Annotated in this window: 111 protein-coding genes, 2 tRNA genes and 1 pseudogene (1 of these 114 running past the window's edge); 57 read left to right on the top strand and 57 right to left on the bottom strand. The window is 63.7% G+C overall.

The window, feature by feature from the left end; genetic code table 11:
* From sppA to aroA, 4 genes are all read right to left on the bottom strand, one after another.
* On the bottom strand, positions 1–685 hold the 5' portion of the coding sequence (gene sppA / locus VKR55_RS20875; RefSeq protein ID WP_324406255.1) for a signal peptide peptidase SppA. 284 nt of this gene lie to the left of the window's left edge; the window shows 685 of its 969 coding nt (coding positions 1–685); the start codon lies at positions 683–685; its stop codon lies beyond the left edge, outside the window.
* 320 nt (positions 686–1005) lie between these two features.
* Positions 1006–2718, bottom strand: coding sequence for a 30S ribosomal protein S1 (gene rpsA, locus VKR55_RS20870; protein WP_324406254.1), 1713 nt, complete (start codon positions 2716–2718; stop codon positions 1006–1008).
* A 246-nt stretch (positions 2719–2964) separates the two neighbouring features.
* Positions 2965–3603, bottom strand: coding sequence for a (d)CMP kinase (cmk, locus tag VKR55_RS20865; protein ID WP_324406252.1), 639 nt, complete (start codon positions 3601–3603; stop codon positions 2965–2967).
* Positions 3600–4937 carry a 3-phosphoshikimate 1-carboxyvinyltransferase gene (aroA, locus tag VKR55_RS20860; RefSeq protein ID WP_324406251.1) on the bottom strand — a complete coding sequence of 446 codons (1338 nt, stop codon included), beginning with the start codon at positions 4935–4937 and terminating at the stop codon, positions 3600–3602. The genes cmk and aroA overlap by 4 nt, the downstream gene beginning before the upstream one ends.
* A gap of 143 nt (positions 4938–5080) precedes the next feature.
* On the opposite strand from aroA, the gene VKR55_RS20855 reads away from it, so the two are divergent.
* Complete coding sequence (locus VKR55_RS20855; protein WP_324406249.1) at positions 5081–5491, top strand: TIGR02300 family protein; 411 nt, start codon at positions 5081–5083, stop codon at positions 5489–5491.
* Between the two features lie 100 nt (positions 5492–5591).
* Positions 5592–5667: transfer RNA gene (locus tag VKR55_RS20850), tRNA-Ala, on the top strand.
* Between the two features lie 104 nt (positions 5668–5771).
* Here the strand turns inward: VKR55_RS20850 and VKR55_RS20845 are convergent.
* Positions 5772–6236 carry a MarR family winged helix-turn-helix transcriptional regulator gene (locus VKR55_RS20845; protein ID WP_324406248.1) on the bottom strand — a complete coding sequence of 155 codons (465 nt, stop codon included), beginning with the start codon at positions 6234–6236 and terminating at the stop codon, positions 5772–5774.
* Between the two features lie 152 nt (positions 6237–6388).
* Here VKR55_RS20845 and VKR55_RS20840 point away from each other — a divergent pair, with 152 nt between their 5' ends.
* From VKR55_RS20840 to VKR55_RS20800, 9 genes are all read left to right on the top strand, one after another.
* The gene (locus VKR55_RS20840; protein ID WP_324406247.1) at positions 6389–6814 is read left to right on the top strand and encodes an organic hydroperoxide resistance protein; all 426 of its coding nucleotides are present in this window, start codon (positions 6389–6391) and stop codon (positions 6812–6814) included.
* Between the two features lie 164 nt (positions 6815–6978).
* The gene (locus VKR55_RS20835; RefSeq protein ID WP_324406245.1) at positions 6979–8184 is read left to right on the top strand and encodes a CaiB/BaiF CoA transferase family protein; all 1206 of its coding nucleotides are present in this window, start codon (positions 6979–6981) and stop codon (positions 8182–8184) included.
* 172 nt (positions 8185–8356) lie between these two features.
* Positions 8357–9673: a sn-glycerol-3-phosphate ABC transporter substrate-binding protein UgpB gene (gene ugpB / locus VKR55_RS20830; protein WP_324406244.1), complete on the top strand. Its 1317-nt coding sequence runs from the start codon at positions 8357–8359 to the stop codon at positions 9671–9673.
* Between the two features lie 95 nt (positions 9674–9768).
* A complete protein-coding gene (gene ugpA / locus VKR55_RS20825; protein WP_324406242.1) occupies positions 9769–10650 on the top strand; it encodes a sn-glycerol-3-phosphate ABC transporter permease UgpA in 882 nt (293 codons plus the stop codon).
* Positions 10650–11498: a sn-glycerol-3-phosphate ABC transporter permease UgpE gene (ugpE, locus tag VKR55_RS20820; RefSeq protein ID WP_324406239.1), complete on the top strand. Its 849-nt coding sequence runs from the start codon at positions 10650–10652 to the stop codon at positions 11496–11498. Before ugpA ends, ugpE begins: the two co-directional genes overlap by 1 nt.
* Before the next feature lie 4 nt (positions 11499–11502).
* Positions 11503–12588: a sn-glycerol-3-phosphate import ATP-binding protein UgpC gene (locus tag VKR55_RS20815; RefSeq protein ID WP_324406237.1), complete on the top strand. Its 1086-nt coding sequence runs from the start codon at positions 11503–11505 to the stop codon at positions 12586–12588.
* Between the two features lie 132 nt (positions 12589–12720).
* A complete protein-coding gene (locus VKR55_RS20810; protein WP_324406236.1) occupies positions 12721–13146 on the top strand; it encodes an Hsp20 family protein in 426 nt (141 codons plus the stop codon).
* A 53-nt stretch (positions 13147–13199) separates the two neighbouring features.
* Positions 13200–13460, top strand: coding sequence for a BQ00720 family protein (locus VKR55_RS20805; RefSeq protein WP_324406234.1), 261 nt, complete (start codon positions 13200–13202; stop codon positions 13458–13460).
* A 131-nt stretch (positions 13461–13591) separates the two neighbouring features.
* Positions 13592–14140 (top strand): GNAT family N-acetyltransferase, encoded by a 549-nt coding sequence (locus tag VKR55_RS20800; protein ID WP_324406270.1) that lies wholly within the window; start codon positions 13592–13594, stop codon positions 14138–14140.
* On the opposite strand, the gene ptsN is transcribed toward VKR55_RS20800, so the two are convergent.
* The 7 genes from ptsN to VKR55_RS20765 all read right to left on the bottom strand — a co-directional run bounded on the left by ptsN (position 14101) and on the right by VKR55_RS20765 (position 20764).
* Positions 14101–14562: a PTS IIA-like nitrogen regulatory protein PtsN gene (gene ptsN, locus VKR55_RS20795; protein WP_324406232.1), complete on the bottom strand. Its 462-nt coding sequence runs from the start codon at positions 14560–14562 to the stop codon at positions 14101–14103. The two genes, VKR55_RS20800 and ptsN, sit on opposite strands and share 40 nt — an antisense overlap.
* A 217-nt stretch (positions 14563–14779) precedes the next feature.
* Positions 14780–15379, bottom strand: a complete 600-nt coding sequence (hpf, locus tag VKR55_RS20790; protein ID WP_324406230.1) for a ribosome hibernation-promoting factor, HPF/YfiA family — start codon at positions 15377–15379, stop codon at positions 14780–14782.
* A gap of 78 nt (positions 15380–15457) precedes the next feature.
* Positions 15458–17071, bottom strand: coding sequence for an RNA polymerase factor sigma-54 (gene rpoN, locus VKR55_RS20785; protein WP_324406228.1), 1614 nt, complete (start codon positions 17069–17071; stop codon positions 15458–15460).
* Positions 17072–17281: 210 nt separating this feature from the next.
* A complete protein-coding gene (gene lptB, locus VKR55_RS20780) occupies positions 17282–18349 on the bottom strand; it encodes an LPS export ABC transporter ATP-binding protein (RefSeq protein WP_324406227.1) in 1068 nt (355 codons plus the stop codon).
* Between the two features lie 169 nt (positions 18350–18518).
* Positions 18519–19253, bottom strand: coding sequence for an LptA/OstA family protein (locus VKR55_RS20775; RefSeq protein ID WP_414642403.1), 735 nt, complete (start codon positions 19251–19253; stop codon positions 18519–18521).
* Positions 19254–19258: 5 nt separating this feature from the next.
* Positions 19259–19999: an LPS export ABC transporter periplasmic protein LptC gene (gene lptC / locus VKR55_RS20770; RefSeq protein WP_324406225.1), complete on the bottom strand. Its 741-nt coding sequence runs from the start codon at positions 19997–19999 to the stop codon at positions 19259–19261.
* A gap of 147 nt (positions 20000–20146) precedes the next feature.
* Positions 20147–20764 carry a ribonuclease D gene (locus VKR55_RS20765; protein WP_324406223.1) on the bottom strand — a complete coding sequence of 206 codons (618 nt, stop codon included), beginning with the start codon at positions 20762–20764 and terminating at the stop codon, positions 20147–20149.
* A gap of 290 nt (positions 20765–21054) precedes the next feature.
* On the opposite strand from VKR55_RS20765, the gene VKR55_RS20760 reads away from it, so the two are divergent.
* Positions 21055–22326, top strand: a complete 1272-nt coding sequence (locus VKR55_RS20760; protein WP_324406221.1) for an MFS transporter — start codon at positions 21055–21057, stop codon at positions 22324–22326.
* Between the two features lie 36 nt (positions 22327–22362).
* Here VKR55_RS20760 and VKR55_RS20755 read toward each other — a convergent pair whose 3' ends face one another.
* Complete coding sequence (locus tag VKR55_RS20755) at positions 22363–22521, bottom strand: hypothetical protein (protein WP_324406220.1); 159 nt, start codon at positions 22519–22521, stop codon at positions 22363–22365.
* A gap of 278 nt (positions 22522–22799) precedes the next feature.
* Positions 22800–22886 (bottom strand) — tRNA-Leu (locus VKR55_RS20750).
* Positions 22887–23027: 141 nt separating this feature from the next.
* Between VKR55_RS20750 and VKR55_RS20745 the strand changes: the two genes are divergently transcribed.
* Positions 23028–23996 carry a complex I NDUFA9 subunit family protein gene (locus VKR55_RS20745; RefSeq protein ID WP_324406218.1) on the top strand — a complete coding sequence of 323 codons (969 nt, stop codon included), beginning with the start codon at positions 23028–23030 and terminating at the stop codon, positions 23994–23996.
* A gap of 18 nt (positions 23997–24014) precedes the next feature.
* On the opposite strand, the gene VKR55_RS20740 is transcribed toward VKR55_RS20745, so the two are convergent.
* On the bottom strand, positions 24015–24818 hold the full coding sequence (locus VKR55_RS20740; protein WP_324406216.1) for an undecaprenyl-diphosphate phosphatase: 804 nt from the start codon (positions 24816–24818) through the stop codon (positions 24015–24017).
* A 243-nt stretch (positions 24819–25061) separates the two neighbouring features.
* Here VKR55_RS20740 and VKR55_RS20735 point away from each other — a divergent pair, with 243 nt between their 5' ends.
* From VKR55_RS20735 to VKR55_RS20725, 3 genes are read left to right on the top strand one after another with little or no spacing between them, the layout of a single operon-like run.
* Complete coding sequence (locus VKR55_RS20735) at positions 25062–25754, top strand: glutathione S-transferase family protein (RefSeq protein ID WP_324406215.1); 693 nt, start codon at positions 25062–25064, stop codon at positions 25752–25754.
* Positions 25703–26881 (top strand): tRNA epoxyqueuosine(34) reductase QueG, encoded by a 1179-nt coding sequence (queG, locus tag VKR55_RS20730; RefSeq protein WP_324406213.1) that lies wholly within the window; start codon positions 25703–25705, stop codon positions 26879–26881. Before VKR55_RS20735 ends, queG begins: the two co-directional genes overlap by 52 nt.
* Positions 26882–26914: 33 nt before the next feature.
* Positions 26915–27724: an acyl-CoA thioesterase domain-containing protein gene (locus VKR55_RS20725; protein WP_324406212.1), complete on the top strand. Its 810-nt coding sequence runs from the start codon at positions 26915–26917 to the stop codon at positions 27722–27724.
* 93 nt (positions 27725–27817) lie between these two features.
* On the opposite strand, the gene VKR55_RS20720 is transcribed toward VKR55_RS20725, so the two are convergent.
* From VKR55_RS20720 to VKR55_RS20710, 3 genes are read right to left on the bottom strand one after another with little or no spacing between them, the layout of a single operon-like run.
* Positions 27818–28288, bottom strand: coding sequence for a nuclear transport factor 2 family protein (locus VKR55_RS20720; RefSeq protein WP_324406211.1), 471 nt, complete (start codon positions 28286–28288; stop codon positions 27818–27820).
* Positions 28289–28299: 11 nt separating this feature from the next.
* Positions 28300–29097 (bottom strand): alpha/beta hydrolase, encoded by a 798-nt coding sequence (locus VKR55_RS20715; protein WP_324406210.1) that lies wholly within the window; start codon positions 29095–29097, stop codon positions 28300–28302.
* A 12-nt stretch (positions 29098–29109) separates the two neighbouring features.
* Positions 29110–29442, bottom strand: coding sequence for a hypothetical protein (locus VKR55_RS20710; protein ID WP_324406272.1), 333 nt, complete (start codon positions 29440–29442; stop codon positions 29110–29112).
* Between VKR55_RS20710 and infC the strand changes: the two genes are divergently transcribed.
* Positions 29332–29871 (top strand): translation initiation factor IF-3, encoded by a 540-nt coding sequence (gene infC, locus VKR55_RS20705; RefSeq protein WP_324406269.1) that lies wholly within the window; start codon positions 29332–29334, stop codon positions 29869–29871. The genes VKR55_RS20710 and infC overlap by 111 nt on opposite strands.
* Before the next feature lie 72 nt (positions 29872–29943).
* Here infC and VKR55_RS20700 read toward each other — a convergent pair whose 3' ends face one another.
* Positions 29944–30348: a hypothetical protein gene (locus VKR55_RS20700; RefSeq protein WP_324406208.1), complete on the bottom strand. Its 405-nt coding sequence runs from the start codon at positions 30346–30348 to the stop codon at positions 29944–29946.
* Between the two features lie 285 nt (positions 30349–30633).
* On the opposite strand from VKR55_RS20700, the gene rpmI reads away from it, so the two are divergent.
* The 5 genes from rpmI to VKR55_RS20675 all read left to right on the top strand — a co-directional run bounded on the left by rpmI (position 30634) and on the right by VKR55_RS20675 (position 35748).
* The gene (rpmI, locus tag VKR55_RS20695; protein ID WP_324406206.1) at positions 30634–30834 is read left to right on the top strand and encodes a 50S ribosomal protein L35; all 201 of its coding nucleotides are present in this window, start codon (positions 30634–30636) and stop codon (positions 30832–30834) included.
* Positions 30835–30918: 84 nt separating this feature from the next.
* Positions 30919–31278, top strand: coding sequence for a 50S ribosomal protein L20 (rplT, locus tag VKR55_RS20690; RefSeq protein WP_324406204.1), 360 nt, complete (start codon positions 30919–30921; stop codon positions 31276–31278).
* Between the two features lie 159 nt (positions 31279–31437).
* Positions 31438–32520: a phenylalanine--tRNA ligase subunit alpha gene (pheS, locus tag VKR55_RS20685; protein ID WP_324406203.1), complete on the top strand. Its 1083-nt coding sequence runs from the start codon at positions 31438–31440 to the stop codon at positions 32518–32520.
* Positions 32517–34925, top strand: coding sequence for a phenylalanine--tRNA ligase subunit beta (gene pheT, locus VKR55_RS20680; RefSeq protein ID WP_324406202.1), 2409 nt, complete (start codon positions 32517–32519; stop codon positions 34923–34925). Before pheS ends, pheT begins: the two co-directional genes overlap by 4 nt.
* A 52-nt stretch (positions 34926–34977) precedes the next feature.
* Entirely contained in the window at positions 34978–35748 is a 771-nt protein-coding gene (locus tag VKR55_RS20675; RefSeq protein WP_324406201.1) for a sulfite exporter TauE/SafE family protein, read from the top strand.
* On the opposite strand, the gene VKR55_RS20670 is transcribed toward VKR55_RS20675, so the two are convergent.
* Positions 35745–37178 (bottom strand): flavin monoamine oxidase family protein, encoded by a 1434-nt coding sequence (locus VKR55_RS20670; RefSeq protein ID WP_324406200.1) that lies wholly within the window; start codon positions 37176–37178, stop codon positions 35745–35747. The two genes, VKR55_RS20675 and VKR55_RS20670, sit on opposite strands and share 4 nt — an antisense overlap.
* Positions 37179–37368: 190 nt before the next feature.
* On the opposite strand from VKR55_RS20670, the gene VKR55_RS20665 reads away from it, so the two are divergent.
* On the top strand, positions 37369–38358 hold the full coding sequence (locus tag VKR55_RS20665) for a YiiX/YebB-like N1pC/P60 family cysteine hydrolase (RefSeq protein WP_324406198.1): 990 nt from the start codon (positions 37369–37371) through the stop codon (positions 38356–38358).
* 137 nt (positions 38359–38495) lie between these two features.
* Here the strand turns inward: VKR55_RS20665 and VKR55_RS20660 are convergent, their stop codons facing one another.
* Positions 38496–38771, bottom strand: a complete 276-nt coding sequence (locus VKR55_RS20660) for a metal-sensitive transcriptional regulator (RefSeq protein WP_324406196.1) — start codon at positions 38769–38771, stop codon at positions 38496–38498.
* Positions 38772–38822: 51 nt separating this feature from the next.
* On the opposite strand from VKR55_RS20660, the gene VKR55_RS20655 reads away from it, so the two are divergent.
* Positions 38823–41216, top strand: a complete 2394-nt coding sequence (locus tag VKR55_RS20655; protein WP_324406194.1) for a heavy metal translocating P-type ATPase — start codon at positions 38823–38825, stop codon at positions 41214–41216.
* Here VKR55_RS20655 and VKR55_RS20650 read toward each other — a convergent pair whose 3' ends face one another.
* A complete protein-coding gene (locus VKR55_RS20650; RefSeq protein ID WP_324406192.1) occupies positions 41217–42164 on the bottom strand; it encodes a beta/alpha barrel domain-containing protein in 948 nt (315 codons plus the stop codon).
* Positions 42161–43333 carry a CaiB/BaiF CoA transferase family protein gene (locus VKR55_RS20645; RefSeq protein WP_324406191.1) on the bottom strand — a complete coding sequence of 391 codons (1173 nt, stop codon included), beginning with the start codon at positions 43331–43333 and terminating at the stop codon, positions 42161–42163. The genes VKR55_RS20650 and VKR55_RS20645 overlap by 4 nt, the downstream gene beginning before the upstream one ends.
* Before the next feature lie 101 nt (positions 43334–43434).
* Between VKR55_RS20645 and VKR55_RS20640 the strand changes: the two genes are divergently transcribed.
* From VKR55_RS20640 to VKR55_RS20630, 3 genes are all read left to right on the top strand, one after another.
* Entirely contained in the window at positions 43435–44361 is a 927-nt protein-coding gene (locus VKR55_RS20640) for a LysR family transcriptional regulator (protein ID WP_324406190.1), read from the top strand.
* 134 nt (positions 44362–44495) lie between these two features.
* Complete coding sequence (locus VKR55_RS20635) at positions 44496–45905, top strand: MFS transporter (RefSeq protein WP_324406189.1); 1410 nt, start codon at positions 44496–44498, stop codon at positions 45903–45905.
* A gap of 98 nt (positions 45906–46003) precedes the next feature.
* The gene (locus tag VKR55_RS20630) at positions 46004–46756 is read left to right on the top strand and encodes a sulfate transporter family protein (RefSeq protein ID WP_324406187.1); all 753 of its coding nucleotides are present in this window, start codon (positions 46004–46006) and stop codon (positions 46754–46756) included.
* 2 nt (positions 46757–46758) lie between these two features.
* Here the strand turns inward: VKR55_RS20630 and VKR55_RS20625 are convergent, their stop codons facing one another.
* The 4 genes from VKR55_RS20625 to nth all read right to left on the bottom strand — a co-directional run bounded on the left by VKR55_RS20625 (position 46759) and on the right by nth (position 50821).
* Positions 46759–48228: a DHA2 family efflux MFS transporter permease subunit gene (locus VKR55_RS20625; RefSeq protein WP_324406268.1), complete on the bottom strand. Its 1470-nt coding sequence runs from the start codon at positions 48226–48228 to the stop codon at positions 46759–46761.
* A 62-nt stretch (positions 48229–48290) separates the two neighbouring features.
* Complete coding sequence (locus VKR55_RS20620; protein WP_324406185.1) at positions 48291–48794, bottom strand: isoprenylcysteine carboxyl methyltransferase family protein; 504 nt, start codon at positions 48792–48794, stop codon at positions 48291–48293.
* The gene (locus VKR55_RS20615; RefSeq protein WP_324406184.1) at positions 48791–49843 is read right to left on the bottom strand and encodes a type III polyketide synthase; all 1053 of its coding nucleotides are present in this window, start codon (positions 49841–49843) and stop codon (positions 48791–48793) included. The genes VKR55_RS20620 and VKR55_RS20615 overlap by 4 nt, the downstream gene beginning before the upstream one ends.
* Before the next feature lie 162 nt (positions 49844–50005).
* On the bottom strand, positions 50006–50821 hold the full coding sequence (gene nth / locus VKR55_RS20610; protein ID WP_324406183.1) for an endonuclease III: 816 nt from the start codon (positions 50819–50821) through the stop codon (positions 50006–50008).
* 22 nt (positions 50822–50843) lie between these two features.
* Between nth and VKR55_RS20605 the strand changes: the two genes are divergently transcribed.
* Positions 50844–51359: a DUF2244 domain-containing protein gene (locus VKR55_RS20605; protein ID WP_324406182.1), complete on the top strand. Its 516-nt coding sequence runs from the start codon at positions 50844–50846 to the stop codon at positions 51357–51359.
* Between the two features lie 59 nt (positions 51360–51418).
* Positions 51419–52321, top strand: a complete 903-nt coding sequence (locus tag VKR55_RS20600; protein ID WP_324406180.1) for a bifunctional helix-turn-helix domain-containing protein/methylated-DNA--[protein]-cysteine S-methyltransferase — start codon at positions 51419–51421, stop codon at positions 52319–52321.
* 34 nt (positions 52322–52355) lie between these two features.
* Here the strand turns inward: VKR55_RS20600 and VKR55_RS20595 are convergent, their stop codons facing one another.
* The 8 genes from VKR55_RS20595 to dnaK all read right to left on the bottom strand — a co-directional run bounded on the left by VKR55_RS20595 (position 52356) and on the right by dnaK (position 59556).
* Positions 52356–52979, bottom strand: a complete 624-nt coding sequence (locus VKR55_RS20595) for a 2,3-bisphosphoglycerate-dependent phosphoglycerate mutase (protein WP_324406178.1) — start codon at positions 52977–52979, stop codon at positions 52356–52358.
* A gap of 24 nt (positions 52980–53003) precedes the next feature.
* Positions 53004–53819 carry a 4-hydroxy-tetrahydrodipicolinate reductase gene (gene dapB / locus VKR55_RS20590; protein WP_324406176.1) on the bottom strand — a complete coding sequence of 272 codons (816 nt, stop codon included), beginning with the start codon at positions 53817–53819 and terminating at the stop codon, positions 53004–53006.
* A 109-nt stretch (positions 53820–53928) separates the two neighbouring features.
* Positions 53929–54231 (bottom strand): DUF1330 domain-containing protein, encoded by a 303-nt coding sequence (locus VKR55_RS20585; protein ID WP_324406175.1) that lies wholly within the window; start codon positions 54229–54231, stop codon positions 53929–53931.
* Positions 54232–54249: 18 nt separating this feature from the next.
* The gene (gene pyrF / locus VKR55_RS20580; protein ID WP_324406174.1) at positions 54250–54963 is read right to left on the bottom strand and encodes an orotidine-5'-phosphate decarboxylase; all 714 of its coding nucleotides are present in this window, start codon (positions 54961–54963) and stop codon (positions 54250–54252) included.
* 7 nt (positions 54964–54970) lie between these two features.
* Positions 54971–55549 (bottom strand): NADPH-dependent FMN reductase, encoded by a 579-nt coding sequence (locus VKR55_RS20575; RefSeq protein ID WP_324406172.1) that lies wholly within the window; start codon positions 55547–55549, stop codon positions 54971–54973.
* A 51-nt stretch (positions 55550–55600) separates the two neighbouring features.
* Positions 55601–56200, bottom strand: coding sequence for a class I SAM-dependent methyltransferase (locus tag VKR55_RS20570; RefSeq protein WP_324406171.1), 600 nt, complete (start codon positions 56198–56200; stop codon positions 55601–55603).
* 183 nt (positions 56201–56383) lie between these two features.
* A complete protein-coding gene (gene dnaJ, locus VKR55_RS20565) occupies positions 56384–57517 on the bottom strand; it encodes a molecular chaperone DnaJ (RefSeq protein ID WP_324406169.1) in 1134 nt (377 codons plus the stop codon).
* 140 nt (positions 57518–57657) lie between these two features.
* Complete coding sequence (dnaK, locus tag VKR55_RS20560) at positions 57658–59556, bottom strand: molecular chaperone DnaK (protein ID WP_324406168.1); 1899 nt, start codon at positions 59554–59556, stop codon at positions 57658–57660.
* 391 nt (positions 59557–59947) lie between these two features.
* Between dnaK and VKR55_RS20555 the strand changes: the two genes are divergently transcribed.
* Positions 59948–60889 carry a hypothetical protein gene (locus VKR55_RS20555; protein WP_324406166.1) on the top strand — a complete coding sequence of 314 codons (942 nt, stop codon included), beginning with the start codon at positions 59948–59950 and terminating at the stop codon, positions 60887–60889.
* Between the two features lie 50 nt (positions 60890–60939).
* On the opposite strand, the gene grpE is transcribed toward VKR55_RS20555, so the two are convergent.
* On the bottom strand, positions 60940–61563 hold the full coding sequence (gene grpE, locus VKR55_RS20550) for a nucleotide exchange factor GrpE (RefSeq protein WP_324406164.1): 624 nt from the start codon (positions 61561–61563) through the stop codon (positions 60940–60942).
* 123 nt (positions 61564–61686) lie between these two features.
* Positions 61687–62775 (bottom strand): heat-inducible transcriptional repressor HrcA, encoded by a 1089-nt coding sequence (gene hrcA, locus VKR55_RS20545; RefSeq protein WP_324406162.1) that lies wholly within the window; start codon positions 62773–62775, stop codon positions 61687–61689.
* 162 nt (positions 62776–62937) lie between these two features.
* Between hrcA and rph the strand changes: the two genes are divergently transcribed.
* Genes rph through hemW form a run of 3 tightly spaced genes read left to right on the top strand, consistent with a single transcriptional unit; the run spans position 62938 to position 65434 of the window.
* Positions 62938–63651, top strand: a complete 714-nt coding sequence (rph, locus tag VKR55_RS20540; RefSeq protein WP_324406161.1) for a ribonuclease PH — start codon at positions 62938–62940, stop codon at positions 63649–63651.
* Between the two features lie 3 nt (positions 63652–63654).
* Positions 63655–64290 carry an RdgB/HAM1 family non-canonical purine NTP pyrophosphatase gene (gene rdgB, locus VKR55_RS20535; protein ID WP_324406159.1) on the top strand — a complete coding sequence of 212 codons (636 nt, stop codon included), beginning with the start codon at positions 63655–63657 and terminating at the stop codon, positions 64288–64290.
* On the top strand, positions 64277–65434 hold the full coding sequence (hemW, locus tag VKR55_RS20530) for a radical SAM family heme chaperone HemW (protein WP_324406157.1): 1158 nt from the start codon (positions 64277–64279) through the stop codon (positions 65432–65434). Before rdgB ends, hemW begins: the two co-directional genes overlap by 14 nt.
* A 27-nt stretch (positions 65435–65461) precedes the next feature.
* Here hemW and VKR55_RS20525 read toward each other — a convergent pair whose 3' ends face one another.
* Positions 65462–66694: a penicillin-binding protein activator gene (locus tag VKR55_RS20525; RefSeq protein ID WP_324406155.1), complete on the bottom strand. Its 1233-nt coding sequence runs from the start codon at positions 66692–66694 to the stop codon at positions 65462–65464.
* A 228-nt stretch (positions 66695–66922) separates the two neighbouring features.
* Here VKR55_RS20525 and rsmI point away from each other — a divergent pair, with 228 nt between their 5' ends.
* From rsmI to VKR55_RS20490, 7 genes are all read left to right on the top strand, one after another.
* Positions 66923–67888, top strand: a complete 966-nt coding sequence (gene rsmI, locus VKR55_RS20520; protein WP_324406267.1) for a 16S rRNA (cytidine(1402)-2'-O)-methyltransferase — start codon at positions 66923–66925, stop codon at positions 67886–67888.
* Positions 67875–68276: a YraN family protein gene (locus VKR55_RS20515; RefSeq protein ID WP_324406154.1), complete on the top strand. Its 402-nt coding sequence runs from the start codon at positions 67875–67877 to the stop codon at positions 68274–68276. The genes rsmI and VKR55_RS20515 overlap by 14 nt, the downstream gene beginning before the upstream one ends.
* A gap of 44 nt (positions 68277–68320) precedes the next feature.
* Positions 68321–69262, top strand: a complete 942-nt coding sequence (gene gshB / locus VKR55_RS20510; RefSeq protein ID WP_324406152.1) for a glutathione synthase — start codon at positions 68321–68323, stop codon at positions 69260–69262.
* 274 nt (positions 69263–69536) lie between these two features.
* Positions 69537–70334: a Flp pilus assembly protein CpaB gene (cpaB, locus tag VKR55_RS20505; protein ID WP_324406150.1), complete on the top strand. Its 798-nt coding sequence runs from the start codon at positions 69537–69539 to the stop codon at positions 70332–70334.
* Between the two features lie 14 nt (positions 70335–70348).
* Positions 70349–71908 (top strand): type II and III secretion system protein family protein, encoded by a 1560-nt coding sequence (locus VKR55_RS20500; protein ID WP_324406148.1) that lies wholly within the window; start codon positions 70349–70351, stop codon positions 71906–71908.
* 25 nt (positions 71909–71933) lie between these two features.
* Entirely contained in the window at positions 71934–72674 is a 741-nt protein-coding gene (locus VKR55_RS20495) for a CpaD family pilus assembly protein (protein ID WP_324406147.1), read from the top strand.
* Complete coding sequence (locus VKR55_RS20490; protein ID WP_324406145.1) at positions 72674–73978, top strand: AAA family ATPase; 1305 nt, start codon at positions 72674–72676, stop codon at positions 73976–73978. Before VKR55_RS20495 ends, VKR55_RS20490 begins: the two co-directional genes overlap by 1 nt.
* Positions 73979–74015: 37 nt before the next feature.
* Here the strand turns inward: VKR55_RS20490 and VKR55_RS20485 are convergent, their stop codons facing one another.
* Complete coding sequence (locus tag VKR55_RS20485) at positions 74016–74837, bottom strand: tetratricopeptide repeat protein (RefSeq protein WP_324406266.1); 822 nt, start codon at positions 74835–74837, stop codon at positions 74016–74018.
* Between the two features lie 124 nt (positions 74838–74961).
* Positions 74962–75210: a PilZ domain-containing protein gene (locus VKR55_RS20480; RefSeq protein ID WP_324406144.1), complete on the bottom strand. Its 249-nt coding sequence runs from the start codon at positions 75208–75210 to the stop codon at positions 74962–74964.
* 229 nt (positions 75211–75439) lie between these two features.
* On the opposite strand from VKR55_RS20480, the gene VKR55_RS20475 reads away from it, so the two are divergent.
* The 4 genes from VKR55_RS20475 (at position 75440) to VKR55_RS20460 (ending at position 81172) form a co-directional block, all read left to right on the top strand.
* Entirely contained in the window at positions 75440–76501 is a 1062-nt protein-coding gene (locus VKR55_RS20475) for a T6SS phospholipase effector Tle1-like catalytic domain-containing protein (protein WP_324406142.1), read from the top strand.
* A 179-nt stretch (positions 76502–76680) separates the two neighbouring features.
* Positions 76681–78222, top strand: coding sequence for a YifB family Mg chelatase-like AAA ATPase (locus VKR55_RS20470; protein ID WP_324406140.1), 1542 nt, complete (start codon positions 76681–76683; stop codon positions 78220–78222).
* Between the two features lie 97 nt (positions 78223–78319).
* Positions 78320–78790, top strand: coding sequence for a hypothetical protein (locus VKR55_RS20465; protein ID WP_324406138.1), 471 nt, complete (start codon positions 78320–78322; stop codon positions 78788–78790).
* A gap of 135 nt (positions 78791–78925) precedes the next feature.
* Positions 78926–81172 carry a PAS domain-containing hybrid sensor histidine kinase/response regulator gene (locus VKR55_RS20460; RefSeq protein WP_324406265.1) on the top strand — a complete coding sequence of 749 codons (2247 nt, stop codon included), beginning with the start codon at positions 78926–78928 and terminating at the stop codon, positions 81170–81172.
* A 104-nt stretch (positions 81173–81276) separates the two neighbouring features.
* Here the strand turns inward: VKR55_RS20460 and coaA are convergent, their stop codons facing one another.
* The 7 genes from coaA to hisB form a co-directional block, all read right to left on the bottom strand.
* A complete protein-coding gene (gene coaA, locus VKR55_RS20455; protein ID WP_324406136.1) occupies positions 81277–82233 on the bottom strand; it encodes a type I pantothenate kinase in 957 nt (318 codons plus the stop codon).
* 13 nt (positions 82234–82246) lie between these two features.
* On the bottom strand, positions 82247–82570 hold the full coding sequence (locus VKR55_RS20450; RefSeq protein WP_324406135.1) for a phosphoribosyl-ATP diphosphatase: 324 nt from the start codon (positions 82568–82570) through the stop codon (positions 82247–82249).
* Between the two features lie 129 nt (positions 82571–82699).
* On the bottom strand, positions 82700–83476 hold the full coding sequence (gene hisF / locus VKR55_RS20445) for an imidazole glycerol phosphate synthase subunit HisF (protein WP_324406134.1): 777 nt from the start codon (positions 83474–83476) through the stop codon (positions 82700–82702).
* Positions 83477–83485: 9 nt separating this feature from the next.
* Positions 83486–84226 (bottom strand): 1-(5-phosphoribosyl)-5-[(5-phosphoribosylamino)methylideneamino]imidazole-4-carboxamide isomerase, encoded by a 741-nt coding sequence (gene hisA / locus VKR55_RS20440; RefSeq protein WP_324406133.1) that lies wholly within the window; start codon positions 84224–84226, stop codon positions 83486–83488.
* Positions 84223–84873 carry an imidazole glycerol phosphate synthase subunit HisH gene (gene hisH, locus VKR55_RS20435; RefSeq protein WP_324406132.1) on the bottom strand — a complete coding sequence of 217 codons (651 nt, stop codon included), beginning with the start codon at positions 84871–84873 and terminating at the stop codon, positions 84223–84225. Before hisH ends, hisA begins: the two co-directional genes overlap by 4 nt.
* Positions 84870–85406 carry a DUF2628 domain-containing protein gene (locus VKR55_RS20430; protein WP_324406130.1) on the bottom strand — a complete coding sequence of 179 codons (537 nt, stop codon included), beginning with the start codon at positions 85404–85406 and terminating at the stop codon, positions 84870–84872. The genes hisH and VKR55_RS20430 overlap by 4 nt, the downstream gene beginning before the upstream one ends.
* 24 nt (positions 85407–85430) lie before the next feature.
* Positions 85431–86024, bottom strand: a complete 594-nt coding sequence (gene hisB / locus VKR55_RS20425) for an imidazoleglycerol-phosphate dehydratase HisB (protein WP_324406128.1) — start codon at positions 86022–86024, stop codon at positions 85431–85433.
* Positions 86025–86210: 186 nt separating this feature from the next.
* Between hisB and hslV the strand changes: the two are divergent.
* From hslV to VKR55_RS20405, 4 genes and pseudogenes are all read left to right on the top strand, one after another.
* Positions 86211–86766, top strand: a pseudogene (gene hslV / locus VKR55_RS20420) (ATP-dependent protease subunit HslV).
* Between the two features lie 3 nt (positions 86767–86769).
* The gene (locus tag VKR55_RS20415; RefSeq protein WP_324406127.1) at positions 86770–87249 is read left to right on the top strand and encodes a GNAT family N-acetyltransferase; all 480 of its coding nucleotides are present in this window, start codon (positions 86770–86772) and stop codon (positions 87247–87249) included.
* A gap of 41 nt (positions 87250–87290) precedes the next feature.
* A complete protein-coding gene (hslU, locus tag VKR55_RS20410) occupies positions 87291–88592 on the top strand; it encodes an ATP-dependent protease ATPase subunit HslU (protein WP_324406125.1) in 1302 nt (433 codons plus the stop codon).
* Positions 88593–88748: 156 nt separating this feature from the next.
* Positions 88749–89873, top strand: a complete 1125-nt coding sequence (locus VKR55_RS20405; protein ID WP_324406123.1) for a hypothetical protein — start codon at positions 88749–88751, stop codon at positions 89871–89873.
* Positions 89874–89948: 75 nt separating this feature from the next.
* Here the strand turns inward: VKR55_RS20405 and VKR55_RS20400 are convergent, their stop codons facing one another.
* The 3 genes from VKR55_RS20400 to VKR55_RS20390 are packed head-to-tail and all read right to left on the bottom strand — an operon-like array spanning position 89949 to position 92771.
* Positions 89949–90533 (bottom strand): Smr/MutS family protein, encoded by a 585-nt coding sequence (locus VKR55_RS20400; protein WP_324406121.1) that lies wholly within the window; start codon positions 90531–90533, stop codon positions 89949–89951.
* Positions 90530–92086, bottom strand: coding sequence for a murein transglycosylase A (gene mltA / locus VKR55_RS20395; protein ID WP_324406120.1), 1557 nt, complete (start codon positions 92084–92086; stop codon positions 90530–90532). Before mltA ends, VKR55_RS20400 begins: the two co-directional genes overlap by 4 nt.
* Positions 92064–92771 (bottom strand): Tim44/TimA family putative adaptor protein, encoded by a 708-nt coding sequence (locus VKR55_RS20390; RefSeq protein ID WP_324406119.1) that lies wholly within the window; start codon positions 92769–92771, stop codon positions 92064–92066. The genes mltA and VKR55_RS20390 overlap by 23 nt, the downstream gene beginning before the upstream one ends.
* A gap of 401 nt (positions 92772–93172) precedes the next feature.
* Between VKR55_RS20390 and secB the strand changes: the two genes are divergently transcribed.
* Positions 93173–93661 (top strand): protein-export chaperone SecB, encoded by a 489-nt coding sequence (gene secB, locus VKR55_RS20385; RefSeq protein WP_324406118.1) that lies wholly within the window; start codon positions 93173–93175, stop codon positions 93659–93661.
* Between the two features lie 2 nt (positions 93662–93663).
* On the opposite strand, the gene dnaQ is transcribed toward secB, so the two are convergent.
* From dnaQ to VKR55_RS20365, 4 genes are read right to left on the bottom strand one after another with little or no spacing between them, the layout of a single operon-like run.
* Entirely contained in the window at positions 93664–94362 is a 699-nt protein-coding gene (dnaQ, locus tag VKR55_RS20380; RefSeq protein ID WP_324406117.1) for a DNA polymerase III subunit epsilon, read from the bottom strand.
* 27 nt (positions 94363–94389) lie between these two features.
* Positions 94390–94989, bottom strand: a complete 600-nt coding sequence (gene coaE / locus VKR55_RS20375; RefSeq protein ID WP_324406116.1) for a dephospho-CoA kinase — start codon at positions 94987–94989, stop codon at positions 94390–94392.
* 4 nt (positions 94990–94993) lie between these two features.
* On the bottom strand, positions 94994–95602 hold the full coding sequence (locus VKR55_RS20370; protein WP_324406114.1) for a Maf family protein: 609 nt from the start codon (positions 95600–95602) through the stop codon (positions 94994–94996).
* A gap of 3 nt (positions 95603–95605) precedes the next feature.
* Complete coding sequence (locus VKR55_RS20365; RefSeq protein ID WP_324406113.1) at positions 95606–96451, bottom strand: pyruvate, water dikinase regulatory protein; 846 nt, start codon at positions 96449–96451, stop codon at positions 95606–95608.
* 441 nt (positions 96452–96892) lie between these two features.
* On the opposite strand from VKR55_RS20365, the gene hemJ reads away from it, so the two are divergent.
* The 7 genes from hemJ (at position 96893) to VKR55_RS20330 (ending at position 104986) form a co-directional block, all read left to right on the top strand.
* Positions 96893–97315 carry a protoporphyrinogen oxidase HemJ gene (hemJ, locus tag VKR55_RS20360; RefSeq protein WP_324406111.1) on the top strand — a complete coding sequence of 141 codons (423 nt, stop codon included), beginning with the start codon at positions 96893–96895 and terminating at the stop codon, positions 97313–97315.
* Between the two features lie 253 nt (positions 97316–97568).
* Positions 97569–98834 (top strand): transcription termination factor Rho, encoded by a 1266-nt coding sequence (rho, locus tag VKR55_RS20355; protein WP_324406110.1) that lies wholly within the window; start codon positions 97569–97571, stop codon positions 98832–98834.
* Positions 98835–98992: 158 nt separating this feature from the next.
* Positions 98993–100315: a tRNA uridine-5-carboxymethylaminomethyl(34) synthesis GTPase MnmE gene (mnmE, locus tag VKR55_RS20350; protein ID WP_324406109.1), complete on the top strand. Its 1323-nt coding sequence runs from the start codon at positions 98993–98995 to the stop codon at positions 100313–100315.
* 185 nt (positions 100316–100500) lie between these two features.
* A complete protein-coding gene (mnmG, locus tag VKR55_RS20345; protein ID WP_324406107.1) occupies positions 100501–102378 on the top strand; it encodes a tRNA uridine-5-carboxymethylaminomethyl(34) synthesis enzyme MnmG in 1878 nt (625 codons plus the stop codon).
* Positions 102379–102381: 3 nt separating this feature from the next.
* On the top strand, positions 102382–103065 hold the full coding sequence (rsmG, locus tag VKR55_RS20340; protein WP_324406105.1) for a 16S rRNA (guanine(527)-N(7))-methyltransferase RsmG: 684 nt from the start codon (positions 102382–102384) through the stop codon (positions 103063–103065).
* A 31-nt stretch (positions 103066–103096) separates the two neighbouring features.
* Complete coding sequence (locus VKR55_RS20335) at positions 103097–103948, top strand: ParA family protein (protein ID WP_324406104.1); 852 nt, start codon at positions 103097–103099, stop codon at positions 103946–103948.
* A 156-nt stretch (positions 103949–104104) separates the two neighbouring features.
* Positions 104105–104986, top strand: coding sequence for a ParB/RepB/Spo0J family partition protein (locus tag VKR55_RS20330; RefSeq protein ID WP_324406102.1), 882 nt, complete (start codon positions 104105–104107; stop codon positions 104984–104986).
* A 129-nt stretch (positions 104987–105115) separates the two neighbouring features.
* Here VKR55_RS20330 and holA read toward each other — a convergent pair whose 3' ends face one another.
* The 3 genes from holA to leuS form a co-directional block, all read right to left on the bottom strand.
* Positions 105116–106144: a DNA polymerase III subunit delta gene (gene holA, locus VKR55_RS20325; RefSeq protein WP_324406100.1), complete on the bottom strand. Its 1029-nt coding sequence runs from the start codon at positions 106142–106144 to the stop codon at positions 105116–105118.
* 125 nt (positions 106145–106269) lie between these two features.
* Positions 106270–106821, bottom strand: coding sequence for an LPS assembly lipoprotein LptE (gene lptE / locus VKR55_RS20320; protein ID WP_324406099.1), 552 nt, complete (start codon positions 106819–106821; stop codon positions 106270–106272).
* Positions 106808–109432, bottom strand: a complete 2625-nt coding sequence (gene leuS, locus VKR55_RS20315; protein WP_324406098.1) for a leucine--tRNA ligase — start codon at positions 109430–109432, stop codon at positions 106808–106810. The genes lptE and leuS overlap by 14 nt, the downstream gene beginning before the upstream one ends.
* A 287-nt stretch (positions 109433–109719) precedes the next feature.
* Between leuS and VKR55_RS20310 the strand changes: the two genes are divergently transcribed.
* Positions 109720–110700, top strand: a complete 981-nt coding sequence (locus tag VKR55_RS20310; RefSeq protein ID WP_324406263.1) for a GGDEF domain-containing protein — start codon at positions 109720–109722, stop codon at positions 110698–110700.
* Positions 110701–111509: the final 809 nt, after the last annotated feature.

Raw genomic sequence — 111509 nt, 5'->3', positions numbered from 1 at the left:
TGAAGACCCGGCCGTCCGAGACCTTTGCGAGCTCCTCGTCGCTCATGCCGCGCCGTTCCTTCACCAGGCCCTTGAACCAGGCATAGGAATCTTTGACCAACGCATCGAGCGCGTCACGCGCCTCGGGACTGGTCGGCTCGAAGCCGTTGGGCGCTGCTTTCAGCGGCGAGGACTTCACTTCCTCGACCTTCACGCCGACGGTCTTCAAGAGCTCCGAGAAATTCGGATATTGAAACAGAACGCCGATCGAGCCCACCAGCGAGCTTTGCTGGGCGACGATATGGTCGGCCGCAATCGCGGTGATGTAGCCGCCGGAAGCCGCCAGTCCCTCGACCACGACGACCATCGGTTTCTTCGCCTTCAGGCTCATCAGCGAATCATAGAGCTGTTCGGAGCCGGCGGTGGTGCCGCCGGGCGAATTGATGTGAACGATGACGGCGGCGTACTTGGATTTTTCCAGGCGCTCCAGCGCCTCGACCCGGTCGCGGTCGCTGCGGATCAGGCCTTCGATGTTGACGCGCGCGATCGTGCCGGACGACGTGAAGGCCCCGCGTCCGCCCGGAGACACCAGCGTCGCGATGGTGCCGATCGCGGCGATGGCGACGACGATGGCTGCGACACGCCAGAAGGTCAGCTTGCGGCGCATGCGGCGGCGATCGACGATCACGTCTGATTCCATCGACATCGAAATTCTCCTTGAAAGTAAGGCCCGCGCGTTTTGCATTCGCAGCGTAAATGCCGCCCTAACGTCATTACATCAATTGCGATCCAATATGAAGAAATGAAGGCTCCGCCGCCTTCCGGTAGTCGTCATGGCCGGACATAGCCGTCCGAAGTACGACGTCGCTCCCACTCGCCTACGCCCGGCCATCCACGCCTTTTGTGGATCGAAGACGTGGATGCCCGCGACAAGCGCGGGCATGACGAAGGAGAGAGCGTTGCCGCGCATGAAAAAGGCCCCGGTCGTGACCGGGGCCTGTCTCGTTGGGAGCAAGCAGCGAAAGCTTACTTCTCGTTGGCCCGGTTCTTGAGCGCGGTACCGAGAATGTCGCCCAGCGTCGCCCCCGAATCGGAGGAGCCATACTGCGCGATGGCTTCCTTCTCCTCGGCGACTTCGAGCGCCTTGATCGACACCTGCACCTTGCGGGCCTTCTTGTCGAACTGGATCACCCGGGCATCGACCTTCTCGCCGACGGCAAAACGCTCGGCGCGCTGGTCGTTGCGGTCACGGGCAAGCTCGGAGCGCTTGATGAAGGTCGTGAAGTCGGTGCCGACGATCTTGACGTCGATGCCGGCGTCCTTCACGTCCAGAACTTCGCAGGTCACGACCGCACCCTTCTTGACATCGCCCGGCTCTGCGAAGGGATCGCCTTCGAGCTGCTTGACGCCAAGCGAGATGCGCTCCTTCTCGACATCGACATCGAGGACGACGGCCTTGACCAGGTCGCCCTTCTTGTAATTGTCGATGACCTGCTCGCCAGGAAGCTTCCAGTCGAGGTCCGACAGGTGGACCATGCCGTCGACGTCGCCCTCGAGGCCGAGGAACAGGCCGAACTCGGTCTTGTTCTTGACCTCGCCCTCGACCACGGAGCCGACCGGGAACTTCTCGATGAACACTTCCCAGGGATTGCGCATGGTCTGCTTGAGGCCGAGCGAGATGCGGCGCTTGACGGAATCGACTTCCAGCACCTGCACGTCGACTTCCTGCGAGGTCGACACGATCTTGCCGGGGTGCATGTTCTTCTTGGTCCACGACATCTCCGAGACGTGGATCAGGCCTTCGATGCCGGGCTCGAGCTCGACGAACGCGCCGTAATCGGTGATGTTGGTGACGCGGCCGTGGAAGCGCGCATTCAGCGGATATTTGGCCTCGATGCCCTGCCACGGATCGTCGAGGAGCTGCTTCATGCCGAGCGAGATGCGATGCGTCTCGTGGTTGATCTTGATGATCTTGACCTTCACGGTCTGGCCGATGGTCAACACCTCGGTCGGGTGGTTGACGCGGCGCCATGCGATGTCGGTGACGTGCAACAGGCCGTCGATACCGCCGAGGTCGACGAACGCACCGTAATCGGTGATGTTCTTGACCACGCCGTCGATCACCTGACCCTCTTCGAGGTTCTGCACCAGCTCCTGGCGCTGCTCGGCGCGGGTCTCCTCCAGCACCGTGCGGCGCGACACCACGATGTTGCCGCGGCGGCGATCCATCTTGAGGATCTGGAACGGCTGGGAGTTGTTCATCAGCGGCGCGACGTCGCGGATCGGACGGATGTCGACCTGCGAGCGCGGCAGGAAGGCCACGGCGCCGTCGAGATCGACGGTGAAGCCGCCCTTGACCTGGTTGAAGATGACGCCCATGACCTTTTCGTTGTTCTGGAAGGCCTTCTCCAGCTTGCCCCAGCTCTCCTCGCGGCGCGCCTTGTCGCGCGACAGCACGGCTTCGCCCAGCGCATTCTCGATACGGTCGAGGAACACCTCGACGGTGTCGCCGACCTTCAGATCGCTTTCACGGCCGGGGCCGGAAAATTCGCGCAGCGCGACGCGGCCCTCGGTCTTCAGGCCGACGTCGATGACGGCCATGTCCTTTTCAATCGCAACCACCTTGCCCTTGATGACGGAGCTTTCCTGAAGGTTGCCGCCGGCAAAGGACTCATCCAGCATCGCCGCGAAATCGTCGCGGGTGGGATTGTAGGAACTTGCAGTTACACTCGAAGCCATTGGTTCTCCACTTGCGATGATCCTGCCGGCCGTTGGGGTTGTAAGGCGTATCGCGCGTAGAGGGCCGGGGCTCGCAAAACCCGAAGGCGGCCGCTTGCTGCATCGAGATGCAAAAGCGGGCCGGCAGATGCCTGCACGTTCAATACGATGAATTCCGTCCGGGTGGATGGTCTCGAAAATCCTGTTCGAGATCTCGACGTGTCATTGAGGGCGGGAGCGGGCTTTACCTCCAGTGACGGCAGGGGTTCAGACCCGCTGCCGGCCCGCTCGAACGGCCTCGACAATGTCGATGGCGGCCCGGACGCCGCCTTCTATATCGAGATCGGAATTGTCTAGCAAGTAAGCATCTTTGGCCGGCCTTAAAGGCGCAACAGCGCGGTTCTGATCGCGTTCGTCGCGAGCCAGAATATCGGCCAGGATCGTGGCCTCATCGGCCTCCTCGCCACGGCTTTGCGCCTCCAGCGTCCGGCGACGGGCCCGGACCCTGGGGTCCGCCACCACGAAGATTTTTACGTCGGCATTCGGGCAGATCACCGTGCCGATGTCACGGCCGTCGAGCACGGCCCCGGGCGGGGCGGCCGCAAATTGGCGCTGAAATTCGACCAAAACCTCCCGCATCCGGGGAATGGCCGACACCACCGAGGCGGCCGAGCCAACCTGGTGCGACTTCAGGGCCGGATCGTCGAAGATTTCGGGATCGAGCTCCTGGGCGGCCTTGACCGCGGCGGCCTCGTCCTTGAGGTCGGCGCCCGCGCTGATCAGCGCATAAGCTACCGCGCGATAGATCACCCCGGTATCGAGGTGGCGAAGTCCGTAATGGGCGGCGAGGCGCTTGGCGAGGGTCCCCTTGCCGGATGCGGCCGGGCCATCGATGGCGATGATCATGAAAACTCCGCGCCGAGCGAGCGCATCATCGGAATGAAGTCGGGAAAGCTGGTGGCGATGAAGGCGGTGTCGTCGACCTTCACCGGCTTGTCTGAGGCCAAGCCCATCACCAGCGCCGACATTGCGATGCGATGATCCATGTGGGTTGCGACTACGCCGCCGCCCGGCACATGGCCCCTGCCCTCGACGATGAGATCGTCGCCGGAAATCTCCACCTTGACGCCGTTGATGCGCAGCATTGCAGCCGTGGCCTCCAGCCGGTCGGATTCCTTGACCCGCAATTCCTTCAGACCGCGCATCACTGTGGTGCCTTCAGCGAACGAAGCGGCGACCGCCAGCACCAGATATTCGTCGATCATCGACGGCGCGCGCTCCGGCGGCACCTCGACGCCGCGGAGCTTTGAAGCACGCACGCGCAATTGCGCCATCGGTTCGCCGACATCGCCGCGCGCCTCGCTTTCCTCAATGGAACCGCCCATTTCCCGTAACGTCAAAAACAATCCGGTACGCAAGGGATTGGTCATGACATCGGACAGCAGGATGTCGGACCCTTCGACGATCAGCGCGGCGACGAGCGGAAACGCGGCCGATGACGGATCGGCCGGCACGACGACCTCAGCGCCACGCAGTTCAGGTTCGCCCGCAAGCGAGATCCGGCGGCCGTGCGCGCCCTCCTTCACCGAACTGATGTCGGCACCAAAATGCTTCAGCATCCGCTCGGTATGGTCGCGGCTTGCTTCCCGCTCGATGACTGTGGTGGTGCCCGGCGCGGCGAGGCCCGCGAGCAACACCGCGGACTTGATCTGGGCGGAGGCGACTGGCGTCTTGTAGGTGATCGGCACCGGGTATCGCGCGCCCTCGAGCCGCAGCGGCAGGCGGCCGCCCTCCCCGACATCGCTGGCGCGGGCACCCATGAGTTCCAGGGGATCGAGGATCCGCCGCATCGGGCGGCTGCGCAGCGAGGCGTCGCCGTCGAATATCGCCGAAATCGGACAGCCCGCGACAGCCCCCATCACCAGTCGACAGCCGGTGCCGGAATTACCGAAATCAAGCGGCTTTTGCGGGCTCGTGAAACCGCCGACACCGGTACCGTTGACCTTCCAGGCGAAATCGCCAGTCCGCTCCACCCGGGCGCCCAGCGCCCGCATGGATTTAGCGGTATTGAGCACGTCTTCGCCCTCCAAAAGCCCCGAAATTCGGGTCTCGCCGACGGAAAGTGCGCCCAGGATCAGCGCCCGGTGCGAGATCGATTTATCGCCTGGAACACGCACCCTGCCGCTCAGGGGGCCGGAGGCACGGGATTCCAGCGGGGCCGGATGGTCGGAATGGGTCAAGTCGGGGTCCTCTCGCCCGGGCAGGTAACATGGGTGCAGCGCTGCGTCACGGCCCTGAATTTCATGCACAAAGCGCTATTGACAGCGGCGTCTCAACTAGCCAAGTGAAGCACCGCTTTTCAGACATTCTGTGGGATTCCGCCGTGGCCAAATCCGATCTCGGAACCAAACGCATTTGCCCGACCACGGGCAAGAAATTTTACGATCTGAACAAGAATCCGGTGATCTCGCCCTATACCGGCGAGGTCGTGCCGATCGCCCCTGTCGCGCCGCCGCGCACCCGCGGGGCCCCTGCACCGATGGCCGCCACCGCCGACACCGCGCCGGAGCCGGCGGAAGCCGAAGAGTTGGTGTCGCTCGAGGAAGCCGACGCCGAGGAGAACACCGGAAAGGTGAAGGCAGTCGTGCCGGAGTCCGAGGACGACATCGAGATCGATGAGACCATCGAGGACGATGACGACGACGATTCCACTTTCATCGCCGACGAGGAAGACGAAGGCGATGAGGACGTCACCGACATCATAGGCGACGTCGGCGGCGACGAAGAGACTTGAGATCGGCCCTGATCTGTGATCAGGGTGCAGCCCGCGCGAGTCACCCAAGGCTCGGAGGCGGCATGATCCACTTGGCGGGATCGTGCCAAACGCAGGTTACGGGGCCATAGCTCAGCTGGGAGAGCGCTTGCATGGCATGCAAGAGGTCGGCGGTTCGATCCCGCCTGGCTCCACCACGCTTCGCCCTTCGGGCTACGCGTGGCGCAGCCGCGCAGAGCCCGAAGGTCGGAGCGTGGTGCCCGGCGTAGCCCGCAGGGCGAAGACGGGCTGAGATCAAAATTCAGCTAGACCCCACCGCCGCATTCAGCCGGTCGCGTAACGCCACGATCTCGTTCTTCAGTGAGATCAATTCCCCGACCGAGCAGGACGTTGCCGCCAAGATCGACTGCGGCACCGCGCGCGCCTTCTCCCTCAAGGCGTGGCCCTGCGGCGTCAGCGCGATCAGGATCTGCCGTTCGTCCTCGGTTCCCCGCGTGCGCTTGATGAGACCGGCCTGCTCCAACCGCTTCAGCAGCGGCGTCAGCGTGCCGGAATCCAGGAACAGCCGCTCGCCGATATCCTTGAGCGGAACCCCGTCGCGCTCCCACAACACCAGCATGACCAGATATTGCGGATAGGTCAGGCCAAGCCGCTCCAGCAGCGGCTTGTAGACGCGGTTGAACGCATGTGCGGCCGAATAGAGTGCAAAGCAGATCTGATTGTCGAGCCGCAGCACCTGGTCCGTTGCATGAGATTTCTTGCCCATTGCATCCTCGTTACGATTGTCGACCATAGTGGGCCGGGGCTGGGCCGCATTCAATTGCGAACAATTAAACGTGAGGCCATGCTTTTTATATTGCGTACAATCTAGTTGTGCGCAATATAAAAAGCATTGAAGTTCAAGCAAGGGAGAGACCCGTGTCCGTGAATGTCCTCTACAAGACCCAGGCCAAGGCCACCGGCGGCCGCGACGGCCATGCCGCAACGCTCGATGGCGCGCTCGACGTCAAGCTCACCACGCCAAAGGAACTCGGCGGAGGCGGCGGCGCAGGCAACAATCCCGAGCAATTGTTCGCGGCCGGTTATGCCGCCTGCTTCATCGGCGCGATGAAGTTCGTGGCTTCGCAGGGCGGCCCCAAGGTTCCCGCGGACGCCTCGGTGACTTCGACGGTCGGCATCGGGCCGCGCTCCGAAGGCGGCTTCGGGCTCGATATCGCGCTCGCCATCTCGCTGCCGGGAGTTGCGCGCGCCGACGCGGAAGCGCTGGTGGCGAAGGCCCATCAGGTATGCCCCTACTCCAATGCCACGCGCGGTAATGTCGACGTACGGCTGAACGTGGTCTAAGTCCGCGGCGCGGAACGGCTCGCTGCTTGGTCAGCGGGCCGTTCGCTCTGCCGACCTCGCCCCGTGACGGCAGCCCCGTCATGCGCGCGTCGGGCATTGATGCCGCGCGCGAAGACCGCTAGCGCTTGGGGTGTCAAACTCCACAGGGCAAGCGAAGGTTTTCCATGAGTTCACAGGCGGCTGCGGGCGCGATGACGGGATTGCGCGTGATCGATCTGACGCGCGTGCTCGGCGGACCCTATTGCACGCAAATTTTCGCCGATCACGGCGCCGATGTGATCAAGGTCGAGCCGCCCGCGGGCGACGAGACCCGCGATTGGGGCCCTCCCTTCCACGAGGACGACGCGGCCTATTTCGTCGGTATCAACCGCAACAAGCGTTCGATCGGTCTCGACCTCGCTTCCGAAGGCGGGCGCGCGGTGCTGATGAAGCTGCTCGAGACCGCCGACGTGCTGATCGAGAATTTCAAGCCGGGCACGCTCGACAAGTGGGGCATCGGCAATGATGTGCTGCGCGAAAGATTTCCGCGCCTGGTGCATTGCCGGATCTCCGGCTTCGGCGGCGATGGTCCGCGCGGCGGCAATCCCGGCTATGACGCCATCATCCAGGCCATGACCGGCATGATCGCCGCGACCGGCTCGAAGCAGAGCGGACCGATTCGGATCGGCGTTCCCGTGGTCGACATCACGACCGGCCTTTACGCCACGATCGGCATCCTGATGGCGCTGTCGGACCGGCAGAAGTCGGGGCTCGGCCAGTTCCTGGAGACAACGCTGTACGAGACGGGCCTTGCGGTCATGCATCCGCACACCGCGAACTATTTCATGCACGGCAAGCCACCGTCACTGACGGGCAACGAGCATCCAAACCTCGTGCCTTACGCGATCTTCCCGACCAAGACCGACGATATCTTTATCGGCGTCGGCAATGACGGCACCTTCCGAAAGCTCGCCCGGGAGATCGGCAAGCCCGAGCTTGGCACCGATCCACGCTTTGCGCGCAACAAGGACCGGATCGCCAACCGCCAGGCGCTGCGAGAGGTGCTCGCCGCGGTGTTTTCCCAGCACGAGGCCGAGCCGTTGTGCAACCGCCTGTTGGCCGCGGGCCTGCCGGCAGGCCCGGTGCAGAAGATCGACCAGGCGCTGACCAACGAGCACACGCTCTACCGCGGCGACGTTATCACCAAGGACTGGTACAAGGGCGTCGCCTCCCCGATCCGCATGCAGCGCAGCAAACCAAGCCTGCGGCGCACGCCGCCGAAGTTCAGCCAGCACACCAGGGAAGTGCTTGCCGAGTTCGGCTATGCGACCGGCGAGATCGACGCCCTGATGGCAAGCGGCGCGGTCTGCGGCACCGAGCGCAAGCGCTAGGAGGCGGTCGCCCCGGCAAGAGCCCGGGGCGACCGCCTCGCCGCCTACTCCCAATTGGGACTTCCTTGGTGCCGGCTTGCCGCCTACCATTAATCCCGCTTACGGTCATGTGCACGTCATCGGGCGCTGGTAACGGCGCAACCGGCATGACCATTCAATGGGAGGGGTTTTGATGAGTTTTCGACAATTCGGCGCGGCTGCGGCAACCGCCGTCACGCTCGCTTTTGCTGCTTCGCCCGCAAGCGCCGTGACGGAAATCCAGTGGTGGCACGCCATGACGGGTCCAAACAACGACGTCGTGGTCAAGCTCGCCAACGATTTCAACGCTTCGCAAAGCGACTACAAGATCGTCCCAACCTTCAAGGGCAGTTATGCCGACACGCTGAACGCCGGCATTGCCGCGTTCCGCGCCGGCAACGCACCCGGCATCATGCAGGTGTTCGAGGTCGGCACCGCGACCATGATGGGCGCCAAGGGCGCGATCAAGCCGGTCTTTCAATTGATGAAGGAGCAGGGCGAGAAGTTCGATCCGCAATCCTATCTGCCGGCGATCGCCGGCTACTATTCGACCTCGAAGGGCGAAATGCTCTCGTTCCCCTTCAACTCATCGAGCATGGTGATGTGGGTCAACCTCGACGCGCTGAAACAGGCCGGCATCGACGCGCCGCCGAAGACCTGGCCGGAGGTGTTTGCGGACGCCAAGAAGCTGCATGCCACCCACCCGACCTGCGGCTTCTCCACCGCCTGGGGTCCCTGGGGCACCATCGAACAGTTCTCCGCCTGGCATAACCTGCCGATCGGCACCAAGGCCAACGGCATGGACGGGTTCGACACCGTGTTCACTTTCAACAATCCGGTGGAAATAAAGCTCCTGCAAAATCTCGTCGAGCTGCAGAAGGACAAGAGCTTCGATTATTCGGGGCGCACAAACACCGGCGAAGGCCGCTTCACCTCGGGCGAGTGTCCGCTGTTCATGACCTCGTCGGCGTTCTATCCGAACGTCAAGGCCAACGCCAAGTTCGCCTATACCGCGGTGCCGATGCCGTATTTCCCCGATGTCAAGGGCGCGCCGCAGAACTCGATCATCGGCGGCGCCTCGCTCTGGGTGATGGGCGGAAAATCGCCGGAAGAATACAAGGGCATCGCGAAATTCTTCACCTTCCTGTCCGACACTGATCGTCAGGTCTATCTGCACGAGGTCTCCGGCTATCTGCCGATCACCAAGGCGGCCTACGAGAAGACCAAGGCGTCGGGCTTCTACGAGAAGAACCCGATCCTCGAAGTGCCGCTCAAGGAACTGACCAACAAGCCGCCGACCGAGAATTCGCGAGGCCTGCGTTTCGGCGGCATGGCGCAACTGCGTGACGTCTTCTCGGAAGAAATCGAAGCGGCGCTCGCCGGCAAGAAGACGGCGAAGGAAGCACTGGATGCGGCGGTGGCGCGCGGCAACCAGATGCTGCGCCAGTTCGAGCGCACCGCGTCGAAATGACAAATGCGCGATCGTGGCTGCGGACTACCGCAGCCACGATGCGCTGTTTTGGAGTGTGATCTCTTCCGGATCACGCTTGGCGAGGCGGGGGCTTCATGGAAAACCGGGCGATCTTTTCAGGCAAGGCGCTGGCCTATCTCCTGGTGCTGCCGCAGCTTGCGATCTCCCTGATCTTTTTCTATTGGCCGGCGGCGCAGGCGTTCTGGCAATCTTTCCTGGTGCAGGATGCGTTCGGGCTCTCAACCGAGTTCGTCTGGTTCGAGAACTACGTCGATCTCCTGAAGACGCCTGAATATTATCAGGCGATCGGCACCACCTTCGTGTTCTCGATATTGGTGGTGTTCTTCTCGCTCGCGATCGGGCTGTTGCTCGCGGCGATGGCAAACCGGAATATCCGCGGCGTGCAGATCTACCGCACCTTCCTGATCATCCCCTATGCGGTGGCGCCGGCGGTGGCAAGCGTGCTCTTCATCTTCATGTTTCAGCCCGGGCTCGGCATGATCGCGCGCCTGTTGCAGCAATCGGGCATTGACTGGAATCCCGTGCTCAACGGCACGCATGCGATGATCCTGATCGTCATCGTCGCGGTCTGGAATCAGATCAGCTACAATTTCCTGTTCTTTCTCGCCGGCCTGCAGTCCATTCCGAAGAGCGTGATCGAGGCCGCGGCGATCGACGGTGCGCGGCCCATGCGGCGGTTCTGGACCATCATCTTCCCGCTGCTGTCGCCAACGACGTTCTTCCTGATCGTGGTCAACATCACCTACGCCTTCTTCAACACGCTTGGCATCATCGACACCGCGACCGGTGGCGGCCCGAACGGCGCTACGGCAACGCTGGTCTACAAGGTGTTCCTGGACGGCAAGGGTGGCACCGACCTTGGCGGCTCGGCGGCACAATCGGTGATCCTGATGATCATCGTGGTCGTGCTGACCGCGATTCAGTTCCGCTACGTCGAAAAGAAGGTGCACTACTGATGGTCGAGCACCGGCGATTTGGAAATCTGCTGGCCCACCTCGTGCTGCTGGCCGGCGTGATCGTCGTCGCCTTCCCCGTCTATCTGGCGATCGTCGCCTCGACCCACGACAACACCGTCATCGCGAACGGGCAGATGCCGCTGTATCCGGGCTCCCATGGACTCGAGACCTATTGGCACACCATCGTCTCCGGCACGGGCAAGACCACTCGGGAGCCGGTCGGCGGCATGATGCTGTCGAGCTTCATCATGGCGGTCGGGATAGCGCTTGGAAAGATCGCGATCTCGATCATCTCCGCATATGCGATCGTGTTCTTCAGCTTCCCGTTCCGGATGACGGCGTTCTGGACGATCTTCATCACGCTGATGCTGCCCGTCGAGGTGCGCATCTTTCCGACCTACAAGATCACCTCCGATCTGCACATGCTGGATTCCTACTCCGGCCTGATCCTGCCCTTGATCGCATCGGCGACCGCAACGCTCCTGTTCCGACAATTCTTCATGACAGTGCCGAAAGAGCTGGTCGAGGCCTCGAAGATGGACGGCGCCGGCCCGATCCGCTTCTTCTTCGATACGCTGCTGCCGCTGTCGGTGACGAACATCGCCGCGCTGTTCGTGATCCTCTTCATCTACGGCTGGAATCAATATCTCTGGCCGCTCCTGATCACGACGCGCGACGATATGCAGACCATCGTCATCGGCATCAAGAAGATCATCGACGTGCATGACGCGCTCACCGAATGGTCGGTGGCGATGGCGACCGCCGTGCTCGCCATGCTGCCGCCGGTCGCGATCGTCGTGCTGATGCAGCGCCTGTTTGTCAAAGGCCTGATCGAGACGGAGAAATAGGTCAATGGCCAATGTCACGCTGCGCAACGTCAAGAAGGCCTATCCGAACGGCTTCGAGGCCATCAAAGGCGTCGACGTTGACGTCGCCGACGGCCAGTTCTGTGTGCTGGTCGGCCCGTCCGGCTGCGGCAAATCCACGCTGCTCAGAATGGTGGCGGGGCTGGAGACCATCACCTCTGGCGAGATCGATATCGGCGGACGCGTCGTCAACCAGATCGAGCCCGCCGATCGCGACATCGCGATGGTGTTTCAGAACTACGCGCTCTACCCGCATATGAGCGTCTACAACAATATGGCTTATGGCCTGCGCAACCGCGGCATGCCCAAGGGCGAGATCGACACCCGCGTGCAGGAAGCCGCGCGCATTCTCGAGCTCTCGGCCATGCTGGAGCGCAAGCCCGGGCAATTGTCCGGCGGCCAGCGCCAGCGCGTGGCGATGGGCCGCGCCATCGTGCGCCAGCCGAAGGTCTTCCTGTTCGACGAGCCGCTATCGAACCTCGATGCCAAGCTGCGCATCGCCATGCGCGTCGAGATCAGAAAATTGCAGCGCCGGCTTGCGACCACGTCGATCTACGTCACCCACGACCAGCTCGAGGCGATGACGCTCGCCGACGTGCTGGTGGTGATGAATGGCGGCCAAGTCGAGCAGATCGGCAATCCGCTTGCCATCTATCAGAAGCCGACGACGACGTTCGTTGCAGCCTTCATCGGCGCGCCGCCGATGAACCTGATGTCCGTGCGCGACACCGATATCAAGCTTGAGGGCGCAACCCGCGAAGCCGGCATTCTCGGCGTTCGCCCCGAAGATCTCGTGGTGTCCGATGGCAGCGCGCCGGTCGGCGGTATCGCGCTGGACCTGAGTGTCGAGGCAATCGAACGCGTCGGCGCCGAAACCTATGTCTACGGCTTGCGCTCCGAGCAGAATGACCGGCCCGCGGTGAGCTCAAAGCCGGGCGAGCTGCCGCCGGGCGAAATCCTGGTCCGGATTCCCGGCCAGGAGGGGCCTGCGATTGGCCAAAAAATCCGCGCTGTCGCACCGCGCGACAAGCTGCATCTCTTTACCGCCGACGGCCGCAAGCGGGTTAACTAGCCGACTGTTGACGGCTTTTAGGCTATGCGCCGAGGTGCTTGAACACCCCTCGGAACATGCCCATATTGGCATGCAAGGGGTGCCGGATGGGCCCTGAAACGCCAAAGTCGCTTCGAGAGGACTTTGTAAACTATGTCTCGTGTTCCCTCGCTCTCCAGTCCGTTCCTACTGGGCTTCGATGAGATCGAGCGCGTGCTTGATCGCGTCGTCAAGGGCGCTGACGGTTACCCTCCCTACAACATCGAGAGGTGTGAACGGACGAACGGTCAGCCCGAGCGGCTGCGAATCACGCTGGCTGTGGCGGGATTTACCCGCGACCAACTTGATGTAACCATTGAGGAAAACCAGCTCGTGATCCGGGGCCGCCAGCAGGACGACAAGGCGCGGCAATATATCCATCGCGGCATCGCCGCGCGCCACTTCCAGCGCACCTTTGTGCTGGCGGAGGGGATGCATGTGCTGGGTGCGGATTTGAAGAACGGGCTGTTGTCGATCGATCTTGCCCGGCCTGAACCGGAGAGGATTGTTAAGACAATCGCTATCAATGAACACGAATAATGGATGGAACGAGTAGCGGACTCGACCGCTTAAATCTCAGAGGAGTCGAGACCATGACTGAAGGTAATGTTGCGCCAGAGCGCGTCTCGCTGGAGGCGCTGGCCCATCTCGGCGAAGGCCATATCGCCTATGTGAAGCAAATCCGCTCCGAGGATGTACCGGGGCTGTTTCCGCAGGCGCCCGATCTTGCGCCGGGAATGAAGCTGTTCGCGCTTCACGCAGCCGACGGCACGCCGATCATGCTGACGGATTCGCGTGAGGCCGCGATCGCCAATGCCTGGAGCAATGAGCTCCAAGCCGTGAGCGTGCATTGAGCCGCTAGCCAGTCGGCGCGCGTGAGATCGTCGCGCCGCTGACACGAGTTTTCGATGCGCGGGTGTTGTCCCTGAATGAGGACAGTGCCCGCGCATTTTATTTGTTGTCCGTCTTGTCTATCGTCGTGGCGATGAATGACATCGCCCTACGCCCGATTTCTGCCGCTGATGTGCCGCCAGCCTCGCCGCTTGCGAATGCGCTGCTCGCACTCAACAACGAGCATGCGCTGGAATTGTCCTGGCTCACACCCGAGCGGCTGAAGCATCTCGTGGACAAGGCTTTCCTTGCGCGGCGCATTGGTCATGTCGACGCGTTCCTGCTCGCCCTTGATCAGCACGCCGATTACGACAGCCCGAATTTCCTGTGGTTTCGCGCGCGCTACCCACGCTTCATCTATGTCGACCGCATCGTGGTGGTCGCTTCCGCGCGCGGACGCGGGCTGGCGCGGCGGCTCTACGGCGCGCTGTTCGTGGAAGCTGCGCGCGCCGGACATTCGCGTGTCGTCTGCGAAGTCAATTCAACGCCGCCCAATCCGGAATCGGACGCGTTTCATGCGGCGCTGGGATTTGTTGAAGTCGGAGCTGCGACCATCCACGACGGTAGCAAGACGGTGCGCTATCTCTTGCGGAAGCTGGATGATCAGGCCGCGGTCGCGGGCGGGAGCGCCAGCACCGAATAGATCGCCTGCGCGTCGCGCGAGGCGCGAAGCTTCTTGGCGACGTCCTGGTCGCGCAGCAGGCGGGCTATGCGCGCCAGCGCCTTCAGGTGGTCGGCGCCGGCGCCTTCCGGCGCCAGCAGCAAGAACACCAGATCGATCGGCTGGCCGTCCATGGCTTCGAAGTCGATCGGGCGCTCCAGCCGCGCGAACAGACCAAACAGCTTTTCCAGCTTGGGCAGCTTGCCGTGGGGAATGGCGACACCATAGCCCACCGCGGTCGTGCCAAGCTTCTCGCGCTGCAGCAGGACCTCGAAGATCGTGCGCTCGTTCTGGCCAGTCAGCTCGGCGGCCTTTGCCGCGAGCTCCTGCAATGCCTGCTTCTTGCTGATGACTTTCAACGCCGGGAGGATCGCCTCGGGTGCGACCAGGTCGGTAATCGTCATTGGGCGTTCCGAGGTGGATGAGAACCGTCAGGTTGCGAAATAGGCCTTGGCCGGCCGGCGTCAAGAAGCTGAGGCGGGAGGCGGGTGGTCTCTCCCGGGTCCTGATTGGGGGGGCTTCTACTCCAACCAAACGGCGGTGCCAACACCTGCGAGCGCCTATCCTTAAAAACCCTAGGGGGAATCGGGACGGCCCAAAAAAACGCCAAAATCCGTAGGTTTACGGCTTCACGGCAGGTGGATCGACCCAGCCGATATGGCCGTCGGAACGCCGGTAGATGATGTTCACCCGGCCGCTGGAGCCATGCTGGAACACCAGGCAGGCCGCGCCCGTCAGGTCGAGCTCCATCACGGCCTCCGAGACCGACAGACGCTTCAGCGACGTGGTCGCCTCCGCAATGATGACGGGGCTATAGCCCGTGACCTCTTCGTCGCCTTCGGCCGGCGCCTCGATCACATAGCTCGGTGCGTCCAGCACGCCCCCGTCGATCTCGGCAAGCGTGGCTGCCGCGTGCGCCTTGCGCGCGGAGCGATCCTTGAGCCTGCTCTTGTAGCGGCGCAGCCGCTTCTCGATCATCAGGAGAGCCGCATCGGCGCTCGCATAGGCGTCGACGGCGTTGGATTCCGCCTCCAGCGTGACGCCGGAATCCAGATGCAGCGAGCAATCGGTCCTGAAGCCGAAGCCGTCCTTGGAAAGCGTGATGTGGCCGGAATAGTTGCCGTCAAAATATTTGCGCAGCACCTCGTCGGTGCGTTCGCTGACGCGGTCGCGCAGCGCTTCGCCGACGTTGATGCTTTTTCCCGAAATCCTGAGAGTCATGGGATGCCTCATATGGATAATCTGGGGGAGCCGAGACTAAACCGATTTGACCAACGCGCAACGATCGCGGGCGCAATTTCAGGTCGGCAGGAGAAGCGAGCTTTGCTTGTCACGGCGGCGCTGCACTGAGGATGGAATGCGCATGGCCTCGCGGTATTTCGCGACCGTGCGGCGGGCAATATCAATCCCCGATCCGCGCAAACGTTCCACGATGGTGTCGTCGGAGAGGATCGCGGACGGATCCTCCGCGTCGATGAGCTGCTTGATGTGGTGGCGGACGGCCTCCGCCGAATGCGCTTCGCCGCCATCGGCAGAGGCAATCGAAGCGGTAAAGAAATATTTCAGCTCAAACGTGCCGCGATTGGTCGCCATATATTTGTTGGCGGTGACGCGCGACACTGTCGATTCGTGCATCTGGATCGCATCCGCCACCGCTTTCAGATTGAGCGGCCGCAAATGCGCAACGCCATGGGTGAAGAATCCGTCCTGCTGGCGCACGATCTCGGTTGCGACCTTCAGGATGGTGCGGGCGCGCTGGTCAAGTGCGCGCACCAGCCAGGTCGCATTCTGCAGGCAATCGGTGAAGTAGGACTTGTCGCCGTCCTTGCGGATGGTCTTCGACAGCTCGACGTAATAGGTCTGGTTCACCAGAACGCGCGGCAGCGTGTCGCTGTTGAGCTCGACATGCCAGCCGCCGTCCGGGCCGGGCCGCACGTAGACGTCGGGCACCATGGTCTGCAGCCTTGAGGCGCCGAACTTCAGGCCGGGTTTCGGATCGAGCCTGCGGATCTCGCCGATCATATCGGCGATGTCTTCGTCATCGACGCCGCAGAGCTTGCGCAGGCCAGCTATATCGCGCTTGGCCAGGAGATCGAGATGCTCGACCAGCGCCTGCATCGCGGGGTCGTAGCGATCGAGCTCGCGGAGTTGGATCGCGAGGCATTCGCTCAAGTTGCGCGCGCAGATGCCGGGCGGATCGAACGTCTGCAGCACTGCCAGCACCGCATCGACGTCGGCTTGCGAGGCGCCGAGCCGCTCGGCCGCCTGGCCGAGATCGCCCGGCAGATAGCCCGCCTCGTCGACGAGGTCGATCAGGTATTGGCCGATCATACGCTCGGCCGGCGTGATGAAGGCGACCGCCAGCTGCTCGGCGAGATGATCCGACAGCGTCACTTCGGCGGCGACAAAGGCTTCAAGATTGTAATCCTCGTCGGAGGAGGCGCCGCCCCCCCATTCGGTATAGGTGGTGGGCGCGGCGTCCTGCGCGTTGCGCGCCGCCGCTTCGGCGGGCTCCTCGGAAAACACGTTGTCGAGGCCGGTGTCGAGGGTCTGCTCGATCTCGGTGCGGCTGCCGAGATCGCGGCTCATCCACTCCTCCTGGGCCGGCTCAAACCCCGCGTCGACCCCCTCGCCGCCACTTCCCGCCTCGGCATGGCCGCCAGCGCCGTCTTCGCTCGGCGCACCCTCCTCGTCGTCGCCAAATTCCGAGCCCTCGGAGACGATTTCCCCCGCAACGGGGGGTTCGGGGCCGTCATTGGCGCGCTCCAGGAGCGGATTGCGCTCCAGCTCCTCCTCGACGAAGGCCGACAGATCGAGATTGGACAGCTGCAAGAGCTTGATCGCCTGCATGAGCTGCGGCGTCATCACCAGCGACTGCGACTGGCGGAACTCTAGTCTCTGCGTCAGCGCCATGGGAGCCAAGAACGATCCGTTAAAAACTGGTCCGATTCTTGCTTATCCTAGTCGGGTGCCCTTGTACACGCCTTGACGGATGCGAAAAAAGGCTACCGGCGCGCTTCCCGAAATCTGGTTACCGGCGTCTCACCGCGCTGCGGCCAAAATCCGCATGATCCGGAAAAGTGTGCAGCGGTTTTCCGGAAAGACCATGCGCTAATAAGCGGATTAGAGCCGGAATTCCTCGCCGAGATAGAGCCTGCGCACATCGGGATCGGCGACAATCTCGTCCGGACTGCCTTCGGTCAGGATCTCGCCGGCATAAACGATGTAGGCGCGGTCGGTGAGTCCGAGCGTTTCGCGGACATTGTGGTCGGTGATGAGCACGCCGATGCCGCGATTGGTGAGATGGCGGACAAGGTCCTGAATGTCGCCGACGGCGATCGGATCGATGCCGGCAAAGGGTTCGTCGAGCAGCATATAGTTCGGACGCGTCGCCAGCGCGCGCGCGATCTCCACGCGGCGGCGCTCGCCGCCGGAGAGCGCGATCGACGGGGTCTTGCGCAAGCGCGTGATGTTGAATTCGTTGAGCAGCGAATCCAGCTCGGCCTCGCGCTTCTTTTTCGAGGGCTCGACGACTTCAAGCACCGCGCGGATATTCTGCTCTACCGTCAGCCCGCGAAAGATCGACGCTTCCTGCGGCAGATAACCGATGCCGAGCCGCGCGCGCTGATACATCGGCAACTTCGTGACGTCATGGCCATCAAGCTCGATCGCGCCGCGATCGGCCTTGATCAGACCGGTGATCATGTAGAACACCGTGGTCTTGCCGGCGCCGTTCGGTCCCAGCAGGCCGACAGCCTCTCCACGGCGCACATAGATGCTGACGCCGCGTACCACCTGGCGCGAGCCAAAGCTTTTTTCCACGCTATGCACAGCCAGATATCCCGGCCGCCGCAGGAGCTGCGGCCCACCCGAGCCGTTTGTCTTGGCGGACCGCGCCGGCTTGGCGGGCTTTGCGCGTGGCTGCGGCCTTGGCTGTGGCGGAGGTTCTCTGGTCGGCGCGCGGAATGGATCCCGCGGTGCCTCTCGCGGCAGTTCCGCAACCGCGGGCGAGCGTGGCAGGTCGATGCCCGATATCGGCGCCTCACGCGCGATCGGCGGCGCATCGCGCACCGGGCTCGTCAGCATGTCGCCGAAGCTATCGCCGAGTGCCGTGATGTCTTCGCGCGAGCGCGCGAAACCCTTGCCCTTTTTGACGGGGCGCCGCCGGAACATGCTGAGTAAATCCACCATCCCCGCTTTGCCCAGGCCCGTATAAGGCGCTCGCCGTGTGATTCGCCCAGCATGAAGCACGGGATGCCCCTTGCCCAGCGGAACACCCCAAGATCCCTCGGGCGTAAATACAGGCTCGCAGCGCGTGGTTCAACCTCGCCGCATCGCACTATCAAACAAGTGATTGATATTATTTTGGTTTAGATGGGAGCAGGGAGGGCAGCGGCGAGCCGCCGCCGGGAGCGGCTGTGGCACACCCTTCCCCGGACTGGGCAAACAGACCCTGCACCTTGCCGCTATCTGATTCGACCCTGGAGACGCCGGTCGTCATGTCCACGAACAGGCGGTCGCCGCGCAACACGTTCTTGCACTGGGTCAGCACCACGCCGCCGAGCATGGTGATGAGATTGGTCTTGGTGTCGAAGATTGCAGTTTCGCCGGTCACGACCTGGTCCTTCTGGGTCACGACCACATTGCCGTGCGCTTCCAGCCGTCTGATCGACGACGCGCCGCCGGGTCCGGGCGTCGCCGCCTGCATGGGCGCCGCATTCTTGGCGCCGCTCCTGGCAGCGTTCTTGGCTCCCTTCGTGTTTGCCGAAGGCGCGCCCGAGTTCTGCTGGGCCGATTCGTAGAACACCACCAGGGTCTTCGATGTCATGGTGGTGTCGCCCTGCACGACCTTCACATTGCCGGAGAAGGTCGCCTCCTTCTTCTTGTCGCGCATCTCAAGCGAAGCGGCCTCGATCTGGATCGGCTGATCGCGATTCTGCGAAAAACCCTGCATGGCATTGGGGACGCCCTGCACCGTGCTCTGGGCGCGAACCTCATGAGCGGCAGCCCATGCCAGCAAGCAGCAAGCCGCTGCTGCGACGGCGTGCCCTGCCCTCGGCCTCATCGCAATGCCGCGCTGAAGAAACGTCATCATGGAATTCATTTCGCGTTGGCGGATCTGCCCGAATGCTTCCTGGCCGGCGGTGGAGGCGGCGGCTCCGGCGGCGCAGGCTGCGCCGCCGGCGGATTCTCGGCATCCAGGTGATCGAGATGCATCACGACATTACCTTCGAACACGACGACCTCGCCGCCATTGATGATATGCAGGCGATCGGAGGTCAGGGTGCCGTTGGTCAATGTGACGTCGACATGCTGGTCGGAGTCGACGGTGTTCTTCACCATGTCGACATGGGCCTGGGTGAGGCGCGCTTGGTATCCGGTCGTGGTCTGCAGAAAGATGTCCTTGTGGAGGTCGAGCGTCTGCGCCTTGTTGTCGAACATGCCGGTAAGGGAATCGAGGAACACGGTCGAGCCGTCCTGCATCAGAAGCTTGGTCTTGAGCTTGTTGAGCTCGACATGGTCGGGGTCTCTCACGTCCTGGACCGCGGTTTTGGCCCACATTTCATAGGGCCGCTGGTCGGGCGTGTAGCCGGAAAGGTGCGGCGATTCCATGGTGATTTTGGTGCCGGAGACCGCGAGGTTCCCCATGTCCAGCGGCAACTTCGGCATCAGCATGCGGAACGGGTTGAAAATCGAAATTCCGATCACGGTGGCCAGCGCCAGCGCCACGGCGCCCGGCACTGCGATGCGCAGGATCCGCACCAGGCGGCTGTGGCGCGCGGCCATCGCAAAGCGCGCCTCGAGGTTCGCCTGATAGGCTGGGTTCTGGACCGAATTCACTGCTGCTCCGAAGCGCGAACAAGCGCGCCATCATACCCGGCCCGGCCGGATAATGCAGCCCGCGAGACGCCCCATGACTATGTCCGAAACGGGGCGAAAAGCTTCACGCCGGCGCCGTTTACCAAGATGAACAGGTGCCTGCCCGCTTCACGAATGCGCAAAGATGTCTTCGGCTTCCCAGCCGGAGAGATCAAGCTTCGCGCGTGACGGCAGGAACTCGAAACAGGCCTGAGCAAGCTGCGCGCGGCCTTCGCGCACCAGCATGGCGTCGAGCTTTTCGCGCAACGCATGCAGATGCAGGACGTCGGAAGCGGCATAGGCAAGCTGCGCTTCGCTGAGCGAGGCCGAGCCCCAGTCGCTCGACTGCTGCTGTTTCGACAGCTCGATATTGAGCACTTCGCGCACCAGGTCCTTGAGCCCGTGGCGGTCGGTGTAGGTGCGCGTCAGCCGCGAAGCGATCTTGGTGCAATAGAGCGGCTGCGGCATCACGCCGAAAGAGTGATAGAGCACGGCAATGTCGAAGCGGGCGAAGTGGAAGATCTTGGTGACGTTGGGATTGGCGAGCAGCGCCTTCAGGTTCGGCGCATCCTTGTGATCTCTCGGAATCTGCACCACGTCAGCACTGCCGTCGCCGTTCGACAACTGCACCACGCAGAGCCGATCGCGATACGGATTCAAGCCCATGGTCTCGGTGTCGATCGCAACCGCCGGTCCGGCGTAGCGGGAGAGATCGGGCAGATCGCCGCGATGCAGACGTACGGTCATTGCTTCCAAAATCCCCGTCGATTCGATGCGGCTCTCGCCCGACCGCCTTGGCTTAAGGGGAGGGCGCGCGGCGAACAAGAGATGCAATCATTAGCACAAACGAAGCGCGGCAGGGCCAGCTGTTCCGGCCAAGCCACATCGATTTTGCCCCGCTTTTCGGCCCATCTGCGTGGCTGCCACGATTAAACACGACCTTTGGCAGCATCAGGCGGCCCATAACAAAAAATTGGCTGTCTTGCGCCCGCTTATATCGCTATGTCGCCTCTCCCGAAGCCGGCGAAAGAACTGACATGACCGAACAGACCCTGTCCGCGCCGATCGACAATGATCGGGAGCTGGAGCGCGGCTTTTCGCGATACCAATCGGTCCTGGTGGCCCTGCTGGCGATCGTCCAATTCACGATCATCCTCGACTTCATCATCATGTCGCCGCTCGGCGCCATCCTGATGCCGGCGCTGAACATCACCGCCGCGCAGTTCGGCGTGGCGGTCTCTGTCTATGCTTTCAGTGCCGGCATTTCTGGCGTGCTCGCGGCAGGGTTCGCCGATCGCTTCGACCGCAAGCATCTGTTGCTGTTTTTCTATATTGGCTTCACCGCTGGCACGACGCTCTGTGCGCTGGCGCGCAATTATCATCTGCTCCTCCTGGGCAGGATTGTCACAGGCGTGTTCGGCGGCGTGGTCGGCTCCATCGTGCTCGCGATCATCACCGACGTGTTTCCGCTGCACCAGCGTGGCCGCGTGATGGGCTTTGTGCAGACGGCCTTCGCAGCTAGCCAGGTGCTCGGCATCCCCGCGGGGCTCTTCCTCGCCAATCACTGGAACTGGCATGTCGCGTTTGGCGCCATCGTTGGCTTTGCGATCGCCGTCATCCTGGCCGTCCTGCTCCTGATGCGGCCTGTGGACGGCCATTTGCAGCTCAGGCAGGAGAAGAACGCGTTTGCGCATCTCTTCGCCACCGTCAGCGAGCCGAGCTACACGCTCGCTTTCGGCGTCACCACCTTGCTTGCGACCGGCGGCTACATGCTGATGCCGTTCGGCAGCGCCTATACCGTGCACAATCTCGGGATCGATATCGTCCAACTGCCGACGATCTATCTGGTGTCGGGACTGTTCAGCGTCTTCATCGGTCCGCTCGTCGGCCGTCTCAGCGATACGTTCGGCAAGTACCCGACCTTCCTGTTCGGGACTGCGATGTCGATCGTCATGGTCACGATCTACACCCATCTCGGCCAGGTCGGACTGGCGCTCGTGATCGTGGTCAACGTGCTGATGTTCGTCGGCATCTTCTCCCGGATGATTCCGTCACAAGCGCTGATGTCCGCGATTCCCGCACCACATCAACGCGGCTCCTTCAGCGCCATCAGCGCTTCGCTCCAGCAATTGTCCGGCGGGCTCGGATCGGTCCTCGCCGCGGCGGTCATCGCTCAGAACGACGACGGCTCGCTCCGGCATTTCGACCGCCTCGGTTTCATCGTCATCGCGACCTCGCTGGTCGCGCTGGTGGCGATGTATTTCGTGCAGAGGCAGGTGGCGACAAAGGCCGGCAAGGCCATCGTCTGATGCAGCCTTCGGAATGGCGTTTCGGAAACCGAAAGCTCAGGCCGACTTCGACTCCGGCAAGCTCGGCGGCTGAAGCCCGGGGCTGTTGGCCCAGCGGTCCAGATTGTCGATGACGTCCTGATGGCTCGGACGGCGTGGCTTTGGCGCCTTTGGCTCATCCGACAGTTTGCGAGGCAGTTTGATTTCCTCTGTCATGGCTCTGCTCCCAAACGAGAGCATGCGCCCAAGCACGTCCGAAATCAATTCGTAACTTATTGTTTTTATTATATAATTTTATCAATTCGCAGCCAATACACAATCGCTCGCAGTTTGGGCTGACGATGATCCCCGCCGATATATTGTCACCAACATGGAGGGCATGCAATTGCGGCGTATGTGGCTGCGGCCGCGGCAGCGATATGCAGGGCTCGTCGTATCTCGGAAAGCCAGTCATCCGCCGTGGCTGCGCCACGCAAAGCCTGAAGGGCGAAGCGTGGTGCCCAGGAAAGGACTCGAACCTTCACGGCTGTGAGGCCACTGGCACCTGAAGCCAGCGCGTCTACCAATTCCGCCACCTGGGCATTGCGGGCGCTTAGTACGGATGCCTTGCGCGCTTGTCAAATAGGCGCTGCACGGAGCAAATATCCTGTACAGCGCCGACACGATGGCGTATCGCGAATCGCATTGCGCAGACCCGGTTTTTGACCCAGGAAGCTGACCTCATGGCATCGAATCAAGACACGCTGGTCACGGTTTTCGGCGGATCGGGCTTTCTGGGACGACACGTGATCCGCGCACTCTGCAAGCGCGAATACCGCGTCCGCGTTGCCGTCCGCCGGCCGGAACTCGCTGGTCACCTGCAACCGCTCGGCCGGGTCGGCCAGATCCACCCGGTGCAAACCAACGTGCGCTATCCGGCCTCGGTGGAGGCCGCCATGCGCGGCGCCGACGTCGCGGTCAACCTGGTCGCCATCCTCGCCCAGAGCGGCGAGCAGACCTTCGACGCCGTGCAGGTGAAGGGCGCTGAGACGGTGGCGAAGGCCGCCTCCGCCGCCGACGCCCGGATCGTGCACATCTCGGCGATCGGCGCCGATGAGCACGCGACCTCGCATTATGCCCGCGCCAAGGCGGCCGGCGAGAAGGCCGTGCAGGCCGCGCTGCCCTCGGCCGTCATCATGCGCCCGTCGCTGGTGTTCGGGCCTGAGGATCAGTTCACCAACCGGTTCGCTTCGCTCGCAAGGCTGGCGCCGGCGCTGCCCCTGATCGGCGGCGGCACCATGAAGGTGCAGCCGGTCTATGTCGGCGATGTCGCCACCGCGATCGCGGACGCCGTCGACGGCAAGGCCAAGGCCGGCGCGACGTATGAGCTCGGCGGTCCGGAGGTGCTGGCGTTCCGCGAGATCATGCAGATCATCCTCAAAATTACCGACCGCAGGCGCATGCTGGTGTCGCTGCCGTTCGCGCTGGCGAAACTGCAAGCGCTGTTCCTGCAGTTCGCGCCGGGCGCTTTGAAGCTGACGCCCGACCAGGTCGAGCTGTTCCGCCGCGACAATGTGGTGTCACAGGCAGCCAGGGCCGCCGGGCTGACGCTGGAAGGGCTCGGCATCACGCCGGATTCGCTCGAAGCGATCGCCCCGCAATATCTCTGGCGCTTCCGGCCAGCCGGCCAATTCCGGCGCAGGAGCGCGTGAGCTCGGAAGTAGATTCCTTCACCGTCCCATCGCGAGCGCGACCAAGCCGAGCGTGCCGACGATCACACGCCACCACGCAAACAGCGTAAAGCCGTGGCGGGTGACGTAGCTCAGGAACGTCTTCACCACGACGATGGCCACGACGAACGACACCACGAAGCCGATCGCGATAATGCCGAGATGATCGGTCGTCATCTCGGCGCGGCTTTTGTAGAAATCATAGGCGAAGGCGCCGACCATGGTCGGGATCGCGAGGAAGAACGAAAACTCCGCCGCGGCGCGCTTGTCGGCGCCGAGCAGCATGGCGGCCACGATGCTTGCGCCCGAGCGTGAAACGCCGGGGATCATGGCAAAGCACTGCGCGAAACCGATCCAGAGGTACGTGAGGAGAGGGAACTTCGTCGCATCATGCTCATGCGGCTTGTGGTCGATCTGGTCGACCCAGAGCAGGATCGCGCCACCCACGATCAGCGAGAAGCAGACGACCCAGGGATTGAACAGCACGTCCTTGATGTATTTGCCGACAATGAGGCCGATAACCACTGCCGGCATGAACGCGACCAGGACGCCGATGACGAAGCGACGGTCGTCGGCATTGGAGAACATGCCGAGCGCGATCCGCCACAATTTGGCGAAATAGATTACAACGATGGCGAGGATGGCGCCGAGCTGGATCAGGATGTCAAAGCTCTTCCAGAAATTATCCTCGCCGAGATTGAAAAAGCGGCCCGCGAGCAGCAGATGGCCGGTCGAGGAAACCGGCAGGAATTCCGTGACGCCCTCGATCACGCCGAGAATCACCGCCCTTGTTACATCTGACATCGTGAGCTCTTCCGTTCTGATCGATTTCGGCCCAAAAGCCGCGTTCTTCTCGCTTATTCGTTCCCGTGCCGCAATCGTAAAATGTAAAAACGCGGCTTGCGCCAAGCGTCCGCTTGAGTAGCTTGGCCGCCCGCCGGCCCCGCGCTTGTGCCTCGCCAGCGGGGCCACCGAAGGACCGCCATGCGACCGAAAAAGGGCGGTTGAACGTTTCCTTAAGTGCCCAGGACGTACTAGAAGGCCGGCATGTACACGCTGTTTCATCACCCCTTCTGCCCGCATTCGCGCTTCATTCGCCTTGTGCTCGGCGAATACGGCCTCGACCTGCGGCTGGTGGAAGAGCGGGTCTGGGAACGGCGTGAAGGCTTTCTCGCCCTCAACCCCGCCTGCACCACGCCGGTCCTGTTCACCGAAGGACAGCCGGCGATCCCCACGGCCGCGATCATCGCCGAGTTCATCGATGAAACCCGCGGCGCCGAGATGGGCGAGCGGCGGCTGCTGCCCACGACGATGAGCGAGCGCATCGAGGTGCGCCGGCTGATGGCGTGGTTCAACGAAAAATTTTTCGAGGAAGCCTCGAACCCGCTGGTGACCGAACGCATCTACAAGCGCTTCATGAGCGAGGGAGATGGCGGCGGCGCGCCGGCCGCAGACGTCATCCGCGCCGCCAAGACCAATGTGCGCTATCATCTCGCCTATATCGGCTGGCTGGCGCAGCGGCGGAACTATCTCGCCGGCGACCGGCTCACCTACGCGGACCTCGCCGCCGCGGCGCATCTTTCGGCGATCGACTATCTGGGCGACGTGCCATGGATCGAGGACGACGCAGCAAAAGCGTGGTACGCGCGGGTGAAATCCCGCCCGTCGTTCCGTCCGCTGCTCAGCGAGTGGCTGGCGGGCGTGCCGGCGTCGCGGACCTACGTGGACCTGGATTTCTGAAGAGCGATGAACTCAAGCGTGCGCTCGCGGCAGAAGCGCGCGCGCTTGGCTTCGACAGCATCGGCGTCACCGCGCCCGGCGCAATTCCAGAGGCCGCAAAGCACTTTCGCGAATTTCTGGCCGTGGGCGCGCATGGCGACATGGACTGGCTCGCGCAAAATCCACAGCGCCGCGCTGATCCGCGGGGCTTATGGCCGGAGGTGCGCTCGGTCATCATGCTCGGCGTCAATTATGGACCCGATGAGGATCCGCTCATCATCCTGAAAGAGCGCGAGCGTGGCGCGATCTCGGTCTATGCGAAGGGCGACGACTATCACGACGTGATCAAGAAGCGCCTGAAGGCGCTGGCGCGATGGCTGGTCGCGGCGACGCCTTGCGAGGTGAAGATCTTCGTCGACACTGCAGCCGTGATGGAGAAGCCCCTGGCGCAGGCTGCAAGCCTCGGCTGGCAGGGCAAGCACACCAATCTCGTCTCCCGCGAGTTTGGCTCCTGGCTGTTTCTGGGCGCGATCTTCACCACGCTCGATCTGCCGCGCGATGAACCGGAGATCGATCATTGCGGCTCCTGCCACGCCTGCCTCGACATTTGTCCGACGGCGGCGTTCCCGGCGCCGTACAAGCTCGATGCGCGGCGTTGCATCTCCTATCTCACCATCGAGAACAAGGGCCCGATCCCGCACGAATTTCGCAAGGGCATCGGCAACCGCATCTATGGCTGCGACGATTGCCTCGCGGTGTGCCCCTGGAACAAGTTCGCGCAACAAGGGCGTGAAGCGAAGCTCGCCGCGCGCGAGGAGTTGCGCGCGCCGACATTGGCGGAGCTTTCGCGGCTCGACGATGCCGCCTTCCGCGGGCGCTTTTCCAAATCGCCGGTCAAGCGCATCGGCCGCGACCGCTTTATCCGCAATGTGCTGATCGCGATCGGCAATTCGGGCGAGGGCGCCTTGGCCGCGGAAGCCGAGCGCCTTTTATTCGATGCAAGTCCGCTGGTGCGCGGTGCGGCGGTGTGGGCACTGGCGCAGCTTGTGGGGCGTGATCGCTTCGATGCATTGGCGACGAAGGCGATGGCTGTCGAGAGCGACGCGAGTGTCCGCGCGGAATGGGCGGCTGCGACCAAGCCATCTTGATTTCAGCGCGCAATCGGTCATGGTGCCGCGGCCATGAACATCATGACCACCAGTCAGCCCTTCTTCACCCCCGACAACGACGCTTTCATTCCGACGCCCGCCTCGAACGGCCCATGGGATCCCAAATCGATGCACGGCCGCGTCGTGGTTGGGCTGCTCGCGCATACGATCGAGCAGCGTCATGGAGCTGCGGACTTCGTGCCGGCGCGGCTCACCGTCGACATGTTCCGTTTGCCGAACATCATGGCGCCGGTCGAGGTGAAGACGAAGCTGATCCGCGATGGCCTGCGCATCCGCGTGATCGAAGCCGATTTCCTCTCCGGCGGCGTGCCGATGGCGCGTGCTTCCGGCCAGTTGTTGCGCCGGACGGAAAATCCGGACGGGCAGGTGTGGTCGCCGCCGAACTGGGACGTGCCGAAACCATCGGACATTCCCGCGCCGACCGATCCTCGGCTCGGCATGAACGGCAAATGGACCACGCGGCCGATCGCCGGCCGCATGGGCTCGCTCGGCCAGCGCCGGCTCTGGATGAGCGAGGTTCGCGCACTTGTCGAAGGCGCGCCGCTGACGCCGTTCGTGCGCGTCGCGCTGGCCGCGGATTTCGCCAGCCCCTTCGCCAATGCGGGCGAGAAGGGCCTCGGCTTCATCAACAGCGACGTCACGCTCTATTTGCATCGCCTGCCGGTGACGCAATGGATCGGGTTCGACGTGGTGAACCATCACGCCAGCGAAGGCATCGCAGTCGGCGAATGCTGGCTCTATGACGAGGAGGGCGCTATCGGCACCTCCACCGTCGCCGCGCTGGCACAGCGCCGGCCGATGTCGGCTCCGCCGCCGCCGTGATAGTCGTCATTGCGAGCGAAGCGAAGCAATCCAAACTTCCTCCGCGGAAATAGTTTGGATTGCTTCGTCGCTTCGCTCCTCGCAATGACGGCGCTAGGTTTTGAGATGCCTTGCCATCTCCGCCCGCGCCTTCAGTGCGGCACCCTGCTTCGCCGCGATCTTCGCGATCCGCTCGGGCGCGAAATTCATGTCGACGAAGCCCGGCGCCGCATTGGCGACCTCCTGATATTCCGCGATCAAGCCACCTCGGAGCTTCATGATGGAGACGCCCTCGAACATCACCCGCGCGCCTTTGGCCTCCGGCAGATTGGAGCGGTAGCTGAAAGTATAGCGCGCATAGAGCGTCTCGCCGTCGCTGACCGGCGCATGCATGTCCCAGCGGAAATCGCTCGCCGTGCGATAGAACCAGTCGTCGATCATCTCGGCGATCCTCTCGCGGCCCTTGAACGCGCCGTAGAAGACATCGTGGTAGATGCCGTCCTCGGTGAACAGCGCTGCAAAGGCCTTGCCGTCGCGGCGCTCGACGGCGTCGCAGAACGAGCGGAGCATCGTTGCGATATTCATGGCATTCCTCCCTACACCTTGCCGATCTCGGCGACCGTCGCAATGAGGCGCGCGATGTCCTGCGGCCGCGACAGGCGGTGATCGCCGTCCTGGATCATGGTCAGCACCACATCGTCGGCAGGCAGCCGGTGCGCGAGCGCGAACGCGTGCTGCCAGGGCACATCCGGATCCTTCGCGCCCTGCAGGATACGAACGGGGCATCCGACCTCGATGGAATTGCCGAGCAGCAAATGGTTGCGGCCTTCCTCGATCAGCGCCCGGGTGATCGGGTAGGGCGAACCATCGCCATATTGCGAGGGCCGCATCCATACGCCGTTGCGCTCGATCTCCTGGCGGATCTCGGGCGAAAAGACCTTCCACATCAATTCCTCGGTGAAGTCGGGAGCAGGGGCGATCAGCACCAGGCCCACGAGCGATGCGCCGCCGGGCCGCCTGGCGATTTCGCGCGCCAATAGCAGCGCTATCCAGCCGCCCATGGACGAGCCGATCACGACCTGTGGCCCGCGGCAGAACCGCTCGAACACCGCGACGCTCTCCTCGAGCCAGCGGCCGATCGTGCCGTCGACGAATTTGCCGCCGGATTCGCCATGGCCGGAATAGTCGAAGCGGACGCAGGCGCGGCCATGCTCGGCGGCCCAGGCGTCGAGCGCCAGGGCCTTGGTGCCCCGCATGTCCGAGTTGAAGCCGCCGAGCCAGAACAGCCCGGGTGTGCCGCCATTGCGGGCACGGACCGCGATCCGCCGTGCCGCAATCGCCTCACCAACCTCAATAAAGGCCGGATCAGGCACAACGGCTACGGAATCGGTCATCGATATTCACTTTCATTTGCCATTAGACAGAAAAACGCAGGCCTCATTGAAACCCGACATTGGCCTAAGGCATTCTCTCTCCTTGCGGAAGCAGGGATGGGTGGCTATGTCGCAGGCCGTGGCCGAAATGCCTCGCATTTTTCGGTTTTGTTGCAAAGCCGGCGACTTCGCTTGCCCGTAGCCGCGTATTGCTTCAAGATATCGCCCTTCGTTCACAACATTGGAGAATACCCCATTCGCCGTCCGAATAGAGCCCCGCCCGCTGCCGCCAAAGACGGGCCGCGCGTCAATGATGATATCCGCAATGCGCAGATCCAACTGATTGATCAGGCCGGCCAGAACCATGGAACTGTCGAGACCATGGTAGCGATCAAGATGGCCGCCGAAGCCGGCATGGATCTGGTGGAGATTTCGCCGAACAACAATCCTCCCGTCTGCAAGATCATGGACTACGGGAAGTATAAATATTCGGCGCAGAAAAAAGCCGCGGAAGCCCGCAAGAAGCAGAAAGTGGTCGAGATCAAGGAGATCAAACTCCGTCCGATGATCGACGATCACGATTATGACGTGAAGATGCGCGCGATGCAGCGCTTTTTCGAGGAAGGCGACAAGGTCAAGATCACGCTGCGCTATCGCGGCCGCGAGATGGCGCACCAGGAGATCGGCACCAAGCTGCTCGACAAGGTCAAGGCCGACGTCGCGCAGTTCGCCAAGGTCGAGCAGGATGCCAAGTTCGAAGGCCGCCAGGTCGTGATGGTGCTGGCGCCGCGCTAGGTCGCAACTGATTGTCGAAACGGTGCGGCCCGCCGGATGGTCTGGCGGGCCGTTTCTTTGATGGCTTCGGAATCAGGTTCGCGTGGCCTGCCAGGTGCCGCTGCAGGCGTCACCGGAGATGATGCCGCGCCAGGAGCCCGCGCCGGAATTGCCGGCGAGCCGGCCGCCGCCAGAGGCATGCGAGGCGCCGACCTTGACCTGGACAGCGACGCCGCCGGCGCGATTGACGGAGCCCGCAACACGGCCGCCGCCGGCGGAGGTGACCCGGCTCCCGGTCACACTGAACGGGACGCTGTAACCGGAGCTGCAGGTGCCACGCGTCGTGGCAAACACCACGTTCCAGACACCGTCATAAGCACCAAGGCGCCCGGCCATCCTGGCGTTGGCAGCGCCGGGCGCGACCAGTGCGGCGATGGCGGCAGCGGCGAAAATCGAGAGCAGGCGAGGGGAAGCGGCAATCAATGCTGAATCTTTCATTTTTCAAATTCCTGTTCCGGATGAGCTTCGGGAGCAATCGAGCAATAGGTCACGTTAACCGGTTCCCGGGTTCATCCATTTGACAGCGCTTGGCGATTGCCAATTCGCCTCCGCTCTGTCATAAGCCCGGCCTTCATCGCCCGGCTGATCAAGGGCTGCCGTGGCGATATCCGTGCGGGCTTTCTTTTTTGAGAAAACCTGAGCACTTTCAACGCTCTAACGAGCATTTTAGCCGCCAAAGCGCCCTCCGGGCGCGGAGTTTGCTGCGGCCAACAGGAGAGCCAAATGCCCAAGCTGAAGACCAAGTCAGGCGCCAAAAAGCGCTTCAAGGTGACGGCCACCGGTAAAGTGATGCACGCCCAGCGCGGCAAGCGCCACGGCATGATCAAGCGGACCAAGAAGCAGATCCGCCAGCTCCGCGGCACCCGCGTGCTGTTCAAAACCGACGGCGACAACATCAAAAAGTATTTTCTGCCGAACGACTGATCGCGTCCGCAAAGTCACCGACAAGCCAGAAGCCGCGTCCGCGCGGCGACCCGCCACCACTTCAGAATTTCAAGGATACCCGTCATGTCTCGCGTCAAACGCGGTGTGACCGCCCACGCCAAGCACAAGAAAGTCTACAAGGCCGCCAAGGGCTATTATGGCCGCCGCAAGAACACGATCCGTACAGCCAAGCAGGCCGTCGAGAAGGCCGGCCAGTACGCGTTCCGCGACCGCAAGCGCAAGAAGCGCACCTTCCGCGCCCTCTGGATCCAGCGCCTCAACGCCGCTGTCCGTCCATTCGGCCTGACCTACAGCCGCTTTATCGACGGGCTGTCGAAGTCGGGCATGACCGTCGACCGCAAGGTGCTGTCGGATCTCGCGATCCACGAGCCGGCGGCATTCCAGGCGATCGCCGAGAAGGCCAAGGCCGCGCTCGCGGCCTAGTTTGCCCAGCGCTCCCGCGCATCCGCCACACCCAACGCTGGGCGCTTTCCGCCCAGCGGCGTCTTGAGCCCGGAAAAAAGTCGGCCTCGCATCTTCTCTTCCCGGCGGTGCCGATCTGGGCGTCACAACCAGCGGTCCCTTGCAAGTAGAGTCGAGCCCGTGTCCGATCTCGCAACGTTAGAACAAAAAATCCTTGGCGAAATCGCCGCTGCCGGCGATGAAGCCGCGCTTGAAGCCGTGCGCGTCGCGGCCCTCGGCAAGAAGGGCGCGATTTCGGCGCTCCTTGCCACCCTCGGCAAGATGTCGCCGGATGAGCGCAAGACGCAGGGCGCGGCGATCAACCTCGCCAAGGACAAGGTCACGCAGGCGCTGACCGAGCGGCGCGACGTGCTGAAATCCGCAGCGCTCGATGCGCGGCTGGCAAAAGAGACCATCGACGTCACGCTGCCGCTGCGCGAGGCGACGGCCGAAGTTGGCCGCATCCATCCCTTGAGTCAGGTCTGGGACGAGTTGACGGCGATTTTCGCCGACATGGGCTTCTCGGTCGCGGAAGGCCCGGACATCGAGACCGACGACTACAACTTCACCAAGCTGAATTTCCCGATCGGCCATCCCGCGCGCGAGATGCATGACACGTTCTTCTTCCCTCCGAAGGAGGACGGCTCGCGCATGCTGCTGCGCACCCACACCTCGCCGGTGCAGGTGCGCACGATGCTCGCCCAGAAGCCGCCGATTCGCGTGATCTGCCCGGGCCGCACCTATCGCATCGATTCGGACGCGACGCATACGCCGCAGTTCCATCAGGTCGAGGGCCTCGTCATCGACAAGAGCTCGCATCTCGGCCACCTCAAATGGATCCTGCACGAGTTCTGCAAGGCGTTCTTCGAGGTCGATCACATCAACATGCGGTTCCGGCCGTCGTACTTCCCGTTCACCGAGCCGTCGCTCGAGGTCGACATCCAGTGCCGCCGCGACAAGGGCGAGATCCGCTTCGGCGAAGGCGAGGACTGGCTGGAGATTCTCGGCTGCGGCATGGTGCACCCGAACGTGCTGCGCCTCTGCGGCCTCGATCCCGATGTCTACCAGGGTTTTGCCTGGGGCATGGGCATCGACCGTATCGCCATGCTGAAATACGGCATCTCGGACTTGAGGCAGCTGTTCGAAGGCGACGTGCGCTTCCTGTCGCACTACGGCTTCAAGCCGCTCGACGTGCCCACCCTCGCAGGAGGGCTGAGCTCGTGAAATTCACGCTGTCCTGGCTGAAGGATCATCTCGATACCGACGAACCGATCGAGAAGCTCGCCGACAAGCTCACCATGATCGGGCTCGAGGTCGAGAGCATCGAGGACAAGGCAAAACTGCTCGCGCCGTTCACCATTGCGCGGGTGATCTCGGCCGAGCAGCATCCGAACGCCGACCGGCTGCGTGTGTGCATGGTCGACACCGGCAATGGCGCTCCACCGGTGCAGGTCGTTTGCGGCGCGCCGAACGCGCGTGCAGGCCTCATCAGCGTGTTCTCGGCGCCGGGCACGTATATTCCCGGCAAGAACATCACGCTCGGCGTCGGCACTATCAGAGGCGTCGAAAGCCGCGGCATGCTGTGCTCGGCCGCCGAGCTGCAGATTTCCGAGGACCATGACGGGATCATGGAGCTGCCGGCGGACGCGCCGATCGGCAAGGGCTTCGCCGACTGGGCCGGCGTCGGCGATCCCGTGCTCGAGATCAACCTGACGCCGAACCGGCAGGATTGCACCGGCGTGCACGGCATCGCGCGCGATCTCTCCGCCGCCGACATGGGCAAGTTCAAGGATCCCGGCATCAAGCAGGTCAAGGGCGAATTCCCTTGTCCCGTGAAGGTCACGGTCGAGGACGAAAGCCTGTGTCCGGGCTTCGCGCTGCGGCTGGTGCGCGGCGTCAGGAACGGCCCGTCCCCGGAATGGCTGCAGCGGCGGCTGACCGCGATCGGCTTGCGGCCGATCAACGCGCTGGTCGATATCACCAACTTCATGACATACGATCGCGCACGTCCCCTGCACGTGTTCGACGCGAGCAAGGTGAAGGGCAATCTCACTGTCCGCCGCGCCCGCGACGGCGAGACGTTGCTCGCGCTCGACGGCCGCACCTATACGCTCGACAGCAGCATCTGCGTCATCGCCGACGACCACGGCGTCGAATCGCTTGCCGGCATCATGGGCGGCGAGGCCTCGGGCTGCGACGAGAACACCACCGACGTGCTGATCGAATCGGCGCTGTGGAACGAGATCAACATCGCCCAGAGCGGCCGCAAGCTCGGCATCAATTCGGACGCACGCTATCGCTTTGAGCGCGGCGTCGATCCCGCTTTCATGGTGCCGGGGCTCGAGATGGCCACGCGCATGGTGATGGAGCTCTGCGGCGGCACGCCATCGGAGAATGTCGTGGTCGGCAAGGCCCATGGCGACGACCGCATCATCGAATTTCCGCTCGCTGAGGTGAAGCGGCTGGCCGGCATCGAGGTGCCGCTGCCGGAGATGCGCAGCATCCTGACCCGGCTCGGCTTCATGATGGCCGGCCACGGCCCGATCATGAAAGTCGCGATCCCGTCCTGGCGCACCGACGTTCAGGGCAAGGCCGACCTTGTCGAGGAGGTCGTGCGCATCGTGGGGGTCGACAAGGTGCCGATGACCCCGTTCGAACGGGGCGAGGATGCCCGCAAGTCGGTGCTGACGCCGATCCAGCAGCGCACCGGCCGCGCCAGGCGCGCGCTCGCCGCGCGCGGCATGATCGAGGCGGTCACTTACTCATTCATTGCGAGGTCCGCGGCGGAATTGTTCGGCGGCGGCAAGGCCGAGCTCACACTCGCCAACCCGATCGCGGCCGATCTTTCTGACATGCGGCCGAGCCTGCTGCCTGGCCTGATCGCCTCCGCGCAGGCCAATGGCGACCGTGGCTTCGCCGACGTCGCACTGTTCGAGGTCGGCCAGATCTTCAAGGGTGACCGGCCGGAAGACGAGTTCATGGCCGCGGCCGGCGTCCGCCGCGGCTATGCATCCTCGAAAGGGATCGGACGGCAATGGTCCGGCTCGGCCATGGCCGACGCGTTCGACGCCAAGGCCGATGCATTCGCCGTGCTCGCGGCCGCCGGCGGGCCGATGCAGGCGCTGCAGATCGTGCCCGGCGGGCCAACCTGGCTTCACCCGGGACGTTCCGGCACGATCCAGATCGGGCCGCAGAATGTCCTCGGCTATTTCGGTGAGCTGCACCCGCGCGCACTGGAAGCGCTCCGCGCCGACGGCCCGCTGACGGCGTTCGAGGTGATCCTCGATCGGATTCCGGCGGGCAAGCAGAGGCCGACCCGCGCCAAGCCGCCGTTGGAGCTCTCTGCCTTCCAGCCGGTGTCTCGCGATTTTGCCTTCATCGTCGACCGCAAGGTGAGGGCCGGCGATCTCGTGCGCGCCGCGCAGAGCGTCGACAAGAAGCTGATCACCGACGTCACGGTATTCGACGTCTACGAGGGCAAGGGCATCGAGGACGGCAAGAAGTCGATCGCGATTGCCGTGACCTTGCAGCCGCGCGAGAAGACCATGACCGATGAAGAGATCGATGCCGTCGGCGGCAAGATCGTAGCCGAGGTGACCAAGAAGACCGGCGGCACGCTGCGCGGATGACGCCGAAAAGTGTGAAGCGGTTTTCGGACAACATCATGCGCACAATAGAACCATGAGCTTCTCCGAGCTCATCCCAGCAAGCGTCAGCGTCAACACCGCACTTGCGATCTGCGCCATCGCCTTCATTTCGGGGACGGCGCGCGGCTTTTCCGGCTTCGGCTCGGCGCTGATTTTCATGCCGCTCGCAAGCAGCCTCGCAACCCCGCGCCTGGTCGCGACGCTGCTCCTGATCATCGATTTCGTGGGCTCGCTGCCGCTGTTGCCGAACGCCTGGCGCAAGGCCGACCGCAAGGCCACCAGCATCATCGTCGCCGGAGCTTTGATCGGCGTCCCCGTCGGCACCTGGCTCCTGACGCGGCTCAATCCCGTGACGACGCGCTGGATCATTTCCGGCTTCGTCACCGCGCTGCTCCTGCTCTTGCTGTCGGGCTGGCGCTATCGCGGCAAGGATCATGCGGCGCTCTCGGTCTGCATCGGCGCGCTGTCGGGCTTTTGCTCCGGCCTCGCGCAGACCGGAGGTCCGCCGATCGTCGGTTACTGGCTGGGGCGGCGGATCGCTTCCGACGTTGCGCGCGCCAACATCATCCTGTTTTTCGGCGCCTCCGATTTCTTCTCGGTCGTCAGCTATGCCGTCAGCGGCTTGATAAACCGGGACGCGATCCTGTTTTCGCTGATCGTCGGCCCCGTCTACGCGATCAGTGTCCGCTTTGGCACGCGGCTGTTCGGCCGCGCCAGCGAGAGGCTGTTTCGCGGCATCTGCTACGCGCTGATTGCGCTTGCCGTGATCCTCGGACTGCCTGCGCTCGACGGCGTCCTGCGCTAATACCGGCGCTGATAAAATGGCGGTGCGCTTCGCGCCGGCGGCGCGCGGCGCCGTCGCGGCGCCCGGTGCGCCGGGATCGCCGCCGTGGGTTCAGTTTCCTTGATCGCGCCGATCCGGCGCAGCGCGGCGGCGGCGGCGCGCTCTCCGCTTTCCCAGGCGCCATCGACGGTGCCCCACAGCGTTTCGTGCGTGGCCTCGCCGGCGAGGAACATGGCGCCGATCGGCTCGGTCAGGATCTTGCGCGAGCCCTCGCCGCCGGGCGCTGCCGCCGACATCGCGCCCAGCACGTAGGGCGAGGCGTTCCAGCGCGTCGCGCTCGACTTCTTCACGGCGGCCGCCGCATCGCTGCCGAACAACTTTCCCAGCCACTCCTTCGCGAAGGCCACCATCGCGGCCTCGCCTTGCGCCGACAGATCGCGGCCGAACGAGCCTCCGACATCGATCGAGCACAGCGACGAGCCGCCCAAATTGGCGAGCAGCAAGCCCGTATGGTTGGAGGCGCTCTGCTCGATGATGATGTCGTCGTGCGCCAGCCCCAGCGGGTTGCCGCGCATCTGCAGCGCGATGTGATCGTAGCTGCCCAGGCTCACCCTGGAAGCCGCATCGAGCGCGCGCTTGGGAATGTCCGGCGTGAATTTGATGTTGCCCGAAGTCAGCACATTGCTGGACACCGTGAGGATCGCGGCGCGCGCGGCGATCTTGCCGGACGGTGTCTCCACGGTGACGTCGCGGCTGCCCCAGGAGATGCGACTCGCCGGCGTCGACAGCGAGACTGGCAACTGCGCTCCGAGCTTTGCGATCAGCGTCCCCATGCCTTGGCGGCAGGCGAGGACGGCGTTGCGGTCGCCGGCGCGCACCTTGTCGACGACGGAGAGGTCCTTCAGGTCCTTGCCGGCAAAGCTGGCACCGAGCACGAAGTCGATAGTGCCGCTCCAATCCCCCAGCTCTTGCGGCAATGCGGCGGCACAGGAGATGTCGGATTTGCGCGAAGCATCATCGATGGCGCGGTTCGCCTTCACCAGCGTCGCCAGGAAGTCCTCGGTCTCGCCAGCGCGGGCGTTGCGGCGACCGATGCGGATTTTCTGCCCCGATGGCGCAGCAACGATCTCGAGACCGGCGGAACGCGCGAGCTTGATAATCGGGTTGGTATCCGGATTGTGCATCCAGCGCGCCCCGCGGTCGAACGGCACCGCGAAGCTCGTGCTGTCGGTGATGCAGCGGCCACCGACCTGGCTCGCCGCCTCGACCACGATCACCTTGCGATTGGCGGCCTGGATTCGCCGCGCCGCGGCAATGCCGGCAGCACCTGCACCAATGACGACAATGTCGGTCTCGCGCGCCAGGGGTGCGCCGCAGGCACGCCCGTAAAGCACCGGGGTCACCGCAAACGCCGCCGACGCCGAGAGGAAGCTGCGTCGCGTCATTGTCATGTCATGGTTTCCGGGGCTTGAAAAAACGGCGAACGAGTGGCGAACTTGCCGTATTCGGCTACGCGCGGCAACCGCCATGGTGAATCAATCATGATTGATGCCGGCCATGCATGAACCAAATTGCAACGGCTATCATGCATGCTAAGAAAAGGAAAAAGCGGCCGGCAAAGGCCGCCGGGGGAAGTGCATCATGGGCGTCATGCTCGATTGGGTCGGCAAACTTATGGCCGGTTACCTCCAGAAGGAGGTGCCGGGCTACGAGCCGTTCACGCCGAGCGACCCGGAATATCTGCGCAGCATCATCCAGCCTGGCGACGTCCTGCTCGTCGAGGGCAACAACCGCATCTCCGGCATCATCAAATATCTCACCCAGTCGACCTGGTCGCATGCTGCGCTTTATGTCGGTCCGATCGACGGCGCGCGCGAGGAGGACGGCGAGCCGCATGTCCTGATCGAGGCCTATGTCGGCGACGGCGTGATCTCGGCGCCGCTGTCCAAATATGTCACCTATCATACGCGCGTCTGCCGGCCCGTCGGCCTGTCCTATGAGGACCGCACCTCGGTGTGCCGCTACGCCATCAACCGGATCGGTTTCGGTTACGACACCAAGAACATCCTCGATCTGATGCGCTTCCTGATCCCGCTGCCGATTCCGCAGCGCTGGCGGCGGCGCATGATCGCGCTCGGCTCCGGCGATCCCACCAAGATGATCTGCTCGGCGCTGATCGCGCAGGCCTTCGAGGCCGTGCGCTACCCGATCCTGCCCAAGATCACGCGGGCGGGCAGCCGGACGGCGCGGCGCGAGATCCTGCACATCCGCGATTCCTCGCTTTACATGCCGCGCGATTTCGACATCTCGCCCTATTTCGAAATCGTCAAGCCGACCATCGTGCACGGCTTCGATTACACCTCCTTGCATTGGGCCGACAAGCAGAAGCCGCTCGAGGAGGTGGCGGGCGAATTCGGTGTGTTTCAAGAAGAAATCGACGCGCCGCCGCTTGTTCCTGAAGAGATTGACCAAGAAGCGCCGGTTTCACTTGAAGAAGTGACGGAGGCCAGCGAGGTCGCAACACTGATCGAGCGCTGCACGGTCGAGGAGCATTTACTGCGCATCGAATATGTGCCGGCCCGCCTGCCTGAGCGGCGAGGCAAACGGCGCGAGCCCGAGAAGGTGGCCTAAGCCACATCACCTCGTCATTGCGAGAAGCGAAGCACGAAGCAATCCAGACTGTTTGCGCAGAAGTGGTCTGGATTGCTTCGCGGAGCCTGTCATCGGTCGCGCATTCGCGCGACCCGTTGGATCGCAATGACGAAAGGCTAGCGGTCCGAGCGGCTGATCACATCCATCAATTCCGCGATCTTCTCGCGCTGGTCGGCCTTGTTTCCGCTCGTGATCGCGTGCTCCACGCAATGGGCGACGTGATCTCTCAACACCTCCTCCTCGACGCGGCGAAGCGCGGCGCGCACCGCCGATATCTGCGTCACGATGTCGATGCAATAGCGGTCCTCCTCGACCATCTTCGAGAGGCCGCGCACCTGGCCCTCGATCCGGCCGAGGCGTTTCTGAAGGGATGCCTTGATGTCCTTGCGCATGCCTCTTAAATACCCCTACAGGGTATAGGTTTCAAGAGCCGGAACATTGGAATGAGCAAGACCGCACAGGCGCCAGCGAGCGCGGAAAAGTCATGTAGTCACGGCGGCCATGCCGGCGACGACCATCATCACCACCACGCCGACCCTGCGAAGACCGCCCGCGATCCGGTCTGCGGCATGAGCGTCAACCCCGAGACTTCCAGGCACCGTTTCGAGTACAACGGCACGACCTACCACTTCTGTTCCAACGGCTGCCGAACCAAGTTCGAGGCCGATCCCTCGAAATATATCGACAAATCAAGCGCCGACGCGCCGAAGCAGCCCGTGCCCGAGGGCACGATCTACACCTGCCCGATGCATCCCGAGATTCGTCAGGTCGGGCCGGGAAGCTGTCCGATCTGCGGCATGGCGCTGGAACCGGATGTCGTGAGCCTCGACGCCGCGCCCAATCCCGAACTCGCCGACATGACCCGCCGCTTCTGGATCGGTGCAGCGCTCTCGGTGCCGCCGGTCGTCCTGGAAATGGGCGGCCACCTCACGGGCGGTCATGGCCTGATCGGTCAAACGCTGTCGAACTGGATCCAGCTCGTGTTTGCAACGCCGGTCGTGCTGTGGGCGGGTTGGCCGTTCTTCGTGCGCGGCTGGCAATCGCTCGTCACGCGCAACCTCAACATGTTCACGCTGATCGCGATGGGCACGGGCGTCGCCTACGTCTACAGTCTGATCGGCACATTGGTCCCGCCAGCTTTTCCGGCGACCTTCCGCGGCCATGATGGCGCGGTTGCCGTCTATTTCGAAGCGGCCGCCGTCATCACCGTGCTGGTGCTGCTCGGCCAGGTGCTGGAGCTGCGCGCGCGCGAGGCAACGTCGGGCGCGATCAAGGCGCTGCTGAAGCTCGCGCCGAAGACCGCGCGCCGCGTGGGTGACGATGGAGCGGACCATGAGGTCGAGATCGACACCCTGAAAACCGGCGATCGCCTGCGTGTGCGACCGGGCGATAAGGTACCGGTCGACGGCGTCATTCTGGAGGGCCGCTCCGCGCTCGATGAATCGCTGGTGACGGGCGAGTCCATGCCGGTCACCAAGGAGGCCGGCGCGCGCGTCATCGCAGGCACGCTCAACCAATCCGGCAGCTTTGTGATGCGCGCGGACAAGGTCGGGCGCGAGACGTTGTTGGCTCAGATCGTGCAGATGGTCGCGGATGCGCAGCGTTCGCGCGCGCCGATCCAACGGCTCGCCGATCAGGTCGCGGGCTGGTTCGTGCCTGCGGTGATTGTTGCGGCGATCGCGGCTTTCACAGCCTGGGCAACGTTTGGTCCGGAGCCGCGGCTTGCCTTTGGTCTGGTTGCCGCCGTCAGCGTGCTCATCATCGCCTGCCCCTGCGCGCTCGGCCTTGCCACACCGATGTCGATTATGGTTGGCGTCGGCCGCGGCGCTCGGGCCGGCGTACTGATCAAGAATGCAGAAGCGCTGGAGCGCATGGAGAAGGTCGACACGCTGGTCGTCGACAAAACCGGCACGCTGACCGAGGGCAAGCCGAGCGTGACGGCGATTGTTCCAGCGGCCGGCTTCCAGCAGAACGAAATCCTGAGACTTGCCGCGAGCGTCGAGCGGTCAAGCGAACATCCGCTGGCGGATGCGATCGTGCGCGCAGCGAGGCAGCGCGAGCTTGAGCTAGGTGCTGTCGAGGGGTTTGATTCACCCTCAGGCAAGGGCGCAACCGGCGAGGTGAACGGCAAATCCATCGCGCTCGGCAACGCTAACTATCTGTCGTCGATCGGCATCGACGCCGCGCCACTCGCCGCTGACGCTGAGCGCCTGCGCGGCGACGGCGCGACCGTGATCAACATGGCGATCGATGGGAAGCTCGCGGGGCTGTTTGCGATCGCCGATCCCGTCAAGGCTTCGACGCCGGAAGCGCTGAAGGCGCTCGCAGAGGAAGGCGTCAACGTGATCATGCTGACCGGCGATAACCGGACGACCGCAACCGCCGTCGCGAAGAGGCTCGGGATTTCCGAGGTCGAAGCCGAAGTGCTGCCGGATCAGAAAAGCGCGGTTGTTGCGAAATTGCGCAACGCGGGCCGCATCGTTGCGATGGCCGGCGACGGTGTCAACGACGCGCCGGCGCTCGCCGCGGCCGATGTCGGCATCGCCATGGGCACGGGCACCGACGTCGCGATGGAAAGCGCCGGCGTGACCCTGTTGAAGGGCGATCTCACCGGCATCGTGCGCGCTCGCAAACTGTCGCTGGCGGCGATGAGGAACATCCGGCAAAACCTGTTCTTCGCCTTCATCTACAACTCTGCCGGGATTCCGATCGCGGCGGGCATCCTCTATCCCGCCTTCGGCATCCTGTTGTCGCCGATCATCGCAGCAGCCGCGATGGCGCTGTCGTCGGTGAGCGTGGTGGGCAACGCGCTGCGCCTGCGCGCGACGCGATTGTAGTCAGGCCGCCTTCGCCGCAGTCGCGCAGGGCAGGCCGGCCCGGGCGAGCCCGCCGTAAAGCGGTTCGTTCGGCATCTCCGAGCGCAGGATCGAGCGCACCGCAACCAGCTTCTCGATGTCGATGCCGGTGGCAAATCCCTTGCTCTCGCACAGGAAGACCAGGTCCTCGAACACGACGTTGCCGGTGGCGCCCGGCGCGAACGGACAGCCGCCGAGGCCGCCGAGCGAGCCGTCGAGGATGCGCGCGCCTTCGTCGAGCGCGGCAGCGGCGTTCGCGATCCCCATGCCGCGGGTATCGTGCAGATGCACGCAGATTGGCGTCTTGCCGGCGATCTTCACCGCGGCTTTGGTCAGATCGCCGACCGCCTTCGGCCCGGCATAGCCCACGGTATCGGCGATGCCGACCGCATCGACACCAGCCTCAAGACACTTTTCGACCAGCCGAATCACTTCGTTCGGGTCGACGGCACCCGCGATCGAGCAGCCAAGCGCCATCGAGATCGCGGCATGCACGATCGGCTTGTGCGCACTGGCGTCGCGCAGCTCACACATGCGCTTGACATTAGCGATCGCGGAGTCACGCGAGCGGTGGGCATTGGCCTGGCTGTGCTCTTCCGTCGCCGAAACCACGGAGGCGATTTCGGGAACGCCAGAGGCAAGCGCTTCATTGACGCCGCGCTCGTTCAGCGTGAGCGCAATGCCGTGCGCCCCGGGGAGAGCGGCGGCGGTCGCGACGATGTCGCGGACATCGACGAATTGCGGAAAGGTCTTGGCAGGCAGAAAGGAGCCGACTTCGAAACAGCGCACGCCTGCGGCGTATTCGTCGCGGAGCCAGCGCTGCTTGGCCTGTGTTGACGGGACGGTCTTGACGAGCTGCAGGCCGTCTCGCAAGCCGACTTCGCGCAGGGTGACGCGGCCATCGGGATAGATTTTCTGAACGTCGGTCATGCGCGTTTCCTCATGTCTTCTTCGGTTTCTTTGCTCGCGAGTTCGGCTCGGACGGCCGCGGTGTCGGCGCCGAGCGGCGCCACTTTCAACCCTTCGCCGATATTGGCGCCGTTCCATTCGATCGGCAACGCCGGAACCCGGAATGGCGCGCCATCGACATTGAAATTCTGGACGAGGCCGCCCGGCCGCAACACGTGCGGATCGGTGAAGAGATCTTCGGGCCGGTTGATCGGAGAGAAGCAGATGTTGAGCGCGTCGAGCTTCTCCGACAGCCTTGCGACGTCCCAGTCCTTGATGATCTCGGCCACGCAGGGAATAATTCGAGCGCGCGCCAGAATGCGATCCGTCGTCGTGCGCAGGTTCGGGTCATCCAGGAATTCCTGCATGCCGAACTCCTTGCAGAAGCTCCGCCAATGGCCCTCGGTGACGACGCCGATGAAGATGCGCTGGCCGTCGGCGGCATCGAAGATGTCGTAGATCGGCCAGGCGTGCTCGCGCTCCGGCATCGAGCGCGGCTTGTTGCCGGTCATCTCGTATTCGACCATGTGCTGGGCGACGAGGAACAGGCAGTTCTCGAACAGGCCGATGCGGATATCGGCGCCGGAGGCACGACCTGCGCGCTTCTGGTAGAGCGCGGCCAGGATCGAGATCACGCCGAACATGCCGCCCATGATGTCATTAGCGGAGGAGCCGACGCGCTGCGGCTTGTCCTTGGTGCCGGTCATGGCGGCGAGGCCGGACATCATCTGCACGACCTCGTCGAGGGCAGGGCGATGCTCGTAGGGTCCGGACAGGAAGCCCTTGTGGCCGGCGACGATCAGATGCGGATATTTCTCGCGAAGCTGCGCCGCGCCCAGACCCTGCCGCTCCAGCTGTCCGTCGCGGAAATTCTCCAGAAATACGTCGGCGGTTTCGAGCAGGCGATGCAGGGTCTCGCGGTCTTCCGCGTCAGCAAGATCGAGCACGACGCTGCGCTTGCCGCGGTTGAACAGCGGAAAGAACGCAGTTCCCATGCCGCCGAGGGTACGCGTCTTGTCGCCCGCGGGCGGCTCGATCTTAATGACCTCGGCCCCTAACTGCGCCAGGATCATGCCGCAGGTCGGGCCCATCACCATGTGGGTCATCTCGATGACCCTTACGCCCTCCAGCGGCAGTGCGGTTCCGGTCATCGATCGTCTCCTGTTTCTTAGGACAACCCTAGGCTTTCCCGAGTCATCTGAAAAATATAATCTAGCGAAGAGTGCCTTCGCCATTCCAGAACGCAAAACCGATGGATTCGCGCCAACTTCGCTATTTCATCACCGTTTACGAGCAACGCAACCTGTCGCGGGCGGCCGATCAGGCCAATGTCGCACAGTCCGCGCTCAGCCATCACATATCGAACCTCGAAGCCGAGTTCGCAACGCCGCTGTTCGACCGCAAGCCGCGCGGCATGGAGCCGACTGCGGCCGGCGAGCGCCTCTATGAGCATGCGCGCATCATCCTGCGCGCGATGGCGGCGGCGGAGCGGGAAATCCGCGAAGGCTCGGGCGTCATCGCCGGCGACGTCTCGATTGGCATGGCCAATTCGGGCGTGAAAGCGATCGGCGTTCCCCTGATGAAGACCGTGCTCGCTGATTATCCCAATCTCAGGCTCTCGCTGACCGAGAGCCTGTCGGGCCCGACGCTGATGCATCTGATGGCGTCCGAGGTCGATCTCGCGCTGGTCTATAATCCGCCATCGGAAAAGGACCTGATCGCCGAGCCGGTGCTGGAGGAGCAGATGTTCTGCGTCGGCACGGCCAAGCTCATCGGCAAGAGCAAGAAGCCGATCACCTTCGAGGAGCTGACCCGACTGCCGATGATCCTGCTGCTGCACGGGCTGTCCTCGCGCGCGCTGCTCGACGATCCCGTGCTGCTGAAGCGGCTCGAGGCCAACGCCATCCTGCATCTCAACTCGATTTCCGGCATGACCGGGGCGCTGCTGGCGGGATTCGGCTGCGCCATCGCCACCCAGCTCTTCGTCAAGGAGCAGCTTCAGGCCGGTACGCTGATCGCGCGCGAGGTGATCGAGCCGAAGCTGACGCGCACGCTCTATCTTTGCCGCCTGCGCAACCGCCCGATGACCTATGTGATGGAGGAGATGCGCCGGCTGATGCTGGCGCTGATCGCCGAGCAGGTCAGACGGGGCGCCTGGCAGGCAAAGTTACTCATTTAGAGCTATCGATTTTCTCGATCGCTCCCATCGATATGTTCGTCTGGATTTCTGGCTCGCGGACGCCAACATGACGCCCGCGCCAAAGCCCGTGGAAAAAGGGGCGGCGCGAACATCGTCAAAAGGGGAGGACCATCATGAGCTCCGTCAGTATCGACGCCGGAACCGATTTCGCGGCCGCATCCGCCGGCCCGACCGAAATCTCGCGGCGGCTCGAAAGCCTGCCGGCGTCCTCCTATCTCTGGCGGCTCGTGATCCTGCTGTCGCTCGGCGGCTGCTTTGAGATGTACGACTTGTTCCTGACGGGCTATATCGCGCCGGGCCTTGGCCGCGGCAAACTCCTGACCACCACGACGGAGGCGTTCTTCGGCTTCTCCGGTATCGGCGCTTTTGTCGCGGCGACCTTTGCCGGCTTGTTCGTCGGCACGTTCTTCCTCGGCTTTCTCGCCGACCGGTTCGGCCGCCGCTCGATCTTCACCTGGGCCTTGCTCGGCTACAGCGCGGCGTCGGCGATCATGGCGTTCCAGACCACGTCGGGCGGCGTGCTGTTGTGGCGCTTCCTTGCCGGAATCGGCATCGGCGTCGAGATCATCACCATCGACGCCTATATCACCGAGCTGGTGCCAAGCTGGATGCGCGGCCGCGCCTTTGCTGTCAACCAGGCCGTGATGTTCGTGGCGGTGCCGGTCGTGGCGTTCCTCGCCTGGTGGCTGGTGCCGCTCTCGCCCATGGGCCTCGATGGCTGGCGCTGGGTGGTGCTGATCGGCGCTGCGGCGAGCATGGTGATCTGGATCCTGCGGCTCATGGTGCCGGAAAGCCCGCTCTGGCTTGCACGTCACGGCCGGGGTGCCGAGGCGCTCGCCGTTTTGCGCACGCTCGAGGCTGCGACCGGGGCGAGCGCGCAACCTACGACCATGGCGGAGGGCCGCGCCTCGGCGGCGATGCCGATGGTGAGTTTCGGCGACCTGTTCAAGCCGCCCTATGTCTCGCTGGTCGTGATGTTCATGATCTTCAACCTCTGCCAGGCCTTTGGCTTCTACGGCTTCGCCAATTGGGTGCCGACGCTTCTTGTCCAGAAAGGCATCACCGTCACCAAGAGCCTGGAATATGCCTTCATCGTCGCCTTTGCCTATCCGATTGCGCCCTTCATCGCCGCAAGCTTCGCCGACCGTTTCGAGCGCAAATGGATCATCAGTGGCGCCTGCCTCGCGATCATCATCTTCGGCATTGCTTTCTCGCAGCTCGCGGCGCCGGCACTATTGATCGTTTGCGGCGTGCTGTTGACGGCGGCCAACACGGTCATGTCTTATGCCTATCACGCCTACCAGACCGAAGTGTTCCCGACCGCAGTGCGTGCGCGCGCGGCCGGGCTCGTCTATTCGATGAGCCGCCTCAGCGCGATGTTCTCCGGCTTCATCGTGGCCTACATGTTGAAACAGGCCGGTGTCGGCGGAGTGTTCGGCCTGATCACGATCGCCATGGTCGTGGTGATCGTGACACTCGCCACCTTCGGGCCGAGCGTGCGCGGCAAGCCGCTCGACTCGTAGCGTTCCAAAGCGCTGGCAAGCCGGCCCGGTTTGCCGCTCTTGCCTAAGAGCGCGCGTGTGCCTACCTCCCGATTGCAAATTCGAGAAGGTCACCCGCTATGCTTGACGCCGCCGCCAAGGCGCTATCGCAAATCCTGTCGCCGCCGATGCGCTCGATCCTGTGGCGTTCGATCGGTCTTGCGCTGGTGCTGATCATCGTGCTCGCGATCGGCCTGCAGCGGCTGTTGAGCTGGTTTGCGACCTATGGCGAAGGCTGGGCGGAGGGGATGCTCGGGCCCACCTATCACACGCCGATCAACCTGCTCGCGTGGGTGGTTTCGATCGCGGCGGGGCTTGGCGTCGTGCTTGGCGGCATTTTCCTGATGCCGGCGATCAGCTCGCTGATTGCGGGCTTTTTCGTCGACGATGTTGGCGATCTCGTCGAGCGCGAATATTATCCGGCTGAAGCGCCCGGCGTAGCGCTACCGCTCGGCATTGCCATGGTGGAGGGCATCAAGGTCGCGCTGCTGACGATTCTGGTCTATCTGATCGCGCTGCCCTTCGTGCTGGTGGCCGGCGCGGGCTTTCTCGTGTTCTTCATCGCCACCGCATGGCTATTGGGCAAGCAATATTTCGAGCTCGCCGCGATGCGCTTTCGCCCGCCGGCGGAAGCCAAGCTGATGCGCAAGGACAACGCGGCGACGATCTTCACCGCCGGCGCGATCATCGCGGCCTTTGTCTCGATCCCGATCGTCAACCTGGCGACGCCGCTGTTCGGCATGGCGCTGATGGTGCATATGCACAAGCGCCTCTCCGGGCCGCGGCGCGAACTGATCGAGCCGACAAGGCCAAGGAGCGCGCGATCAATCTAGCGTCATCTGGCGTCGCGCGCGAACGGCACCAGCAACAGACCTATCATCGCAAAACCGGCGAGTAACAGCCAGGCCTCGTTGATGCAGAGCGCAAGCGCCGCCTTCTCGACCAATGGCCGCACGTAAGCGATTTCGGCGTCGGTTGGCGGGCCAGCCGCGCGTTTGAGCAGCAGCGACGGGTCGAGCCCGATCACCTTCGCCGCGGTCACGTCTCCGGCCAGCAGGCGCTCGCGGAAATTCTCGGCATAGGTGACGACGCGGCCGTAAATGACGGTGTCGATCAGCGCAATCCCGATAGCACCACCGAGGTTGCGCATCAGGTTGAAGAGGCCGCTGGCATCGGCGACTTCGATTTCCGGCAGATCGCCAAGCGCGATGCGGGTCGGTGGCAACAGGCAGAACATGATTGCAACCCCGCGCAGGACCTGCGGCCAGAACATCTCGTTGAAATCGGCGGTGCGTGGCTGGAGATAACTCAAGGCGAGGCCGAGCGCGAACAGGGCGAAACCCGCCGCCGTCAGCCGCCGCGCGCCGATGCGGCTCTCCAGCACGGCGGCAACTGGCGCGGCGATGAGCTGTGCCACGCCGGTGACCAGCATGACCGTGCCGATCTCGAAGGCGTCGTGGCGGCGCACAAACGCCAGGAACACCGGCATCAGATAGACCGAGCCGTAGAGCCCGACGCCAAGACAGAAGCTCAAGGCACATCCGAGCGCGAACGAGCGCCGTCTTAGCGCAACGAGCCGCAGCACCGGATGCGCCGCGCGCGAGGTCCGCCACAGGAACAGGGCGAGACCGACGGCGCTCGCGAGCAGCAGGCCAGCACAGGATGTGGAAAGCCAGCCGCGTTGCGGTGCCTGCTTCAGGCCGATCTCGAGGCTCGCCAACGCAGCCGCCATCAGGATCAGCGAAACAACATCGAGCTGTCGCAGCTCACCGAGAAAGGGTTTATGGCGCGGCAACAGAAATGGCGTCACCGTAGCTGCGATGAGGCCGGGAACGACATTGATCAGGAACAGCCAGGGCCACGACCAGGTCGCGGTGATGAAGCCACCGACGATGGGCCCAATCGTCGGCGCCAGCACCGCGACTACGCCGCCGATCGTGGTGGCGACCGCATGCAGCCTTGGTGGAAACAACATGAACACCGCCGAGAATACGGCGGGGATCAGCGCACCGCCGGAAAATCCCTGCACGATGCGGAAGACGAGCAGTATCGCGAAATCTGTACTGAGGGCGCAGCCGATCGAGGCAAGCGTGAACAGCGCGACCGCGGCCACGAACAGCCAACGCAGGCTGAACGTGCGCGTCAACAGCCCGGTCAAGGGAATGGCGATCACTTCGGCGATCAGATAGGCAGTCTGGATCCAGCTCATCGCGTCGCGGGAAATGCCGAGCGCGTCCTGGATCGAAGGCAGCGACGTCGCGACCACCTGGATATCCAGGATCGCCATGAACATGCCAAGACACATCAGGAGGAAGCCGGACCATATCGAGGCATCGGGCGCCGGCACGCCTGTCTCCTGCAGCGCGTTCATGACGGCGCGCGACTTAATTCGTGGAGGGCGCGGCTTTCGGCGCGGATGCGGATGAACAGCACCGCTCCATTCAGGATCGTGAACACCAGCGCCACCGCCGGCAGGTGCAGCGCCAGCGGGAGCAGTGCAATTTCCCCGACGACCACGGCGTAGTTCGGGTGGGCGAGATAGCGATAGGGACCGGCAGTGATCAGCGTTTCACCCGGCAGCACCATGATGCGCGTGGTCCAGCGCAATCCGAGGGTCGCGAGAACCCACACGCGAACACCCTGCAGCGCGACGAACCCGGTCAACAAGACCAAATTCACTTCCTGATCTCGTCCATAGACCCACAAAACGATCAGCCAGGCCGCGTGAACCGCGACGATCAACGGGTAATGCGCTGCATCAATCTCGAATGCGCCGCGCGCCAGCAGCCTTTTCGTATTGTGGTGCGCCAGCATGAGCTCGCCCAGCCGCTGCAGCGTCACCAGCGCGAGGATGGTCGAGGCGAGGCTCATGCCGCGTGCCGCAAGGCGACACAGCTTGCGGTAAAGCCCGGTCCGAGTGCGGTCAGAAGCGAGCGCGGCGGCATGCCTTGGGCCAGCGCGCGTTCCAGCACGAACAGCACGGTCGGCGCCGACATGTTGCCGTAGTCGGCGATGACGTCACGCTCATGATCGAGCGCGCCCTGCTGCAGCGAGAGCGCGCGCTCCAGCGCCACGATGACCTTGGCGCCGCCGGGATGACAGATGAAGCGGTCGATCTCGGCGAGCGAGAACTCCATCTTGGCGACCATCTCGGCGACGGCGTCTCCCATGTGCTCCTGCACGAAATCGGGAATCGTCCGCTGAAAGATCACCCCAAAGCCTTCGGGATCGACGCTCCAGCCCATGATACCGAGCGTTGCCGGCCAGAGCTTTTCGCCGGATGCTTCGACCCGCGTCATCCCGCCGTCGCCAGCGCGGAGCACCACGGCAGCAGCGCCATCGCCGAACAGGCTCGCGGCGACGATATTGGCCTTGGTCAATTGATCATGCCGGACCGCGAGCGTGCAAAGCTCGAGCGCGACCAGCAGTACGTTGGTTCCGGGTCGCGATTGCGCCAGCCGCGCCGCGATCGCAAGCCCCGACACGCCGCCCGCGCATCCGAGGCCGAACACCGGTACACGGGAGACGTCACTGCGAAATCCCATCAGAGCCGCGACGCGCGCTTCCAGGGTTGGCGTTGCAATGCCGGTCGAGCAGACCGTGACGACGGTATCGATGTCGCTGGCAGCAGTATCGGCCCGCGCCAGCGCTTTCCGCGCGGCATCGACAAACAGCTTTTCAGCGCCTTCCAGAAAGGCTTTCGTGCGCTCGGGCCAGCCGCGCCGCTCGAGATACCATTCGATCGGCATGACGCCGTAGCGATGGCGAATGCCGGTGTGCGCGAACAGGCTCGCAAGCGTTTCGAACTCCGGATAGCGATCCGCCATCACGCCACGCGCGGCCGCAAGTATCTGATTCTGGTGAAATTGATGGGGCGGGACCGAGGTCGCCAGTGAAACGAGCGCGGCCGTCTGCTTCATCTGGCTGTCCCTGCCTCTGTTACCCCAAAGGTCAAGAACCGCACAAAAAGGCGATTATTTCGGCGACGTTCCGAACCGCCTCTTCACACTAAGTTGATGGCATCCTCAATGTTTAGCGAACACGTAACGCTGCGGTTGCCAGCGCACGTCCGCACCGCATTCTCAGACCGTCTTTTCGGGCCAGCGGCAAAGATCGTTGATCAGGCATACCTCGCAGCGCGGCTTGCGCGCGAGGCAGGTGTAGCGGCCGTGCAGGATAAGCCAGTGATGGGCGTGCAGCATGAACTCGGAAGGAATGATTTTCTCCAATCCAAGCTCGACCTCGAGCGGCGTCTTGCCGGGCGCAAGCCCGGTGCGATTGCCGACGCGGAAGACGTGCGTGTCTACTGCCATGGTATGCTCGCCATAGGCCATGTTGAGCACGACATTGGCGGTCTTGCGGCCCGCGCCCGGCAATGATTCGATCTCGGCGCGCGTGCGGGGCACCTCGCCGCCGAAATCGGCGAGCAGCATCCGCGACAGCGCGATCACGTTCTTCGCCTTGGTTCGGTAGAGGCCGATGGTCCTGATGTAGTCGCGCAACCGCCCTTCGCCGAGTTCGAGCATCTTCTGCGGGGTATCGGCAACCTTGAACAATTCGCGCGTTGCGCGGTTGACGCCGGCGTCGGTCGCTTGCGCCGACAACACGACGGCAACCAAAAGCGTGAACGGATTGAGGTGCTCCAGCTCACCCCTGGGATCGGGATTGGCTTTGCGGAAGCGCTCAAAAGCCTCGCGGACTTCCACCGGAGTCCAGGGTTTGGCGGTTTTGGCTCTCGTGGTCCTGGCTTTGATGGTCCTGGCTTTGGTGGCCTTGGGTTTCTTGGCCTTTTGGGCCTTTCTCGGAGCGGCATGTGCCGACTTGGCCTTTGCCGCCTGCTTCGGCAACGATCGAACGGAAGCCTGTTTGGTGCGTTGGAGGCGGATGATTTTGGCCATGGAGGGGATATACTGATACGCCATGACCGCAGGCAACGATTTTGATCCCGACGGGCCCGACCCGGTGCTGTTCTCGGCGCTGCTCACACCGCACCGCTCGCTCAACCGCTCTGGTTTCCTGCTGGTAATGGCGTTCCTCAGCGTGATCAGCTTTGCAGCCGGCGCGGCGTTCCTGCTGATGGGGGCCTGGCCTGTGTTCGGCTTTTTCGGCCTCGACGTGCTCGCAATCTACTGGGCCTTCAAGATCAATTTTCGTCGTGCCAAGGCCCGTGAAGAAATTTCGGTGACGCCGAGCGAACTCCGCCTGCGGCGGATCAGCCATCGCGGCCATATCGCCGAATGGGTGCTCAATCCGCTCTGGGTGCGGGTCGACCAGGTCACCCATGAGGAGTTCGGCATCGAGCACCTCTATCTGGTGTCCCGCGGGCACCGGATGGCGGTCGGCAGCTTCTTGAGTCCGGATGAAAAAGCCAGCTTTTCCAATGCCTTGAAGGCAGGGCTCGCCGCCGCCCGGCGCGGCGTGACTTATAACCCTTAAGCTAGGGCTTGTCGGGAATCGGGTGGTTTGAAATGGGCCGGCGACCTACATCAGACACCATGATGACACTCGCCATACATGATTTGCGCCTGGCCAAACCAGGCACCCAGGCCGCCGCGCTGCGCGACTATGATTCCGTTCGCCGCGCGATCGCCTTCATCTCCGAGCACTGGCGGACGCAGCCGACCATCGAAGCCGTGGCAGACGCCGCCGGTGCAACGCCCGACGAGCTGCACCACCTGTTCCGCCGCTGGGCCGGCCTGACACCCAAGGCCTTCATGCAGGCACTCACCCTCGACCACGCGAAGGGCTTGCTGCGGGGGTCGGCCAGCGTGCTCGATGCCGCACTCGACTCCGGTCTCTCGGGTCCGGGACGGCTGCACGATCTGTTCGTCACCCACGAAGCGATGTCACCGGGCGAGTGGAAGAATGGCGGCGTCGGCATGACGATACATTACGGCTTTCACCCCTCGCCGTTCGGTACGGCCATCGTGATGGCAACCAGCCGCGGGCTCGCGGGACTGGCCTTCGCCGATCCCGGTGAAGAGCAAATCGCACTCGCCGACATGAAGGGGCGCTGGCCGAACGCGACCTATATCGAGGATTATATCGCCACGGCGCCGCTGGCGCAGCGCATCTTCACCCCCAAGCTATGGCGACCGGATCAGCCGCTCCGCGTGGTCCTGATCGGCACCGACTTCGAGGTTCGGGTGTGGGAGACGCTGTTGAAGATCCCGATGGGCAAGGCGGTCTCCTACTCGGACATCGCGACCTCGATCAAAAGCCCGAAGGCCTCGCGCGCGGTCGGAGCGGCGATCGGCAAGAACCCGGTGTCGTTCGTGGTGCCCTGCCATCGCGCGCTCGGCAAGGACGGCAAGCTGACCGGCTATCACTGGGGCATCACCCGCAAGCAGGCGATCCTCGGCTGGGAAGCCGGACAAGTCAGCGCGAAGGCTGCGTGAGATGCGCGCCTTTGCCCACCCCACGCAGTCTCACTTATGCTGCGAGATCCAGCTTAGATTCCACGGTGGCGTCGTCGTTGAGCCGATAGATGATCGGCACGCCGGTGGCGAGCTCGCGCTTCAGGATGCTTTCAGGTGAAAGCCTCTCCAGCACCATGATCAGCGCGCGAAGCGAATTGCCATGGGCTGCAACGAGCACCCGCTCGCCGCGCAGCACGCAGGGCAGTATCTCCTGGACGTAGTAGGGCAAGGCACGCGCCAATGTATCCTTCAGGCTCTCGCCGCCAGGCGGCGCCACGTCATAGGAGCGGCGCCAGATCAGCACCTGATCCTCGCCCCATTTCTTGCGCGCGTCGTCCTTGTTGAGGCCGGAGAGGTCGCCATAGTCGCGCTCGTTCAGCGCGAGATTCTTCCTGGTCGGCAGGCCGGTCTGGCCGATCTCGGACAAAATCAGATCGAGCGTATGCTGAGCGCGCTTCAAGACCGAGGTGAAGGCAATGTCGAACTTCAACCCTTGCGCCCTCAGCTTGCGGCCGGCGTCTTTCGCCTCAGCAATGCCCTGCTCGGTCAGATCAGGGTCCTTCCAGCCGGTGAAGAGATTCTTCAGATTCCAGTCGCTCTGGCCGTGGCGCACGAGCACAAGGAGACGATCGCTCATTATCGTGATTCCATTTCGCGGATTTCAGAAGTCGCTCAGCCCCAGCACGTCGGCCATCGTGTAAAAGCCCGGTTTCTTGCCGTGCGCCCACAACGCCGCCTTCAACGCACCATGCGCGAAAAGGATGCGATCCTCCGCATGATGTGAGAGGACGACGCGTTCATGAGGCCCGGCGAAGATGACGCTGTGGTCGCCTGCGGAGGTGCCGCCGCGCAAGGATGCGAAGCCGATATCGCCCGAACGGCGCGCGCCGGTGACGCCGTCGCGCCCGCGTACCGATCGCTGTTCAAGGGCGATCTTGCGGCCCGCAGCGGCGGCCTCGCCCAACATCAACGCGGTGCCCGATGGCGCGTCGATCTTGGCCCTGTGGTGCATCTCCAGGATTTCGATATCGAAGGTCTCTCCGAGCGACTGCGCCACGCGCTTGACCAGCGCCGCCAGCAGATTGACGCCAAGGCTCATATTGCCCGACTTCACCACGACCGCGCGCTCGGTGACGCTTCTGATCACGGCCTCATCGGACGGGGAGAGGCCGGTCGTGCCGATCACGTGAACAAGACCGCGCTGGGCGGCGATCGCGACATTCGCGATCGTGGCGCCCGGCACGGTGAAATCGAGGATGCCGTCGGCTTCTTTCGACAGCGCCCAGAGATCGGCCGAGAGCTTGATCCCGTTCTCGGGGAGGCCAGCGAGGACACCGGCGTCCCTGCCGAGAAGCTCCGATCCCGGTGCCTCCAAGGCACCAGTCAGGACGGCCCCGGGGGTTTCGGAAATCACGCGCGTCAGTGCCCGGCCCATGCGACCGCCGGCTCCTGCAACAATCAAACGCATATCAGCCATGGCAAAACCTCTCCCCGCCCTATAGCGGGCGCGGGCCGTTCCGGCAACCAGCGGGGAACCGAGGGTCATTCACCTCGTCATGCCCTGGCATGACGAGGAATGGTGAAGGTCAGGGCTGCGGCCCGTCGAAGCCTTCGATGATGATGAGGTCGGCGATCGAATGCGGCTGCCGCCGTTTGATGTTCTCCTGGTATTCCGGCGAGCGATAGCAGGCCATCGCGGCCGCGTAGTCCGGAAATTCGATCACCACATTGCGCGAACGGCTCTGGCCCTCGACGCCTTCGAACGCGCCGCCGCGGACGACATAGCGAGCGCCAAATTTCTTGAAGATCGCGGGATTGGCCGCGGCATAAGCTTTGTAACCTTCCTCATTGTGGACGTCGACGCGACCGATCCAGTAGCCTTTTGCCATTGTTGATGTTCCTTCCCTTCAGGCCGCCAGAGGCGGGGTAATCTCAGCCAGAATGGCTTCGGCGACGGCCTTGGGATCGGCAGCCTCAATCACAGGCCGCGCCACCACCAGATAGTCGCTGCCGGCGGCGATCGCGCGCGCCGGCGTCATGATGCGTTTCTGGTCGCCGGTCGCCGTGCCCGCCGGACGGATGCCAGGCGTGACCAGCCGCATCTGGTGACCGATGATCTTGCGCAAGGAGGCAGCCTCCTCGGGCGAGCAGACGAGGCCATCGACCCCGAGCACCTGCGCCTGCTGGGCGCGCGCCTCCACCAGATCGGACACGCCGAGCCGGTAGCCGGCGGCATGCAGGTCGCTATCGTCGTAGGACGTGAGCACTGTGACTGCGAGGATCTTCAAATCCGTCCCAGCGCGCGCCTCGACTGCAGCCTTCATGGTCTGCGGATAGGCATGCACGGTCAGGAAGGTCGCACCCGTTCTGGCGATGCTCTCGACGCCGCGCGCGACCGTGTTGCCGATGTCGTGCAGCTTCAGATCGACGAAGACCTTCTTGCCCTGGTCGGCAAGCTTGCGCACCAGCGGCAGCCCGCCGGCATAAGCGAGTTGATAGCCGATCTTGTAAAAGTTCACGCTGTCGCCAAGCTTGGCAACCATGGCTTCCGCCCGTTCGACGTCGGGCAGATCAAGCCCGACGATCAGCCGATCTTTCACGGGGATGTTGGCTGGCTGCATAGTCACCTCACATCATGTGCTGGGAGACTTCGATCAATTGCCGCACCAGCGCCTTCAGCGCCTCGATATCGGCCTCTTTCTTCAATCTGTCCATATCGTCATAGGCCTGATCGGCGAACGACAACGCAAGCTGATTGGGCACCACCGTGGCGTGGCAGGCCGAGAGAATCAGCCGCAGCGCGGCAAGCGCGCGCGTTCCGCCGAGCCGTCCTTCGGACGCCGCCGCAATCGCGAAGGGCTTTTCCCGAAATACCTGGCCGCGGGCCTCGTGCGGATCCTGCACGCGGGTGATCCAGTCGATGGTATTCTTGACGAGTGGCGGCACCGAGGAGTTGTACTCGGGCGTCACGATCACCACGCCATGATGCGAGCCCATCATGCGCTTTAGATTGACCGCGTTCTTCGGCACCCCGGATTTCGCCTGCAGGTCGCCGTCATAGATTGGCAATGGATAGTCGGCGAGCGATATCCGCGTCACGTCCGCGCCGGCTTGCGCAAACTCATGGGCCGCTGCCATCGCCAGCTTCGCATTATGCGAACCGGTGCGCAGCGAACCGGGGACGACCAGGATTTTCAGCGCGGACATTGAAAATGCATTCGGGGCTTTCATCGCCCAGCGAATGCGCGCCGGGCGGCATCAATCCTTGCGATACACCCAGACGCGAGCAGGCGGAAGATTCATCCAGATTCGCTCGGACGCCTCTGTGGACACGCCGGGCAGCGATTTCGGAATCGGCGGCGCGACCGAATAGGTGAACTGCACGAAGGGTGCGCCGGGCGCGAGCGCCGCGAAGGCGTCGCGGATCAGCTTCAGGCGCGTCAGCATCGGCTTGGTGACCAGCGGCAAGCCGGACACCATCGCCGACGCCGGCGCGCTCAGGACATTCCAGAGCGTATCGCGCAAGGTATAGGCGTCGCCCTGCACCACCTTCGCCTGCGGATAGCGGTCGCGCAGCAGCGCACAAAAGCCGGGATTGTATTCGACCAATACCAGCCGCCTGGGGTCGACGCCGCGAGCAATCAGTGCGGTGGTGATGGCACCGGTACCCGGTCCCAATTCGACGACGGGGCCCTCGGCATCCTTATCGACATATTGCGCCATCGTGCGCGCGAGCAGCCGTCCTGACGGCATGACGGCGCCCACATGCAACGGCTTTTCGATCCATGACCGCAGAAAACGAACCTCGTCGTCAAGACGAGGCTTCTTCAACGCGCGCACGGACGATTGCAAAGGCATTGTCAGTACCAGACGGGACACCGCGGGATTTCGCGGTGGATGTCAGAAAACAGTCATCAAGACGTATAGGTCCAAAGCAGGGCGGTCAAGCCAAACGCGGCCGCGGCCACGCAGCCAGGGCATTCGCGAATAGCGATAAGGCTCGGTGATTTCTCAATTTTTTCGCGCAGGCCCGCGGCGCGGCTAGCCGGTGGCGCGGTTGCCGAAGAAGTCCTTGACCTTGGTGAAGAAGCCCGCGGCCTCCGGCTGGGTCACGCCGGAGGAGAGCTTTTCGAACTCAGCCAGCAATTCCTGCTGCTTCTTGGTGAGATTCTGCGGCGTTTCCACGACCACCTGGACGTACATGTCGCCGGTCTGGCGCGAGCGGAGCACCGGCATGCCCTTTGACGCGATCCGGAAGCGGCGGCCGGACTGGGTTCCGGCGGGCACTTTCACCTTGGTCTTGCCCTTGTCGATGGTCGGCACCTCGAATTCGCCGCCGAGCGCTGCCGTCACCATCGAGATCGGCACGCGGCAATGCAGATCGGCGCCGTCGCGCTGGAAGAACTGGTGCGCCGTCAGCGACAGGAAGATGTAGAGGTCGCCGGGAGGCCCGCCGCGGACGCCGGCCTCGCCTTCACCGGCGAGCCTGATCCGCGTGCCGTCCTCAACACCCTGCGGAATGTTGACCGACAGCGTGCGATCGCGCTGCACCCGGCCGGAGCCCAAGCACGACGGGCAAGCGTCCTCGATCATCTGACCACGGCCCTGACAGCCAGGGCAGGTCCGCTCCAGCGTGAAGAAGCCCTGGGCCTGCCGCATCCGCCCTTGCCCACCGCACATCGAGCAGGTCTTCGGCTTGGTGCCGGCCTTGGCGCCGGTGCCGGAGCAGGAGTCGCAGGTGACTGAGACCGGAATCTCGATCTGCGCGGTCTTGCCCTGGAAAGCCTCCTCCAGGGTGATTTCCATGTTGTAGCGGAGGTCGGCGCCGCGCTCGCGGCCGCCACGACCGCGGCCACCCGCCATGCCGAACAGGTCTTCGAAAATATCGGAGAAAGAAGACGCGAAGCCGGCGCCGAAGCCGGGATGACCGCCGCCCGGGCCGCCATGCTCGAACGCAGCGTGCCCGAACCGGTCATAGGCGGCACGCTTGTCGTTGTCCTTCAGGATCTCGTAGGCTTCGTTGATTTCCTTGAACTTGATCTCGCTGGTCTTGTCGCCCGGATTGCGGTCCGGATGCCACTTCATCGCGAGCTTGCGGAAAGCCGCCTTGAGCTTGGTCTCGTCAGCGTTGCGTTCGACTTCCAGGGTTTCGTAATAGCAGCGCTTGGTGGACATCAGTCAGACCCGCCCGAACTTCGTCTTCATCCCGCAAGGATGTCAGAAAGATGCAGCCTGCGGCTTAATGAAAAATGACCCCCACCCATCGAGACGCTGCCGGCGCTCTTTGGAATGAGGGTCATGGCTATGTCCGCTCTTTAAGCAGACTTCTTGTTCTTGTCGTCGTCGACTTCGGTGAACTCCGCGTCGACGACGTCGTCCTTCGCAGCATCCTTGGCCGCGTCGCTCTCGGCCTGCTGCTTGTACATGGCCTCACCCAGCTTCATCGAGGCCTGCGCCAGCGTGTTGGTCTTGGCCTTGATCGCCTCGGCATCGTCGCCCTTCAGCGCTTCCTTCAGGTCGCTGACGGCATCCTCGATCGAACGGCGCTCGCCGTCGCCGATCTTCGAGCCGTGCTCGGCGAGTGCCTTCTCGGTGGAATGCACCAGCGCGTCGGCGTGGTTCTTGGCGTCGACCGCCTCGCGGCGCTTCTTGTCGGCCGCGGCGTTGGCTTCGGCGTCCTTGACCATCTTATCGATGTCGGCTTCCGACAGGCCGCCGGAGGCCTGGATGCGGATCTGCTGCTCCTTGCCGGTCGCCTTGTCCTTGGCCGAGACGTTGACGATGCCGTTGGCGTCGATGTCGAAGGTCACTTCGATCTGCGGCATGCCGCGCGGGGCCGGCGGGATGCCCATCAGGTCGAACTGGCCAAGCATCTTGTTGTCGGCGGCCATCTCGCGCTCGCCCTGGAAGACGCGGATCGTCACCGCGTTCTGGTTATCCTCGGCGGTCGAGAATACCTGGCTCTTCTTGGTCGGGATCGTGGTGTTGCGGTCGATGATGCGGGTGAACACGCCGCCCAGCGTCTCGATGCCGAGGGACAGCGGGGTCACGTCGAGCAGCAGCACGTCCTTGACGTCGCCCTGCAGCACGCCAGCCTGGATCGCAGCGCCGATCGCGACGACTTCGTCGGGGTTGACGCCCTTGTGCGGCTCCTTGCCGAACAACTGCTTCACCACTTCCTGCACCTTGGGCATGCGGGTCATGCCGCCGACCAGCACCACCTCGCCGATCTCGCCGGCGGTGACGCCGGCGTCCTTCAGCGCCTTGCGGCAAGGCTCGATCGTTTTCTGGATGAGGTCGTCGACCAGCGCCTCGAACTTGGCACGGGTGAGCTTCATGGTCAGGTGCTTGGGACCGTTCTGGTCCGCGGTGATGAACGGCAGGTTGATTTCGGTCTGCGTGGTCGAGGACAGCTCGATCTTGGCTTTTTCAGCGGCCTCCTTCAGGCGCTGCAAGGCGAGCTTGTCGTTGCGCAGGTTGATACCCTGTTCCTTCTGGAACTCATCGGCAAGATAGCCGACCAGGCGCATGTCGAAGTCTTCGCCGCCCAGGAACGTGTCGCCATTGGTCGACTTCACCTCGAACACGCCATCGCCGATCTCGAGAATCGAAATATCGAACGTGCCGCCGCCGAGGTCGTACACGGCGATAGTGCCGGATTTCGACTTGTCGAGGCCATAGGCAAGCGCGGCCGCCGTCGGCTCGTTGATGATGCGCAGTACCTCGAGGCCGGCGATCTTGCCGGCGTCCTTGGTGGCCTGGCGCTGGGCGTCGTTGAAGTAGGCGGGGACGGTGATGACGGCCTGGTCGACCTTCTGGCCGAGATGCGCTTCCGCGGTCTCCTTCATCTTCTGCAGGATGAAGGCGGAGACCTGCGAGGGCGAATAGGTTTTGCCGTCGGCCTCGACCCAGGCGTCGCCGTTGGAGGCCTTCACGATCTTGTAGGGGACGAGCTTCTTGTCCTTCTCGACCATCGGGTCGTCATAGCGGCGGCCGATCAGGCGCTTCACCGCAAAGAAGGTACGCTCGGGATTGGTCACCGCCTGACGCTTCGCAGGCTGGCCGACCAGGCGTTCGCCATCATCGCTGAAGGCGACAATCGACGGCGTCGTCCGCATGCCCTCGGAGTTCTCGATGACTTTGGCGTTCTTGCCATCCATTACGGCGACGCACGAATTCGTGGTGCCGAGATCGATCCCAATGACCTTTCCCATGGTCTCTATATCCTTCCGTTTGCGGCAGGTCGGCTGGACCCTGACGGCGCCCGGTCCGTACCCCCTTCAGATCAAATACTCGCGATATTGCGACGGTGAGCCTCATATAGGAGGGTGACCCCGGCCCGCAAGGACCGGACCGCAACGTTAAGGCCCGAAAACCCGCGCCGTTGAAAGATAATATCCGTTCTGTCGGTCTCGACTCCGCCCCGTCAATGCGACCGTTAATCTACGGGCAAGGCGCCGACCCGGACCTCGGGTGCGGCGCTCTGCCCTGTTGCCCCGCGGTCAAAACCGCTAAAAGCCTCCCGACTCCGACGGTCCTTGACACTGGCGAGACCGCGCCGGCCGATCATCTGATCGCCTCATTGCCAAACCAAAAAGGCCCTTCATGAAGCGTCTTCGACACCTGACCGTGGCTGCGTTGCTTCTTTTGGCGACACAGCCAGCGTTTGCCGCTGACGTCACCTATCCGACGGGGGTCCGGGTGGGATTGACGCCTCTGGTCGGCCTCTCCCGCGCCAAGACCTTCTCCGGGTTCGAATCGGACGATCATTCCGTCAAGGTTCTGGTCACGGAGCTTCCGGCCGACGCCTTCAACGAGGTCAAGACCGCCTTCTCCAAGCCCGACGCGGTGGGCCCGACCGGCATCAGGCCGCAAACGATCGATACGGCGGCCGGCCCTGCCTACTACACCGTCGAAACCGCCAAGGACGGTGCGACCACCGTGAAGCGCTATTCGATGATGCTGTCGGGCGGCACTTTCTCCGGCTATGTCGCCGTGCAGATTCCCGAGAACGCCGCCAAGATCTATTCCGACGACGCGGTTCGCCAGATGTTTGCCTCCGCCGCCGTTCGCAAGGAGGTGCCGGTCCAGGAACAGCTCTCGATGATGCCGTTCAAGCTGACCGAGTTCGCCAATTTCAAGAATGTCCGCACGCTGGCGCCCGGCGCTGCCCTGGTGCTCGCGGACGGCGACGAGACCACCGGTTTCGAGCCGGCTCCGTTCATGGTGATCGGCATCGTCGGCGCCACACCGCCGGAGCCGGGCGACCGGGCGAGGTTCGCGCAGGAATCGGCAACCGATATCCCGGGGGTACGCGACTGGAAGATGACCATGTCGGAACCGATCCGGGTCGACGGCCAGCAGGCTTACGAAACCCGGCTCGATGCCACGAGTGGCAAGGACAATACGGCAGTGACGGTGGTGCAATGGCTGATCTTCGGCGGGCCGAACATGCTGCGCATCATCGGTAGCTCCCCGCGCGACAAATGGTCGGAGGCCTTCCCGCGCTTCCGCGCGGTGCGCGACGGAATCCAGCCGCGCGGCTGATTTCCAAGTTCGCGCAGGCGGACGAGGCCGTGCGCCGGCAACAGCGCCAGTCAAGCCGCGTTGTTGGGCTCGTTGCCGTTGGCGGCCGCGGGCGCCGCCTTGGCGCCGCCTTTCGAGACACCAACCAGTGCCGGACGCAGCACGCGCTCGCCGATCATGTAACCGGCCTGTACGACCTGGACCACGGTGCCCGACGGCACCGACGGATCGGGGACCTCGTACATCGCCTGCTGAAAGTTCGGATCGAACTTCTCACCGGACGGATCGAACTTCTTCACGCCGTTCTTTTCCAGCGCGTTGAGCAACGAGCGCTCCGTGAGCTCGACGCCCTCGATCAGCGCCTTCAGCCCGGGGTCGGCCGCTGCGCGGGCCTCGGAGGGGACTGCATCGAGCGCGCGCTGCAGATTGTCTGCAATCTCGAGCACGTCGCGCGCAAAGCCGGTGATGCCGTAGGTCTTGGCATCGGCGACCTCGCGGCGGGTGCGCTGGCGCAGGTTCTCCATGTCGGCCAGCGTACGCAACATCTTGTCACGCGCGTCGGCGACTTCCTTCGCCAGCATCTCAACCGATCCGGGCTCGGGATCGTCGGGCATGATGTAGGGTTTTGAAACCACGGGCTCGCTGGCCTGCGCCGGGTCCGCCGGATCTTTCTTCTGCAGGTCGGGATCAGTCATGGCTTGCCTTCTCGAAAACTCGCGCTGGAACGAATGACAGGAGATGTTGGCCGCCATATCGTGCTTTGGCCGGCGAAAATCAAGCGCTCGTGATCGCCGGGAATCCGCTTAGATTGGTCGCGATCAGCCGCCCAGAAGCCGGCTGATGATACGCGCGGCATAGTCCACGGTTGGAATCACCCGTGCATAATTGAGCCGGGTCGGCCCGATCACGCCGAGGACGCCGACGATCCGCCCCGCGGCATCGCTATAGGGCGCCACAATGGTGGAGGAGCCGGACAGCGAGAAGAGTTTGTTCTCGGAACCAATGAAAATGCGCACGCCTTCAGCGCGCTCGGCGCGGCCGAGCAGGTCGATGACGCCGCGCTTGGTCTCGAGATCATCGAATAGCGATTTCACCCGCTCGAGATCCTCGAGCGCGTGCAGGTCCTCGAGCAGATTGGCGTGACCGCGCACGATGAGCTGGCGGGCCTCCTTCTCACCGCCGGACCAGCTCGCAATACCGGCCGCGATGATTTTCTGGGTAAGCTGGTCGATCTCGGCGCGATCCTGCGCGAGCGCCGTCTCGAGCTCGAGCCGCACTTCCGCCAGCGTCCGGCCGCGGATTCGCGCATTGAGGAAATTGCCGGCTTCGGTCAGCGCGGAGGAGGGTACGCCGAGCGGCAACGTCAGCACGCGATTCTCGACCTGGCCATCCTCGCCGACCAGCACCACCAGCGCCCTCTCCGGCTCCAGCCGCACGAACTCGATGTGCTTCAGCCGAGAATTGGATTTGGGGGTCAAGACCACTGCGGCCGCGCGGGTCAGGCCCGAGAGCCGGGTCAAGGCTTCGTCCAGCGCCGCTTCGACCGTTTGCGCCCGGCCGACGGCGGCGAGCTGGCTCTGAATCGACTGCCGCTCCGCCTCGGTGAGGTCGCCGATCCGCATCAAGGCGTCGACAAAAAAGCGCAAGCCGAGCTCTGTCGGCAGCCGGCCGGCCGAGGTGTGTGGCGCATAGATCAGGCCAAGCTGCTCCAGATCGGCCATCACATTGCGCACCGACGCCGGGGACAGCGGAACCGCGATCAGCCGTGAAATATTTCGTGACCCGACCGGCTCGCCGGTTGCGAGATAGCTTTCGACGATTTGCCGGAAAATATCGCGCGACCGCTCGTTGAGCTGGGCAAGCCCGGCGGACGGCGTGATCAGGCTGATCGGATCGTGGTGGGCCAAGGGATGCTCCTTTGCGCACCACTAATTTGTCTATCCGAAAAGCCCGTGACAAGCTCCGTTTGCCGGACCCAAAAGCAGGGTTAAGGGCCTTGCCGCGCCCGATTTGCGCTCCTACAAGCTCCCGCGAACGAGAGATTTGCCGGATTTGCTGGAGGATTTTCCATGCGGCCAAGCCGCCGTGCCCCCGATGAGCTGCGCGCCGTGTCGCTGGAGCGCGGGGTGGTCAAATATGCCGAGGGCTCCTGCCTGGTGAAATTCGGCGATACCCATGTGCTGGTGACGGCCACGCTGGAGGAGCGGTTGCCGCCCTGGCTGAAGGGGCAGGGGCGCGGCTGGGTCACGGCCGAATACGGCATGCTGCCGCGCGCCACGCTGGAACGCACCCGCCGCGAGGCCTCCGCCGGCAAGCAGGGCGGCCGCACCGTCGAGATCCAGCGCCTGATCGGCCGTTCGCTCCGCGCCACCATCGATCTCGAAGCGCTCGGCGAGCGCCAGATCACGGTCGACTGCGACGTTCTGCAGGCCGATGGCGGCACGCGCACCGCCTCGATCACCGGCGCCTGGGTCGCGCTCGCCGACTGCCTCAACTGGATGAAGACGCGCAACATGATCAAGACCAATGTGCTGCGCGACAATGTCGCTGCCGTCTCCTGCGGCATCTATCAGGGCATGGCGGTCCTCGACCTCGACTATGCCGAGGACTCGGAAGCCGAGACCGATGCCAATTTCGTCATGACCGGGGATGGCCGCATCGTCGAGGTGCAGGGCACGGCCGAGAAGACGCCATTCACCCAGGACGAGTTCCTGGCGTTGATGGCGCTGGCGAAGAAGGGCGTGTCGCGTCTGGTCGATCTGCAAAAGCTTGCGGTCAGCTAAACCATGCATCGCCGGATCAAAGGCAGGCTCGTCATTGCGACACACAATTCCGGCAAGCTTGCCGAGATGCGCGAGCTGCTCGCGCCCCATGGCATCGAGGCGGTCTCTGCCGGCGAACTTGGACTCGATGAACCTGACGAGGTCGGCACAACATTTGTCGCGAACGCGCGGATCAAGGCCGTCGCCGCCGCAAAGGCCGCGAAGCTGCCGGCGTTTGCCGATGATTCCGGCCTTGTAGTCGATGCGCTCGATGGGGCACCAGGGATTTATTCGGCGCGCTGGGCCGGGCCGAACAAGGATTTCAACGCAGCGATGGCGCGGGTCGAGCGGCTATTGCAGGAGCGGGGGGCGACCGCGCCGGACAAGCGGGCGGCGCATTTCGTGTCCGCGCTCTGCGTCGCCTGGCCCGACGATCATCTGGAAGAAGTCGAGGCGCGCGCCGATGGCACGCTGGTCTGGCCGCCGCGCGGCGCGGCCGGCTTCGGCTACGATCCGATGTTCCAGCCCGACGGGCACGCGCGCACCTTTGGCGAGATGACGAGCATCGAGAAGCACGGCATGCCGCCGCTGGGTCTCGGTCTCTCGCACCGCGCCCGCGCCTTCGTCAAACTGGCGGAGATCTGTCTTGACCGGCGCTAAGCGAGAGGCCTTCGGCGTCTATGTGCACTGGCCGTTCTGCCTGTCGAAATGCCCGTATTGCGACTTCAACAGCCATGTTCGCCACGCTGCAATCGATGAGGATCGATTCGCCAAGGCCTTTGCGCGCGAGATCGAGACCACGGCCGAGCGAACGGGGCCGCGCGAGGTCTCGTCGATCTTCCTCGGCGGCGGCACGCCGTCTTTGATGCGCCCCGAGACCGTCCGCGCAGTTCTGGATTCGATCGGCAGGCATTGGCGAATCGCTGACGATGTGGAGGTGACGCTGGAAGCCAATCCGACCAGCGTCGAGGCCACCCGCTTTGCCGGCTATCGCGCCGCCGGCGTCAATCGGGTTTCGCTCGGCGTGCAGGCGTTGGATGATTCATCTCTGAAGGAATTGGGACGCCTGCATTCGGTACGCGAGGCGCTCGATGCGGTCGCGATCGCGCGCAAATCCTTCGATCGTTACTCCTTCGACCTGATCTACGCGCGCCCCAATCAGACACCGAAGGACTGGGCGGATGAACTGGCACTCGCGATCAAGGAGGCGGCCGAGCATCTGTCGCTCTATCAACTCACGATCGAGCAAGGTACGCCGTTCTTCGGTCTGCACGCGGCCGGCAAGCTGAAAACGCCGGACGAGATCACCGCTCGCGCGCTCTACGACGTCACGCAGGACATCTGCGCCAAGCACGGCCTGCCGGCCTACGAGATCTCCAATCATGCGCGCAAGGGCGCGGAGTGCCGGCACAATCTCGTCTACTGGCGCGGCGAGGAATATGCCGGCATCGGGCCGGGCGCACATGGCCGTCTCGATATCGAAGAAAGCCGGCACGCGACCGCGACGGAAAAACGCCCCGAAGCCTGGCTGATGCGGGTCGAGGCCAACGGCCACGGCGTCATCACCGACGACGTGCTCAACCGCGAAGAGCGCGCCGATGAATTTCTGCTGATGGGCTTGCGGCTCGCCGAAGGCATCGATCCCAAGCGTTACGCGGCGCTATCGGGCCGCGCGCTTGACGAGCGCCGCATCGCCCTGTTGCGCGAGGAGGGTGCGATCACCGTCGATGCCGACGGACGCTTGCGTGTCACACAGGCAGGATTCCCCGTGCTCGACGCGGTCGTTGCCGATCTCGCGGCGTGATCGGCTTCGTCGTCCCCGCGAAAACGGCTATGCGCCAAAGCTCTTCGGCGAGCCCGCAACCGGAATGCCGGCGCTGCCGCCGACGCGCATGACCGCAAGGCCGCGTTCATTGGTGCCGTCCTGGCGGAAGCGGAACAGCCCGTCGATACCGGCAAAGCCGGACGGGCTGGTCAGCACGTCGGGCGAGAAGCGCTGCGCGCCTTGCGTTCGTGCAAGAGCTGCAACCAGCGCAACCGCGTCATAGGCGAGCGTCGCGGTTCGCACCGGCTCCCCGCCATAGCGCGTGCGGTAGCGGCCGGAGAAGGCGCGGAAGCCCGCGGGGTCCGGCGCCGCATAAAGGCCGCCCTGCAGGTTGGGGCTGCCGAACACGCGCGGATTGTCCCACAACCCGGTGCCGAGCAATTGGATGTTGCGCAGGTTGGCGCCGGCAGCCGTCAGGGCGTCGGCGGTTGCCACGACGGAATCGCCATCATCGGCAAGCAGGAGCGCGTCGGCCTGGCCAAGCTGCTGCGCCACGTTGCGCGCCGGCGTGGCGCGATCGGCGCCATATTTCGCGAACGCGACGACACGGCCGCCGCGGCGACTCGCTGCGTTCTTGAAGGCGACCTCCACGACATTGCCATAGGCGTTGTCCGGCACCATCGCGGCAAAGGATTTCTTGCCGATGCTCACCGAATATTCGACGATGCGGTTGACGTCGGATTCGGGGAGAAAGCTCAAGAGATAGACGCCGCGGTTTGCAACGGATGAATCGGTGGAGAATGCAATCACCGAGATGCCGCGCGTGCGTGCGACCTGCGCTACCGCAGGGACCGACAGGGCAAACAGCGGTCCGAGGATGATCTCCGCGCCCTCGTCGACTGCCTGCTGCGCGCCCCCTTGGGCGCCCTGCGGATTGCCGCCGTCATCCTTGACCAGAAGCTGGATGTTGGGGTTCTGGAATTCGGCGAGCGCCATCTCGGCGGCGTTCTTCATCGATTGCGCCGCAACGCCGGCATTGCCCGAAGCGGACAGGGGCAGGATCAGCCCGACCTTGACCTGGCCGTTGCCAATTGCGACCGGCTGCTCGGCGGGCCCGGCCGGCGCCGACGGCGTGCCCGAGCCCGAGAACGGGCTGGAGAACTGGCTGAGGCTTTGCTGAACGCCCGCGCAGGCCGAGAGCAGGGGCGCGCCGAGCAAAAGACCGATCGCAGTCCGCCGGGTCGCCTTCAGTTGTTGCGGACCCGTCGGTTCAGACTTGGGTTTATGCGGCCCCACCATTGCATCTCTTTCCTGCCCGCCCGCAGCGGGCCGGGTCTCCCTCCCGGAGAAAGAATGGAGGGTGGATTAGGCATATTGTCGACGAATAGTTAACCAAAACAAAAGGATTATGGCCCCGCCGATGGCCCGTTCCCGCGGCTTGCCTGCCGCTTTCCAACCCTTCACGACCACCCTGAGTTGACCCCGCAATGGTGGCGTCGGGGCTATCTGCGCTCTAAGTTAGGCATTATGCGCGTAAAAACAGCCCCGATAAATACCGAAGGCCGGACGGAACCCACTTCCCGCGGCTTCACGGTCGGCGGCCATGTTTTAGCCGCACCGAAGGCGGCTGCCGGGCTTCATCTTGTCGCGACCCCCATCGGCAATCTCGGCGACATCACCCTGCGGGCGCTGGAGACGCTAGCCGGCGTCGACCTGATCGCTTGCGAGGATACCCGCATTACGCGGCGGCTGGCCGAGCGTTACGGCATCGCCGTGGAACTCACCCCCTATCATGAGCACAACGCCGCGGCCGCGCGGCCCAAAATCCTGGAGCGGCTGGCGCGGGGCGCGTCGATCGCACTGGTCTCGGATGCGGGCACGCCGCTGATCTCCGACCCCGGCTACAAGTTGGTGCGCGAAGCCTCAGCCGCCGGGCGCGCGGTTCATGTGCTGCCGGGTCCCTCATCGGTGTTATCAGCGCTTTCGGTCGCGGCCCTGCCGACCGACCGGTTCTTTTTCGAAGGCTTTTTGCCCGCGAAAGAGACCGCACGTCGCGCACGGATCGCGGAGCTAGCCCGAATTGAGGCGACGCTGGTGGTGTTCGAATCCGGCAATCGGGTGCGGGACACGCTGCGCGATCTGGCTGGTCCCGATCTCGCCAGTCCCATGGGCGCACGACAGGCCGCGATCTGCCGCGAGCTGACCAAGCTGCACGAGGAGGTTTCTCGCGCGACCGTTACCGAGCTCGCCGCCAGCGCGGATCAGCTCGAAACGCGCGGCGAATTCGTTCTGGTTATCGGCCCGCCCGCGGCAGACGCGCAGGTGCTGACCGCAGACGCATTGGACAACCTCTTGCGCATCCAACTTGCTGATCACAGCGTAAAAGACGCGGTGGCACATGCGGTCGAGCTGTCAGGCCGGCCGCGTCGCGAGGTCTATGCCCGTGCGCTGGAATTGGCCAAGCAGCTCAAGGGCGGCCATGGCGAAGACTGAGCGCACCGCGCCCAAGAAAGAAGCCTCGCCCGAGCGCGTCGCCGCCTTCCGGACGGGGCTATCCGCGGAAGGTCGCGCCGCCGCTTACCTGATGGCCAAGGGCTATCGCATCCTTGCCAAGCGCTTCCGCACACCGCATGGCGAGATCGACCTGGTCGCCAGGCGGCGCAACCTGATTGCCTTTGTCGAGGTCAAGGCCCGCGCAACGCTGGATGAAGCCGCCTTCGCCGTCACGCCGCAGCAGCAGGCGCGCATCATCAATGCTGCCGAGGCCTGGCTCGCCGCGCACCCCCAATATGCCGAATTCGAGCTGCGTTTTGACGCAATCCTGATTGCGCCGTGGCGCCTGCCGCTCCATCTGTTAGCAGCCTTCGACGCCAGCCCTTGACGCTCCCCTCCCAAACCTTTCACGCCAGAGATTCGAGCCTTTCCATGAAACTGAACGTTGCCGTCCAGATGGACCCCATCGCGCGCATCAATGTCAGCGGCGATTCCACCTTTGCGCTGCTCCTGGAGGCGCAGAAGCGCGGCCACGGGCTGTCCTATTACACCCCGGACAAACTTTCGCTGTTCGGAAGCGAGCTGTTCGCGCCGATCCAACTCCTGACCGTGCGCGATGAGCCCGGCAATCACTTCACCCTCGGCGAGCCCCGACGCGAGCCGCTGGCTTCTTTCGACGTAGTGCTGTTGCGCCAGGATCCGCCGTTCGACCTCGCCTACATCACCTCGACGCATTTCCTCGAGCGCATTCATCCAAAGACCTTGGTCGTGAACGACCCGACCAGCGTGCGCAATGCGCCGGAAAAGCTGTTCGTGATGGACTTCCCAAAGCTCATGCCACCAACGCTGATCTCGCGCGATCTCGCCGAGATCAATGCCTTCCGCGACGCCCATGGCGCGGTGGTCATGAAGCCGTTGCACGGCTTTGGCGGCGCCGCGGTGTTCCGCATCATGCCGCAGGACATGAATTTCGGCTCGCTGTTCGACATGTTCTCGGTGACCTTCAAGGAGCCCTGGGTGATCCAGCGCTTCCTCCCCGAGGTCAAACGCGGCGACAAGCGCATCATCCTGGTCGACGGCGAGTTCGCCGGGGCCGTGAATCGCGTGCCGGCAGCGGATGACCTCCGCTCCAACATGGTGCGGGGCGGTGCCGCAAAGGCGACCGAGCTGACGCCGCGCGAGCAGGAGATCTGCACAACCCTCGGCCCCGAACTGAAGAAGCGCGGGCTGCTGTTTGTCGGCATCGACGTGATCGACGACTATCTCACCGAGATCAACGTGACCTCGCCGACCGGCATCCGCGCCGTCGCCCGTCTCGGCGGGCCGGACATCGCCGCCAGGATCTGGGACGCGATCGAGGCCAGGCGGAGGTAGGCCGCCGATCTTCCCTACAACCGTGCTTCCGCCTGTTGCGGCCACTGCACGTCACGAGGGCCCGAGGAGCGTCGGCGGCTGCCGCTGTCAATCGGGCAAGATACGGAGATTCGCGCGAGCGGCGATAACGTCCCGTTCACTATGAGGATCGATGCCTTAATTCCGCCGTCCCCTCGGGGGCGGACCTCAAGTCCGCTTATACCTTTGCTGCTTAGTCCTGCTCATTGGGAAGGGAACCCAACGTGCCTTCGGGCCAGAGCAGATAGTAAAGCGTATGTATACCGCCCGGATTGTCGTCCTGATCATTGCGCTAGGCGCAGGCGGCTTGGCTGCCTACCTCGCGAGCGGGATCAACAGCAGGCCCACCGCGCCGGTCCAGCCGGTCGCGCAGGTGCAAACCGTCGACGTCCTCGTCGCCAAATCCGACATCGGTCTTGGCCAGACGACCCGGCCCGAGGATCTGGAGTGGCAGACCTGGCCGAAGGGCCTGGCAAGCAGCACCTTCATCACGCGCGCTTCGCGTCCTGACGCTGTCAACCAGATCGCCGGCTCGATCGCGCGCACGCCGATCCTGGCCGGTGAGCCGATCCGCGAGCAGAAGCTGGTGAAGGCCGAGGGCTCGGGCTTCATGGCCGCGATCCTGCCGAGCGGCATGCGCGCCGTCTCCACCGAAATCTCGCCTGAGAGCGGCGCCGGCGGATTCATCCTGCCGAACGATCGCGTCGACGTCGTGCTGACCCGGCGCGAGAAGAATGCGGAGCACCCCAATCAGCCCGATGTCGTCCTCGCGCAGGTCATCCTGTCGGGCATCCGCGTGCTCGCGATCGATCAGGCGCCGAAGGAAAAGGACGGCCAGAACGCGGTGATCGGCAAGACCGCAACCCTCGAACTGAAGCCCGAGCAGGTCGCGATCCTGGCGGTGGCGCGCCAGGCCGGCACCATCTCGCTGGCACTGCGCAGCATCGCCGACGCCAAGGCAGTCGACTCCCCTGTCGAAGGTCAGGCTCCCACGAACATCAACGTCAACGTCGTGCGCTACGGCGTTGCCAGCCGCGCAACGGCACAGAAGTGACCGAAGGTACCGCTATGAAAATCAGGGCGAACGAGCCGAACAAATCCATCACCCGCGCGCTGACCCTTTCGGCGGTGGTGGTGCTCGCCCTGCACCTTGGCTCGTCATGGGCCGCTGACGAGCCGCATCCCGCGCCGCCCGCCACCACGAGCGCAGCGCCCGCGCCGACAGGTTCGCAATCTCCGGCAACGGAGGCGCCCTTTGTCGCCACGGCTACACCGCCCGCGCCGAAGGTTACCTCGAGCATCCCCGTCCGCACCCGCTTCCTTCCGCTCGGCGTCGGCAAATCGGTCGTGGTCGACCTGCCGCGCGACGTGAAGGACGTGCTGGTCGCAGACCCCAAGATCGCGAACGCCGTGATCCGTTCGTCACAGCGCGCCTACATCATCGGAGCGGCCGTGGGCCAGACCAACGTCGTGTTCTTCGACGCCGATGGGCAGCAGGTCGCAAGCTACGACATCGCGGTCAAGCGCGACCTCAACGGCATTCGCGCCGCGCTGCATCAAACGCTGCCCGGCGTCCAGATCGAGGGCGTCGGGGAAGGTGTGATGCTGACCGGCTCGGTGTCGAGCCCGATCGAAGCGCAGCAGGCGGGCGACATCGCCGCGCGCCTGGTAGGCGGCGCCGACAAGGTGGTGAACAGCATCGTCGTCAAGGGCCGCGACCAGGTCATGCTGAAGGTGCACGTCGCGGAAGTGCGCCGCGACATCATCAAGCAGATGGGCATCGATCTCAGCGCCAGCATGAACTACGGCACCGCGGTCGTGAACTTCAACAACTCCAATCCGTTCACCGCGCTCGGCGCCCCGCTCGTCTCCACCAACGGCCTGCAGGCGGCCGGCCTGCTCAAGGGATTGCCCACGGTGAGCGCGACCCTGCGCGCTATGGAGAGCGCCGGGGTGATCCGCACTCTCGCCGAACCCAACCTGACCGCCATCTCCGGCGAGTCGGCGACCTTCATCGCCGGCGGCGAGTTTCCGATCCCGGCCGGCTATTCCTGCGATCCGGTCACGCATGTCTGCACCACCCAGATCACCTACAAGAAGTTCGGCATCTCGCTGAACTTCACGCCGGTCGTGCTGAGCGAAGGACGCATCAGCCTGCGGGTGATGACCGAAGTTTCGGAATTGTCCAACGAAAATTCGATTACCCTGTCGCAGGCGCTGAGCGGTAGCGGGACGAATTCCATCACCATCCCGTCGATCCGGACCCGTCGCGCCGAGACCACGCTGGAGATTCCCTCCGGCGGCTCGATGGCCATGGCCGGCCTGATCCAGCAGCAGACCAAGCAGGCCATCAACGGCATGCCCGGCATCGATTCGATTCCGATCCTGGGCCAGCTGTTTCGCAGCCAGGATTTCGTCAACAACGAAACCGAGCTGATGGTGTTGGTGACGCCCTATGTGGTCCGCGCGGTCCCCGAGAAGGACCTGTCGCGGCCCGACGACGGCTTCGCACCGGCGTCCGACTCGCAGTCGAGCCTGCTCGCCCGCATGAACCGGATCTACGGCATCGCCGCGCATATGGATCCGGTGACCGGCAGCCAGACCAATTTTGGTTTCTTCATTGACTGAGACGGCGCGACGAGGAACGAGAGCGATGACCAACGGATTATCGAACGGGCGCCCTCCCAGGCTGCGCCTCCCGGGCGCGCTGATTGGCCTTGCAGTTGCGCTCGGCGCCTGCAGCCAAGCCCCCGATGCCATCATCACCGGCGGTGTACCCGACGACTATCGGCTGCGGCACCCGATCGCGATCACGGAAGCCAACCAGTCGCTCGTCGTCTTTGTCGGTCATGGCCGCGCTGGACTGAGCGCCTCGCAACGCAGTGATGTGATGGGACTGGCGCGCACCTGGGTGCGCGAGGGCACCGGGGCCGTCATCGTCGACGTGCCGGTCGATACGCCGAACGCCCGGGCCGCAGCGGCGACCTTCGGCGAAGTTCGCGCGGTCCTGATGGCGGGCGGCGTGCCGTCAAACGGCGTCGTGCTGCAGCATTATCACCCCATCGACGTGCAGGCGCTGGCGCCGATCAAGCTGAACTACACCAGGATCGCGGCAACAGCCGGGCCCTGCGGCCTGTGGCCGGAGGATCTCGGTCCGTCGCTTTCGAACCCCAGCTACAGCGAAAACAAGCCCTACTACAATTTCGGCTGCGCGACCCAGCGCAACCTGGCGGCGATGGTCGACAACCCGTCCGACCTGGTGCAGCCGCGCTCGGAGACGCCGGCCTACACGGCTCGGCGCACCGAGGGCTTCGAGAAATATCGCAAGGGTGAGTCGACCACGACCGTCTACCCCGAAACCGACAAGGCCAAGCTCAGCGACACAGGCAAGTGATGCGCGACTCCAACAAAAAAATCGAAGAAGCGTCAGACACTCTACCGCCGCCTCCGCCGCCTTTGGCGAACGACTATATCGCGGCGGCGCCACGCATCTCGGTGCAGGCGTTCTGCGAAAGCGAGCAAACCGCGTCAGCCGTGCGATCGGCGGGAGAAGACCGGCGGCTCGGCAAAGCCCATATGACGGTCAAGACGGGCGGCATGGCTGCCGCCCTCGAAGCCTATCACAACGCGCCCACGCCGAACGTGATCGTGCTGGAGAGCGGCGGCGAAAGTGACCTGCTGGCTTCCCTCGATGAGCTCGCCACCGTATGCGATCCCGGAACTCGCGTCATCGTCATCGGCAGCGAAAAGGATCAGGTGCCCTATCGCGAGCTGGTACGCCGCGGCGTCAACGATTATGTCGTCGCACCGGTCGATCCTCTCGATGTCGTGCGTTCGATCTGCAGCCTGTTCTCGGCGTCCGAGGCCGTCACCGTTGGCCGGGTCATCGCCGTGGTTGGGGCAAAAGGCGGCGCCGGCGCCTCCACCGTCGCGCACAACGTGGCCTGGGCGGTCGCACGCAATCTCAAGCTGGATTCGGTGGTGATCGATCTCGACCTTGCTTTCGGCACCGCCGGCCTCGATTACAATCAGGACCCGGTGCAGAGCATTGCCAACGCGGTGTTTCAGCCGGAGCGGCCCGACAGCGCGTTCCTCGACCGCCTGCTTTCGAAGTGCACCGATCACCTCAGCCTCCTGGCTGCGCCGGCGACGCTGGAGCAGGTCTATGATTTCGGCGCCAACGCATTCGATGCCATTTTCGATACGCTGAGGCTGACGACGCCCTGCATCATATTGGACATTCCGCATCAATGGTCAGCATGGACGAGACGCGCACTCGAAGGCGCCGATGATATCCTGATCGTCGCCGAGCCCGACCTCGCGAACCTGCGCAATGCCAAGAACATGCTGAGCGTACTGAAGGCGTCGCGGCCCAACGATCAGGCCCCGCTGTTCTGCCTCAACCAGGTCGGCATGCCGAAGCGGCCGGAGATCGACCGGCGCAGCTTTGCCAAGACACTCGAGAGCCTGCCTGTCGCGGTCATTCCCTTCGACTCGCGCCTGTTCGGCACCGCCGCCAACAACGGGCAGATGATCGCCGAGCTTTCGGCGAACCACCGCACGAGCCAGATGTTCCTGGACATGGCACGCAAGCTGACCGGCCACGCTGAGATGAAAAGGCCGAGGGGTTCGCTGCTGGCCCCGTTGCGGCAGGTCGCAAGCAAGTTCACGCGAAAGGCGACCGCCAAAGGCGGCTGACGGCTGCGTGACCGGCGCGCGCCGCTACCGTCACATCCTAGTTGGAATGGACCCTGGCCGACGCGTGGCCATCGCTCCGGTCGGATGACGCTTCCTTCCTCGTCAACAGCCGCTTGAGCTCCGCGACCTCGGCGGTTGCTTCATCGGGCGGCAGACCGGCTTTCACGATGCCTTCGGCCTCGGCCTGCTTGCCTTCAAGCGACAGCACGACCGCCAGATTCATCCGCACGCGTGGATCCTTGTCATCACCGCTGTGGGCCTTGCGCAGGGTCTCCTCTGCCTTTGCGAGATCCTTGGAGAGCAGGTAGGAGAGACCGAGATTGGACAGCACCGACGGCTCGTCCGGCCTGATCTTGAGTGCGCTCGCGTAATATTGCCGGGCTTCCTCGAAGCGGCCCATCTGATCGAGCACCGCCCCCTGCGCCGACAGGATGCGCCAATCCGGATCGTCCGGCGAATGCGCCTTGCGCAGCACGTCGAACGCCTGCTGGAAATTGCCGTTATCCGCCAGCGCGCGCCCGTAACCGGCGAGCAGAGCCTTGTTGCCGGGATTGGCGATCGCGGCTTGCTCGAGGACGGCGACCGCTTGATCCTTTTCGCCGGTGGCCCGCAGCGCCTTGCCGTATTCGAGGGCGATGGCAGGATCCTTGGGATTGGCGCGATAGCGCTCGCGATAAACCTCGACGTCACGCCGGGGATCCGCCGGCTGGCTTGCTTTGGGCTGGTCGCCGAGGGAACCGGTGACGTCAGACAACGCGGTGGTCTGGCAGCCGCAGAGGCTGACCGCCAGCGTGGCGGACGAAAGGAGGGCTACAACCAATCGCGCGAGGCGACCTTGTTTAGGCGGATACCGGTACATGTACTCTTTGGCCTGCAGGAACTCGCGACTGGCCAAAAAATCGTTGCAGCTTAACCCTAAGTTCGGGTTAACCGCGCCCGCTCCGAGGCAGGAATTCGGCGATAGGTGGGCGTGTGTTGCGCCTTCAGGCGACGAACTCGGCCCCGAACTCACAGCCGATCCGCCAGACCAGGCGGCATTGGCGGGGGTTTCCGGTCGAGAAGATCAGGGTGAATTCGGGCGGCGGCTCGAGATGCTCGGCGACGACTTTCACGCCGCCATCCGAAATGTCGGTGATCACGCAGTCACGCGGCAACGAGCCGGTCCCGAACTGAATTTTGGCGAGGCTCCTGCACAGGCGACGCTCGCTTCTACGACGATTGGCGGCCAACATTTCGATCTTCTACCCCATCACTACCGATCCATCGGTATTGGCTCGGGTTTACATCGGATTCGTTGGGATAGGCTGAGTTAGATCGCTCGCAATTGACGCGAGATTTCGATCTTATTTTAGCGATCGCGGCCCTTGGTCGCGGTTGTATCACCATGTCTTGTACATCTTTAGCTGCATCTGTAGTATTTTGCGGCATTTGAATCCAAATTATTTCGGAAAGAACGATTCAATGGCGCGAAATCTCGTTCTTTGCCTCGACGGTACCAGCAATGAGTACGCGGCCGACAACACCAACGTCGTCAAGCTTTATGCCATGCTGGAGCGCACACATGCCGAACGGCAGCTCTCCTATTATCAGCCGGGCATTGGCACGATGACGCCGGCGGCCTTTTGGGGCCGCGTCAGGCGCTGGGTGGTCAAGCAGATCGATCTTGCAACTGCGTTGTTTCTTTCAACTCACGTCAGCGATGCCTACCGCTTCCTGATGCGCTACTATCGGGAGGGCGACCGCATCTTTATCTTCGGATTCAGTCGCGGCGCCTATACGGCGCGCGCCGTCGCAGCAATGGTGCATAAAGTTGGCCTGCTGACGCAAGGCAATGATGAGCTCATCTCGTTCGCCTGGGACATGTTCGCCAAGCAGAGCGACAAAGCCGTCAGTGACGGATTCAAGAAGACCTTCTCGCGCGACGTCCCCATCTATTTCCTTGGCCTGTGGGACACCGTGAGTTCGGTCGGATGGGCCTGGGATCAGAAAAGCCTGCCTTACACGCAAAACAATCCCTCCGTGCAGATCGTTCGCCACGCCGTCGCGCTCGATGAGCGTCGGGCCTATTTCGTGCAGAATCTCTGGGGCACGATTCCAGCGGATGTCGAGCAGATCTGGTTTCCCGGCGTTCACTGCGACGTCGGCGGCGGATATCCGGAAGACAAGTCGGGGCTATCGGTGATTGCACTAAAATGGATGACGGAAAAAGCCGAAGCCGCTGGGTTGATCATCGATCAGGACATGAAAGCGATCGTGATCCCTGCACAGAATACGCCGGACGGCTATGCGGCTCCCTATGCTGGAGGGCCACCCAATGAGTCCCTCAAGGGATGGTGGTGGATCGCCGAATTTATCCCGAAGCGCTTCAGGGACCCGACTGCGAATTTCGCAACGCGCTGGATGATCCACGCTGGACGACACCGGCACATGAAGCCCGGCGCCGCGATTGATCCGTCGGTTGAGGAGCGAATGAGGTTGGTGCCAGGCTACAAACCGCCCAACCTGCCGCCATCGGCTCCCTAGCGGCGCATCCGCCTGTTGATGGAGAGGGTTCCTTCGGCCACACCCCGGCTCGACCTGCCGCTGTGGACGATTGGGCAGCCAGACCCCATAAGCAGCGTAGTGGACACAAGATGTTCCCCTAATGTTCTTGCTTCCTTTCCCTGGTTCCGCTACCCTCGCTGGCGGCAATGAGGGGCGGCATGGTTCAGCGGGTTTCGACCGTAGCATTCGAGGGGATCGAGGCCCGCTCGGTGGATGTGCAGGTCCAGGTCTCGCCGGGCTTGCCGGCTTTCCATGTCGTAGGTCTGGCTGACAAGGCGGTCTCGGAGGCACGCGAGCGGGTGCGCTCGGCGCTGATCGCCTCGGGGCTCGCGCTGCCGGCGCGGCGAATCACCGTCAATCTCGCTCCGGCTGATCTCCCGAAGGAAGGCAGCCACTACGATCTGCCGATCGCGCTCGGGTTGATGGCCGCCATCGGCGCGATCCCGACGGATGCGCTGAGCGGCTTCACCGTGCTCGGCGAGCTTGGACTGGATGGCTCGATCGCACCGGTCGCAGGCGTCTTGCCGGCCGCGATCGGCGCCAATTCGCGCGAGGAGGGACTGATCTGTCCGGCTGCCTGCGGCGGCGAGGCGGCCTGGGCCAGTCCCGACATCCAGATCATCGCCGCCAATTCGCTGATCCAGATCGCCAACCACTTCAAGGGCACGCAGGTCTTGTCGCGGCCACAGGCGAAGGTGCAGCAGGCGGCGGCCGCGCAGGTCGACCTTCGCGACATCAAGGGCCAGGAGAGCGCCAAGCGCGCGCTCGAGATCGCCGCCGCCGGCGGACATCACCTGCTGATGATCGGCGCGCCTGGTGCGGGCAAATCGATGCTCGCCGCGCGGCTGCCGTCGATCCTGCCGCCGCTGTCGCCGTCGGAGCTTCTTGAAGTTTCGATGATCGCTTCAGTCGCCGGCGAGATCGAAGGCGGCGCGCTGACCGCGCAGCGGCCATTCCGTAGTCCGCATCATTCGGCGAGCATGGCGGCGCTGACCGGCGGAGGCATTCGCGCGAAGCCCGGCGAGATTTCGCTCGCCCATCATGGCGTGTTGTTCCTCGACGAATTGCCCGAGTTCGATCCGCGCGTGCTGGATTCGCTGCGCCAGCCGCTCGAGAACGGCGAGGTCGCGGTCTCGCGCGCCAACCACCGCGTCACCTACCCTGCGCGCTTCATGCTGGTCGCCGCCATGAATCCCTGCCGCTGCGGCAACGCCTTCGAGCCCGGCTATTCCTGCCGCCGCGCGCCGATCGACCGCTGCACCTCAGACTACCAGATGCGCATTTCCGGTCCGCTGATGGACCGGATCGATCTTCGCATCGAGGTGCCCGCGGTCACCGCGGCCGACCTGATCCTGCCGCCACCTGCGGAAGGCTCCGCCGAAGTCGCCGCCCGCGTCGCGGCCGCGCGCGACATCCAGCTCAAGCGTTACACGGAGGCCGGCCTGCCTCACGTCCGCACCAACGCGGAAGCGCCGGCTGCGCTGCTGGAAGACATCGCCAAGCCCGACGCGCAGGGCCAGAAATTGCTGCGCGATGCCGCCGAGACCATGCGCCTTTCCGCGCGCGGCTATCATCGCGTGCTGCGCGTCGCCCGCACGCTCGCCGATCTCGACGGCGCCGACAACATCGCCCGGCTGCATCTCGCCGAAGCGCTGTCCTATCGCGCGCTCGCGGAAGAGGCTCGCCACGTGGCGGCGTGAAGGACAAACGTCAACCAGGCGGTAACGAGTTTTCTTTACACTCCGCCAACCATAAAGCCCGCTTTCCTCGCGGGTGTGGTTGAGCGAGTGGCGTTCCATGTTGCGTTTGAAGATTCTGGTCTCGGCGGTTCCCCTGATCGCTGCGGCGATCCTCGCCCGCGTCGAATTTTTTCCGTCTCCGCGTCCCTGCATCGCGGTCGATTCGGGGACGGTCGAGATCGCCTCGGCCCCCTGGCACGCCGACCTCCATGTCAGCTTCACCGACGATCCGAGGCTTGCCACCGTCCGCGTCGCGATGACGGACAACGCAGCAGCCGCCGATTTCGCTGTGGTCGATGACGCTGACGCCGACGACGACAGCGCCTGCGAGACGACGCCGGCGACGCAATTCATTGCGATTTCGAACCGCGGAGGCGCTGCCGCGCCGATCATCTATCTTTCGCATGAGAACGGCCCGGCCGATTACCGCATCTTCGTGCGCTCGAAACGCTTCTCGGACCGCGAAGCGGCCGCGCTGATCGTCGGCGCCCATGGCCAGCGCCCGCGCCTCGCTGACGCGGCGCTCTGACGCTCGCATTAACCTTCCGCTAACCCTGTTCTCATGGAACCGGCGAAGCGTCACAGCTTCAAACTTTTTGCAAAGGTCGCAACCGCATCGTCGCTCTGACGCACTTACATGAATGGCAATCTCAAGGTGTCGGCGATGCGGCAGACGTTCCGGATCAAACTGCGCTTGCGCCGCTTCGCCCGCCGCCACCGGCTGCTGTTCGGCACGATCCGTTCCTTCACGATCTTCTCGGCCGCCTTCGGCGGCGCCTATGGTTTCATTCTCGGCAGCCGGTCCGAGCATTCCGGCTACAACCCCCACGCGTTTGCGATCGGCGCGAGCTTTCTGTTCGCCATCGCCTGCCTTGGGTGTGTGACCCTCAGCGTCCGGCTGCGCCTGTTGCGCAGGAAGATGCGCAAGATCGCGCTCCACAACGAGGCGCTGGCCGATCGCAATTGGGAACTGCAGGAAGCCGAGGGCCGCGCGCGCAGCCTGTTCGAATCGCAGGGCGACCTGATCGTGATGCGCGACGCGGAAGGCCGCATCACCTTTGCCAACGACGCCTTCTGCTTGATGGCGGAGCGGCCGCGCGAGGTCTTGATCGGCAGCCGCTTTTCGTTCGAAATCCTGGAGCAGGGCGACAGCGCGCTCGAAGCCAACGGCACGCGAATACACGACCAGAAGATCGCGACGCGGTTGGGTGCGCGCTGGATCGCCTGGCGCGAGGGCTTTGTCCGCGCCGATGCCGGCCAGCCGGCCGAGCTGCAATGCGTCGGCCGCGACGTCACCGACCGGACCGAGACCGAGCGCGCGCTGGCCGAAGCGCGCGACCAGGCCGATGCCGCGAACCGCGCCAAATCGCGCTTTCTGGCGATGGCTTCCCACGAGATCCGCACGCCGCTGAACGGCATCATCGGCATGAGCTCGCTCCTGCTCGACACCGCGTTGACGCCGGAGCAGGCGACCTATGCGAGAGCGGTGAAAACCTCCGGCGACGCGCTGCTGTCGCTGATCGAGGAACTGCTCGATTATTCCAAGATCGAAGCCGGCAAGATCGATCTGGAGCAGCGACCGTTTGCGCTCACCGCCCTGATCGAGGATGTCACCGAATTGCTGGCGCCGCGCGCGCAGGCGAAGAAGCTCGAAATCGCAGCCTATGTCGACGAGCGCCTGCCTTCGGAGGTGATCGGCGACGCGCCGCGGCTGCGGCAGGTGCTGCTCAACCTCGCCGGCAATGCCATCAAGTTCACCGCGCATGGCGGGGTCGCGCTGATCGTCGAGCCCGGCATCTGGCCGAACGACATCAGCTTCCTGATACGCGACACCGGCATCGGCATCGCACCCGAGGCGCGCGAGAAGATCTTCCGCGAGTTCGAGCAGGCCGATGAGCGCATCGCCCGCAACTATGGCGGCACGGGGCTGGGCCTGAGCATCACCGAGCGCATCGTCAAACGCATGGGCGGCCGCATTACCCTGGAAAGCCAGCTCGGTGTCGGCTCGACCTTCGAAGCGACCATACCGCTGCCCCCGGCCGAAGCCGCTGAGCGGCCGACTGTCGCGATGCCGGATCTCGCCGGACAGCCGGTCATGCTGGTCGCGCAGCAAAGCATCGAAGCCTCGCTGATTGCGCGGCGGCTGCAGCGCTGGAACTGCCAGACCTGCCTGGTTTCGGACTGTGACGTAGCGCTGGCGCTGCTGCCGGAGCGTTCGTGGCATGCGGTGCTGGTCGACGGCGCATTCGGGTCCGAGATGGTCACCGCGATCGGCGAAGCCGCGCGGCGTCATGCCACGCACCGCATCGTGATGCTCACGCCGGCGACGCGGCAGGAATTGAAGCTGTCCTCGGCCTTCACCGGCTACCTTGTGAAGCCGCTGCGTGCCGTCTCGCTCGCCGCGCGTCTCGTCGCCACGCCCGAAGTCGCAGCACCCGATCTCGCCAGCGACATGCCGGTTGAAGCCGAGAGCACGGCCGCGACGTCCGCGGACAAGGGGACGGCCGGGCTGTCGGTGTTGGTCGCGGAAGACAACGAGATCAATGCCCTCCTGATGCGCTCACTGCTCTCCCGGCTCGGCCATCATGCTGTGATCGCGACCAACGGCGCGGAGGCGCTGGAATCCTGGCTCGCGGCGAAATCCGCCGGCACGCCCTATGACCTCGTCCTGATGGACGTGCAGATGCCCGGTCTCGACGGCATCGAGACCGCCAAGCGCATCCGCGCCCGCGAGGCCGGCGAAGCGGGCCGGCGCACGCCGATCCTCGCGCTCACCGCCAACACGCTGGTGGAAGACCGCTACGCCTGCTTCGAGGCCGGCATGGATGGCTTCCTGATCAAGCCGCTCGATCGCGACAAGCTCGCGGAGGCGCTGGCGGGACTGACGGCGTCGCGGCATCTGGCGGCGTAGCCCGCTTTCTCCGCTCGTCATTGCGAGGAGCGTAGCGACGAAGCAATCCAGAATCCTTCCGCGGAAGCAGTTTGGATTGCTTCGCTTCGCTCGCAATGACGAAGCTACAGCCTTCGCAGCGCCACCGTCTCGACCACGTGGTCAGCGCCTTTGGTCAGGATCAGCGTCGCGCGAGGCCGGGTCGGCAGGATGTTGTCCTCGAGATTGGCGAGGTTGGTGCGCTCCCAGATCGCGATCGCGGTGGCGGTCGCCTCGTCATCGGAGAGCAGCGCGTAGCGGTGGAAGTAGGATTTGGGATCGGTGAAGGCGGTGTCGCGCAGCGCCAGGAAGCGCTTGACGTACCATTGCCGCAACACCTGCTCCTCGGCGTCGATATAGACCGAGAAATCGAAGAAGTCGGACACGAACGGCACCGCCGTGCCGTCGCGTGGCAGCCGGCCGGTCTGCAGTACGTTGACGCCTTCCACGATCAGGATGTCCGGCTGATCGATCTCGACCCATTGGTTCGGCACGATATCGTAGGTCAAGTGCGAATAGACCGGCGCGCGCACCCGGCGCCGGCCGGCCTTGATGTCGCTGAGGAAGTTGAGCAGCGTCGGCAGATCGTAGCTCTCCGGAAAGCCCTTTTTCTGCATCAGGCCTTGCCGCTCCAGCACCGCATTCGGATAGAGGAAGCCGTCGGTCGTGATCAGGTCGACCTTGGGCCGCGGCGACCAGCGGGCAAGCAGCGCCTGCAGCACGCGCGCGGTGGTGGATTTGCCGACTGCGACGGAGCCCGCGACGCCGACGATATAAGGCATCTTGCGGTCGCGTATCCCCAGGAACTGACGCTGCGCGTAGTAGAGCCGCTGCATGGCGTCGACATAGATCGACAGCATGCGCGACAAGGGTAGATAAATGTCTTCGACTTCCTGCAAGTCGAGGTGGTCGTGCATCGAACGCAGCCGATCGAACTCGCCCGGCTCCAGCGTCATCGGCGTGTCGTCGCGCAGCCGTGCCCACTGCTCGCGGGTGAAGATGCGATAAGGGTTATATTGCTGATCTGGTGCCCGGATATCCATGCATGATCCTCGGTCAGTCCGGCTTGCGCGAAGCCTTCTCTTCCAGCCCCGACATTGACGTACGCTGCGCCAGTCTCGCTTCAACATCGGCCAGCGTGACGCCGCTCGCCTTCAACAGCACGAGCAGGTGGTAAAGCAGGTCGGCACTCTCGGCGATCAGGTGGTCACGGTCGTTCTCGACCGCGGCGATCACCGTCTCGACCGCCTCCTCGCCCAGCTTTCTGGCGCAATGCGCCGCGCCCTTGTCGAGCAGCTTCTTCGTATAGGACGCCTCGCCTCCCGACGCCGCGCGGGCATCGATCGTGGCGGCCAGATCATGGATGGTGAAACGCGACATCGACAAAACTCAAGCAGGCGCCCGGCGGGCACCATCCCCTTTTTGAGCATGATTTTCTTGAAAAATCGGTGCCCGTTTTTTCGGATCATGCTGTAGTTGGGGACTTAGCACTTTTGTGACAAGGAGTCGTCAGGGATCGAGCCGCATCTGCAGGCCGGCGCGCACCATGTGATCCTTGGCTTCTCGAATGGTAAATTCCCCGAAGTGGAAGATCGAGGCGGCAAGCACTGCGGTCGCGTGTCCCTGCCGGATGCCTTCGACCAGATGATCCAGATTGCCGACGCCGCCGGAGGCGATGACGGGCACAGGAACGCTGTCGGCAATCGCCTGGGTCAGCGGCAGGTCAAAGCCCTGCCTGGTGCCGTCGCGGTCCATCGAGGTCAAAAGGATTTCGCCTGCGCCGAGCGAGACCACCTCCTGGGCGTATTCGATGGCATCGATGCCGGCGGACTTGCGACCGCCATGGGTAAAGATCTCCCAGCGGTCCGAGCCGCCGGCGCGTACGACGCGCTTGGCATCGATCGCAACCACGATGCACTGCTCGCCGAATTTTTCGGCCGCCTCTTTCACGAATTCGCGCCGCGCGACCGCGGCCGAATTGATCGACACCTTGTCGGCGCCGGAGCGCAGGAGCGTCCGGATGTCGTCGATAGTGCGGACACCGCCGCCGACGGTCAGCGGCATGAAGCAGGCTTCCGCCGTGCGGCGGACCACGTCGAGCATGATGCCGCGGTTTTCATGGGTCGCGGTGATGTCGAGGAAGCAGAGCTCGTCGGCGCCAGCCGCGTCGTAGGCGATCGCCGCCTCCACGGGATCGCCGGCGTCGCGCAAGTTGACGAAGTTGACGCCCTTCACCACGCGTCCATCCTTGACGTCGAGGCAGGGGATCACGCGAACCTTGAACATTTGTCTCTCCTAGGCCGCGGCGCGCGCGTTGCGGATCAGCGCCAGCGCAGCCGACGGATCGAGTCGGCCGTCATAGAGCGCACGGCCCGCGATCGCGCCTTCGAGCTTCTTCGCTCGCAGCGTCAGCATCGCCTTGACGTCCTCGATCGAGGCGAGCCCGCCGGAGGCAATAACGGGTATGGAGATGCGATCGGCGAGGGCGATCGTCGCGTCGAGATTGAGGCCCTTCAAGAGGCCATCGCGCGCGATATCGGTGAAGATGATCGCGGCAACACCGGCATCCTCGAAACGCTGTGCGATCTCGAGCGCAGTCACTTGCGAGGTTTCGGCCCAGCCTTCGACCGCGACCTTGCCGTCGCGCGCGTCGAGCCCGACCGCGACACGGCCGGGGAATTTTTTTGCAGCGCTTTTGACGAGCTCGGGGTCACGCACCGCGGCCGTGCCGATAATGACGCGCGAAATGCCCTTGTCGAGCCAGGCTTCAACGGTGCGGAGATCGCGGATACCGCCGCCGAGTTGCACCGGCACGGTGACGGCCTTGAGCATTCCCTCGACAGCAAGCGCGTTCACGGGCTTGCCGGCAAAGGCGCCGTCAAGATCGACCACATGCAGATATTCAAAGCCCTGCGCGGCAAAGTGCTTGGCCTGCGCGGCCGGATCAAGGTTGAACACGGTCGCACGCGCCATGTCGCCCTGCTCGAGCCGCACGCATTGGCCGTTCTTCAGGTCGATGGCAGGAAACAGGATCACGGCTTCCACTTCAGGAAGTTCGAGATCAGCGCGAGGCCAAAGCGCTGGCTCTTCTCGGGGTGAAATTGCGTGCCCACCGCGGTGTCCTTGCCCACGACCGCCGTGACCGGCCCGCCGTAATCGGCGCGCGCCAGCACGTCGGGCTCGTTCGCGGCGTTGAGGTGATAGGAGTGCACGAAATAGGCGTGGCGGCCTTTCGGCCCCAGATCGAGCCGCTCCAGCACCGGATGCTCGCGCAGCACTTCCAGCGTGTTCCAGCCCATGTGCGGGATCTTCAGGTTCTCGTCGCGCGGCGTGATTTTCTCGACGTCGCCCTCGACCCAATTGAAGCCATCGGTGGTGACATGCTCCTTGCCGCGGGTCGCCATCAACTGCATGCCGACGCAGATTCCGAAGAACGGCCGCGCCTTGACCCGCACGGCCTCGGTGAGCGCTTCGACCATGCCGTCGACGGCATCGAGGCCGCGACGGCAATCGGCAAAGGCGCCGACGCCGGGCAACACGATGCGATCGGCGCGATAGACCGCGTCGGGATCACGCGTGACCACGATCCTCTCGGGATCCTGGGTGCTGCGCGCGGCACGCTCAAAGGCTTTCGCCGCGGAATGCAGATTGCCCGAGCCGTAGTCGATGATGGCAACCGTCATCGTGATCCTCCTGGCTCTGGAAACAATCCGATAATGGCGCCCTGCGGCAGCGGCGGCGGTTCGGAGAAACGTTGACCGGGGATGTCGCGGGTCGGCGGCGGACCGCCGCGATCGACCGAGAGCGGATCAAAGCCGGTCCACCGCTTGCCGTTACTTGCGGTCCAGCGATCGAAGAAACGCCGCTCGGCGGCCTCTTCGTCATCGGCGACAACTACGTCGAGCTGGCGCCATTTGCGCCGCGAATAGCTCCAGCGCTGCAAAGTCGAAGCCTCGAGCCCCATTAGGATCGCCAGGATGATGTCGACGACGACGACCCCCAGACGGCCGCCGCCAAGCCTGAGCACTGCGAATTCGAGCCCGATGACCAAGATGAGCCAGCCGAGCAGCGCAAGCCACAGCCGCTTCCAGACGAGCCAGAGCGGACCCAGCACCATCGCCCAGAAATGGAAGCCGTCGCGCACGAACACGAACTTGTCGGTGGCGCGAAAATCTGCGGCATAGGCTGAAGGTGCGTGAACCGTATAGACCGGCATTGTCAAACACTCCGCCGAACGAGATCAGCCGCCGAGCTGACCCTTGGTGGATGGCACTTCGCCGGCCGCGTGCGGATCGATCGCGACCGCGGCCCGCAGCGCCCGCGCCAGACCCTTGAAGCAGGATTCGGCGATATGGTGGCTGTTCTCGCCATATAGGGTCTCGACGTGCAAAGTCACGCCGGCATTCATGGTGAAAGCATTGAACCATTCGCGCACCAGCTCGGTATCGAACTGCCCGATCTTGTCGCGCGGGAACGCCGCCTTGAACACCAGCACCGGCCGGCCGGAAATGTCGATCACGACCCGCGTCAGCGTCTCGTCCATCGGCATGTGGATCGAGGCATAGCGGGTAATGCCGGCCATGTTGCCAAGCGCCTGCCGCACGGCCTGTCCGAGCGCAATGCCGACGTCTTCGGTGGTGTGGTGATGGTCGACATGAAGGTCGCCATTGGCCTTAACCGCAATATCGATGCGGGAATGGCGGGCCAGCAGATCCAGCATATGGTCGAAGAAGCCGATGCCGGTCGAGACACTGGCCACACCGGTGCCGTCGAGGTTCACCGCCACCTCGATGTCGGTCTCCTTGGTCTTGCGCTTGATGGTCGCGGTGCGCATGAAAACTAGGCCTTCCTGCCGAAAAAACGGGGGTCTTTTAACAGGCTGATGACGCCTTCGCTACTGCGGGATGACCCGATCCGGGCCCCAACCTGGCCCTATGGTGAGCGGATTTCTGCCCCCCAACCGCGCCGATTGTAACCTTTGGCCTCACCCCCTAAATCTGGCCCGACAAGAGGGTATCCCATGCATGCATCCAATGAGCAGCCGGTCTGGCACGGCACCACCATTGTGACCGTCCGCAAAGGCGGCAAGGTCGTGATCGGCGGCGACGGCCAGGTCTCGATCGGCCAGACCGTGATCAAGTCCAACGCCAAAAAGGTCCGCAGGCTCGGCAAGGGCGACGTGATCGGCGGTTTTGCCGGTGCCACCGCTGACGCCTTCACCCTGTTCGAGCGGCTGGAGAGCAAGCTCGAGCAATACCCGGGGCAACTGACCCGCGCTGCGGTCGAGCTCGCCAAGGACTGGGACCGACCGCTATCTGCGCCGGCTGGAGGCGATGATGATCGTCGCTGACAAGGATGTGTCGCTGGTGCTGACCGGCACAGGTGACGTGCTGGAGCCGGAGGGCGGCGTCATGGCGATCGGCTCCGGCGGCAATTATGCGCTGGCTGCGGCGCGGGCGCTGATCGATTCAGACAAGGACGCCGAGGCGATCGTGCGCCGGTCGCTCGACATTGCCGCCGATATCTGTGTCTTCACCAACCGCAACGTCACCATCGAGACCCTGCCGGGTGGTTAGCCGATGGAGGCCTACACATTTCGACCGATGGCGGAAGCTGACCTGCCGTTGATCCTGCGCTGGTTGCAGACCCCGGAGGTCGTGCGCTGGTGGGGCGATCCGGGCGAGCAGTATGGGCTCGTCAGCGGCGACCTCGCTCATCCCGACATGGACCAGTTCCTGGTCGCTCTCGACGGTCGCCTGTTCGCCTACATCCAGTGCTACCGGCTCTCGACCTGGAACCAGGGCTTTGGCGCCCAGCCGCGTGACGCGCGCGGCATCGACCAATTCATCGGCGAGCCGACCTTCGTAGGCCGCGGACATGGATCAAAATTCATCCGCCAATTTGTCGACGACCTGCTGCTAAAAGGCACGCCGCGCGTTGTGACTGATCCCGATCCCGAGAACATCCGCGCCATCCGCGCCTATGAAAATGCCGGATTTTTGCGAGATCGGCTGGTGGAAACGCCGGACGGGCCTGCACTCTTGATGATACGTCAGTGATGTGGCTTGTCGGTGCAGCATTCCAGCCTTAGCTAGAACCCATGACAGACTTCTCCCCTCGCGAAATCGTCTCCGAACTCGATCGTTTCATCGTCGGCCAGTCCGACGCCAAGCGCGCGGTCTCGATCGCGCTGCGCAACCGCTGGCGCCGGCTGCAGCTCAATGGCGGCTTGCGCGAGGAAGTGCTGCCGAAAAACATCCTGATGATCGGACCGACCGGCGTCGGGAAGACCGAGATCGCGCGGCGGCTCGCGAAACTCGCGAGTGCGCCGTTCATCAAGGTCGAGGCAACCAAGTTCACCGAGGTCGGCTATGTCGGCCGCGACGTCGAGCAGATCATCCGCGACCTCGTCGAGGTCGCGATCATCCAGGTGCGCGAGCGCAAGCGCAAGGACGTGCAGGCGCGCGCCCAGCTTGCCGCCGAGGAGCGCGTGCTGGATGCGCTGGTCGGTCCGAACTCCTCTGCCGCAACGCGGGAGTCGTTTCGAAAGAAACTCCGCGCCGGCGAGCTCAACGACAAGGAGATCGAGGTCGAGACGCAGTCGTCCGGCGGCTTTCCGATGTTCGAGATCCCGGGCATGCCGGGCGCGCAGATGGGCGCGATCTCGATCGGCGACATCTTCGGCAAGCTCGGCGGGCGGACCAAGACCCGCCGGCTCACGGTCGAGGGCTCGCACGAGATCCTGGTCAACGAGGAGTCCGACAAGCTGCTCGACAGCGACCAGTTGACGCAGGAAGCCATTCATGCCGTCGAAAACAACGGCATCGTGTTCCTCGACGAGATCGACAAGATCTGCATCCGCGAAAACCGCCTTGGCGGCGACGTCTCGCGCGAGGGCGTGCAGCGCGACCTCTTACCACTGATCGAGGGCACCGCCGTCACGACCAAACACGGCGTGGTCAAGACGGACCACATCCTGTTCATCGCCTCCGGCGCGTTCCACATCGCAAAACCCTCCGACCTGCTGCCGGAATTGCAGGGTCGCCTGCCGATCCGGGTCGAACTGCAGGCCCTGACACGTGACGACATGCGCCGCATCCTGACCGAGCCGGAGGCCTCGCTGATCAAGCAATATGTGGCGCTGATGAAGACCGAGGGCGTAACGCTCGACATCACCGACGGCGCCATCGACGCGCTCGCCGATGTCGCGGTCGCAGTGAATGCCACCGTCGAGAACATTGGCGCGCGGCGGCTGCAGACCGTGATGGAGCGGGTGCTCGACGAAATCTCCTTCACCGCGCCCGACCGCGGCGGCGAGACCGTCCAGATCGACGCCGCCTATGTCGAGAAGCACGTCGGCGACCTCGCCAAGAATGCCGATCTGAGCCGGTTTATTTTGTAATTTCCGGCCGTCGCGGTATTTATCCCGCTGTCGTCCCCGCGAACGCGGGGACCCATAACCACAGACCCTCGTGATTGGATAAGCCCCAGCCTTGGCACAATACCGACATCGGTGGTTATGGGTCCCGGCTCTTCGCTCGCATGGCCGGGACGACAGATGAAGCCCCCTCCATGGCAAAACCCCTGGCGCGTGATGCTCGCCGTCAACGTCGCCGTCCTGATCGGGGTTTTCTGGCACAAGGTGCTGCTGCCGCCTTGGGTTCCGTATATCCATCTTGTCGTCGATTACCATTTCGGCTTCATCAAGCGCGCGCTGATCGGCGCGATCGTGTCGCTCGTCGTCGACAAGGTGCCGGTATGGCTGGTGTTCGCGCTGGCGGGCACGGTGTGGCTGATCACGCTCGGCCTGTTCATCCGGCTGTTTCAGCGAACGTTCGGCTTCGACGAGAAGACCTTGCCGCTGTTTCTGTTCACAGCCGCCTCGCCGTTCTTCTTCAAGAACTTCATGCATTCGCTCGGCCATTTCGACATCTATGGCTGCCTGGCTGCGATCATCCTCCTGCTGGCGCCGGCGCGATCGATTGGCTTCGTGCTTCTCGCGGCGCTGTTGTCAATCATCCTGATCCTGATCCACCACATCCATCTGTTGATGTATGTGCCGACCATCGGCGTCATCGTGGTGCTGCGGTATTATCTCTCCGCAGGCATCAATCGCACTAATGTCGCCGTCGGAGTCATCGCCACGCTCGCGATCGGCGCGCTCTTCATTGCCGCGCAATTCTGGGGAACGATGCCGATCCCGGCGCCCCAGTTCATCGATTATCTGAAAAGCCGGATGGCCGATCCCTCGCGGACTGATCTGTTGAGCTTTGCCTACATCTGGTATCAGCCGCTCTCCAAGGAGATTTCCGATACCTGGGCGCGCATGCCCTCGAACATTCTGGGCGTGCCGGTGTTTGCGCTCCTGATCTGGCTGCACACGCCGCTGTGGCGATACTACGCGGATACAATCCGCGCGCTGCGAGAGGACTTGCACCGGCGTCTTGTCGTCGCCGCGCTGACCGGTGTCACCCTCGGCTATCTCATCATGTTCGCGATCGTGTTCGACTATTCGCGCTGGGTCTCGAACTGGGCAGTCTGCATGTTCCTGATCCTGCATGCGGTGAAGATGCTGCCGGCCTCGCGCGCGGTCGCGCCGATCCCGGCAGACGACCGCAAGACCACGATCTTCGCCGCCATTGTCACGCTAATTCCCCGCGTCGGGATCGTCAGGCCTTTTTAGTTTAGGCATGATCCTTGCGAAAAACCGGTGCCCACCCCGCATCAAGGGCGGGGCAGGCTTTTCCGGGATCATGCTTTAGGTTCTCGCGCGCCTGATCCGCACATAAAGCGCGCCTTCGCCGCCATGGCCGATATGCGCTTCCTCGAAGCCGACCACCAGCGGGCGAAACTCCGGCAGGCTCAGCCATTGCGGCACCTGACGACGCAGCACGCCGCGCTCGGCCTCGTTGCCGCCGGCCTTGCCCTTGCCGGTGATAATGAGCACGAAGGTGAGGCCGTCGTGATGCGCCCGCTGCAAGAAGCCGTGGAGCGTGCGATGGGCGCGGGTCTGCGTCATGCCGTGCAGATCGAGCCGCGCATCGATCTCATGCCTGCCGCGCGAGAGTTTCGATCGCTCGCGGCGGCCGAGCGGCGCGAGCGGCGGCGCCGCGGGCTTGCCCGGCTTTGGCGCGAAAGCAGAGGGGCTCGGCCGCGGCGACGCCGGCTTGGAAGTCTGCATTTCAGCGACCGAAGCCGCTGGTTTCGCCACCCTCGGCTTCTTCCGCAGCGGCTTGACCTGGCGCGCGACGCTTTCCCAAAGCGTGCGTTCCTCCTCGGTCAGATGGCGCTTGCGTGGGCCGACCGACATTTCCGGCATCGAAAACGATGGCGGCCGTTTCATGGATGGCGGGCCTGTCGCGGTGGGCTGCGGTGCTGAACTTCCGGCGGTGGTGCGTCCTTCGGCCGTTCCAGCGGCAGCGGTATCGTGGTCGGGACGGTGGCCGTGGTCTGCCCCACGGTCGGTGATGACAGCGCAGGCGGCGTGGAGGAAGGACCCGTCTTCCGGTCCTTCGGCGGGTCCACGGCCGGCGCGGCCTGCGGGAAGAGCTTCGCGATCTCTGCGGACGGCCGCTCATCCGGCACGGGCAGTTTCTTGCCGCGCGCCACCGGATCGAGGCTTTTCGGCACCAGCATCACAAAGCGCATGTTGCTCTTGAGCCGGCCGGCGACCTTTCCGGCATCAGGACCGGAGCCGAAATAAAGGTCGGCGCGGGCGGGACCGACAATCGCCGAGCCGGTGTCCTGCGCGATCATCAGCCGGTGGAACGGCGTCTTCGATTTCTCCGACTCGATCGGCAGTTCGCCGGCGATGAAGAACGGCGTGCCATAGACATGCAGCGACTTGTCGACCGCGATCGAGCGGCCCGGCGTCAGTGGGATGCCCTGGGCGCCGATCGCCTCGTCCTTGTCGGAGAGCTGGACTTCGCGGAAGAACACATAGGAGCGGTTCTGGCGCCGCAATTCCTTGGCGCCGTCAGGGTTGGCCTCCATCCACTCCCTGATCTTCTGCATCGAAATCTCGTCTTTCGAGAAAATGCCGCGCTCGACCAGGATGCGCCCGACCGGTGTGAACGGATAGCCGTTATAGGAATCGTAGTTGATGCGGATGGTCGAGCCATCGGGCAAATGCACCCGCGCCGAGCCCTGGATTTGCGCGAACAGCAAATCGGTCTGATCCTTGAGCCAGCAGATTTCGATGCCGCGGCCGGCGAGGATGCCATCCTCGATCTGGCCGCGGTCGTAATAGGGCACGAGCTTGCGCCGGCCGATCTTGCGATACACCGGACCCTTGTTGGGAAGCTCGGCCGAGGCCTGCGAATAGCCGCGCATGAACAGGTTCGACGGGCGGCGATAGACCGGCACGTTGTAGACGTCGGTCTGGGTTCGCGATCCCTCGATGATGGGCTCGTAATAGCCGGTCACGAATCCCGCATCCTCGCCAAGTCGCATGATCTCCAGCGGTACGAAATTTTGCTCGAAAAAGGCGCGTGCCCTGGCGCCGTCTGAAATGGGAAGCGCGCGCGCCGCACGGCAGGGCGCTCGGAGCGAGACGCCCAGCGCCCTGGAATCCGCCGGCGCGTCGTGTCGGGCGGCGATCGACTTGCAGCTCGCGCGAAATGTCCGGTAGGCGGCGAGTTGATCGTCCTCATTCCAGCCGGGAATATCCGCCCAGCGAACCGGGAAATACTGGCTGCCGCTGATCTGAAACGGGAGCTCGAGCTGCGGATAGGGCAGGGTGCGCGCGGCGCGTTTTGGACTCGCGAGATGGCGGGAGTGCCAGCCGCGCGCCGCCAGCACGACAATGGGGATCAACGCCTGCGCAGCCGCGGCAACCCACAGAACCGCGATGGCTCGCTTGAGACGCCTGACCTTAGTGAGCGCTTCCCGTGCCAACCAGCTTCCAATTCGGATCGCGTGAGGTGGTGTCGCGGGCAAAGGTCCAGACATCGGTGATGTCCGCTACCTTGTCCGGATTGCCGTCGACGATCACGCCCGCCTTGTCGCGGGTGACCGATATCATCTGCGACACAAATCGGACGGTGAGCTGCGCCGTGCGGTCGCGCATCTCGGCGCCTACCAGCTCGGCCTTGTCGAGCGAGACGAAGCGAGTCTCGGTCTTCTGCTCGTGTCTCTCGCGATCCTTCATGACGGCCTCGAAGCTGTCATAGACCTCCGACGACAAAAGGTCGCGCAACGCGCGACGGTCGCCATTGGCGAAGGCAAGCACGATCATCTCGTAGGCGCTGCGCGCGCCGGAGAGGAAATGCCGGGGGTCGAACGCCGTATCCTGCGCGGCGATGGCGTCCAGGCCCTGCGCCAGCGACGTGCCGGCTTCTGCCACGCCCTTCCAGCGGTCGGTCGGAGCTGCAACCTCGGCGGTGGGTGCGAGCGGCGCCTGGTCGATCACCTTGCCTGGAATCGGAACGACGTTCGAGTCCGGCCCGCCCGGCACCGTATTGCGCGCGGCGCGATCGAACGGCGGCCGTTCAGAGCCGGTGCGCTGTCCGAGCACATTGCGCAGGCGCAGGAAAATGAAGACCGCCAACGCCAGGAAGATGATGGTGTAAATATCAAACACGTCTTATTCGCTTTCTGATCCCTGCTTTAAGTTCCTTGGCCGCTAACTGGTCCGGCGCACCAGCGTTCCCACTCCCGGAGTAATGCCTCAACACTACACCACCGATTGTAGTCCGCAGGATGTAGGCACGAAATTTTGCCGGGCCAATGGCATTTTGAAGCGGTGAACTGTAGCGCGTTTCGGGCCTCAGGGGAAATCCGATCCTGTCTGGAAATCGCGCATATTCAATCGTTTAGGCTCGCAATCGCCCGCCGCCGGCGCTCGCAATTGCTAAAAGCCGTTAAGCTTTCCCGCACCCGGTGGCTGAGCATGGTCAAGTCCCGGCGCGGCCGTCCTTGTCGAAGGTGGCGAGGCTATGATAGCCACTCGCCCCGTCGTCAGCCCTCTTAGGAGATCATTTCATGACCAACGGTAATGGCAGCCCTCCCGGGGCAGGCGCGCCGCCCCAGCTCAACGTGTTGGCGCAGTACACCAAGGACCTGTCGTTCGAGAATCCCAACGCACCCGCTTCGCTCGGCCCGCAAGCGCAGTCGCCCCAGATCAATATCCAGATCAATGTCGGTGCCAACAATCTCGCCCCGAACGAATATGAGGTGACGCTGTCGGTCGAGGGCAAGGCCGAAAATGGCGGCAAGATGATCTTCAGCTTCGAGCTCGCCTATGCCGGCGTGTTCCGCATCCTGAACGTGCCGCAGGAACATCTGCATCAGCTCATCATGATCGAGTGCCCGCGTCTTTTGTTCCCCTTCGCGCGCGAAATCATCGCGACCTCGGTTCGTGACGGCGGCTTCCCGCCCTTGATGCTCGATCCCGTCGATTTCGTCGGCCTGTATCGCCAGAACATGGAACGGCAGGCGGCGGCGCAGGCCTCTGGCGCCAAACCGAGCTGACGCTAGATTGCCGGCAGGTATTCCACCCAAATCGGCTTGTCGCCCAAGGCGGCGACGAAGGCCCGATGCGCCTCGCGGTCGGCGTCTGTGATGCGGGGCAGGAGCGGCAGCAGGCGCTGCCGGCGCGACATTTCGCCGGAACCGCCGATGCGGATCTCCGTCGTCTCCGACGCCAGGATGAGCTGCGATTGCCGGGCCCCGATCAGATCGACATAGACTTCGGCCAGAAGCTCGGCGTCGAGCAGCGCGCCGTGCTTGGTGCGGTGGGAATTGTCGATCGCATAGCGCGAGCAAAGGTCATCGAGCCGGTTCGAGACACCGGGATGCTTGCGCCGTGCCAGCAGCAGCGTGTCGACCAGCCGTTCGCGCGGAATCGGCGGCCGCTTCAGCCGATCGAGCTCGGCATTGATGAAGCTGACGTCAAACGAGGCGTTGTGGATGACGAGCGGCGCGTCGCCGATGAAGCCGAGGAAATCCTCGACCACCTCGTGGAAGAACGGCTTGTCGGCCAGGAACTGGGTCGAAAGGCCATGCACGGCGAAAGCGTCCGCCGACATCTCCCGCTCCGGATTGATGTAGCGGTGAAAGGTCTGCCCTGTCGGCATGCGATTGATCAGCTCGATGCAGCCGACTTCGACCAGGCGGTCGCCGCGCAGCGGATCAAGGCCGGTGGTTTCGGTATCGAGGACGATTTCGCGCATCGGTTAAGCAAATCAAAGAGCGGCGAATCAGGTACGCCGCCGCGGCATCTTAACAGCCTCCGCCAGTATGTCGCGGATGCGCGCGCGCACGGGATCAAGTCCGTGCGAGGTATCCACGATGAAATCGGCCCGTTTGCGTTTTTCGGCATCGGGCATCTGTCGCGCCAGAATGGCGTCGAGCTTGTCCCGATCTATGGTGCCGCGGGCCAGCACCCGTTCGCGCTGGAGCTCCGCCGAGGTCGTGACCACGACCACCGCGTCGACCCGATTCTCGCCGCCGGTCTCGAACAACAGCGGCACGTCCACGACCACGACCGGCTTGCCCGCAGCTTCTGCATTGTCAAAGAATTTCTGGCGGGAGGCGCCTAGCATTGGATGCACGATTTTTTCGAGCCGCCTCATCGCGGCCGGGTCGTGTACCACGCGTGCGGAAAGCCTGGCGCGATCGACCTTTCCATCAGCAGTGGTTCCGGGGAACTCGGCCTCGATCGCCGGTACCGCCTGACCCTCGTAGAGCTCATGGACAGCCGCGTCCGCGTCATAAACGGGTACGCCGGCCTCTTCGAACAGCTTTGCTGTGGTCGATTTGCCCATTCCAATCGAGCCGGTCAGTCCGAGAATCAGCATGGGCTCAAAATCCAATCAGTTTCTCACGACGCAGGAACGCCAGCAGCGGCAATAGCGGAAGACCCAATATGGTGAAATGATCGCCATCGATCCGATCGAACAGATGCACACCCAGGCCTTCAAGCTGATAAGCCCCTACGCTCGAGGTCACCGCGTCCCCTGCCTCATCGAGATAGGTGCGGATATCGCTTCCGCTGAGCGGTCGCATGCTCACGCGCGCAATGGCGACCGTTTCGAACACGATCCTGCCGTCCAGCGCAACGGCAATTGCCGAATGCAGCTCGTGGGTTTGACCTGCGAGCGCGCGAATCTGCTCGGCCGCCGCGGCGCGGCCATCCGGCTTGTTGAACAGACGTTCGCCGAGCGCCAGCGTCTGGTCGGCGCCGATGACATAATGTTCGCCCTTCCGCTCCGACACGAAGCGCGCTTTCTCGCGCGCAAGCAGACCTGCAATCTCACCCGGCGCCGACACTTTTGACGCCTGCTGGATAGCCCGCTCGTCGATATCGGCAGCGACGGTCTCGAACGGCAAGCCGGCATCGGCCAACAGCATTTTCCGCGCGCGGCTTTGCGAGGCGAGGATCAGCGGGCTTTTCCCGCGCCAGATCGTCATGGCCTACGCGTCATCCGAAAACCGGGCACGTTGCCGGTCGGTATAGAGTTTTAACACCGCAGCCGCGGTTTCTTCGATCGAACGCCGGGTGACGTCTAGCTGCGGCCAGTTGAATCTCGCACTCAGCCGCTTCGCAAAAGCCACTTCATCGGTGACGGCCTGACGATCGATGTATTCCTCGTTGCTCGGCGCTGCGCCGATGCTGAGCAGCCGGTTCTGCCGGACCTGGATCAGGCGTTCTGGCGTCGCATGCAGGCTCACCACCAAAGGCTTGGTCAGATGCTCAAGCTGATGCGGCAGCGGAATGCCCGGCACAAGTGGAACATTGGCAGTGCGGATACCGCGATTGGCGAGATAGATCGAGGTCGGCGTCTTCGAGGTGCGAGACACCCCGACCAGCACGACGTCCGCCTCGTCCAGGCCTTCGACATGCTGTCCGTCGTCATGAAGCATCGTGTAGTTCAGGGCATCGATCCGCTTGAAATATTCGGCATTGAGAACATGCTGCGCGCCGACCCGGCCCGCTGTGGCCGCCCCCAGATAGGCCTCGAAGAGCTGCATCACCGGGCCGATGATCGAGAGGCTCGGAACATTGATCTCCTTGCACTTGGCCTCGAGCTTCAAGACCAGGTCCTTCTCCAAGAGCGTGAACAGCACGATACCCGGTGCTTCCTCGATCTCGTCCAGCACCCGGTCGAGCTGCTTCTGGCTGCGTACCAGGGGGTAGACGTGCTCGACTGCCGTCACGTTGGCGTATTGCGCGGCGACTGCACGCGCCACGGTGATCAGCGTCTCGCCGGTCGAGTCTGAGACCAGGTGAAGGTGAAAATAATTAGCGGTCGTCGGCACGTCGATCCTGCGCGTCCTGTGAATCCTTGTGGAGCTCGGTGATGAGAATCGGCGGGCTTTTTCGGAGCCGGGGATAAGCCAACGCGTTCTTCACATCGCCGCGCAAAAGGAAAAGTCTCTGGCGTCAGTGCCATGATAGTGGGCTTATGTGGACTTGTCTCTGCATAAGCTGCCGATGGGCCGGCCTAAGCGGCTGAGTCAGGTACCTTTATTCGCGCCCACACCTGATCATCCAGGGATGTTGAGGGATGTGAACAAGCGCCTGGCTTAGAAAGGATGGCGTTGTGTGAGTCCAATCCACCGAGACCAAAGACTCAAACCTTAAGAATCTAAGTTTAGTTTAGGGAAGGCTTGCCTGCGGACAGGTCTTGGCGCAAATCGGCCATCGGACATTGCGGAACGCTCAAGCGACCGCGGCGCTGACGGTGGAACATCTCAACCATGTATGAATGGATCAAAGCGTTGCATGTGATCGCCGTCATCTCCTGGATGGCGGGCATGCTCTATTTGCCGCGGCTCTTCGTCTATCACTGCGAAGCCGACATCGGCTCAAAACAGTCCGAGACGTTCAAGGTGATGGAGCGGCGGCTTTTGAAGGCGATCATCAACCCGGCGATGATCGTGACCTGGCTTGCCGGAATCTATCTGGCTTGGGCTGGACATTGGTATTTGTCCGGTTGGTTTCACGCAAAGTTTCTACTGGTGCTGGTCATGTCCGGCATCCACGGTTTTTTTGCTCGCTGGGTGAAAGACTTTGCCGCCGACCGCAACAAACGCAGCCAGAAATTCTATCGGATTATCAACGAAGTGCCGACGGTGTTAATGGTTGGCATCGTGATCCTGGTGATCGTCAAGCCGTTTTGATGGGCACGGCTCGACCATGGGTTGGGCGTTTGCGCTGCTTGCGGAACGCCGGACGATTTTCTATATTGTGTCCATCCCACCCCACGCAGGCGGATGTCGTTGCGTCCCGGTTTAGACCGGCCGCCGCATCAGGTTTGAAGCCACATCCGGCGCTTTCCTTGCTTTGAGCTGCGGGCCGTCTTTTTTGCGCCCGCTATTCCAGAAGCCACCTCGCACCCCCTCCTTTCGAAAGTTACCTTACAGGACCACCCCAATGCGGGAAATCAAACTCCAAGACCTCAAATCCAAGACGCCGGCGGAACTCGTTTCGTTTGCGGAAGAGAGCGGGGTCGAAAATGCCAGCACCATGCGCAAGCAGGAGCTGATGTTCGCCATTCTGAAGCAGCTCGCGATCGCTGAGACCGATATTGTCGGCGAAGGCGTCGTCGAGGTTCTGTCCGACGGCTTCGGATTCCTCCGTTCACCGGACGCAAATTACCTGCCTGGCCCGGATGACATCTATGTCTCGCCCTCGCAGATCCGCCGCTTCGGTCTCCGCACCGGCGACACCATCGAAGGCCATATCCGCAGCCCGAAGGAAGGCGAACGCTATTTCGCGCTGCTCAAAGTCAACACGCTGAACTTCGAGGACCCCGAGAAGTCCAAGCACAAGGTCAATTTCGACAATCTGACGCCGCTGTTTCCGAATCAGCGGTTCCGCATGGAGATCGACGATCCCACCAGAAAAGACCTTTCTGCGCGCGTGATCGACATCGTCGCGCCCATCGGCAAAGGCCAGCGCGCGCTGATCGTGGCGCCGCCACGCACGGGCAAGACGGTGCTGATGCAAAACATCGCGCACTCCATCACCGCCAATCATCCCGACTGTTATCTGATCGTGCTCTTGATCGATGAGCGACCGGAAGAAGTCACGGACATGCAACGCTCGGTTAAAGGCGAGGTGGTTTCATCCACCTTCGACGAGCCCGCAGTGCGCCACGTCCAGGTCGCCGAGATGGTGATCGAGAAAGCAAAGCGTCTGGTCGAGCATGGCCGCGATGTCGTGATCCTGCTCGATTCGATCACGCGGCTCGGACGCGCCTACAACACGGTGGTGCCGTCATCGGGCAAGGTCTTGACCGGCGGTGTCGATGCCAATGCGCTGCAGCGGCCGAAGCGATTCTTCGGTGCCGCGCGCAACATCGAGGAGGGAGGCTCGCTCACCATCATCGCGACCGCCCTGGTCGATACCGGCAGCCGTATGGACGAAGTCATCTTCGAAGAGTTCAAGGGCACCGGCAACTCCGAGCTCATCCTCGATCGCAAGGTCTCCGACAAGCGTACCTTCCCGGCAATCGACATTTCCCGCTCGGGCACGCGCAAGGAAGAGCTGATCACCGATCCGCAAGTCTTGAAGAAGATGTACGTGCTGCGCCGGATCCTCAATCCGATGGGCACGATGGATGCGATCGACTTCCTGCTCGACAAGCTCCGCAGCACCAAGAACAACGCCGAGTTCTTCGAGTCGATGAACACCTGAGCCGGGCTCATTCGGAATTGGGAGAGGCGCTTTCGGGCGCCTTTTCTTTTGCGCGCGGCGACGCTGCAAGTGCGGCCATAATAGAGCATGCTGCATTGCAGCAAAAGTGATCGCATTGAAGGCATTGCCGTTTCAAGCACCGCCACACTAATAGCTCTATGCATCCGCGAGACCAGACCATCTTCGCTTTGTCTTCCGGACGAACGCCGAGCGCGATCGCGATCGTGCGTGTCTCTGGAGCGGAGGCTGGTGCGGCGCTGAAGAAACTCGCCGGAAAGATTCCAGCGGCGCGGATGGCGACGCGCGCAATGCTGCGCGATGCGGATGGCCAGGCGATCGACGATGCCGTGGTGCTCTGGTTTCCCGGACCTGCAAGCGCGACCGGCGAAGACGTTGCGGAGCTGCATGTCCATGGCGGGCGCGCGGTTTTGACGTCGCTGTTTGCGGCGCTCGCGGGAATCAAAAATCTGCGCGCCGCCGAGCCCGGCGAGTTCACCTGCCGCGCCTTCGAGAACGGCAAGCTCGATCTGACCGAAGCCGAAGGTCTTGACGATCTCATTCATGCCGACACCGATCGCCAGCGCCGTCAGGCGTTGCGTCAGTTGAAAGGTATGCTCGGCGACAAGGCGCGCGACTGGCGCGCGGCGATCATCGGGGCCTCGGCCTTGATCGAGGCGGGAATCGATTTCTCCGATGAAGGCGATGTGCCGGCCGAGCTGATCGCGCCGGCGCTTGCGCGGATCAAGGCGCTGCTCGGCGAGGTCAAGGGTGTGCTCGCCGCGCAAGGCAAAGCGGAACGTCTGCGCGATGGCCTTGTGGTTGCAATCGCGGGTCCGCCGAACGTCGGCAAGTCGACGCTGATGAATCAGCTCGCGCGACGGGAGGTCGCGATCGTTTCGCCACATGCCGGCACCACGCGCGATGTCATCGAAGTGCAGCTTGATCTCGACGGCTACCCGGTAACGGTGATCGATACCGCCGGCATCCGCGAGACCGATGATCCGGTCGAGCTGGAAGGTGTGCGGCGGGCGCGGGCACGGGCGGCTGACGCCGACCTCGTGCTGTGGCTCGCCGATACGGATAGCGCGAAGATCGCGCACCAGGGCAACACGCCAGTTTGGCTCGTACGCAACAAGATCGATCTGGGTAGCGGCGACCATGACGGACCGGCGAAGCCGGAGTTCAGGATCTCCGCGGCGCATGGCGAAGGGCTGGCGGGCCTGATTGAGGCGCTGGTCCGCTTCGCCCAGGACTTCTTTGGATCGGCCGAAGGTGGCCTGATCACCCGGGAACGGCAGCGGCGGCTGCTTGCGGACACCGCAGCGGCGTTGGAGCGAAGTCTTTCCGCGATCGGGCAGGGCGAAGAGCTGGCGGCCGAGGATTTGCGGTCCGCGGCCACTTCGCTAGGCCGGTTGCTCGGCCGGGTCGATGTCGAGGACATTCTCGACGTCATCTTCCGCGAGTTCTGTATCGGAAAGTAGCGCTAGTCCTTGATTCAACCGATTGATGATTAGTTAAGAGGAATAGTTAACGCCTGTTTCACGTGAAACACCTGAATGGGCCGGTTCCGATGTTTCACGTGAAACAGCCGCCCAGGTGTCTAAATTCGGCCGTTTCACGTGAAACAGCTTCCGGCCTTGGCCATCTCGCGATAGTAGTCCGCGCCATGAGTCCGGCTCTGGAATCATTCGATGTGATCGTGATCGGCGGCGGCCACGCTGGCTGCGAGGCCGCGTCCGCTTCCGCGCGCCTCGGCGCTCGGACGGCGCTCGTTACCCATCGCTTCGCGACTATCGGTGCAATGTCCTGCAATCCTGCCATCGGAGGCCTTGGCAAGGGCCATCTGGTCCGCGAGATCGATGCCATGGACGGCCTAATGGGTCGGGTGGCCGACGCCGGCGGCATCCAGTTCCGGATGCTCAACCGGCGTAAGGGCCCGGCCGTCCGTGGCCCTCGCGCTCAGGCCGATCGGAAGCTCTATGCCGCCGCGATGCAGGCCGCGATCCGCGAGGCCGAAGGTCTCAGCGTAATCGAAGGCGAGGCCGATGAGCTGATCCTCGCCGGTGATCGCGTCACCGGCATCCGCTTGGACGACGGCCGCGCGCTTTTGGCCGGTGCGGTGGTCGTGACCACCGGGACCTTTCTGCGCGGCTTGATTCATCTCGGCGAGAAGAATTGGCCGGCTGGCCGGGTCGGCGAGGCGCCAGCGACGGGGCTTTCAAAGTCCTTCGAGCGCGCCGGCTTTATCCTCGGGCGGCTCAAGACCGGCACGCCCCCGCGGCTCGACGGCACCACGATCGACTGGTCCGCGGTCGAGATGCAGCCCGGCGATGACCCGCCGGAGCCGTTTTCGGTGATGACCGACCGCATCACCACGCCCCAGATCCAGTGCGGGATCACCCGCACCACGCCGGCCACCCATGAGGTGATCCGGGCGAATGTACATCGCTCGCCGATGTACTCCGGCCAGATCAAGAGCTCCGGCCCACGCTACTGCCCCTCGATCGAAGACAAGATCGTCAAGTTCGGCGACCGCGACGGTCACCAGATCTTCCTGGAGCCGGAAGGTCTCGACGACACCACGGTCTATCCCAACGGCATCTCGACTTCGCTGCCTGAGGAAATTCAGCTCGCGATCCTGGCCTCCATTCCCGGGCTGGAGCGGGTTCGGATGATCCGCCCGGGCTACGCGATCGAATACGACCATGTGGATCCCCGCGAGCTCGATCCGACCTTGCAGACCCGCCGGCTGAAGGGGCTGTTCCTGGCCGGTCAGATCAATGGCACGACGGGCTACGAGGAAGCGGCTGCCCAGGGGCTGGTCGCGGGGCTCAATGCAGCGCTGGCCGCCAGCGCCACCGCGCCGATCGTGTTTGACCGCGCCGATGGCTATCTCGGTGTTATGATTGATGACCTCGTGACCCGAGGGATCACCGAGCCGTATCGCATGTTCACCTCGCGGGCCGAATACCGGCTCACGCTGCGGGCCGACAATGCCGACCAGCGCCTGACCGACAAGGGCGTTGCGCTCGGTTGCGTCGGCGAAGCCCGCCGGCGTCGCCATGCCGCCAAGATGGCAGCGCTGGAGGAGGCGAGGCGGCTCTCCAAGTCGCTGTCGATCACCCCGAATGAAGCAGCGAGATACGGCCTCGCCCTCAACCGGGACGGTCAGCGCCGCTCGGCCTTTGAGCTGCTCGCCTATCCCGATGTCGGCTGGATCGAGGTGAGGGCGATCTGGCCGGAGCTCTCGGCCATTGACCCAGCGATCGCGGTCCATCTTGAGATCGACGCCAAATACGACGTCTACCTCAAGCGCCAGACCGCTGACGTTGACGCCTTCCGCCGGGACGAGGGCGTGGTGCTCGGCGACATCGACTATGCCTTGGTGCCGGGGCTCTCGAACGAGGTCCGCGCCAAGCTCGAGGCCAAGCGACCCTGGACGGTCGGGCAGGCGGGTCGGATCGACGGCATGACTCCGGCCGCGCTTGGTATTCTGGCCGCCTATCTCCGGCGAGAAGCTCGGAAAACGAAGGCAACAGCCTGAGGGATGTTTCACGTGAAACAGCGACCGAAGGCGAGGAGCGCCCAGAGGCCTTCGGTGGTCTCATCCGACAAGGCCGAGGCCCTGAGGCTCACCCCCGTTTCACGTGAAACAGAGTCCCGCCTCGATCGCTATATCGATCTCCTCGGGCGGTGGCAGGCCAAAACCAATCTGGTCGCGCCCTCTACGCTGCCGCACCTCTGGACGCGCCATGCCTCCGACTCGCTCCAGCTCCTGGCGCTTGCTCCGCACGCCAAGACCTGGGTCGACCTCGGCAGCGGCGGCGGCTTCCCCGGCGTCGTGCTCGCTTGCGCGCTGGCGGAAAAGGCGGGCGCTACAGTCCATCTGATCGAACGCAACGCCAAAAAAGCTGCGTTCCTGCGCGAGGCATTGCGAATCACATCCGCGCCGGGAATCGTACATGCAACGGGAATCGAAGATATTGTGGACAGCATCGAAGGGCCCATCGATTGCGTGACCGCGCGGGCACTGGCTCCGCTACATCAACTCATCGGCTTCGCCGAACCGCTGGTGAAGAGAGGTGCAAAGGCGCTGTTTCTCAAGGGCCAAGATGTTGAGGCTGAATTGACCGAAGCTACTAAATATTGGAATATCAAGCCGCTTCTCCACTCCAGCCTGACGGGCGGACAGGGCTGGATCGTCGAACTCGACCAGATCGAGCGGCGCTGAGCCTTCCGCGGGACGATAATGGGTATGGCCGATGAACGTAATTGATCAAGTATATCAACAGGATAAGGCAGACACCATGCCTGGCCATCCGCGTATCCTGGCGCTTGCCAATCAGAAGGGCGGCGTCGGCAAGACCACCACAGCCATCAACCTTGGCACCGCGCTCGCCGCGATCGGTGAGCGAGTCCTGATCGTCGACCTCGATCCGCAAGGCAACGCCTCGACCGGTCTCGGCATCGACCGCCGCAGCCGCAACACCTCGACCTATGATGTCCTGGTTGGCGAGGCCCAGCTCCGCGAGTCCGTGGTGCCGACCGCGGTGCCGCGCCTGCACATCGCGACCTCGACCATGGATCTGTCCGGCCTCGAGCTCGAGCTCGGCACCACGCCCGGCCGTGCCTTCCGTCTGCGCGATGCGATCGCGACGCTGAACAACAATGTCTCGCCGGACTCCGATTACACCTATGTGCTGATCGACTGCCCGCCGTCGCTGAACCTGCTCACGGTCAACGCAATGGCGGCCTCCGATGCGATCCTCGTCCCCTTGCAATGCGAGTTCTTCGCGCTCGAAGGCCTGTCGCAACTGTTGCAAACCGTCGAGCAGGTACGCTCGACGCTGAACCCGAACCTGTCGATCCACGGCATCGTGCTGACCATGTTCGACTCCCGCAACAATCTGTCCAATCAGGTCGTCGCCGACGTCCGGCAGTTCATGGGAAGCAAGGTCTACAAGACCATGATCCCGCGCAATGTCCGCATCTCGGAAGCGCCGTCCTATGGCAAGCCGGTCCTGGTCTACGACCTCAAATGCGTCGGCAGCGAAGCCTACCTGAAGCTTGCGACGGAGGTGATCCAGCGCGAGCGCGAGATGCGTGCGACCTGAGTGACAATCCGTAGGGTGGGCAAAGCGAAGCGTGCCCACCAGCCTCGCGGATAGAAAGATGGTGCGCACGGCGCAAGCGCCTTTGCCCACCCTACGATCCAACCCAATTGAGTTGCTGACTGGAGTCTTGATGTGAATCCAAGGGAGCTGGCGACGATGGCCGACGAAGCGCGTTCGCGACTGGGCCGCGGTCTTGCAAGTCTGATCGGCGATGTCGGCGGGGAAGCCGCGCATGTCGAGCGGCCGCGGGCGCAGCGCAAGGTGCCGATCGAATTTCTGAAGCCCAACCCGCGCAACCCGCGCCGTGCCTTCTCCGAGACCGAGCTCGCCGAGCTCGCCTCCTCGATCCAACAGCACGGCGTGATCCAGCCGATCGTGGTGCGGCCGGTGAAGGGCGCGCACGATCGCTATGAGATCATCGCCGGCGAGCGCCGCTGGCGCGCCGCGCAGGGCGCGGGCCTGCACGAGGTGCCGATCGTCCCCCTCGACGTCAGCGACAGCGATGCGCTCGAGCTTGCCATCATCGAGAACGTCCAGCGCGAGGACCTCAACCCGCTCGAAGAGGCGCAGGGCTATCATGCGCTCGCCGACGAGTTCAAGCGCAGCCAGGACGACATCGCGAAAGTCGTCGGCAAGAGCCGCAGCCACGTCGCCAACATGATGCGGCTGACCAAGCTGCCTGCCGAGGTCCAGGCCTATATCGCCGCCGGCAAACTGTCGGCCGGTCACGCGCGCGCGCTGATCGGCGTGCCGGATCCGCTTGCCGCCGCCAAGCAGATCGTCGCGCAGGGCCTCAACGTCCGCCAGACCGAGGCGCTGGCGCATGAGGAGGGCGTGCCGGAGCGGAAGCCGCAAAAGGCGCGCAGCGGCGGCAAGACCAAGGACGCCGACACTGTCGCTTTGGAGAAGCGCGTGTCCGATGCGCTGGGCTTGAGCGTCAGCGTCAATCATCGTGATCCCGGCGGCACCGTGCAGATCAGCTACCGCAATCTCGAACAGCTCGACGAGGTGATGCGGCGGCTGGCGCGGAGCAGCTGATTTAGGACTCGTCATTCCGGGGCGCGCGTCAGCGCGAACCCGGAATCTCGCTGTAGTATTTCGCAGAAAGCGATCTCCAGATTCCGGGTTCATCGCTGCGCGATGCCCCGGAATGACAAATTCAGGTAACTAACCCTTTCTCCTCGCATTCACCGCGATCGATAGCAGCACGCGCTGGGCGATCACGGCCGCAAGCGCAGTCTGCTTGCGCATGTCGAGGGCGGCGGTCGCGAGCTGGTCAATGATCGCCGCAAGCCGCGCGGGAGAAAAATTGCGCAGCGCGATCTCGACCATCGGCTTGCGCGAAAAATGCAGGCGCGGGAACCCGCCGTCGAGAAGCTGCGCGGCCGGTGTTCCTTCCGCGATTGCAAGCGCCGATTTGTGCAGCCACGCCGCCTGCCGTTGCGCGGAGGCGATGATCAAACCGGGATAGGTGCCCGCGACCATCGCCTTGGCGAACTCACTTTCGACCAGGTCCGGCTTGCCCGCGAAGGCGCCGTCGACAATCGGGTCGAGCTTCAGCTCGGAAGCATCAGCCACCACCGCCATCACATGGTCGAGCGTGACCTCGCCTTCGCCAAGCGCGAACAGTGTGAGCTTGCGCAACTCATTGCGCGAGGCCTGGCGGTCGCCGCCGAGCAGCGTCATCAGCGCGGCGCGGGCGTCGGGTGCGATCCGCAAATTCGCGGCGCGCAACTCGTCGTCCATCAGCTTGGCGAGATCGCGCTCCCCGTCGGGATAGCAGCCGATCGCAACCGCGGTCCTGGCGCGCTCGCAAGCCTTGCGCAGCGGCGATTCGGGGCGGAGGTCGCCCGCCTCGATCACGATGCGGCAATCCTTGATCGGCGTCTCGGCCAGCGTATCGACCCCGCTCGCAAAGCTGCGCGAGCCGGCGCGGACGCGGATGGCGCGGCGGCCGCCGAACAGCGGCACGGTCATGGCCTCGTCGACCAGCCGCGAGGGCTCGGCGGACAGCTCGTCGCCGTCGAGCTTCACCAGCGAGAACGGATCCTCGGGGTCGTCGACCGCTGACTTCAAGAGCGCATCGGCGCGCTCGCGCACCAGGCCCGCATCGGGGCCGTACAACAGGATGATGGGTCGGCCCGGATCGGGGCGGGCGAGGAAGCTGTCGATCTCTTTTCCGCGCAGCGCGACCATTTCGTTTCAGGTTGTCATTCCGGGATGCCTCGCAAGAGGCAGACCCAGAATCTCGAGATTCTCAGGTGCGCAATTGCGCACCATAGTTCGATGCTGGCGCATCGCCCCGGAATCACGAGATAGGATCACGTCCCCGCAGTGAAATAGGCCGCGAGCCGCGTGCCGATGTTTTCCGCGATCTCGCTGGCGGCGCGGTCTTCGGCGTCGCGGAAGGCGCGGGAGCGCGCGAAGCGCTGGTAGGAGCCCGGCATATCGTAGGACACGCGCGAGAAGGTCGAGCCGTTCAGCAATGATTTGTTGGTCGCGAGCTCGACCAGATTGTACTGCGCGTCGATGCCGTAGGTTTCGGTCGTCGGCAACCCGGTCGCAGTGCTGACCAGCAGCGAGGATTTTGTCGTCGTGAAGCGCAGCACGAGCTTGTAGAGCGGCGGCGCACCGGTCGCATTGCCGTAAAGCTTGAACGCCAGCGCGTTGCGGATCGCAATCCCGACCCGCGCCTCGCGCGACGCGTTGGGCTTGTCGACCGGCGGAAGGTCGATTGTCGCGAGCTTGTCGCGCAGCGCCGGGCTCCCGTCGGCATGTTCAGCGTACATCGGCTGGAAGCAACCGGCGGTGAGCCCCGCCAGGGCGGCCACGGCGACGAGCCGAACGGCGATGCGCATCCTAGCCAACGACATTGACGATCCTCATGGGAACTATGATCACCTTGCGAACGGCCTTGCCGCCCAGCGCCGTTTTTACCGCATCGAGCGACAGAACGGCAGCCTCAATCTCCGGATTTTGGGCAACCCGTGGCACGGTGACATCACCCCGTTTCTTGCCATTCACCTGGACCACCAGGGTCACATTATCCTCAACCAGCAAATCGCGTTCGATTTGCGGCCAAGCGGTCTCCGAAATCAGCCCCTTCTGGCCCAGGACGGTCCAGCACTCTTCGGCCAGATGGGGCATCATGGGCGCGATGAGTTGAACAAGGATGAGTGCGGCCTCGTTGACCGCCCAAGCAAGGTCTGCCGCAGGCTGGCCCTCCTTCGCCAGCACCTCCGACAGCGCATTGGCGAATTCACGGATGTGGGCGAGGCAGACATTGAAATGCAGCCGCTCGATGCCGCCCGATACCTTGTCGAGCGCGCCATGGGCAGCCTTGCGCAGGGCCAGGGCCTCAGGACTGAATGAAGCCGGCCGCGCCGCCGGCGCGGCCTTCGCGATCTCGGCGGAATCGTTCACCAGCCGCCACAGCCGCTGCACGAAGCGGGCAGCGCCCTGCACGCGCTCATCACTCCAGATCACGTCACGATCGGGCGGCGAGTCCGACAGCATGAACCAGCGTGCGACGTCGGCGCCGTAGGTTGCGATGATATCGTCGGGGTCGACGGTGTTCTTCTTCGACTTCGACATCTTCTCGATCGCGCCGATCGCGACGTCCTCGCCGGTTGCGGTCAGCACCGCGCGGCGGCCGCTGGCCCCGGTCTCGACCGTCACCTCGGCCGGCGTGACATAGGCGCCGTCGGCCGTCCGGTAGGTCTCGTGCACGACCATGCCCTGGGTGTATTGGCCGGCGAACGGCTCATCGAAGGCGATGTGGCCGGTCGCCTTCATCGCCCGGGTAAAGAAACGCGCATACAATAGGTGCAGGATCGCGTGTTCGACGCCGCCGATGTACCAGTCGACCGGCATCAGGCGATCGACCACCGCGCGCGTGGTCGGCGCTTTTTCATTCCAGGGATCGGTGAAGCGCGCGAAATACCAGGACGAGTCGACAAAAGTGTCCATGGTGTCGGTCTCGCGCTGGGCCTTGCCGCCGCATTTGGGGCAGGTGACCTGCTTCCAGGTCGGATGATGGTCGAGCGCATTGCCCGGCCGGTCGAAGGTCGCGTCCTCCGGTAGGAGCACCGGCAGGTCCTTGTCGGGAACGGGCACCACGTCGCATCTCGGGCAATGGATCACGGGAATCGGGCAGCCCCAATAGCGCTGCCGCGAAATGCCCCAGTCGCGCAGGCGGAAATTCACCTGTCTTTCCCCGACGGGGGCGTTGCCGCGCAACTCCGATTCCAGACGCTTGGCGATCTCCTCCTTTGCATCCGCGATCGTCATGCCGTCGAGGAAACGCGAATTGATCATGCGGCCGTCGCCGTCATAGGCGGTGTCTGAGATCACGAAGGCCTTGGGGTCCTGGCCCTCGGGGCAGACCACCGGCGTGTTGCCGAGGCCGTATTTGTTGACGAAATCGAGGTCGCGCTGGTCGTGCGCGGGGCAGCCGAAGATCGCGCCGGTGCCGTATTCCATCAGCACGAAGTTCGCGACGTAAACCGGCAGCTTCCAGTTCGGGTCGAACGGGTGGATCGCGCGGATGCCGGTATCAAAACCCTGCTTCTCCGCGGTGTCGATGATCTCCTGCGCGGTGCCGATGCGTTTGATCTCGGCGACGAAGGCGGCGAGCTTCGGATCCTTCGTGGCGGCCGCGATCGCCAGCGGATGGTCGGCCGAGATCGCCATGAATTTTGCGCCGAACAGCGTGTCCGGCCGCGTGGTGAAAATCTTCAGCTCGTTCTCGCCGGCGGGCGTCGTTTTCGGATCCAGCGCGAAACGAATCAGCAGGCCCTCGGACCGACCGATCCAGTTGCGCTGCATCAGCTTGACCTTGTCGGGCCAGCGGTCGAGCGTGTCGAGCGCGTCCAGGAGCTCCTGCGAGTACTTCGTGATCTTGAAGACCCACTGGTTCATTTCCCGCTGCTCGACCACGGCGCCCGAGCGCCAGCCGCGGCCGTCGATCACCTGCTCGTTGGCGAGCACGGTCATGTCGACGGGATCCCAGTTCACCTTGCGCTGCTCGCGCTCGGCGAGGCCCGCTTTCAGAAAGTCGACAAACATCTTCTGCTGATGCTTGTAGTAGGAGGGATCGCAGGTCGCGAATTCGCGCGACCAGTCGAGCGACAGGCCGATCGAGCGGAGCTGCTTCTTCATCGCGGCGATGTTGTCGTAGGTCCAGGCCTTGGGGGCGACCTTGCGCTCGATCGCGGCGTTCTCGGCCGGTAGCCCGAATGCGTCCCAGCCCATCGGATGCAGCACGTTGAAACCCTTGGCGCGCTTGAAGCGCGCCAGCACGTCGCCCAGCGTGTAGTTTCGCACGTGCCCGATATGGATGCGCCCGGACGGGTAGGGGAACATCTCGAGCACATAGTATTTCGGCCGCGGATCGTCGTTTTTGGAGGAAAAGATCGCCTTTTCGTCCCACTGGCGTTGCCAGCGCGGCTCGGCTTCGCGGGCGTTGTAGCGTTCGGAGGTCATGAATCGCAGGGCTTTTAGTGGGTTTCGGGTCCATCAAAGGACGGCGGACTAGGCCATAGAATCGGCTGCGGGGTCAACGGTTTGGGCGGCTTCCCGGGGTGCCCGAGAAGCGGCAGGGGCGCGCCCCTGTCGATCCGGCTTGAGGCGGGTTTAACCAATTTATGGGACCCTGCCTGTGAGGAACGGCCCATAGTCAAGCCCCGGAAACAAGCTTTATCATGACTGCCGCGTTCGAAGAGCTCGATTTCGAATACGCGCGCTCGATCGCGGATAAGGCCTTGCGCTCGATGGCCGAGCAGCGGGTGCCGCTGACGCCGAACAATTTCCACGTCTGGTTCAATTACTGGCTCGCAGAGCCGCCGGCGCTGAAGCGGGCGATCGACATCGTGATCGGCAACAAGCGCAAGTTCGATGCGGCCACAAACCACGGTCTCTACGCGAACTATATCGGCTCGAAGGCCGCCGACGAGACGGTGGCCTATGACGTCTCGCAGCAGCTTCATTCGCTGATGGGGTCGGCGAAGCAGTTTCTGTCCACGGCGATTGCCGATAACCGCAGCCAGATGGCCGCGATCAACGACGTGGCCCAGCAAGGCGACGCCGACGTCGATCCCAAGGTCCTGGTTCGGAGCCTGATGGATGAGCTCGCCAAGGCCACCGCGCGGGCAACCAGGCTCGAGGCCGACTTCATGGAGAAGCAGCGCGAGCTCGACACCATCCGCGATTCGCTTGCCAAATCCGAGGAACGCGCCAAGACCGACACGCTGACCGGCCTGCCGAACCGTCGCGCGCTGGACGAGTTCCTGCGCAAGACCCAAATCGCGGCCATGGAATGGGGCGAGCCGTTTTCGATCCTCCTGATCGATATCGACCACTTCAAGCGCTTCAACGACGAATTCGGTCACAGCACCGGCGACCAGGTGCTGCGCCTGATGGCAAAAGTGCTGCGTGAGCGGTTGCGAGACGTTGATCTGCCGGCGCGCTATGGCGGAGAGGAGCTGATGGTCGTGCTGCCCGGCGCGAATCTCGCGGCGGCAAGCGCGGTCGCCGAGCGCATCCGGCGCTCGGTTTGCGAAGGCCACATCATCCGCCGCTCGACCGGCGAGCCGCTGCCCGGCATCGCGGTGTCGATCGGTGTTGCGCAATTCCGCGACGGCGAGCCGATCGCCGAATTGATCGAGCGCTGCGACCGCGCGCTCTATGTCGCCAAGAAGGGCGGTCGCAACAGGGTCATCGCGGAGACCGAGCTCGAGGCGGCCGCCTCGTAACGGCTGCGAAACCGGAAGCGCCGGTGTGAGGTCGTGACCGTCATTGCGAGCCAACGGGTCCGCGCGGAGCGCGGCCCGATGACAGGCTCCGCGAAGCAATCCACACTGTCTCCACGGAAGCAGTCTGGATTGCTTCGTCGCTATCGCTCCTCGCAATGACGAGCTCACGAATCTACGTTCTCGCGGCAGGGAAGCCCGAGGCTTGCATCGATCGCCCCCGAAGGCAGAGGGCGCAGGGAATGCCGGGTGCAGGCCGCACCCGCGAGCCTTGCGTGCAAAGAAGATTGCACTTTTGCGCACGCAGGCAACAACAGGGCAGCCAGAACAACCGGCATTCCCTGCGCGATGGTTTACGGCTTATACGTGGTCTCCCCGGAGTGCCGGGCTTGTTAGCCTCCGTCGCCTTGCAAAACGTCACGCAAGGCTTGATCCCAGCGTCGGGGGATCGGGACCGCACGATTTCGCTCGTCCGCGAGGAGTGCTTTCGTCGGCGCACTAAAAGCGTGCTGAACACCCTCACGTCCATCGCATCCCGCGCCCAACGTTCGTGACGATCGCGAAGCGCCCCTCTGGGTGAGCACGGGACGGGCGGACGATAAAACTGATTCGCGCTTCCGATAAAGCGAAATATTTTTCACGAGAGGGCTTGACACAATTTCGGAAAATCAGCCCGTCGAGGCAGGGCAAGAACTTGTCGTCAGGCCAGTTGAGCCTGCTGTTGAGGGCAAACGGCCTGCGGGGGCATGCTGTAGGTCCATAAAGCGCTCAGAACGCTGTTGGTAGAGTTCCGGAGGGCTGCGAAGGCCCGC

Source organism: Bradyrhizobium sp., from assembly GCF_035309285.1.
Classification (GTDB): Bacteria; Pseudomonadota; Alphaproteobacteria; order Rhizobiales; family Xanthobacteraceae; genus Bradyrhizobium.
This window is presented reverse-complemented; position numbering and strand designations above follow the sequence as displayed.

Bases quoted from the DNA above. Each gene is read 5' to 3' on its own strand.
- rpsA (WP_324406254.1), bottom strand. From the start codon at position 2,718: ATGGCTTCGAGTGTAACTGCAAGTTCCTACAATCCCACCCGCGACGAT.
- cmk (WP_324406252.1), bottom strand. From the start codon at position 3,603: ATGATCATCGCCATCGATGGCCCGGCCGCATCCGGCAAGGGGACCCTC.
- VKR55_RS20845 (WP_324406248.1), bottom strand. From the start codon at position 6,236: ATGGGCAAGAAATCTCATGCAACGGACCAGGTGCTGCGGCTCGACAAT.
- VKR55_RS20835 (WP_324406245.1), top strand. From the start codon at position 6,979: ATGAGTTCACAGGCGGCTGCGGGCGCGATGACGGGATTGCGCGTGATC.
- ugpB (WP_324406244.1), top strand. From the start codon at position 8,357: ATGAGTTTTCGACAATTCGGCGCGGCTGCGGCAACCGCCGTCACGCTC.
- ugpA (WP_324406242.1), top strand. From the start codon at position 9,769: ATGGAAAACCGGGCGATCTTTTCAGGCAAGGCGCTGGCCTATCTCCTG.
- ugpE (WP_324406239.1), top strand. From the start codon at position 10,650: ATGGTCGAGCACCGGCGATTTGGAAATCTGCTGGCCCACCTCGTGCTG.
- VKR55_RS20815 (WP_324406237.1), top strand. From the start codon at position 11,503: ATGGCCAATGTCACGCTGCGCAACGTCAAGAAGGCCTATCCGAACGGC.
- VKR55_RS20810 (WP_324406236.1), top strand. From the start codon at position 12,721: ATGTCTCGTGTTCCCTCGCTCTCCAGTCCGTTCCTACTGGGCTTCGAT.
- VKR55_RS20805 (WP_324406234.1), top strand. From the start codon at position 13,200: ATGACTGAAGGTAATGTTGCGCCAGAGCGCGTCTCGCTGGAGGCGCTG.
- VKR55_RS20800 (WP_324406270.1), top strand. From the start codon at position 13,592: ATGAATGACATCGCCCTACGCCCGATTTCTGCCGCTGATGTGCCGCCA.
- ptsN (WP_324406232.1), bottom strand. From the start codon at position 14,562: ATGACGATTACCGACCTGGTCGCACCCGAGGCGATCCTCCCGGCGTTG.
- hpf (WP_324406230.1), bottom strand. From the start codon at position 15,379: ATGACTCTCAGGATTTCGGGAAAAAGCATCAACGTCGGCGAAGCGCTG.
- rpoN (WP_324406228.1), bottom strand. From the start codon at position 17,071: ATGGCGCTGACGCAGAGACTAGAGTTCCGCCAGTCGCAGTCGCTGGTG.
- lptB (WP_324406227.1), bottom strand. From the start codon at position 18,349: ATGGTGGATTTACTCAGCATGTTCCGGCGGCGCCCCGTCAAAAAGGGC.
- VKR55_RS20775 (WP_414642403.1), bottom strand. From the start codon at position 19,253: ATGATGACGTTTCTTCAGCGCGGCATTGCGATGAGGCCGAGGGCAGGG.
- VKR55_RS20765 (WP_324406223.1), bottom strand. From the start codon at position 20,764: ATGACCGTACGTCTGCATCGCGGCGATCTGCCCGATCTCTCCCGCTAC.
- VKR55_RS20760 (WP_324406221.1), top strand. From the start codon at position 21,055: ATGACCGAACAGACCCTGTCCGCGCCGATCGACAATGATCGGGAGCTG.
- VKR55_RS20755 (WP_324406220.1), bottom strand. From the start codon at position 22,521: ATGACAGAGGAAATCAAACTGCCTCGCAAACTGTCGGATGAGCCAAAG.
- VKR55_RS20745 (WP_324406218.1), top strand. From the start codon at position 23,028: ATGGCATCGAATCAAGACACGCTGGTCACGGTTTTCGGCGGATCGGGC.
- VKR55_RS20740 (WP_324406216.1), bottom strand. From the start codon at position 24,818: ATGTCAGATGTAACAAGGGCGGTGATTCTCGGCGTGATCGAGGGCGTC.
- VKR55_RS20735 (WP_324406215.1), top strand. From the start codon at position 25,062: ATGTACACGCTGTTTCATCACCCCTTCTGCCCGCATTCGCGCTTCATT.
- VKR55_RS20725 (WP_324406212.1), top strand. From the start codon at position 26,915: ATGAACATCATGACCACCAGTCAGCCCTTCTTCACCCCCGACAACGAC.
- VKR55_RS20720 (WP_324406211.1), bottom strand. From the start codon at position 28,288: ATGAATATCGCAACGATGCTCCGCTCGTTCTGCGACGCCGTCGAGCGC.
- VKR55_RS20715 (WP_324406210.1), bottom strand. From the start codon at position 29,097: ATGACCGATTCCGTAGCCGTTGTGCCTGATCCGGCCTTTATTGAGGTT.
- VKR55_RS20710 (WP_324406272.1), bottom strand. From the start codon at position 29,442: ATGGTTCTGGCCGGCCTGATCAATCAGTTGGATCTGCGCATTGCGGAT.
- VKR55_RS20700 (WP_324406208.1), bottom strand. From the start codon at position 30,348: ATGAAAGATTCAGCATTGATTGCCGCTTCCCCTCGCCTGCTCTCGATT.
- rpmI (WP_324406206.1), top strand. From the start codon at position 30,634: ATGCCCAAGCTGAAGACCAAGTCAGGCGCCAAAAAGCGCTTCAAGGTG.
- rplT (WP_324406204.1), top strand. From the start codon at position 30,919: ATGTCTCGCGTCAAACGCGGTGTGACCGCCCACGCCAAGCACAAGAAA.
- VKR55_RS20675 (WP_324406201.1), top strand. From the start codon at position 34,978: ATGAGCTTCTCCGAGCTCATCCCAGCAAGCGTCAGCGTCAACACCGCA.
- VKR55_RS20670 (WP_324406200.1), bottom strand. From the start codon at position 37,178: ATGACAATGACGCGACGCAGCTTCCTCTCGGCGTCGGCGGCGTTTGCG.
- VKR55_RS20665 (WP_324406198.1), top strand. From the start codon at position 37,369: ATGGGCGTCATGCTCGATTGGGTCGGCAAACTTATGGCCGGTTACCTC.
- VKR55_RS20660 (WP_324406196.1), bottom strand. From the start codon at position 38,771: ATGCGCAAGGACATCAAGGCATCCCTTCAGAAACGCCTCGGCCGGATC.
- VKR55_RS20655 (WP_324406194.1), top strand. From the start codon at position 38,823: ATGAGCAAGACCGCACAGGCGCCAGCGAGCGCGGAAAAGTCATGTAGT.
- VKR55_RS20650 (WP_324406192.1), bottom strand. From the start codon at position 42,164: ATGACCGACGTTCAGAAAATCTATCCCGATGGCCGCGTCACCCTGCGC.
- VKR55_RS20645 (WP_324406191.1), bottom strand. From the start codon at position 43,333: ATGACCGGAACCGCACTGCCGCTGGAGGGCGTAAGGGTCATCGAGATG.
- VKR55_RS20640 (WP_324406190.1), top strand. From the start codon at position 43,435: ATGGATTCGCGCCAACTTCGCTATTTCATCACCGTTTACGAGCAACGC.
- VKR55_RS20635 (WP_324406189.1), top strand. From the start codon at position 44,496: ATGAGCTCCGTCAGTATCGACGCCGGAACCGATTTCGCGGCCGCATCC.
- VKR55_RS20630 (WP_324406187.1), top strand. From the start codon at position 46,004: ATGCTTGACGCCGCCGCCAAGGCGCTATCGCAAATCCTGTCGCCGCCG.
- VKR55_RS20625 (WP_324406268.1), bottom strand. From the start codon at position 48,228: ATGTGTCTTGGCATGTTCATGGCGATCCTGGATATCCAGGTGGTCGCG.
- VKR55_RS20620 (WP_324406185.1), bottom strand. From the start codon at position 48,794: ATGAGCCTCGCCTCGACCATCCTCGCGCTGGTGACGCTGCAGCGGCTG.
- VKR55_RS20615 (WP_324406184.1), bottom strand. From the start codon at position 49,843: ATGAAGCAGACGGCCGCGCTCGTTTCACTGGCGACCTCGGTCCCGCCC.
- nth (WP_324406183.1), bottom strand. From the start codon at position 50,821: ATGGCCAAAATCATCCGCCTCCAACGCACCAAACAGGCTTCCGTTCGA.
- VKR55_RS20605 (WP_324406182.1), top strand. From the start codon at position 50,844: ATGACCGCAGGCAACGATTTTGATCCCGACGGGCCCGACCCGGTGCTG.
- VKR55_RS20600 (WP_324406180.1), top strand. From the start codon at position 51,419: ATGATGACACTCGCCATACATGATTTGCGCCTGGCCAAACCAGGCACC.
- VKR55_RS20595 (WP_324406178.1), bottom strand. From the start codon at position 52,979: ATGAGCGATCGTCTCCTTGTGCTCGTGCGCCACGGCCAGAGCGACTGG.
- dapB (WP_324406176.1), bottom strand. From the start codon at position 53,819: ATGGCTGATATGCGTTTGATTGTTGCAGGAGCCGGCGGTCGCATGGGC.
- VKR55_RS20585 (WP_324406175.1), bottom strand. From the start codon at position 54,231: ATGGCAAAAGGCTACTGGATCGGTCGCGTCGACGTCCACAATGAGGAA.
- pyrF (WP_324406174.1), bottom strand. From the start codon at position 54,963: ATGCAGCCAGCCAACATCCCCGTGAAAGATCGGCTGATCGTCGGGCTT.
- VKR55_RS20575 (WP_324406172.1), bottom strand. From the start codon at position 55,549: ATGTCCGCGCTGAAAATCCTGGTCGTCCCCGGTTCGCTGCGCACCGGT.
- VKR55_RS20570 (WP_324406171.1), bottom strand. From the start codon at position 56,200: ATGCCTTTGCAATCGTCCGTGCGCGCGTTGAAGAAGCCTCGTCTTGAC.
- dnaJ (WP_324406169.1), bottom strand. From the start codon at position 57,517: ATGTCCACCAAGCGCTGCTATTACGAAACCCTGGAAGTCGAACGCAAC.
- dnaK (WP_324406168.1), bottom strand. From the start codon at position 59,556: ATGGGAAAGGTCATTGGGATCGATCTCGGCACCACGAATTCGTGCGTC.
- VKR55_RS20555 (WP_324406166.1), top strand. From the start codon at position 59,948: ATGAAGCGTCTTCGACACCTGACCGTGGCTGCGTTGCTTCTTTTGGCG.
- grpE (WP_324406164.1), bottom strand. From the start codon at position 61,563: ATGACTGATCCCGACCTGCAGAAGAAAGATCCGGCGGACCCGGCGCAG.
- rph (WP_324406161.1), top strand. From the start codon at position 62,938: ATGCGGCCAAGCCGCCGTGCCCCCGATGAGCTGCGCGCCGTGTCGCTG.
- rdgB (WP_324406159.1), top strand. From the start codon at position 63,655: ATGCATCGCCGGATCAAAGGCAGGCTCGTCATTGCGACACACAATTCC.
- VKR55_RS20525 (WP_324406155.1), bottom strand. From the start codon at position 66,694: ATGGTGGGGCCGCATAAACCCAAGTCTGAACCGACGGGTCCGCAACAA.
- rsmI (WP_324406267.1), top strand. From the start codon at position 66,923: ATGCGCGTAAAAACAGCCCCGATAAATACCGAAGGCCGGACGGAACCC.
- VKR55_RS20515 (WP_324406154.1), top strand. From the start codon at position 67,875: ATGGCGAAGACTGAGCGCACCGCGCCCAAGAAAGAAGCCTCGCCCGAG.
- gshB (WP_324406152.1), top strand. From the start codon at position 68,321: ATGAAACTGAACGTTGCCGTCCAGATGGACCCCATCGCGCGCATCAAT.
- cpaB (WP_324406150.1), top strand. From the start codon at position 69,537: ATGTATACCGCCCGGATTGTCGTCCTGATCATTGCGCTAGGCGCAGGC.
- VKR55_RS20500 (WP_324406148.1), top strand. From the start codon at position 70,349: ATGAAAATCAGGGCGAACGAGCCGAACAAATCCATCACCCGCGCGCTG.
- VKR55_RS20495 (WP_324406147.1), top strand. From the start codon at position 71,934: ATGACCAACGGATTATCGAACGGGCGCCCTCCCAGGCTGCGCCTCCCG.
- VKR55_RS20490 (WP_324406145.1), top strand. From the start codon at position 72,674: ATGCGCGACTCCAACAAAAAAATCGAAGAAGCGTCAGACACTCTACCG.
- VKR55_RS20485 (WP_324406266.1), bottom strand. From the start codon at position 74,837: ATGTACCGGTATCCGCCTAAACAAGGTCGCCTCGCGCGATTGGTTGTA.
- VKR55_RS20480 (WP_324406144.1), bottom strand. From the start codon at position 75,210: ATGTTGGCCGCCAATCGTCGTAGAAGCGAGCGTCGCCTGTGCAGGAGC.
- VKR55_RS20475 (WP_324406142.1), top strand. From the start codon at position 75,440: ATGGCGCGAAATCTCGTTCTTTGCCTCGACGGTACCAGCAATGAGTAC.
- VKR55_RS20470 (WP_324406140.1), top strand. From the start codon at position 76,681: ATGGTTCAGCGGGTTTCGACCGTAGCATTCGAGGGGATCGAGGCCCGC.
- VKR55_RS20465 (WP_324406138.1), top strand. From the start codon at position 78,320: ATGTTGCGTTTGAAGATTCTGGTCTCGGCGGTTCCCCTGATCGCTGCG.
- VKR55_RS20460 (WP_324406265.1), top strand. From the start codon at position 78,926: ATGCGGCAGACGTTCCGGATCAAACTGCGCTTGCGCCGCTTCGCCCGC.
- coaA (WP_324406136.1), bottom strand. From the start codon at position 82,233: ATGGATATCCGGGCACCAGATCAGCAATATAACCCTTATCGCATCTTC.
- VKR55_RS20450 (WP_324406135.1), bottom strand. From the start codon at position 82,570: ATGTCGCGTTTCACCATCCATGATCTGGCCGCCACGATCGATGCCCGC.
- hisF (WP_324406134.1), bottom strand. From the start codon at position 83,476: ATGTTCAAGGTTCGCGTGATCCCCTGCCTCGACGTCAAGGATGGACGC.
- hisH (WP_324406132.1), bottom strand. From the start codon at position 84,873: ATGACGGTTGCCATCATCGACTACGGCTCGGGCAATCTGCATTCCGCG.
- VKR55_RS20430 (WP_324406130.1), bottom strand. From the start codon at position 85,406: ATGCCGGTCTATACGGTTCACGCACCTTCAGCCTATGCCGCAGATTTT.
- hisB (WP_324406128.1), bottom strand. From the start codon at position 86,024: ATGCGCACCGCGACCATCAAGCGCAAGACCAAGGAGACCGACATCGAG.
- VKR55_RS20415 (WP_324406127.1), top strand. From the start codon at position 86,770: ATGGAGGCCTACACATTTCGACCGATGGCGGAAGCTGACCTGCCGTTG.
- hslU (WP_324406125.1), top strand. From the start codon at position 87,291: ATGACAGACTTCTCCCCTCGCGAAATCGTCTCCGAACTCGATCGTTTC.
- VKR55_RS20405 (WP_324406123.1), top strand. From the start codon at position 88,749: ATGAAGCCCCCTCCATGGCAAAACCCCTGGCGCGTGATGCTCGCCGTC.
- VKR55_RS20400 (WP_324406121.1), bottom strand. From the start codon at position 90,533: ATGAAACGGCCGCCATCGTTTTCGATGCCGGAAATGTCGGTCGGCCCA.
- secB (WP_324406118.1), top strand. From the start codon at position 93,173: ATGACCAACGGTAATGGCAGCCCTCCCGGGGCAGGCGCGCCGCCCCAG.
- dnaQ (WP_324406117.1), bottom strand. From the start codon at position 94,362: ATGCGCGAAATCGTCCTCGATACCGAAACCACCGGCCTTGATCCGCTG.
- coaE (WP_324406116.1), bottom strand. From the start codon at position 94,989: ATGCTGATTCTCGGACTGACCGGCTCGATTGGAATGGGCAAATCGACC.
- VKR55_RS20370 (WP_324406114.1), bottom strand. From the start codon at position 95,602: ATGACGATCTGGCGCGGGAAAAGCCCGCTGATCCTCGCCTCGCAAAGC.
- hemJ (WP_324406111.1), top strand. From the start codon at position 96,893: ATGTATGAATGGATCAAAGCGTTGCATGTGATCGCCGTCATCTCCTGG.
- rho (WP_324406110.1), top strand. From the start codon at position 97,569: ATGCGGGAAATCAAACTCCAAGACCTCAAATCCAAGACGCCGGCGGAA.
- mnmE (WP_324406109.1), top strand. From the start codon at position 98,993: ATGCATCCGCGAGACCAGACCATCTTCGCTTTGTCTTCCGGACGAACG.
- mnmG (WP_324406107.1), top strand. From the start codon at position 100,501: ATGAGTCCGGCTCTGGAATCATTCGATGTGATCGTGATCGGCGGCGGC.
- rsmG (WP_324406105.1), top strand. From the start codon at position 102,382: ATGTTTCACGTGAAACAGCGACCGAAGGCGAGGAGCGCCCAGAGGCCT.
- VKR55_RS20335 (WP_324406104.1), top strand. From the start codon at position 103,097: ATGAACGTAATTGATCAAGTATATCAACAGGATAAGGCAGACACCATG.
- VKR55_RS20330 (WP_324406102.1), top strand. From the start codon at position 104,105: ATGGCCGACGAAGCGCGTTCGCGACTGGGCCGCGGTCTTGCAAGTCTG.
- holA (WP_324406100.1), bottom strand. From the start codon at position 106,144: ATGGTCGCGCTGCGCGGAAAAGAGATCGACAGCTTCCTCGCCCGCCCC.
- lptE (WP_324406099.1), bottom strand. From the start codon at position 106,821: ATGTCGTTGGCTAGGATGCGCATCGCCGTTCGGCTCGTCGCCGTGGCC.
- leuS (WP_324406098.1), bottom strand. From the start codon at position 109,432: ATGACCTCCGAACGCTACAACGCCCGCGAAGCCGAGCCGCGCTGGCAA.
- VKR55_RS20310 (WP_324406263.1), top strand. From the start codon at position 109,720: ATGGCCGAGCAGCGGGTGCCGCTGACGCCGAACAATTTCCACGTCTGG.